General features: G+C 57.5%; 131 protein-coding genes. 69 read left to right on the top strand and 62 right to left on the bottom strand.

All coding sequences use genetic code 11. From position 1 onward, the window contains the following. The first annotated feature begins 62 nt into the window (after positions 1-62). Positions 63-515, top strand: coding sequence for an Lrp/AsnC family transcriptional regulator (locus tag AC2FLJ_RS19855; RefSeq protein ID WP_058273360.1), 453 nt, complete (start codon positions 63-65; stop codon positions 513-515). A gap of 115 nt (positions 516-630) precedes the next feature. Then, complete coding sequence (locus AC2FLJ_RS19850; protein ID WP_109312215.1) at positions 631-1,206, top strand: PA14 domain-containing protein; 576 nt, start codon at positions 631-633, stop codon at positions 1,204-1,206. A gap of 41 nt (positions 1,207-1,247) precedes the next feature. Here AC2FLJ_RS19850 and AC2FLJ_RS19845 read toward each other — a convergent pair whose 3' ends face one another. Next, positions 1,248-2,207: an L-malyl-CoA/beta-methylmalyl-CoA lyase gene (locus AC2FLJ_RS19845; protein ID WP_058279015.1), complete on the bottom strand. Its 960-nt coding sequence runs from the start codon at positions 2,205-2,207 to the stop codon at positions 1,248-1,250. Between the two features lie 295 nt (positions 2,208-2,502). On the opposite strand from AC2FLJ_RS19845, the gene dgcN reads away from it, so the two are divergent. From dgcN to AC2FLJ_RS19830, 3 genes are all read left to right on the top strand, one after another. After that, complete coding sequence (gene dgcN / locus AC2FLJ_RS19840; protein ID WP_058279014.1) at positions 2,503-3,504, top strand: N-acetyltransferase DgcN; 1,002 nt, start codon at positions 2,503-2,505, stop codon at positions 3,502-3,504. A 74-nt stretch (positions 3,505-3,578) separates the two neighbouring features. Then, positions 3,579-4,544: an N-acetyl-D-Glu racemase DgcA gene (dgcA, locus tag AC2FLJ_RS19835; RefSeq protein ID WP_109312217.1), complete on the top strand. Its 966-nt coding sequence runs from the start codon at positions 3,579-3,581 to the stop codon at positions 4,542-4,544. Positions 4,545-4,555: 11 nt separating this feature from the next. After that, positions 4,556-5,416, top strand: a complete 861-nt coding sequence (locus AC2FLJ_RS19830) for a D-amino-acid transaminase (RefSeq protein WP_496698448.1) — start codon at positions 4,556-4,558, stop codon at positions 5,414-5,416. A 43-nt stretch (positions 5,417-5,459) separates the two neighbouring features. Here the strand turns inward: AC2FLJ_RS19830 and AC2FLJ_RS19825 are convergent, their stop codons facing one another. The 3 genes from AC2FLJ_RS19825 to AC2FLJ_RS19815 all read right to left on the bottom strand — a co-directional run bounded on the left by AC2FLJ_RS19825 (position 5,460) and on the right by AC2FLJ_RS19815 (position 6,896). Continuing rightward, positions 5,460-5,774 (bottom strand): DUF1244 domain-containing protein, encoded by a 315-nt coding sequence (locus tag AC2FLJ_RS19825; RefSeq protein WP_496698450.1) that lies wholly within the window; start codon positions 5,772-5,774, stop codon positions 5,460-5,462. Between the two features lie 77 nt (positions 5,775-5,851). Beyond that, complete coding sequence (locus AC2FLJ_RS19820) at positions 5,852-6,091, bottom strand: DUF6868 family protein (protein WP_058273353.1); 240 nt, start codon at positions 6,089-6,091, stop codon at positions 5,852-5,854. A gap of 67 nt (positions 6,092-6,158) precedes the next feature. Further along, complete coding sequence (locus AC2FLJ_RS19815; protein WP_496707270.1) at positions 6,159-6,896, bottom strand: N-formylglutamate amidohydrolase; 738 nt, start codon at positions 6,894-6,896, stop codon at positions 6,159-6,161. Between the two features lie 132 nt (positions 6,897-7,028). On the opposite strand from AC2FLJ_RS19815, the gene pyk reads away from it, so the two are divergent. From pyk to AC2FLJ_RS19785, 6 genes are all read left to right on the top strand, one after another. Next, on the top strand, positions 7,029-8,474 hold the full coding sequence (gene pyk, locus AC2FLJ_RS19810; RefSeq protein ID WP_058273351.1) for a pyruvate kinase: 1,446 nt from the start codon (positions 7,029-7,031) through the stop codon (positions 8,472-8,474). 244 nt (positions 8,475-8,718) lie between these two features. Then, positions 8,719-9,156, top strand: coding sequence for a universal stress protein (locus AC2FLJ_RS19805; protein ID WP_058279007.1), 438 nt, complete (start codon positions 8,719-8,721; stop codon positions 9,154-9,156). A 14-nt stretch (positions 9,157-9,170) separates the two neighbouring features. Further along, positions 9,171-10,721 (top strand): alanine/glycine:cation symporter family protein, encoded by a 1,551-nt coding sequence (locus tag AC2FLJ_RS19800; protein ID WP_058279006.1) that lies wholly within the window; start codon positions 9,171-9,173, stop codon positions 10,719-10,721. Positions 10,722-10,903: 182 nt separating this feature from the next. Continuing rightward, the gene (gene rpmI, locus AC2FLJ_RS19795) at positions 10,904-11,104 is read left to right on the top strand and encodes a 50S ribosomal protein L35 (RefSeq protein ID WP_010443552.1); all 201 of its coding nucleotides are present in this window, start codon (positions 10,904-10,906) and stop codon (positions 11,102-11,104) included. A 14-nt stretch (positions 11,105-11,118) separates the two neighbouring features. After that, entirely contained in the window at positions 11,119-11,484 is a 366-nt protein-coding gene (gene rplT / locus AC2FLJ_RS19790) for a 50S ribosomal protein L20 (RefSeq protein ID WP_058273348.1), read from the top strand. Positions 11,485-11,625: 141 nt separating this feature from the next. Beyond that, entirely contained in the window at positions 11,626-12,021 is a 396-nt protein-coding gene (locus AC2FLJ_RS19785; protein WP_496707267.1) for a hypothetical protein, read from the top strand. Positions 12,022-12,215: 194 nt separating this feature from the next. Here AC2FLJ_RS19785 and AC2FLJ_RS19780 read toward each other — a convergent pair whose 3' ends face one another. Both AC2FLJ_RS19780 and AC2FLJ_RS19775 read right to left on the bottom strand, forming a co-directional pair. After that, on the bottom strand, positions 12,216-12,650 hold the full coding sequence (locus AC2FLJ_RS19780) for a hypothetical protein (RefSeq protein ID WP_496707265.1): 435 nt from the start codon (positions 12,648-12,650) through the stop codon (positions 12,216-12,218). A gap of 163 nt (positions 12,651-12,813) precedes the next feature. Beyond that, a complete protein-coding gene (locus AC2FLJ_RS19775) occupies positions 12,814-14,211 on the bottom strand; it encodes an aminotransferase family protein (RefSeq protein WP_496698460.1) in 1,398 nt (465 codons plus the stop codon). 218 nt (positions 14,212-14,429) lie between these two features. Here AC2FLJ_RS19775 and AC2FLJ_RS19770 point away from each other — a divergent pair, with 218 nt between their 5' ends. Continuing rightward, positions 14,430-16,058, top strand: coding sequence for an acyl-CoA synthetase (locus tag AC2FLJ_RS19770; protein ID WP_496707263.1), 1,629 nt, complete (start codon positions 14,430-14,432; stop codon positions 16,056-16,058). Here AC2FLJ_RS19770 and AC2FLJ_RS19765 read toward each other — a convergent pair. The 7 genes from AC2FLJ_RS19765 to hmgA form a co-directional block, all read right to left on the bottom strand. Next, positions 16,055-16,396 carry a DOPA 4,5-dioxygenase family protein gene (locus tag AC2FLJ_RS19765; RefSeq protein WP_496698465.1) on the bottom strand — a complete coding sequence of 114 codons (342 nt, stop codon included), beginning with the start codon at positions 16,394-16,396 and terminating at the stop codon, positions 16,055-16,057. The two genes, AC2FLJ_RS19770 and AC2FLJ_RS19765, sit on opposite strands and share 4 nt — an antisense overlap. An 87-nt stretch (positions 16,397-16,483) precedes the next feature. Next, a complete protein-coding gene (gene maiA / locus AC2FLJ_RS19760) occupies positions 16,484-17,122 on the bottom strand; it encodes a maleylacetoacetate isomerase (protein ID WP_496698467.1) in 639 nt (212 codons plus the stop codon). Positions 17,123-17,141: 19 nt separating this feature from the next. Next, positions 17,142-17,339: a DUF2783 domain-containing protein gene (locus AC2FLJ_RS19755; RefSeq protein ID WP_145975851.1), complete on the bottom strand. Its 198-nt coding sequence runs from the start codon at positions 17,337-17,339 to the stop codon at positions 17,142-17,144. Positions 17,340-17,344: 5 nt separating this feature from the next. Further along, positions 17,345-18,955 (bottom strand): FAD-dependent oxidoreductase, encoded by a 1,611-nt coding sequence (locus AC2FLJ_RS19750; RefSeq protein WP_496707260.1) that lies wholly within the window; start codon positions 18,953-18,955, stop codon positions 17,345-17,347. A gap of 137 nt (positions 18,956-19,092) precedes the next feature. Continuing rightward, on the bottom strand, positions 19,093-20,043 hold the full coding sequence (locus AC2FLJ_RS19745; protein ID WP_496698471.1) for an MBL fold metallo-hydrolase: 951 nt from the start codon (positions 20,041-20,043) through the stop codon (positions 19,093-19,095). 10 nt (positions 20,044-20,053) lie between these two features. After that, on the bottom strand, positions 20,054-21,310 hold the full coding sequence (gene fahA, locus AC2FLJ_RS19740) for a fumarylacetoacetase (RefSeq protein ID WP_496707258.1): 1,257 nt from the start codon (positions 21,308-21,310) through the stop codon (positions 20,054-20,056). Positions 21,311-21,332: 22 nt separating this feature from the next. Then, positions 21,333-22,688: a homogentisate 1,2-dioxygenase gene (hmgA, locus tag AC2FLJ_RS19735; protein ID WP_058278995.1), complete on the bottom strand. Its 1,356-nt coding sequence runs from the start codon at positions 22,686-22,688 to the stop codon at positions 21,333-21,335. A gap of 57 nt (positions 22,689-22,745) precedes the next feature. Between hmgA and AC2FLJ_RS19730 the strand changes: the two genes are divergently transcribed. Together AC2FLJ_RS19730 and AC2FLJ_RS19725 are read left to right on the top strand one after the other, a co-directional pair. Then, on the top strand, positions 22,746-23,198 hold the full coding sequence (locus AC2FLJ_RS19730; RefSeq protein ID WP_058273337.1) for a MarR family winged helix-turn-helix transcriptional regulator: 453 nt from the start codon (positions 22,746-22,748) through the stop codon (positions 23,196-23,198). Between the two features lie 60 nt (positions 23,199-23,258). Beyond that, positions 23,259-24,503 (top strand): adenylate/guanylate cyclase domain-containing protein, encoded by a 1,245-nt coding sequence (locus AC2FLJ_RS19725; protein ID WP_282120813.1) that lies wholly within the window; start codon positions 23,259-23,261, stop codon positions 24,501-24,503. A 77-nt stretch (positions 24,504-24,580) separates the two neighbouring features. On the opposite strand, the gene AC2FLJ_RS19720 is transcribed toward AC2FLJ_RS19725, so the two are convergent. After that, positions 24,581-26,047, bottom strand: a complete 1,467-nt coding sequence (locus tag AC2FLJ_RS19720) for a uracil-xanthine permease family protein (RefSeq protein WP_496698477.1) — start codon at positions 26,045-26,047, stop codon at positions 24,581-24,583. A 323-nt stretch (positions 26,048-26,370) separates the two neighbouring features. Then, on the bottom strand, positions 26,371-27,180 hold the full coding sequence (locus tag AC2FLJ_RS19715) for a division plane positioning ATPase MipZ (protein ID WP_058273335.1): 810 nt from the start codon (positions 27,178-27,180) through the stop codon (positions 26,371-26,373). Positions 27,181-27,397: 217 nt separating this feature from the next. Between AC2FLJ_RS19715 and AC2FLJ_RS19710 the strand changes: the two genes are divergently transcribed. The 3 genes from AC2FLJ_RS19710 to AC2FLJ_RS19700 all read left to right on the top strand — a co-directional run bounded on the left by AC2FLJ_RS19710 (position 27,398) and on the right by AC2FLJ_RS19700 (position 30,486). After that, positions 27,398-28,285 (top strand): AEC family transporter, encoded by an 888-nt coding sequence (locus tag AC2FLJ_RS19710; protein WP_496707255.1) that lies wholly within the window; start codon positions 27,398-27,400, stop codon positions 28,283-28,285. Positions 28,286-28,366: 81 nt separating this feature from the next. Then, complete coding sequence (locus AC2FLJ_RS19705) at positions 28,367-29,962, top strand: MFS transporter (RefSeq protein WP_496707253.1); 1,596 nt, start codon at positions 28,367-28,369, stop codon at positions 29,960-29,962. Positions 29,963-30,021: 59 nt separating this feature from the next. Further along, a complete protein-coding gene (locus tag AC2FLJ_RS19700; protein ID WP_058273332.1) occupies positions 30,022-30,486 on the top strand; it encodes a GNAT family N-acetyltransferase in 465 nt (154 codons plus the stop codon). A gap of 80 nt (positions 30,487-30,566) precedes the next feature. Here AC2FLJ_RS19700 and rpmE read toward each other — a convergent pair whose 3' ends face one another. Beyond that, positions 30,567-30,788 carry a 50S ribosomal protein L31 gene (gene rpmE, locus AC2FLJ_RS19695; protein WP_010437577.1) on the bottom strand — a complete coding sequence of 74 codons (222 nt, stop codon included), beginning with the start codon at positions 30,786-30,788 and terminating at the stop codon, positions 30,567-30,569. Positions 30,789-30,799: 11 nt separating this feature from the next. Beyond that, positions 30,800-31,183 (bottom strand): 50S ribosomal protein L19, encoded by a 384-nt coding sequence (gene rplS / locus AC2FLJ_RS19690; RefSeq protein ID WP_058273331.1) that lies wholly within the window; start codon positions 31,181-31,183, stop codon positions 30,800-30,802. 378 nt (positions 31,184-31,561) lie between these two features. On the opposite strand from rplS, the gene AC2FLJ_RS19685 reads away from it, so the two are divergent. Next, on the top strand, positions 31,562-32,365 hold the full coding sequence (locus AC2FLJ_RS19685; protein WP_496698485.1) for a glycoside hydrolase family 25 protein: 804 nt from the start codon (positions 31,562-31,564) through the stop codon (positions 32,363-32,365). Here the strand turns inward: AC2FLJ_RS19685 and AC2FLJ_RS19680 are convergent. The 13 genes from AC2FLJ_RS19680 to AC2FLJ_RS19620 form a co-directional block, all read right to left on the bottom strand. After that, complete coding sequence (locus AC2FLJ_RS19680; RefSeq protein ID WP_496707251.1) at positions 32,362-32,787, bottom strand: hypothetical protein; 426 nt, start codon at positions 32,785-32,787, stop codon at positions 32,362-32,364. The genes AC2FLJ_RS19685 and AC2FLJ_RS19680 overlap by 4 nt on opposite strands. Before the next feature lie 134 nt (positions 32,788-32,921). After that, positions 32,922-33,731 (bottom strand): tRNA (guanosine(37)-N1)-methyltransferase TrmD, encoded by an 810-nt coding sequence (gene trmD, locus AC2FLJ_RS19675; protein WP_496707249.1) that lies wholly within the window; start codon positions 33,729-33,731, stop codon positions 32,922-32,924. Then, complete coding sequence (locus tag AC2FLJ_RS19670) at positions 33,728-34,543, bottom strand: hypothetical protein (RefSeq protein ID WP_496707247.1); 816 nt, start codon at positions 34,541-34,543, stop codon at positions 33,728-33,730. The genes trmD and AC2FLJ_RS19670 overlap by 4 nt, the downstream gene beginning before the upstream one ends. After that, positions 34,543-35,046 (bottom strand): ribosome maturation factor RimM, encoded by a 504-nt coding sequence (gene rimM, locus AC2FLJ_RS19665; protein ID WP_496707246.1) that lies wholly within the window; start codon positions 35,044-35,046, stop codon positions 34,543-34,545. The genes AC2FLJ_RS19670 and rimM overlap by 1 nt, the downstream gene beginning before the upstream one ends. Next, complete coding sequence (locus AC2FLJ_RS19660) at positions 35,039-35,188, bottom strand: hypothetical protein (protein WP_199520026.1); 150 nt, start codon at positions 35,186-35,188, stop codon at positions 35,039-35,041. The genes rimM and AC2FLJ_RS19660 overlap by 8 nt, the downstream gene beginning before the upstream one ends. Positions 35,189-35,194: 6 nt before the next feature. Next, positions 35,195-35,830, bottom strand: a complete 636-nt coding sequence (gene bluB, locus AC2FLJ_RS19655; RefSeq protein WP_282120820.1) for a 5,6-dimethylbenzimidazole synthase — start codon at positions 35,828-35,830, stop codon at positions 35,195-35,197. Positions 35,831-35,842: 12 nt separating this feature from the next. Next, complete coding sequence (rpsP, locus tag AC2FLJ_RS19650) at positions 35,843-36,232, bottom strand: 30S ribosomal protein S16 (RefSeq protein WP_058273326.1); 390 nt, start codon at positions 36,230-36,232, stop codon at positions 35,843-35,845. Positions 36,233-36,299: 67 nt separating this feature from the next. After that, positions 36,300-36,596 (bottom strand): chorismate mutase, encoded by a 297-nt coding sequence (locus AC2FLJ_RS19645; RefSeq protein ID WP_058273325.1) that lies wholly within the window; start codon positions 36,594-36,596, stop codon positions 36,300-36,302. Continuing rightward, positions 36,593-37,144, bottom strand: a complete 552-nt coding sequence (locus AC2FLJ_RS19640) for a GNAT family N-acetyltransferase (RefSeq protein WP_282169935.1) — start codon at positions 37,142-37,144, stop codon at positions 36,593-36,595. Before AC2FLJ_RS19640 ends, AC2FLJ_RS19645 begins: the two co-directional genes overlap by 4 nt. After that, positions 37,141-37,686 carry a GNAT family N-acetyltransferase gene (locus AC2FLJ_RS19635; protein WP_496707244.1) on the bottom strand — a complete coding sequence of 182 codons (546 nt, stop codon included), beginning with the start codon at positions 37,684-37,686 and terminating at the stop codon, positions 37,141-37,143. The genes AC2FLJ_RS19640 and AC2FLJ_RS19635 overlap by 4 nt, the downstream gene beginning before the upstream one ends. Then, positions 37,683-38,195: a GNAT family N-acetyltransferase gene (locus AC2FLJ_RS19630; RefSeq protein ID WP_496707242.1), complete on the bottom strand. Its 513-nt coding sequence runs from the start codon at positions 38,193-38,195 to the stop codon at positions 37,683-37,685. The genes AC2FLJ_RS19635 and AC2FLJ_RS19630 overlap by 4 nt, the downstream gene beginning before the upstream one ends. Positions 38,196-38,236: 41 nt before the next feature. Next, the gene (ffh, locus tag AC2FLJ_RS19625; RefSeq protein WP_109312247.1) at positions 38,237-39,742 is read right to left on the bottom strand and encodes a signal recognition particle protein; all 1,506 of its coding nucleotides are present in this window, start codon (positions 39,740-39,742) and stop codon (positions 38,237-38,239) included. 161 nt (positions 39,743-39,903) lie between these two features. Beyond that, positions 39,904-40,422, bottom strand: a complete 519-nt coding sequence (locus tag AC2FLJ_RS19620) for a hypothetical protein (RefSeq protein WP_496698497.1) — start codon at positions 40,420-40,422, stop codon at positions 39,904-39,906. Between the two features lie 89 nt (positions 40,423-40,511). Here AC2FLJ_RS19620 and AC2FLJ_RS19615 point away from each other — a divergent pair, with 89 nt between their 5' ends. After that, positions 40,512-41,042 carry a prolyl-tRNA synthetase associated domain-containing protein gene (locus AC2FLJ_RS19615; protein ID WP_496698603.1) on the top strand — a complete coding sequence of 177 codons (531 nt, stop codon included), beginning with the start codon at positions 40,512-40,514 and terminating at the stop codon, positions 41,040-41,042. On the opposite strand, the gene AC2FLJ_RS19610 is transcribed toward AC2FLJ_RS19615, so the two are convergent. Next, the gene (locus tag AC2FLJ_RS19610; RefSeq protein WP_496707241.1) at positions 41,043-41,783 is read right to left on the bottom strand and encodes an aspartate/glutamate racemase family protein; all 741 of its coding nucleotides are present in this window, start codon (positions 41,781-41,783) and stop codon (positions 41,043-41,045) included. A 71-nt stretch (positions 41,784-41,854) separates the two neighbouring features. Next, the gene (locus AC2FLJ_RS19605) at positions 41,855-42,436 is read right to left on the bottom strand and encodes an FMN-dependent NADH-azoreductase (protein WP_496698502.1); all 582 of its coding nucleotides are present in this window, start codon (positions 42,434-42,436) and stop codon (positions 41,855-41,857) included. 118 nt (positions 42,437-42,554) lie between these two features. On the opposite strand from AC2FLJ_RS19605, the gene AC2FLJ_RS19600 reads away from it, so the two are divergent. The 4 genes from AC2FLJ_RS19600 to AC2FLJ_RS19585 all read left to right on the top strand — a co-directional run bounded on the left by AC2FLJ_RS19600 (position 42,555) and on the right by AC2FLJ_RS19585 (position 45,205). Beyond that, complete coding sequence (locus AC2FLJ_RS19600; protein ID WP_058273318.1) at positions 42,555-43,433, top strand: LysR family transcriptional regulator; 879 nt, start codon at positions 42,555-42,557, stop codon at positions 43,431-43,433. Then, positions 43,430-44,344: a DMT family transporter gene (locus AC2FLJ_RS19595; RefSeq protein ID WP_282170082.1), complete on the top strand. Its 915-nt coding sequence runs from the start codon at positions 43,430-43,432 to the stop codon at positions 44,342-44,344. The genes AC2FLJ_RS19600 and AC2FLJ_RS19595 overlap by 4 nt, the downstream gene beginning before the upstream one ends. A gap of 62 nt (positions 44,345-44,406) precedes the next feature. Next, positions 44,407-44,685 (top strand): hypothetical protein, encoded by a 279-nt coding sequence (locus AC2FLJ_RS19590; RefSeq protein WP_282169928.1) that lies wholly within the window; start codon positions 44,407-44,409, stop codon positions 44,683-44,685. A 106-nt stretch (positions 44,686-44,791) separates the two neighbouring features. Continuing rightward, complete coding sequence (locus tag AC2FLJ_RS19585; RefSeq protein WP_058273315.1) at positions 44,792-45,205, top strand: universal stress protein; 414 nt, start codon at positions 44,792-44,794, stop codon at positions 45,203-45,205. Between the two features lie 2 nt (positions 45,206-45,207). On the opposite strand, the gene AC2FLJ_RS19580 is transcribed toward AC2FLJ_RS19585, so the two are convergent. Next, positions 45,208-45,543 carry an ArsR/SmtB family transcription factor gene (locus tag AC2FLJ_RS19580; RefSeq protein WP_058273314.1) on the bottom strand — a complete coding sequence of 112 codons (336 nt, stop codon included), beginning with the start codon at positions 45,541-45,543 and terminating at the stop codon, positions 45,208-45,210. A 231-nt stretch (positions 45,544-45,774) separates the two neighbouring features. Here AC2FLJ_RS19580 and AC2FLJ_RS19575 point away from each other — a divergent pair, with 231 nt between their 5' ends. The 7 genes from AC2FLJ_RS19575 (at position 45,775) to AC2FLJ_RS19545 (ending at position 50,260) form a co-directional block, all read left to right on the top strand. After that, a complete protein-coding gene (locus AC2FLJ_RS19575) occupies positions 45,775-46,107 on the top strand; it encodes an AtpZ/AtpI family protein (RefSeq protein WP_058273313.1) in 333 nt (110 codons plus the stop codon). 2 nt (positions 46,108-46,109) lie between these two features. Continuing rightward, positions 46,110-46,868 (top strand): F0F1 ATP synthase subunit A, encoded by a 759-nt coding sequence (locus tag AC2FLJ_RS19570; RefSeq protein ID WP_058278975.1) that lies wholly within the window; start codon positions 46,110-46,112, stop codon positions 46,866-46,868. A gap of 48 nt (positions 46,869-46,916) precedes the next feature. Next, positions 46,917-47,141, top strand: coding sequence for a F0F1 ATP synthase subunit C (locus tag AC2FLJ_RS19565; RefSeq protein WP_005981269.1), 225 nt, complete (start codon positions 46,917-46,919; stop codon positions 47,139-47,141). 86 nt (positions 47,142-47,227) lie between these two features. After that, a complete protein-coding gene (locus AC2FLJ_RS19560) occupies positions 47,228-47,779 on the top strand; it encodes a F0F1 ATP synthase subunit B' (protein ID WP_058273311.1) in 552 nt (183 codons plus the stop codon). Positions 47,780-47,784: 5 nt separating this feature from the next. Then, complete coding sequence (locus AC2FLJ_RS19555) at positions 47,785-48,345, top strand: F0F1 ATP synthase subunit B (RefSeq protein ID WP_109312252.1); 561 nt, start codon at positions 47,785-47,787, stop codon at positions 48,343-48,345. 268 nt (positions 48,346-48,613) lie between these two features. Then, a complete protein-coding gene (locus AC2FLJ_RS19550) occupies positions 48,614-49,474 on the top strand; it encodes a hypothetical protein (protein WP_496707240.1) in 861 nt (286 codons plus the stop codon). A 3-nt stretch (positions 49,475-49,477) separates the two neighbouring features. Continuing rightward, positions 49,478-50,260: a class I SAM-dependent methyltransferase gene (locus AC2FLJ_RS19545; protein ID WP_496707239.1), complete on the top strand. Its 783-nt coding sequence runs from the start codon at positions 49,478-49,480 to the stop codon at positions 50,258-50,260. Positions 50,261-50,263: 3 nt separating this feature from the next. Here the strand turns inward: AC2FLJ_RS19545 and AC2FLJ_RS19540 are convergent, their stop codons facing one another. Beyond that, positions 50,264-51,034, bottom strand: coding sequence for an FCD domain-containing protein (locus AC2FLJ_RS19540; protein ID WP_496707238.1), 771 nt, complete (start codon positions 51,032-51,034; stop codon positions 50,264-50,266). A 155-nt stretch (positions 51,035-51,189) separates the two neighbouring features. Between AC2FLJ_RS19540 and AC2FLJ_RS19535 the strand changes: the two genes are divergently transcribed. The 5 genes from AC2FLJ_RS19535 to AC2FLJ_RS19515 all read left to right on the top strand — a co-directional run bounded on the left by AC2FLJ_RS19535 (position 51,190) and on the right by AC2FLJ_RS19515 (position 57,807). Then, positions 51,190-52,389 (top strand): aminotransferase-like domain-containing protein, encoded by a 1,200-nt coding sequence (locus AC2FLJ_RS19535; protein ID WP_282153165.1) that lies wholly within the window; start codon positions 51,190-51,192, stop codon positions 52,387-52,389. 45 nt (positions 52,390-52,434) lie between these two features. After that, entirely contained in the window at positions 52,435-52,830 is a 396-nt protein-coding gene (locus AC2FLJ_RS19530; protein WP_496707236.1) for a hypothetical protein, read from the top strand. A 139-nt stretch (positions 52,831-52,969) separates the two neighbouring features. After that, entirely contained in the window at positions 52,970-56,425 is a 3,456-nt protein-coding gene (locus tag AC2FLJ_RS19525) for a chromosome segregation SMC family protein (RefSeq protein ID WP_496707235.1), read from the top strand. 54 nt (positions 56,426-56,479) lie between these two features. Continuing rightward, positions 56,480-56,830 carry a hypothetical protein gene (locus tag AC2FLJ_RS19520; RefSeq protein WP_109312259.1) on the top strand — a complete coding sequence of 117 codons (351 nt, stop codon included), beginning with the start codon at positions 56,480-56,482 and terminating at the stop codon, positions 56,828-56,830. A 179-nt stretch (positions 56,831-57,009) separates the two neighbouring features. Then, entirely contained in the window at positions 57,010-57,807 is a 798-nt protein-coding gene (locus tag AC2FLJ_RS19515) for a class II glutamine amidotransferase (protein WP_282120838.1), read from the top strand. Positions 57,808-57,859: 52 nt separating this feature from the next. Here the strand turns inward: AC2FLJ_RS19515 and AC2FLJ_RS19510 are convergent, their stop codons facing one another. From AC2FLJ_RS19510 to cobD, 3 genes are read right to left on the bottom strand one after another with little or no spacing between them, the layout of a single operon-like run. Continuing rightward, the gene (locus AC2FLJ_RS19510; protein ID WP_496698520.1) at positions 57,860-59,023 is read right to left on the bottom strand and encodes a lytic murein transglycosylase; all 1,164 of its coding nucleotides are present in this window, start codon (positions 59,021-59,023) and stop codon (positions 57,860-57,862) included. 11 nt (positions 59,024-59,034) lie between these two features. Then, entirely contained in the window at positions 59,035-59,955 is a 921-nt protein-coding gene (gene cbiB, locus AC2FLJ_RS19505) for an adenosylcobinamide-phosphate synthase CbiB (RefSeq protein WP_496698522.1), read from the bottom strand. After that, positions 59,952-60,917 (bottom strand): threonine-phosphate decarboxylase CobD, encoded by a 966-nt coding sequence (gene cobD, locus AC2FLJ_RS19500; protein ID WP_496698524.1) that lies wholly within the window; start codon positions 60,915-60,917, stop codon positions 59,952-59,954. Before cobD ends, cbiB begins: the two co-directional genes overlap by 4 nt. 182 nt (positions 60,918-61,099) lie before the next feature. Between cobD and AC2FLJ_RS19495 the strand changes: the two genes are divergently transcribed. After that, the gene (locus AC2FLJ_RS19495; RefSeq protein WP_108861296.1) at positions 61,100-61,462 is read left to right on the top strand and encodes a response regulator transcription factor; all 363 of its coding nucleotides are present in this window, start codon (positions 61,100-61,102) and stop codon (positions 61,460-61,462) included. Here the strand turns inward: AC2FLJ_RS19495 and AC2FLJ_RS19490 are convergent. Continuing rightward, positions 61,444-62,433, bottom strand: a complete 990-nt coding sequence (locus tag AC2FLJ_RS19490; protein ID WP_496707232.1) for a glutathione S-transferase family protein — start codon at positions 62,431-62,433, stop codon at positions 61,444-61,446. The genes AC2FLJ_RS19495 and AC2FLJ_RS19490 overlap by 19 nt on opposite strands. A 215-nt stretch (positions 62,434-62,648) precedes the next feature. Here AC2FLJ_RS19490 and AC2FLJ_RS19485 point away from each other — a divergent pair, with 215 nt between their 5' ends. Next, positions 62,649-63,002, top strand: coding sequence for a hypothetical protein (locus tag AC2FLJ_RS19485; protein WP_109312266.1), 354 nt, complete (start codon positions 62,649-62,651; stop codon positions 63,000-63,002). Between the two features lie 36 nt (positions 63,003-63,038). On the opposite strand, the gene AC2FLJ_RS19480 is transcribed toward AC2FLJ_RS19485, so the two are convergent. Beyond that, the gene (locus AC2FLJ_RS19480; RefSeq protein WP_496698527.1) at positions 63,039-64,211 is read right to left on the bottom strand and encodes a MalY/PatB family protein; all 1,173 of its coding nucleotides are present in this window, start codon (positions 64,209-64,211) and stop codon (positions 63,039-63,041) included. A 94-nt stretch (positions 64,212-64,305) separates the two neighbouring features. Here AC2FLJ_RS19480 and def (AC2FLJ_RS19475) point away from each other — a divergent pair, with 94 nt between their 5' ends. Genes def (AC2FLJ_RS19475) through AC2FLJ_RS19455 form a run of 5 tightly spaced genes read left to right on the top strand, consistent with a single transcriptional unit; the run spans position 64,306 to position 66,730 of the window. After that, entirely contained in the window at positions 64,306-64,824 is a 519-nt protein-coding gene (def, locus tag AC2FLJ_RS19475; protein WP_058278958.1) for a peptide deformylase, read from the top strand. Beyond that, a complete protein-coding gene (gene def / locus AC2FLJ_RS19470; RefSeq protein WP_496698529.1) occupies positions 64,821-65,315 on the top strand; it encodes a peptide deformylase in 495 nt (164 codons plus the stop codon). Before def (AC2FLJ_RS19475) ends, def (AC2FLJ_RS19470) begins: the two co-directional genes overlap by 4 nt. 2 nt (positions 65,316-65,317) lie before the next feature. Beyond that, positions 65,318-66,223: a methionyl-tRNA formyltransferase gene (gene fmt, locus AC2FLJ_RS19465; RefSeq protein ID WP_496698530.1), complete on the top strand. Its 906-nt coding sequence runs from the start codon at positions 65,318-65,320 to the stop codon at positions 66,221-66,223. Between the two features lie 14 nt (positions 66,224-66,237). Further along, a complete protein-coding gene (locus AC2FLJ_RS19460) occupies positions 66,238-66,492 on the top strand; it encodes a hypothetical protein (protein ID WP_058278955.1) in 255 nt (84 codons plus the stop codon). A gap of 1 nt (position 66,493) precedes the next feature. Beyond that, on the top strand, positions 66,494-66,730 hold the full coding sequence (locus tag AC2FLJ_RS19455) for a GlsB/YeaQ/YmgE family stress response membrane protein (protein WP_496698531.1): 237 nt from the start codon (positions 66,494-66,496) through the stop codon (positions 66,728-66,730). A gap of 6 nt (positions 66,731-66,736) precedes the next feature. On the opposite strand, the gene AC2FLJ_RS19450 is transcribed toward AC2FLJ_RS19455, so the two are convergent. The 7 genes from AC2FLJ_RS19450 to AC2FLJ_RS19420 all read right to left on the bottom strand — a co-directional run bounded on the left by AC2FLJ_RS19450 (position 66,737) and on the right by AC2FLJ_RS19420 (position 71,223). Then, positions 66,737-67,339, bottom strand: coding sequence for a COG3904 family protein (locus AC2FLJ_RS19450; protein ID WP_496698533.1), 603 nt, complete (start codon positions 67,337-67,339; stop codon positions 66,737-66,739). 54 nt (positions 67,340-67,393) lie between these two features. After that, a complete protein-coding gene (locus tag AC2FLJ_RS19445) occupies positions 67,394-68,017 on the bottom strand; it encodes a trimeric intracellular cation channel family protein (RefSeq protein WP_496707229.1) in 624 nt (207 codons plus the stop codon). After that, the gene (gene rnhA, locus AC2FLJ_RS19440) at positions 68,014-68,481 is read right to left on the bottom strand and encodes a ribonuclease HI (protein WP_108861286.1); all 468 of its coding nucleotides are present in this window, start codon (positions 68,479-68,481) and stop codon (positions 68,014-68,016) included. Before rnhA ends, AC2FLJ_RS19445 begins: the two co-directional genes overlap by 4 nt. Continuing rightward, on the bottom strand, positions 68,474-69,061 hold the full coding sequence (locus AC2FLJ_RS19435) for a class I SAM-dependent methyltransferase (protein WP_282120850.1): 588 nt from the start codon (positions 69,059-69,061) through the stop codon (positions 68,474-68,476). Before AC2FLJ_RS19435 ends, rnhA begins: the two co-directional genes overlap by 8 nt. Beyond that, a complete protein-coding gene (locus AC2FLJ_RS19430; protein WP_108861284.1) occupies positions 69,058-69,510 on the bottom strand; it encodes a DUF3429 domain-containing protein in 453 nt (150 codons plus the stop codon). The genes AC2FLJ_RS19435 and AC2FLJ_RS19430 overlap by 4 nt, the downstream gene beginning before the upstream one ends. Next, positions 69,507-70,457 (bottom strand): 4-hydroxy-3-methylbut-2-enyl diphosphate reductase, encoded by a 951-nt coding sequence (gene ispH, locus AC2FLJ_RS19425; RefSeq protein ID WP_282120851.1) that lies wholly within the window; start codon positions 70,455-70,457, stop codon positions 69,507-69,509. Before ispH ends, AC2FLJ_RS19430 begins: the two co-directional genes overlap by 4 nt. 193 nt (positions 70,458-70,650) lie before the next feature. Then, positions 70,651-71,223, bottom strand: a complete 573-nt coding sequence (locus AC2FLJ_RS19420) for a LabA-like NYN domain-containing protein (RefSeq protein ID WP_058278950.1) — start codon at positions 71,221-71,223, stop codon at positions 70,651-70,653. A gap of 153 nt (positions 71,224-71,376) precedes the next feature. Between AC2FLJ_RS19420 and folK the strand changes: the two genes are divergently transcribed. From folK to AC2FLJ_RS19365, 11 genes are all read left to right on the top strand, one after another. Continuing rightward, positions 71,377-71,934 carry a 2-amino-4-hydroxy-6-hydroxymethyldihydropteridine diphosphokinase gene (folK, locus tag AC2FLJ_RS19415; RefSeq protein WP_496698538.1) on the top strand — a complete coding sequence of 186 codons (558 nt, stop codon included), beginning with the start codon at positions 71,377-71,379 and terminating at the stop codon, positions 71,932-71,934. A gap of 94 nt (positions 71,935-72,028) precedes the next feature. Then, positions 72,029-72,382: a DNA-directed RNA polymerase subunit omega gene (rpoZ, locus tag AC2FLJ_RS19410; protein ID WP_010437681.1), complete on the top strand. Its 354-nt coding sequence runs from the start codon at positions 72,029-72,031 to the stop codon at positions 72,380-72,382. Positions 72,383-72,408: 26 nt separating this feature from the next. Further along, positions 72,409-74,541: a RelA/SpoT family protein gene (locus tag AC2FLJ_RS19405; RefSeq protein WP_058278948.1), complete on the top strand. Its 2,133-nt coding sequence runs from the start codon at positions 72,409-72,411 to the stop codon at positions 74,539-74,541. A gap of 16 nt (positions 74,542-74,557) precedes the next feature. After that, positions 74,558-75,256 carry a DUF2062 domain-containing protein gene (locus tag AC2FLJ_RS19400; protein ID WP_108861282.1) on the top strand — a complete coding sequence of 233 codons (699 nt, stop codon included), beginning with the start codon at positions 74,558-74,560 and terminating at the stop codon, positions 75,254-75,256. After that, the gene (locus tag AC2FLJ_RS19395) at positions 75,249-75,995 is read left to right on the top strand and encodes a pyridoxine 5'-phosphate synthase (RefSeq protein ID WP_108861281.1); all 747 of its coding nucleotides are present in this window, start codon (positions 75,249-75,251) and stop codon (positions 75,993-75,995) included. Before AC2FLJ_RS19400 ends, AC2FLJ_RS19395 begins: the two co-directional genes overlap by 8 nt. Beyond that, a complete protein-coding gene (locus AC2FLJ_RS19390; protein WP_496707226.1) occupies positions 75,992-76,615 on the top strand; it encodes a LysE family translocator in 624 nt (207 codons plus the stop codon). Before AC2FLJ_RS19395 ends, AC2FLJ_RS19390 begins: the two co-directional genes overlap by 4 nt. A gap of 13 nt (positions 76,616-76,628) precedes the next feature. Beyond that, a complete protein-coding gene (locus AC2FLJ_RS19385) occupies positions 76,629-77,165 on the top strand; it encodes a hypothetical protein (protein WP_496707224.1) in 537 nt (178 codons plus the stop codon). Beyond that, the gene (gene acpS, locus AC2FLJ_RS19380; protein ID WP_496698548.1) at positions 77,162-77,581 is read left to right on the top strand and encodes a holo-ACP synthase; all 420 of its coding nucleotides are present in this window, start codon (positions 77,162-77,164) and stop codon (positions 77,579-77,581) included. Before AC2FLJ_RS19385 ends, acpS begins: the two co-directional genes overlap by 4 nt. Positions 77,582-77,638: 57 nt before the next feature. Next, positions 77,639-78,478, top strand: coding sequence for a signal peptidase I (gene lepB, locus AC2FLJ_RS19375; protein WP_109312281.1), 840 nt, complete (start codon positions 77,639-77,641; stop codon positions 78,476-78,478). After that, positions 78,475-79,152: a ribonuclease III gene (gene rnc, locus AC2FLJ_RS19370; protein ID WP_496707223.1), complete on the top strand. Its 678-nt coding sequence runs from the start codon at positions 78,475-78,477 to the stop codon at positions 79,150-79,152. Before lepB ends, rnc begins: the two co-directional genes overlap by 4 nt. A gap of 156 nt (positions 79,153-79,308) precedes the next feature. Continuing rightward, the gene (locus AC2FLJ_RS19365) at positions 79,309-79,785 is read left to right on the top strand and encodes a hypothetical protein (protein ID WP_496707222.1); all 477 of its coding nucleotides are present in this window, start codon (positions 79,309-79,311) and stop codon (positions 79,783-79,785) included. Between the two features lie 29 nt (positions 79,786-79,814). Here AC2FLJ_RS19365 and AC2FLJ_RS19360 read toward each other — a convergent pair whose 3' ends face one another. After that, positions 79,815-81,191 carry a multicopper oxidase family protein gene (locus AC2FLJ_RS19360; protein WP_496707221.1) on the bottom strand — a complete coding sequence of 459 codons (1,377 nt, stop codon included), beginning with the start codon at positions 81,189-81,191 and terminating at the stop codon, positions 79,815-79,817. A 157-nt stretch (positions 81,192-81,348) separates the two neighbouring features. On the opposite strand from AC2FLJ_RS19360, the gene era reads away from it, so the two are divergent. The 3 genes from era to AC2FLJ_RS19345 all read left to right on the top strand — a co-directional run bounded on the left by era (position 81,349) and on the right by AC2FLJ_RS19345 (position 83,011). Beyond that, the gene (era, locus tag AC2FLJ_RS19355) at positions 81,349-82,257 is read left to right on the top strand and encodes a GTPase Era (RefSeq protein WP_108861276.1); all 909 of its coding nucleotides are present in this window, start codon (positions 81,349-81,351) and stop codon (positions 82,255-82,257) included. Next, entirely contained in the window at positions 82,254-82,583 is a 330-nt protein-coding gene (locus AC2FLJ_RS19350; protein WP_282153185.1) for a DUF1491 family protein, read from the top strand. Before era ends, AC2FLJ_RS19350 begins: the two co-directional genes overlap by 4 nt. 104 nt (positions 82,584-82,687) lie before the next feature. After that, the gene (locus AC2FLJ_RS19345; protein WP_113791309.1) at positions 82,688-83,011 is read left to right on the top strand and encodes a SemiSWEET transporter; all 324 of its coding nucleotides are present in this window, start codon (positions 82,688-82,690) and stop codon (positions 83,009-83,011) included. Between the two features lie 28 nt (positions 83,012-83,039). Here the strand turns inward: AC2FLJ_RS19345 and AC2FLJ_RS19340 are convergent, their stop codons facing one another. Beyond that, complete coding sequence (locus AC2FLJ_RS19340) at positions 83,040-83,345, bottom strand: NIPSNAP family protein (protein ID WP_496698558.1); 306 nt, start codon at positions 83,343-83,345, stop codon at positions 83,040-83,042. Between the two features lie 278 nt (positions 83,346-83,623). Between AC2FLJ_RS19340 and AC2FLJ_RS19335 the strand changes: the two genes are divergently transcribed. Together AC2FLJ_RS19335 and recO are read left to right on the top strand one after the other, a co-directional pair. Continuing rightward, positions 83,624-84,523 carry a hypothetical protein gene (locus AC2FLJ_RS19335; protein ID WP_496707220.1) on the top strand — a complete coding sequence of 300 codons (900 nt, stop codon included), beginning with the start codon at positions 83,624-83,626 and terminating at the stop codon, positions 84,521-84,523. 96 nt (positions 84,524-84,619) lie between these two features. Then, the gene (gene recO, locus AC2FLJ_RS19330; protein ID WP_496698562.1) at positions 84,620-85,345 is read left to right on the top strand and encodes a DNA repair protein RecO; all 726 of its coding nucleotides are present in this window, start codon (positions 84,620-84,622) and stop codon (positions 85,343-85,345) included. On the opposite strand, the gene AC2FLJ_RS19325 is transcribed toward recO, so the two are convergent. From AC2FLJ_RS19325 to AC2FLJ_RS19315, 3 genes are all read right to left on the bottom strand, one after another. After that, on the bottom strand, positions 85,329-85,721 hold the full coding sequence (locus tag AC2FLJ_RS19325) for an META domain-containing protein (RefSeq protein WP_496698564.1): 393 nt from the start codon (positions 85,719-85,721) through the stop codon (positions 85,329-85,331). The two genes, recO and AC2FLJ_RS19325, sit on opposite strands and share 17 nt — an antisense overlap. Before the next feature lie 49 nt (positions 85,722-85,770). Beyond that, positions 85,771-86,325, bottom strand: a complete 555-nt coding sequence (locus AC2FLJ_RS19320) for a hypothetical protein (RefSeq protein ID WP_109312306.1) — start codon at positions 86,323-86,325, stop codon at positions 85,771-85,773. Positions 86,326-86,541: 216 nt separating this feature from the next. Next, positions 86,542-88,233: an acyl-CoA dehydrogenase family protein gene (locus AC2FLJ_RS19315; protein ID WP_496698567.1), complete on the bottom strand. Its 1,692-nt coding sequence runs from the start codon at positions 88,231-88,233 to the stop codon at positions 86,542-86,544. Positions 88,234-88,378: 145 nt separating this feature from the next. On the opposite strand from AC2FLJ_RS19315, the gene AC2FLJ_RS19310 reads away from it, so the two are divergent. Next, positions 88,379-89,143 (top strand): sulfite exporter TauE/SafE family protein, encoded by a 765-nt coding sequence (locus tag AC2FLJ_RS19310; protein WP_496698569.1) that lies wholly within the window; start codon positions 88,379-88,381, stop codon positions 89,141-89,143. Here AC2FLJ_RS19310 and AC2FLJ_RS19305 read toward each other — a convergent pair. From AC2FLJ_RS19305 to AC2FLJ_RS19295, 3 genes are all read right to left on the bottom strand, one after another. Continuing rightward, the gene (locus tag AC2FLJ_RS19305; RefSeq protein WP_496698571.1) at positions 89,140-89,604 is read right to left on the bottom strand and encodes a hypothetical protein; all 465 of its coding nucleotides are present in this window, start codon (positions 89,602-89,604) and stop codon (positions 89,140-89,142) included. The two genes, AC2FLJ_RS19310 and AC2FLJ_RS19305, sit on opposite strands and share 4 nt — an antisense overlap. A 111-nt stretch (positions 89,605-89,715) precedes the next feature. Continuing rightward, complete coding sequence (locus tag AC2FLJ_RS19300) at positions 89,716-90,006, bottom strand: hypothetical protein (RefSeq protein ID WP_058273655.1); 291 nt, start codon at positions 90,004-90,006, stop codon at positions 89,716-89,718. Between the two features lie 370 nt (positions 90,007-90,376). Then, complete coding sequence (locus AC2FLJ_RS19295) at positions 90,377-91,975, bottom strand: phosphoenolpyruvate carboxykinase (protein ID WP_282169901.1); 1,599 nt, start codon at positions 91,973-91,975, stop codon at positions 90,377-90,379. Positions 91,976-92,322: 347 nt separating this feature from the next. Between AC2FLJ_RS19295 and AC2FLJ_RS19290 the strand changes: the two genes are divergently transcribed. The 7 genes from AC2FLJ_RS19290 to AC2FLJ_RS19260 are packed head-to-tail and all read left to right on the top strand — an operon-like array spanning position 92,323 to position 97,736. After that, positions 92,323-93,027 (top strand): response regulator transcription factor, encoded by a 705-nt coding sequence (locus AC2FLJ_RS19290; protein WP_170561191.1) that lies wholly within the window; start codon positions 92,323-92,325, stop codon positions 93,025-93,027. 32 nt (positions 93,028-93,059) lie between these two features. After that, positions 93,060-94,769 carry a sensor histidine kinase gene (locus AC2FLJ_RS19285; RefSeq protein WP_282169900.1) on the top strand — a complete coding sequence of 570 codons (1,710 nt, stop codon included), beginning with the start codon at positions 93,060-93,062 and terminating at the stop codon, positions 94,767-94,769. Positions 94,770-94,772: 3 nt separating this feature from the next. Continuing rightward, a complete protein-coding gene (locus AC2FLJ_RS19280; protein ID WP_496698575.1) occupies positions 94,773-95,243 on the top strand; it encodes an HPr kinase/phosphorylase in 471 nt (156 codons plus the stop codon). Beyond that, positions 95,240-96,121 (top strand): RNase adapter RapZ, encoded by an 882-nt coding sequence (gene rapZ / locus AC2FLJ_RS19275; RefSeq protein WP_496707215.1) that lies wholly within the window; start codon positions 95,240-95,242, stop codon positions 96,119-96,121. Before AC2FLJ_RS19280 ends, rapZ begins: the two co-directional genes overlap by 4 nt. Then, positions 96,118-96,510, top strand: a complete 393-nt coding sequence (locus AC2FLJ_RS19270; RefSeq protein WP_496707214.1) for a PTS sugar transporter subunit IIA — start codon at positions 96,118-96,120, stop codon at positions 96,508-96,510. Before rapZ ends, AC2FLJ_RS19270 begins: the two co-directional genes overlap by 4 nt. 17 nt (positions 96,511-96,527) lie before the next feature. Next, entirely contained in the window at positions 96,528-96,797 is a 270-nt protein-coding gene (locus AC2FLJ_RS19265) for an HPr family phosphocarrier protein (RefSeq protein WP_058273259.1), read from the top strand. Between the two features lie 39 nt (positions 96,798-96,836). After that, positions 96,837-97,736 (top strand): lysophospholipid acyltransferase family protein, encoded by a 900-nt coding sequence (locus tag AC2FLJ_RS19260; RefSeq protein WP_109312295.1) that lies wholly within the window; start codon positions 96,837-96,839, stop codon positions 97,734-97,736. 50 nt (positions 97,737-97,786) lie between these two features. On the opposite strand, the gene AC2FLJ_RS19255 is transcribed toward AC2FLJ_RS19260, so the two are convergent. Further along, on the bottom strand, positions 97,787-98,662 hold the full coding sequence (locus tag AC2FLJ_RS19255) for a 3-hydroxybutyryl-CoA dehydrogenase (protein WP_058273257.1): 876 nt from the start codon (positions 98,660-98,662) through the stop codon (positions 97,787-97,789). Between the two features lie 162 nt (positions 98,663-98,824). Between AC2FLJ_RS19255 and AC2FLJ_RS19250 the strand changes: the two genes are divergently transcribed. Then, a complete protein-coding gene (locus AC2FLJ_RS19250; protein ID WP_496707212.1) occupies positions 98,825-99,646 on the top strand; it encodes a DUF6473 family protein in 822 nt (273 codons plus the stop codon). Between the two features lie 61 nt (positions 99,647-99,707). Here AC2FLJ_RS19250 and AC2FLJ_RS19245 read toward each other — a convergent pair whose 3' ends face one another. The 6 genes from AC2FLJ_RS19245 to AC2FLJ_RS19220 form a co-directional block, all read right to left on the bottom strand. After that, positions 99,708-100,637 (bottom strand): electron transfer flavoprotein subunit alpha/FixB family protein, encoded by a 930-nt coding sequence (locus AC2FLJ_RS19245; RefSeq protein ID WP_058273255.1) that lies wholly within the window; start codon positions 100,635-100,637, stop codon positions 99,708-99,710. Next, complete coding sequence (locus tag AC2FLJ_RS19240; protein WP_058278923.1) at positions 100,637-101,395, bottom strand: electron transfer flavoprotein subunit beta/FixA family protein; 759 nt, start codon at positions 101,393-101,395, stop codon at positions 100,637-100,639. The genes AC2FLJ_RS19245 and AC2FLJ_RS19240 overlap by 1 nt, the downstream gene beginning before the upstream one ends. Before the next feature lie 264 nt (positions 101,396-101,659). After that, positions 101,660-102,232 carry a cob(I)yrinic acid a,c-diamide adenosyltransferase gene (locus tag AC2FLJ_RS19235; protein ID WP_058278922.1) on the bottom strand — a complete coding sequence of 191 codons (573 nt, stop codon included), beginning with the start codon at positions 102,230-102,232 and terminating at the stop codon, positions 101,660-101,662. Next, positions 102,233-102,436, bottom strand: coding sequence for a twin transmembrane helix small protein (locus tag AC2FLJ_RS19230; protein ID WP_058273252.1), 204 nt, complete (start codon positions 102,434-102,436; stop codon positions 102,233-102,235). Positions 102,437-102,516: 80 nt separating this feature from the next. Then, on the bottom strand, positions 102,517-103,344 hold the full coding sequence (locus AC2FLJ_RS19225) for an SDR family NAD(P)-dependent oxidoreductase (protein WP_496707210.1): 828 nt from the start codon (positions 103,342-103,344) through the stop codon (positions 102,517-102,519). A 69-nt stretch (positions 103,345-103,413) separates the two neighbouring features. Beyond that, positions 103,414-104,025: an SH3 domain-containing protein gene (locus AC2FLJ_RS19220; RefSeq protein WP_496707209.1), complete on the bottom strand. Its 612-nt coding sequence runs from the start codon at positions 104,023-104,025 to the stop codon at positions 103,414-103,416. A 202-nt stretch (positions 104,026-104,227) separates the two neighbouring features. On the opposite strand from AC2FLJ_RS19220, the gene AC2FLJ_RS19215 reads away from it, so the two are divergent. Continuing rightward, positions 104,228-106,576 (top strand): DNA topoisomerase IV subunit A, encoded by a 2,349-nt coding sequence (locus AC2FLJ_RS19215; RefSeq protein WP_496707207.1) that lies wholly within the window; start codon positions 104,228-104,230, stop codon positions 106,574-106,576. 97 nt (positions 106,577-106,673) lie between these two features. After that, a complete protein-coding gene (locus tag AC2FLJ_RS19210) occupies positions 106,674-107,267 on the top strand; it encodes a hypothetical protein (protein ID WP_058273249.1) in 594 nt (197 codons plus the stop codon). On the opposite strand, the gene AC2FLJ_RS19205 is transcribed toward AC2FLJ_RS19210, so the two are convergent. After that, positions 107,264-107,457, bottom strand: a 194-nt coding sequence (locus AC2FLJ_RS19205; protein WP_282153203.1) for a hypothetical protein, incomplete at its 5' end; no start/stop codon positions are given. The genes AC2FLJ_RS19210 and AC2FLJ_RS19205 overlap by 4 nt on opposite strands.

The raw sequence follows: 107,457 nt of genomic DNA, 5'->3' as shown, positions 1-107,457 counted from the left end.
TTGCTGCAAACCGAACAAATGAAATTGCGTTTTAATGCGCGATCTCGTTAATATCACAATCAATGGCGAAAATTGACCACATAAATCAGCAAATATTGCGAGAACTTTCGCAAGACGGCCGCATCAGTAATCTGGATCTGGCGGACCGGGTAGGGTTGTCTCCTTCTGCCTGCCTGCGCCGCGTGCAGGAGCTGGAGCGTTCGGGTGTAATCTCGGGCTACCGCGCAGTCTTGAATCCATCCGAGATTGGTGTCGGATTCGTCGCCTATATCGGCGTTGGGCTGGGTGAACATACCAAAGCTGCCCAGGAAGGGTTCGAACGCGCCCTTCAACGTGTGCCGGAAGTGGTCGAATGCCACAATATCACGGGGACCATCGAATACCTGTTGCGCGTGGAATGCGCGGACTTACCTTCGTACAAGACATTCCACACCGAAGTTCTGGGAACACTGCCGCATGTGACGTCGATCACGTCTTATGTGGTGATGGATTCACCCAAAGATATGCGCGCCTGACGTTTGAATTGTTATCTTCAACCGGCTTGCCGGGTGAATTTTCACAGCCTAGTGTCTTCTCAAGGACCTGATCGAAGGGGAACAACCCCAACAGGCCACACACAGGGAGAAGATAATGAAATTTGTTCGCATTGGAGCGCTGATAGCAGCTGCGGCGTTTATCGCCAGTTCAGCAGTGGCCGCGCCGCTCAAATTACAGCCCGCCAGTCCGCAACCCAGTCCAAAAGCGGGATTGAATGTAAAATATGTGGGAACTGGTACTCAGCGCAAAATCCGCAATCTCACTCATGCCAAGCAGTTATTGCCTAAGGCCCAGCCGGGGCAGCCGCTGATCGGTTTGGATTATAGGGATACAAACGAGGGCGAGGATGTTTTGACATTCGACCACCACTATAATGTCGCTGCAGAAATCACCGGTTACATGCGCTTTGACTCACCGGGCGTTTACGAGTTGGAGACATGGTCAAACGATGGAATCGATGCCTGGGTCGGCGGGCAGCAGATCGGCAAAGTCAATAGTATTCAGGGGTGTGAGGCCAATCAACGAACTGAAGTAGAGGTGCCGAAGGCGGGCTGGTATCCGCTGAAGATAATCTATTTTCAGAAGCTCGGTACATCTTGCCTGATGATGAAGTCAGGAAAGAAAGGTGAGCGTTTTACATGGACGCCTAACGACGTCTTTGGCCGTTAGGCCCAAATAAGGCGCCCCTAAGGACGCCTTATTCAATTATATCAGTTCGCGGCAATCAATTCGGCCTGCGCCACGATCACCTCGGCCTGTTTGATCGAGGCGATGTCGACCAGACGGCCCTTGTAAACGGTTGCGCCTTCGCCATTGGCTTTGGCCTGCTCCATCGCAGCCAGGATTTCGCGTGCCTCGGACACGGCTTCATCCGACGGGGTGAAGACCTGGTTGGCCAACGCGATCTGCTTGGGGTGGATCGCCCATTTTCCGACCATACCCAAGGTAGCCGAACGTTTCGCTTGCGCGATGTAACCTTCGTCGTCTGAGAAGTCGCCAAAGGGTCCGTCCACGGGCAGAACGCCATGTGTCCGGCATGCAGCAACAATGGCAGCCTGCGCCCAATGCCACGGGTCGGACCAGTGTTTTTCACCTTCGCGCAGCATGTAATAGTTTTCCTGCGTGCCGCCGATACCGGTGGTCTGCATCCCCATCGAGGCTGCAAAATCTGCTGCACCCAGGCTCATCGCTTGCATGCGCGGAGACGAGGCCGCGATTTCTTCGACATGGGCAACGCCAGCTGCGGATTCGATGATGACCTCAAAGCTGACGGGCTTTGTACGGCCCTTGGCGCGCTCGATGGCGGTGACCAGCGCGTCTACGGCGTAGACATCTGCCGCGCAGCCGACCTTGGGGATCATGATCTGATCCAGCCGGTCGCCGGCTTGTTCCAGCAAGTCCACCACATCGCGGTACCAATAGGGTGTGTCCAGTCCGTTGATGCGCACGGACATGTATTTGTTGCCCCAATCGACGGTGTTCAGCGCTTCGATCACATTTGCGCGCGCGGCGTCCTTGTCCGACGGCGCGACCGAGTCCTCAAGGTCGAGGTTGATTACGTCTGCGGCCGACGCGGCCATTTTCGGGAACAGCTTGGTGTTTGATCCCGGTCCGAACAACTGGCAACGGTTGGGGCGCGCGGGGGCGGCGGGTTGGATGCGAAAGCTCATCTGGACCTCGTGCGAGAAAGGAAATTACGATTTTCTTGCCTCATGGGGTATTAAATTGCGCAAGCCATAGCAAGCATCTTTGTGCAGGTGCGGCAATGCAATCGCAGCAATTGCCGCAATACAGGGTCAAAACAGTGATTAAAGTTTAATCGCTTTGGAAACTTGAAAGATTAGTGCGCCATTTAGGAAGAAGGCGCAAAAATTTCCCACCTGACGGGGCGTTGTCAGACGAAAACGCGAAACACTCGTGGAAATCGTCCCCTAGATTGCGCCAGAATCAAAGGAGTAAACCGCGATGATCGAGACACCGTACCTGCTGTTTTTGGGCGATGCGCCCGACCAATTGGCGGCCAAAGTTGCAATCGGCATCAAGGACTGGCGTCCTGAGAATGCCGTTGGCCAGTACCGTATGGAAGGTTGCAAGGCCGATCTGGGCCTGACCGACATGTCCCTGACCGAGGCGAAAGAAGCCGGCGCCAAGACGCTGGTTATCGGCGTTGCCAACCGTGGTGGCGTGATCAGCCAGGAATGGAAAAAGGTTCTGGTCATGGCGTTGGAGGAAGGCTTTGACCTCGCCTCTGGCCTGCACAACCTGCTTTGCGACGAACCCGATCTGGTGGCTGTTGCTGAAGCCACCGGCCGCAAGCTGCACGATGTTCGCGTACCTTCGGTGGAATACCCGATTGCAAACGGCATCAAGCGCAAGGGCAAGCGCTGTCTGGCTGTTGGCACCGATTGCTCTGTCGGCAAAATGTACACGGCGATGGCGATGGATGCCGAGATGCGCGAGCGCGGCATGAAGTCGACCTTCCGCGCAACCGGTCAGACAGGCATTCTGATCACCGGGGACGGTGTGCCGCTGGATGCGGTCATTGCCGATTTCATGGCCGGTTCGGTCGAATGGCTGACGCCTGACAACGATGACGATCACTGGGATCTGATCGAAGGGCAGGGGTCGCTGTTCCACGTGTCTTATTCCGGTGTGACCATGGCGCTGATCCACGGCGGCCAGCCGGATGCGCTGATCCTGAGCCACGAGCCGACCCGCGACCATATGCGTGGTCTGCCGACCTATCAGTTGCCGACCCTGGAAGCGCTGCGCGACACGGCATTGGGTCTGGCCAAGGTTGCCAACCCGGATTGCCAGGTCGTTGGTATTTCGGTCAACACGCAGCACATGTCCGAAGAGGACGCCACCGCATATCTGGCCAAGGTTGAGGCCGATATGGGCCTGCCCGCGACTGACCCGTTCCGCTTTGGTTCGGGCAAGCTGGTGGATGCGCTGGCCGCACTGTGATCTAAGCGGCGCGTCGGAGGCGGGCTTGTCCGCCTTCGGCGAAAGTATTTTGAAAAAGATGAAGGAGCTGGCGCGTGCAGGTAGAAGTCTCTCGTGACGTGTTTCGGCTGGCGCAGGTCTTTACGATCTCGCGCGGGTCTCGGACCGAGGCCAAGGTGCTGACGGTTCGGATTTCTGACGGTACCCATCAGGGGTGGGGCGAATGCGTGCCCTATGCCAGGTATGATGAAACGCTGGACTCGGTCGAGGCCGAGATCGCAGCTTTGCCTGCCGAGTTTACCCGCGACAGCCTAATGGACTTTTTACCTGCCGGGGCGGCGCGGAATGCGGTTGATTGCGCCCTTTGGGACCTTGAGGCCAAGCGCGCAGGAAAGCGGGCCTGGGATCTGGCCGGGCTGCCGGTTCCGGGGCCAGAAATCACAGCGTATACGCTGTCGCTGGACACGCCGAAAAAAATGCAGGCGCAGGCCGCAGCCAATGCGCATCGGCCCTTGCTGAAGATCAAATTGGGCACACCGGATGACATGCCCCGGCTGGAGGCTGTGCGCTCAGGTGCACCAGATGCCACGATCATCGTGGACGCCAACGAAGGCTGGTCAGCTGCGGTTTACGCCGACCTTGCCCCGCATCTGGTGCGTTTGGGTGTAGCCCTGGTCGAGCAGCCTTTGCCCGCCGGGGAAGATGACGCCCTGATTGGAATGGAGCGCCCCGTGCCAGTGTGTGCTGATGAGTCCTGTCATGATCGCACAAGCCTTCAGGGCCTCAAGGGCAAGTACGATGTGGTCAACATCAAACTGGATAAAACGGGCGGCCTGACCGAGGCGCTGGCCCTGCGCCAGCAGGCGCTGGCTGAAGGCTATCGCGTGATGGTCGGCTGCATGGTTGGCAGCTCTTTGGCTATGGCACCTGCGACACTGTTGGCACAGGGTGTGATGGTGACAGACCTTGACGGCCCGCTTCTGCTGGCCGAAGACCGCGACAACCCGCTGATTTTTGATGATGCCGGAGTGCACCCGCCCAAAGCGGACCTCTGGGGCTGAGGAGACAAGACATGACCCGCACCGTTTTTGTAAATGGCGAATACCTGCCCGAGACCGAGGCCAAAGTGTCGATCTTTGACCGTGGTTTTCTGTTCGCAGACGCTGTCTACGAGGTTACCAGCGTTTTGGATGGCAAGCTGATCGATTTCGAAGGTCACGCCGTGCGTCTGAAGCGGTCTCTGGATGAGCTGGAGATGGCTGAGCCCTGCACCAAGGATGAGCTGCTTGAAATTCATCGCAAGTTGGTAGAGCTGAACGGCATCGAAGAAGGGCTTATCTACCTGCAGGTCAGCCGTGGATCGGATGGCGATCGCGATTTTGTATTCCCTTCTGTGGACACCAAGCCGAGCCTCGTGCTGTTCACCCAGAACAAGCCTGGCCTGGCCGATAGCCCAGCCGCCAAGAAGGGTGCTAAGATCATCTCGATCGAAGACATCCGCTGGGGCCGCCGCGACATCAAGACCGTTCAGCTGCTGTACCCGTCCATGGGTAAGATGATGGCCAAGAAGGCTGGCTGTGACGATGCGTGGTTGATAGAGGACGGTTATGTGACCGAAGGCACCAGCAACAACGCCTACTACGTCAAGGACGGCAAGATCGTCACCCGCCCACTGTCGAATGACATTCTGCACGGCATCACCCGCAAGGCCGTCCTGCGCATGGCCGCCGAAGCGCAGATGGAAGTGGAAGAACGCCTGTTCACCATTGATGAGGCGAAGGAAGCGGATGAGGCTTTCACCACTTCTGCCAGTGCGTTTGTCATGCCCGTGGTCGAGATTGACGGGGTTGCGCTGGGCGACGGTACACCGGGACCAATCGCCAAGCGTTTGCGGGAAATCTATTTGGACGAAAGCCGCAAGGTCGCAATCTAAAGAAAAGGCCCGCCAGATTGGCGGGCCTCTTTCGGTTTGGGCGTCAGCCCTTGTTCGTTACATTCTCTTCGAACGCGACTTTGAAGGCGGCCTGTTTTTCCGGGCTGGCGTCGGTCTGGTATTTGGCTTTCCACTCATCCATGGTCATGCCGTAGAAAATTTGACGGGCTTCGTCCTTGCCCATCTGAATACCTTTTTCGTTGGCTGCTTCCTGATACCACCGCGACAGGCAGTTGCGGCAGAACCCGGCGAGATTCATCATATCGATGTTCTGCACATCGGTGCGATCCTCCATCAGATGCTGTTGCAAGCGACGGAATGCGGCGGCCTGAAGTTCGATTTCGGTTTGCTTGTCCATGGTCTGGCTCCGGATGACAGGAATGCGTGCTGTATGTGACCTAGCGGCCCGGGGGCGATGATTCAACAATCAGCGTATCAGGCCAGTTTCAAAGCCAGCCATGGGGTGATGCAGAAGATCAGCGTCAGGATCTTATAATTTGCCAGGTACCGGAAGTAAGCCCGTTTCACTGCGGGGCGCTCCATCTGGAACATTTTGCCGTGAATGCCAGCGATCCAGTCCTGCAACAGCAATATCATCATTGTGGTGAACAGCAGAACCGCGATGTTGAGCACGGCCATCCAGCCAAAGACGGACGTCAGAAATTCCTGAGTCATAGTGGCCTCCTTTACCCCTATAATATGGGGTCTGGGGTTGGCTCTCACAATGAAGTGAGGGCTTTTGTCACAAGCCGCTTTGGTCCAGCGCGTCCTGCAGGATAGGGGCTAGCCGCTCGGCCCATTCTCGCTGTCCTGCGTGTTCGGCAATCAGATCATTGCGCAGCTCGATCAGTGCGTTGGGGCGACCAAAACTGGTACAGTGTTTGTCAATGGCATCACCGGGCAGCACGCCGGTATAGGGTTCATTAACGCCGACGCAAAGGTCACCCTCGGCCTCTAGACGGCTGATCAACGGGCCCGAGAAACGTTCGTCCGGAGTATGCAGAACGCCAATGTGCCAAGGGCGGGGATCACGACCCCTTAGTTGCCGCGTGAACGAGTGCATTGACACGATTACCGCATGCGGCAACGCGGCCATTTGCGCCAGCGCGTCATGATACGGGCGATAGCACATGTTCAAACGCCGCTCTCGTTCTGCCGCATCGGCGTGCCGGTTGCCGGGAATGATCGACCCGTCATAGAGCTTCATCAGCAAGGTCGGATCATCTTCGCCGCGGTTCGGATCAATCACGAGGCGGGAAAAATTGGCTGCGATTACGGGCGCATTCAAAAGCTCACCCAGATGCTTTGAAACCTCGTAGGCACCTACATCATAAGCGATGTGGCGTTCCATATCCTCACGAGGCAGGCCAAGGTCGCCACCTTGGATGTCGGGCGGAACCAAGTTGGATGCGTGGTCGCATGTGATCAGCCAACGCGAGGGCCGATCCGCGCCGTGGATAAAAAACGGGGAATACGTCATAAGCCTGTCATCTAGTTTGTCGCAGGTGTAGGGCAGTTGCTTTGAAAAGGGAATTGCGCAATAAGCAGGCTGAGCAATGTTTGCGGTAACATTTGCGCAGAATCAAGAGAAGACGTTAGGAGAGCCAGACCAATGCGACGCCTGAGAAATGTGAAAATCGTGGCGACGCTGGGACCGGCGTCAAATGACTATGACATGATCCGCGCGCTGTACGAGGCAGGCGCAGACGTCTTCCGCCTGAATATGAGCCACGGCAGCCATGATGAGATCCGCGAACGCCACCGGATCATCCGACAGATCGAAAAAGACTTGGACCGGCCAATCGCAATTCTGGCCGACCTTCAAGGACCCAAGTTGCGTGTCGGGGTGTTCGCCAACGACGCAGAAGAACTTGAAGAAGGCGCGGCCTTCCGTCTGGATCTGGACCCTGCGCCCGGAGATATCAACCGCGTTTGCCTGCCGCATCCCGAGATTTTTGCCGCGTTGGAGCAGGGTGCGCGGCTTCTGGTCAACGACGGCAAAATCCGTCTGACCGTGCAGGACTGTGGCCAGGATTTTGCCAATTGCACCGTTGAGGTCGGCGGTACGATCTCGAACCGCAAAGGTGTGAACGTTCCTGATGTGGTGCTGCCACTGGCAGCTCTGTCTGCCAAGGATCGCGACGACCTGGAATTTGTCTGCCAACTGGGTGTGGATTGGCTGGCACTGAGCTTTGTGCAGCGTGCCAAGGATGTGTTTGAAGCGCGCGCGCTGGCCGACGGTCGCGCCTCGATCCTGTCCAAGATCGAAAAGCCTGCAGCGGTCGAGGCATTCGACGACATTCTGGATGCCTCTGACGGGATTATGGTCGCGCGCGGCGATCTGGGTGTTGAGCTTCCTGTGTCGGCGGTGCCGCCGATCCAGAAGCGATTGGTGCGCAAATGCCGTGGGGCGGCTAAGCCTGTGATCGTGGCCACTCAGATGCTGGAAAGCATGATCGAAAGCCCGATGCCAACCCGGGCCGAAGTTTCGGACGTGGCGACAGCAATCTACGAAGGCACGGATGCGATCATGCTCAGCGCGGAATCCGCTGCGGGTACGTACCCAATCGAGGCCGTGCAAACCATGAACAAGGTTGCGATCGAGGTCGAAGCGGACCCGACCTACACGCAGATTATCGCAGCGTCCCGGACGGCAAAGGGGACCACTATTGCCGATGGTATCGTTGCCGCCGCGCGTGAGATTGCAGAAAAAACAGATATCAAGGCGATTTGCTGTTTTACCCAAAGCGGCACCACCGCGCTGCTGACCGCCCGCGAACGTCCAGGCGTTCCGATCATCGCGATGACGCCAGCCACCGGAACCGCGCGACGTCTGTGTCTGAGCTGGGGCTGTCATTGCGTGATGACGCCCGAGCTTGAGCGGTTCAAAGGCGCTGTGGTCAACGCGGCCCGTGCGGCCCGTGCCGGTGGGTTCGCATCCGAAGCCGATCAGATCGTAGTGACTGCCGGTGTGCCTTTCAACGTCCCGGGAACGACCAATATTTTGCGTATCGCGCCTTGCGATGAACGGCTGATCTACAACACTGATCCCGGGTGACAGTTGCGATGCAGGGCCTTGAAAGGCTGGTATCAAACCGATACGCCTAAATTTTAGGCGGAAAAAGTATATAAATTTCAATGACATGCCGAAATAACGGGTGTGTTTGGAAGATAACTCTCTGTTTTTGAGGGTTTTTCCGGGATACTCGGGCGCATGGGCGGTCCACTTAATAAGTTCCAGGTTCCGGCTGCCCTGCCGGGGGCACGGGTCCCGGAATAACCAAAATTATTGGAGGAACGTTATGACAACGAAAATTGTCATTGGACTGGACGGGACAGAAACCGGAGAACACGCCATCGCCTTTGCCAAAGATCTGGCTGGCCGAATTGGTACGTGTGAATTGCTGGTTGTTTATGTCATCGAATGGTCCCCATTTACTTTTCAAACCCCTGAAGAGAACGCATTGCGGCACAAGCGGCGAGAAGAAGAAATCGAACTTGCGACGAACCGGATTGTTACCCCGGCTGTCGAAGCCCTGACCGCAGATGGTTACACAGTGCAGGGCATCGTGCGTCATGGCGACGTGGCTGAAACTCTGAACGCAATCACCGTCGAGAATGGCGGTTCGCAGATCATCGTCGGGCGCGCCTCGGCCGATGGGTTCAAGAAACGCTTGTTTGGCAGCTCGACCCAAAATCTGGTCATGCACGCCGATGTGCCAGTCACTGTTGTGAACTGACGGGAGGGATGAGAATGACTATGTTGAAACATCTCTGGCTGGCTGTAATTGCCGCCTTGATCGCCGCACCGGCAATGGCGCAAGACGCGCCTGGACTGGACGACAAGATCAATCAGGCATTTGCCGATTTCACCGGGCCATTTGTCAGCTTTATCTTTGCGCCGTTTCCGGGAACCAGTTTCCCGTGGATCGTGGGTTGGTTGGTCGTCGCGGCGACTGTTTTCACGCTGTACTTTGCCTTTGTGCAGCTCAGGTTCTTTGGCCATGCGATCAGCCTTGTCAAAGGTGACTACTCCGACCCCAACGATGCGGGTGAGGTCAGCCACTTTCAGGCTCTGGCCACGGCGCTGTCGGGTACGGTTGGCCTAGGCAACATCGCCGGTGTGGCGGTTGCTGTCGGCATTGGCGGACCGGGTGCCACCTTCTGGATGATTGTCGCGGGCCTTCTGGGCATGGCGTCGAAATTCACCGAATGTACGTTGGGCGTGAAATACCGCAACGAATACGAGGATGGCACCGTTTCCGGTGGCCCGATGTACTATATGTCCAAGGGCTTTGACGAACTGGGCCTGCCTGGAGGCAAGATCCTGGCCGTCCTGTTCTCGATCTTCTGTATTCTGGGCGCGCTGGGCGGAGGCAATATGTTCCAGGCCAATCAGGCGCACCAACAGATCGCGGGCATCACGGGCGACTATCCTGGATGGATCACAGGGGTTGTCTTTGCAATCATCGTGTTCCTTGTCATTGTGGGTGGACTGAAATCCATCGCACGGGTGACCGAAAAGGTCGTTCCATTCATGGGCATCCTGTATGTGGCTGCTGCGTTGGTGATCATCATCATGAATGCTGATCAAATCGGCTGGGCGTTCGGCCAGATTTTCGCAGGTGCCTTCACCGGCCTCGGCGTCGCTGGTGGTATGGTCGGGGCGCTGATCCAAGGCTTCCGTCGTGCTGCGTTCTCGAACGAAGCGGGCGTGGGTTCTGCAGCGATCGCACACTCGGCGGTGCGGACCAAAGAGCCGATCACCGAAGGGTTCGTCTCGTTGCTTGAGCCGTTCATCGATACGGTTGTGATCTGTACGATGACTGCGCTGGTGATCATCATCACCCAGCAGCTGATCGTCGATCCGGAAACCGGCAACTACATGCTGAACGAAGCGGGTAATGCCATTGCAACTGTTGATGGCAACTCGGGCGTCAGCCTGACCTCTGCCGCCTTTGGCAGCGCGTTCAGCTGGTTCCCATACGTTCTGGCGATAGCGGTTGTGTTGTTTGCCTTCTCAACCATGATCAGCTGGTCCTACTATGGCCTAAAGGCCTGGACTTATCTGTTCGGGGAAGGCCACGCCAAGGAGTTGGTGTTCAAGGTCATCTTCTGCATCTTCGTTGTTATCGGCGCGGCGGCCAATCTTGGCCCTGTCATCGACTTCTCGGATGCGGCGATCTTTGCGATGGCGGTCGTGAACGTCTTTGCGCTCTATTTCCTGATGAAAGTGGTGCGTGAAGAACTGGCCAGCTATGCGAGCCGACTGAAGACTGGCGAAATCCGCAAATTCGAACACTAAATCAAACCACCGGGGCGGCCTTTGTCGCCCCGGTGCCTGATCAGGCTGCAAAAAGCGCAGATTCTGGTCCAAACCCCCTTGCCAGTATGGTCGAACTTGCGTAAACGGCGCTTCTGATCGCGTGACCGGCCGAGATGGCATGCCGAGTCGCGTCTGAAACCGAACCCCGAAAGGAGACGGAAATGCCTAAGATGAAGACAAAGTCGAGCGCCAAAAAGCGCTTTAAGGTGACTGCGACCGGTAAGGTCCTTGCTGGCCAGGCCGGCAAACGTCACGGCATGATCAAGCGGACCAAGAAATTCATCCGCGACGCCCGTGGCAACACCACCCTGTCCGCCCCCGACGCCAAGATCGTCAAGGGCTACATGCCCTACGACCGCTAAGAGGAGATTAAGAGATGTCCCGCGTTAAAGGTGGAACCGTAACTCACGCCCGTCACAAGAAGGTTATCAAGGCCGCCAAAGGTTACTATGGCCGCCGCAAGAGCACCTTCAAGGTTGCCCGTCAGGCCGTCGACAAGGCGAACCAGTATGCAACCCGCGACCGTAAAAACCGCAAGCGCAACTTCCGCGCACTGTGGATCCAGCGTATCAACGCTGCTGTCCGTTCGCATGACGAAGCACTGACATATTCCCGCTTCATCAACGGCCTGACCCTGGCCGGTATCGAAGTGGATCGTAAAGTTCTGGCCGACCTGGCCGTGCACGAACCGGAAGCGTTCGGCACGATCGTCGCCAAAGCTCAGGCCGCTCTGGCTGCCTGATCCTCTCTTAGCAGAGACAGTGAATGAAGGGCCGTCCCGTTTGGGGCGGCCTTTTTTTGTTCGTGATTAGATAGTCCGCTTCGAGCCCAAAGCAGTCATAATGACTTTCATTTTCAAGAGGTAACGTCTAGCCTGCACGTTATGAAAACTGCACTTCATTTGGTCTTTTTATCAATCGTATGGGTCGCAGGAACCTCTGCACAATCTAAACCGGTAGATATGACTGGTTTATCCTGCGAACGTATGTCTAACCTCGGCCTCCAAATTTGGGATTTCTATGGTGACATCGCCGTAAGACGATATGCCGACGAGAGACCGCAGAGGCTTATGCGTATTGGGGAAGGCGCTTATGAAAGGTTCAGCAGACTTGATGGAGAGTGGGACGCCATCTACTACTTCTTTGATGACGGCAGTGGGGTCCACATGCGAATTTTTGCCAGACCAGGCCTAATTGTTCGGGATGAAAACCCAAAAGGGCCTTGGGAAGAAGGCGTTTTCCCTTTTGCTGCTGAATGCCAGCCACTTTGGGAAAGATGATGACAACTGTTTTGCAGCCTCGTTTGCTTAGACATTTTCTTACTACACAGTGACAAAGCTCGGATGAATCGGTAACTGTGCTTGGCTGCTTTGTCCGCACAGCGGACTTAGGCGACATGGGTCTTTGCATTTTAGGTTTTCTGGACCGCACTAACTCTCGGCACGCATTAGTTGCTGTCGTTCTTCTTCACCAACTACGCCGCAAAGGACACGCCCGTTCCCGGCCCGGCATAGGTGACCATGATCACGTCATCCAGATAGACTCCGTTGAATATCCCGGCTGACACATCGTCCCCCGATATCCCGGCCTCGGCCAGAACAAAGCGGGTGGGCTCGTCCAACGAAAAGGTGCCCATAGCCTCTTCTACGATCCAATCGGTGTCGCCGATCCGACGCCAGCGATTGGTGGCGGTGATCAGGTTGCCGTCCAGCTTGGTGATCTCCAGCTCCATCTCGGTCTTCAGCAAGCCCTTTGCGTGGTTCGGGTTCGATTTTGCAAAGCCCACCAGATAGGTGCCGTGCCAGGTGCCGACGATCTGGGGAAAGCCGCTGCCTTCATCGGCGCTGGAAGGGGTGGCGACCGCAAGGATGGCCACGGCGGCGAGGCTTCGGATGAGCTTGAGTACCATTGGACACTTCTCCTGCATGGGGTGTGATAACCACAGGGTACTTGAGTTGGCGCATTTGACAAACCCGCGTGTGTAAACACAAAAAAACCGGCGCGGTGGTCGCGCCGGTCTAAGTTCATCTGCCGTGATTGCATGAGTGATGGCAGATATATTCCAGTTAGGTTCAGCCGAATACACGACCCAGTGCGCCGTCGACCGCATCAGTGATCTGGTCGATGTCGTCTGCGGTTGCAATCAGTGCAGGCGAGAAGCACAGCGTGTTGTTGCGACTGGGGATCGAACGGTTGGTGGCCCCGATGATGACGCCCTGCGCCATACAGTCGGCAACGACCGCCTGAACCCTTTTCTCATCCATTGGCTCTTTGGTGGCCCGATCGGAAACCAGTTCGGCACCCAGGAACAGGCCCTTGCCGCGTACGTCGCCGATGACTTCATGCTTTTCCATCAGCGCTTGCAGGTTGCCCAACATCCGGTCGCCCATATCAATGCAGTTCTGCAGCAGGTTCTCGTCTTCGATGATGCGCATGTTTTCGATTGCCGCAGCTGGACCGGCGGTGCAGCCACCAAAAGTCGAGATGTCGCGGAAATAGCTCAGCGGGTCCGACATGTCGTCTTTGAACATGTCAAAGACTTCTTCGGTGGTAACCATCACGGCAATCGCCGCATAGCCCGAGGCAACGCCTTTGGCCATGGTCACGAAGTCAGGCTTGATGCCGTATTGCTGATAGCCGAACCAGGTGCCGGTACGACCGACGCCGCAGACGACTTCGTCGATATGCAGCAGGATGTCGTACTTTTTGCAGATTTCCTGCACGCGTTCCCAGTAACCTTCGGGCGCTTCAATCACGCCACCACCGGCGGTCACAGGCTCAAGGCACAGCGCACCAACGGTTTCGGGGCCTTCGCGCAGGATCACCTCTTCGATGGCGTCCGCGGCTGCTTTGCCGAATGCCTCGCCGGACAGCTCTTCCAAGCCCAGCTCGTGCTTGCGGTATTCCATGCAATGCGGAACGCGGACAAAGTCTGGTGCGAACGGACCGTACTGCGCCGTACGCTCGTCCTGACCGCCTGCAGACATGGTTGCCAGGGTCGAGCCGTGATAGTCGCGGTCACGGTACAGGATCTTGGTTTTTTTGCCGCCATAGCGCTTGTGCGCGATCTGGCGAACCATCTTGAACGCCTTCTCGTTCGCTTCGGAACCGGAGTTGGTGTAATAAACGCGGCTCATTCCCGGCATTTTGCTGATCAGCTTTTCAGCAAAGATCGAACCGGGGATAGACCCTGCGGTATTGGCGAAATAGCACAGCTTCATCAGCTGGTCGTGAACCGCCTTACAGATCGATTCGCGGCCATAGCCGACGTTAACGGTCCAGACGCCACCGGACACGGCATCCAGATGCTCTTTGCCGTTCTGGTCCCAGACACGCATGCCTTTGCCTTCGACAATGATCTTCGGATCGTTGCTTTCCAATGGCTTATGCTGCAGCAGGTGGTGCCAGATATGGGCGCGGTCGGCTTCGACCACGTGCGAGAGATCGTTTTCGTTGAACGTGCCGTCCATGACATGTCCTTTCAGAATGGCTGGGGCGCGGGCGGCGAAAAGGGCCGTCCCGGCTTTGTGTTTTCGATGGCTCAGATCACCGCGAAAGCTCTGTCGGAGATAGGGCCAGATTGCACCATCCCGTAATTCCAGTCCATGGCCACGCCGTATTTTTACGGGTTTGTCAGAGGAACGACTTTGTGCTCAATTCGCCGGAACCGCAGAGGGAGGGTCAGCAAATGACACAAGCCAGCATCTATGAGCGTCATTTGGACAAATGTCGGGCAAACTATACACCGTTGTCACCGCTGAGTTTTATCGAGCGGACAGCGCACATTTACCCGGATTATCCTTCCGTGGTTTACGGCGCGCGTCGCTATACATGGGCTGAAACCTATGCCCGCTGTCGTCGTTTGGCAGGCGCATTGTCGGCCCGTGGAATCAGCCCGGGCGACACGGTTTCAATTATCGCGGCCAACATACCGGAAATGTATGAGGCGCATTTTGGCGTGCCGATGGCAGGTGCTGTTCTGAATGCCATCAACACTCGATTGGACGCACCGATCATTGCCTTCATTCTGAATCACGCGGAATCCAAAGTCCTTCTGGTCGATCCCGAGTTCTCAGGCGTGGTCAAAGAGGCGCTGAAACAGGTGGATCACGATGTACTGATCGTCGATATCGAGGACCCGAGCTTTGACGGTGGTGAGAAGCTCGGCGGCCTGACCTATGACGCCTTACTGGCCGAGGGCGACCCTGAATTCAACTGGTCCTTACCCAAAGATGAGTGGGACGCGATCACGTTGAACTATACCTCGGGGACAACAGGCAATCCTAAGGGCGTCGTGTATCACCACCGAGGGGCCGCGCTGAACGCGCAGTCGGACCTGCTGGACTGGAATATGCCAAAGCACTCGGTCTATCTGTGGACCCTGCCGATGTTCCATTGCAACGGCTGGTGCTTTCCTTGGGCGATGGCCGCGAATGCGGGTGTTTCGGTCTGTCTGCGGGCCGTGCGGGACGAACCGATTTACGCGGCGTTTCGGGATGAGAAGGTGACCCACTTCTGTGGCGCGCCGATCGTGCTGAACATGCTGGCCAACGCGCCCGATCACCTCAAGGACTTCGATCATGAGATCAAGGTGATGACCGCTGGCGCGCCGCCGCCCGCCGCTGTGATCGAAAGCATGGAAAACATGGGTGTCGAGGTCACTCATGTATATGGTTTGACCGAAACTTATGGCCCCTCCGTTGTCTGCGCGTGGAAAGATGAATGGAACGGTAAAGAGGCCAAGGAACGCGCCGCTCTTAAGGTCCGTCAGGGTGTCCGCTACTCCGCCCTGTCCGGGCTTATGGTTGCCGACCCGGACACGCTGGAACCTGTGCCCGCAGATGGCGAGACGATGGGTGAGATTTTCATGCAGGGCAACGTCGTCATGAAAGGCTACCTCAAGAACGCCGAAGCCACAGATAAGGCGTTCCGAGGCGGATGGTTTGCCTCGGGTGATCTGGGGGTGATGCATCCGGACGGCTACATCGCGCTCAAGGACCGGTCCAAGGACATCATCATTTCAGGTGGCGAGAATATTTCGTCGGTTGAGGTTGAGGATATCCTTTACAAACACCCGGCCGTTATGGAGGCAGCCGTGGTCGCGCGCCCGGACGACAAGTGGGGTGAAACACCCTGTGCGTTCGTTGAACTAAAGCCTAACGCACAGGCGAGCGACGCGGATATCATCGGCTTCTGTCGGGAAAACATGGCCCATTTTAAGGCCCCCAAAACGGTGGTGTTTGGACCTTTACCCAAGACCTCGACTGGCAAGATCCAAAAGTTCAAATTGCGGGATCAGGCAAAGGCGCTGACTTAAGCGCCCACCTTGTCAAAGATCGACAGATCAAGATCCAGCATTTCACCCATCCAGATGGCCCGGTCCCGATGATCCGCCAGATGGTCGCCGGTTTCGGGGTGGGTGAAGATGGTCAGGCCCTGTCGGTTCAGCATTAGCCACGGCATGACTTGATCGAACGCGTCCGGGCCAAAGCCCAGCTGGCAGCTCCATCGCGGGTGGGGGCCTACATTTTTGGCATGCATGCGCCCCATTTGAACAGGAAACAGGCCGGCGACCTCTTCACAGACCTGCCGGGCAATGGCTTGCGTATTTGCGTCGTAATAGACATGGGCGTGATAGCCGGTGATCTCTGGCATTGGGACCTCTTGCATACGTTTCGAACAAGGTACGGCGCTGCAAATGGTATTGCCACTTGCGCCGTCACACAGGCTCTGTGCGCCAGGTCAAGAGGGTGCGTGGATATCTGGGTGGGCTGCGGCAAAGGCGGGATGTTCGGCACAAGCGATCTCGGCGCTTAGACTGCGCGGCAAGTCCGATAAATCCACGTCCCAACGGCGCGCATTATACATTTGCGGGACCAGGCAAACATCGGCCAGTCCGGGCTTGGCCCCGGTGCAATAGGGCGCTTGTTCGAAGCCCTCGAGAAGCGCCTCAAAAGCCAGTAGGCCGGGGCGAATGAAATGGCGCATCCAGGTGCCGGGCATCCCGTCAGCACCATCACTCAGCGCGGCCGCATACTGCGCGACGGACAAATTGCAGACCGGATGCACATCGACCGCGATGGATTGCGCCAAAGCCAGCGCATGTGCCCGGGCCGCCGGTTCCGGAGGCAACAGTCCAAGGCCGCGCGTTTGGTCAAGATAGTCGATAATAGCCAGAGATTGCGTCAACCGCAGCCCGTCAATCTCGAGCACGGGGACCAACCCTTGTGGATTACGCGCCAAGTGGTTGCCGGACCTTTGTTCGCCCGCTGCCAGATCAATTGAAGCGGCGCGATAGCTGATCCCAGCCAGGTTCAGTGCGATGCGCACCCTGTAACTGGCCGAAGACCGCCAAAAGTCATACAGCACCACGCCGCTCATCATCGATCTCCTCAGTTCGTCAGGTGTCCTTCAGCGTGGCGGCTATCAGGGCGCTAGACAATACATTTGCGTTCCCAATGTGATTGGCCAGGACCAGAACCAGACGTGCATTCAGGGCGTCACTGTCGGCTTTGACCAGCCCATCATGCGCCGCCACCAGATCGGCATAGAAACCGTCGGCATTTTCCAGATTGGGGGAAAGGATCAGATTGGTCATTTCGCTCACTCCTTACCTGTTGCCCGGCGGATCGCCTGCCGGAATGCGTTTTCTTCGAACGTGTCGCGGCGCGCGGCGACGTGCTGGTCAGGTCGGATCAGATAAACCGCACCCGGGGCATCGCCCAGATACCTGCGCTTCAACTCCAAAGTCAGGTCATCCTTGACCGAGAGAGCCAGTCGCGTGGCCGTAACGCCGCCTTCTTCTAGACTGTCAGGAGCGTCCGCATCTATAGTCAACAAAGTGAATTTCCCGGCCAACTTGGGCAGCAGAAATTCCTCGCCCAAAGGCGCGTCCGGGCAGGCGGAACCGGGGCGCGTGATCTCTGGCCCGGTCAGAGCATCCGCAGAACTTAGCGATGATCCGGAATATGCGCATGGTGTGCTCAACCGGCCGGAATTGACCAGCGGGCGCGCAAATGCGTAGTGCTCGCTGAGGTCCAAAACCGCATCCCGCAAAAGACGCGACATATCGGATTTGGGCGTGATAAATTCCGTCGATAGGGTGGACATGCGAATGTTCTCATCCGCGGCTTCGACCCGTTCGCGGTTATAGCTTTCCAGCAAAAGCTCGGGGGCTTCGCCGTCTATAACCATCTTTAGTTTCCAGCACAGGTTGTCTGTGTCCTGCAGACCAGAGTTGGCCCCGCGCGCGCCAAAGGGGCTGACCTGATGAGCGCTGTCGCCCGCAAACAAAACGCGACCATGACGGAACCGCTCCATCCGACGGCATTGGAACGTGTAGATCGAGACCCATTCAAGTTCGAAATTGATCTCTTCGCCCAGCATCGCCTTGAGCCGGGGGATCACGTTTTCAGGTTGTTTTTCATGCTCGGGGTCGATGTCCCTGCCCAGTTGCAGGTCGATCCGCCACACGTTGTCGGGTTGTTTGTGCAGTAGGGCAGACTGTCCGCGATTGAACGGCGGGTCGAACCAGAACCAGCGTTCGGTCGGGAAGTCCGCCTGCATCACCACGTCAGCGATCAGAAAGTTGTCTTCGAATACGCGGCCTTCGAAATCCAGGCCGAGCATGCGGCGGGTAGGCGAGTTTGCACCGTCACAGGCAATCAGCCAATCCGCCTCAACGTTATAGGGGCCTTCGGGAGTTTCGACTTCAAGCTTGACGTGATCGTTGTGCGTACCGACGGCTTCGACCTTGTTCTGGCCGCGAATTTCAATCGGCGCGCCATCGGCCTGCAATTCCCGTACCCGTTCAACAAGCGCTTTTTCAAAATAGTATTGTTGCAGATTGATGAAGGCGGGGTGCGCATAGCCCGCGTCGGGTTGCAGGTGAAACTCATAGACCTGACGGTTGTCAAAAAAGACTTTGCCGGCATCCCACAGCACGCCTTTATCGACCAACTCACCCCCGGCGCCCAGACGGTCGGCGATTTCCAGAGAGCGCTGTGAAAAGCAGATCGCGCGGCTACCAAAGCTAACCTTGTCATTGTCGTCCAGCACGACGACAGGGACCCCTTTCTGGGCCAGGTCAATGGCTGCGGCCAATCCAACTGGACCGGCTCCGATTACGATAACCTTGTGTCTTACTGAGCTTGCCGCGTCTTGGTCCGGGCTGCGTTGATAGGCATAGAGCGGGACTTCGAAGATCTTGTTCATGGGTTCTCCCCCGATACTCAGGCGCCGTGGGCGCGCAAGGTCCTGCCCTCTGGCACGGGTGCGCTGGAAGGCCTCGGTCCATGATTCCACCTATTTCCTCTGCGCAAAACGATCTGGATCAAGTTTGCCCGACTTCTTCAGCCTTGCAGGGCCTCCCACATCTCAAGATCGCGCTGCGCGGTCCAGATGCGTGGCGTGCCGACGCCGCGCGCTTCGTCATAGGCGCGGGCGACATTGAAGGGCAGGCAGTGTTCATAGATCGCATAATCTGCGAATTTCGGATCGCATTCGGCGCGCACCGCGTCCCATGCCTCTTTCAGAGATCCGCCACGGGCTGCAACCTTTGCGGCGGGCCGATAGGTGCTTTCGACAAAGTCACGGGTGTTTTCGATCGCTGCATTGACCATGTCCTTGCCGACCAGGGCGTCTCCGCGACCCGGTGCGATGGCATCGACGTCGAACCACTTGATTTCATCTAGCGTATCACCCCAATCGCTGAAATGCCCGTCGCCGCAATAGCAGGCCGAGTGATATTCGACGATGTCACCGGTGAACATGACATTCTGATCGGGTACGTGAATGACGATATCACCTGCGGTGTGTGCGCGGCCCAAATGCATAAGATCGACCCGGCGATTGCCCAGGTAAACCGTCATCGTATCGCTGAATGTGGTGGTGGGCCAGGTCAGGCCGGGGATGCTTTCATGACCTTCGAACAGGCGGGGGAAACGCTGAAACTCACTGTCCCAGTCCTCTTGCCCGCGTTCAACGACCATGGCGCGCGCCATGTCGGACATGAGGATCTGTTGCGCACCAAAGGCGCTGGCCCCCAATACGCGGACTGCGTGGTAGTGGGTCAGCGCAACATGCGTGATCGGTTTGTCGGTGACGGACCGCACACATTCGATCACCTTGTTGGCCAGGCGCGGAGTCGCCTGCGCTTCGACGATCATCACGCTGTCATCGCCGATGATGACGCCGGAATTTGGATCGCCTTCGGCGGTGAAGGCATAAAGGCCCTCGCCGACCTCGGTGAAAGAGATCTTCTTTTCCGACATATCCCCCTGGGACGCGAATGCCTTAGCCATGATAAGCTCCTTATCGGGTGTACGGGTTTTTTAGGGCGGGCAGCACGGTCCCGACACAGTCGCCAAACCCGATGGTGTAGCCTTTGCCCTTGGCAGCACCTGTCAGGGTCAGTGTATCACCGTCCTCGATAAAAGTGCGGGTATCACCGGTATCCAGCGTCAGCGGTTCCTTTCCACCCCAGCTGAGTTCCAACAGCGAGCCCCGCTCTGGCTTTGTTGGACCGGAAATCGTGCCAGACCCAAGCAGGTCGCCCGTGTTCATCGGGCAGCCTGAGGTCGAATGGTGCGCCAGTTGTTGGGCGGCCGAGTAGTACATTTCGTTGTAGTTCGTCCGAGCAATGACTGTGGCGTCCTTGCCGTCGGGCTCCATCGTGACCTCAAGATCAATGTCATACAGCATCGGACCGCAGTCCTTGATGTGATCCAATAACTCGAATTCACGCGCAGGCGTGTCGCAGCGGAAGGGTTCCAGCGCCGCCTTTGTCACAATCCACGGGCTGATCGAAGTGGCTGTAGCTTTGGCTTGAAACGGCCCCAAGGGTTGATATTCCCAGGCCTGAATATCGCGTGCGGACCAATCGTTCAGCAGAACATAGCCAAAGATGTTGTCGTCGGCCTCCTGAACCGAGATGGGTCCGTCCGAGGGTGTACCGACAATCGCGCCCATCTCAAGCTCGATGTCAAAACGACGGCTGGGCAGAAAAGCGGGCATGTCATGATCGGGCGACTTGAGCTGACCCCAAGGCCGACGGATATCGGTGCCCGACACGACAACGGAAGAAGCCCGGCCGTTATACCCGATGGGGATATGCAACCAGTTCGGCGGAAGGGCATTTTCCGGTCCGCGGAACATGGTGCCAACGTTTTGCGCGTGGTGACGTCCGGCATAGAAATCGGTGTATTCGCTGACCGCAAAAGGCATGTGCATTTCGGCGTCGATCTGGGCAATAAGCAACGGTTCAACCTGCGCCTGTTCCTCTGCGCCTTCGGCCAACAATGCGGTCAGGCGGTTGCGCAATGCAGCCCAGACGGCAGGACCTTCCTCCATCAGCGGGTTCCAGAAAGGCAGATCGAAGAGCGGCTCGCCTGCCAGTTCGATCAGTCCCCCTGCCTCGGCTGCGGTGACGTCCAGAATCATGTCGCCAATCGCCACGCCGCACCGCGGATCACCTCCTTCGGTCGAGAAAACGCCGTATGGCAAGTTGTTCAGGGGAAACGGGTGATCAGCCTCATTGGCCGAGGCTACCCAGGATTTCATTAATGGCATGTATTCAAACCTCTTTTGGGTGTCACTTTTTGCCCGGCGTGCCGTCGAACTTTTTCTCAAGCGACGTCCAGCAGTCGATGTAATCATCCTGCAACGGGGCTTCGTTGGCTGCAAATGGTGTCAGATGCTGCGGGAAACGGGTTTCGAACATGAAGGACATCGTGTTGTCCAGCTTGTCTGGCCCGAGGTTCGCGTTTGATGCTTTTTCAAACGCTTCCCGATCCGGGCCATGCGGCAGCATCATGTTGTGCAGACTCATGCCGCCCGGAACAAACCCCTGCGGTTTGGCATCGTACTGGCCGTAAATGTTGCCCATCAACTCGGACATGATGTTCTTGTGATACCAGGGCGGGCGGAACGTATCCTCGGCCACCATCCAGCGTTCGCGGAACAGGACAAAATCGATGTTAGCCGTGCCCGGTTGCCCTGAGGGCGCGGTGAGGACAGTAAAGATCGACGGATCGGGATGGTCGAATAGAATTGCACCGACCGGACAGTAGGTGCGCAGGTCATATTTGTAGGGCGCGTAGTTCCCGTGCCACGCCACCACGTCCAGCGGGCTTTGGCCGATCTTTGTGGTATGGAACTGCCCGCACCATTTGACCGTCACGGTCGAAGGCACCTCGCGGTCTTCAAACGCCGCCACCGGAGCCTTGAAATCGCGTGGGTTGGCCATGCAATTGGCCCCAATTGGACCGCGGCCGGGCAATTCGAACTTCTGGCCGTAGTTCTCGCAGACAAATCCGCGCGCCGGGCCTTCCAGCACCTCGACACGGTACACGAGGCCACGGGGGAGAATGGCGATTTCCTTGGGTTCCAGATCAATGATTCCGAGTTCGGTCGCGAACCGCAGGCGACCTTCCTGTGGCACCACCAACATCTCGGAATCGGCCGAGAAGAAATAGTCATCCTCCATAGAGTCGGTGACCAGATAGATGTGGCTGGCCATGCCCACCTGCGTGTTCACATCCCCCGCCGTTGTCATGGTGCGCATACCGGTGAGCCATGTCAGCCCCTCATCGGAATGAGGCACTGCGTCCCAGCGGTATTGGCCAAGGCTGATCACGTCCGGGTCAACGCAGGGCGCGGATTTCCAATGTGGCAGTTCGATTTTTTCATAACGGTGCGAATGCTTGACCGACGGGCGAATGCGATAGCACCACGTGCGCTCGGGCGGATTGGCTGTAAAGGCCGTGCCGCTAAGCTGTTCACCATAAAGGCCGTAATTGCAACGCTGCGGGCTGTTCATGCCCTGCGGCAGCGCGCCGGGAAGGGCCTCGGTTTCAAAGTCGTTTCCAAAGCCGGGCATATAACCCGCATGCGTGCCAACGGATGTGCCGGCTTGCGTCATTTTGTGCGGATCCGTCGGATGGTTCATCCTGTGTTCCTCCAATTGCTGCTTGTCGAGTAATAGTTGATTTTGTAACTAACAAGCATGACTCAGGACAAATCTGCCAAAAAAGATGACTTTGATCTGCAGGAATTCCTGCCGTACCTGCTGAACCGTGCAGCCGAAGAAAGTTCGCTGGAGTTTCAGCAGGTCTATAAGGACCGTTACGGGATGCTTCGCACCGAATGGCGCGTCTTGTTTCACCTGGGAAATTACGGCGAGATGACTGCGAAAGAAATCGGTGAGCGCGCCAAAATCCACAAAACCAAGGTCAGCCGCGCAGTTTCGAAATTGGAACAGCGCCGATACTTAGCCCGTAATCGCGACACATCCGACCGCCGGGTTGAACAATTGACGCTGACATCCGCAGGTCAGACGGTTTACAGGGATTTGCGCCTGGTGGCCGAGGCCTATGATTCAAAGCTTGCCGGCCTGTTTTCGCGGGACGAAGCGGAACTGTTGCGCAAAATGCTTCGGCGTCTGGCGCATATGGATTGACCACTGGTAATTCACCGCCGCAATTCCCAGATGAAGCCCAGAACAAAAATGGGACAAAACATGACGACCTTGGATGCCGATACGGCAAAATCAAGCGATCTGATCAACTGGCTGGTGGCGCGCGGGCTTGAGGGTGTCGAAAAAGAAGAACTGCTGGAAGAGTACTGCAATCGCCTGGTGGAACTGGGCGTTCCGCTGATGCGATTTCACGCGGCCCAATCGACCCTGCACCCGATTTATGGCGGAACCGGCTATAGCTGGTATTACGGCCAGGGCGGGGAATATCAAAAGTTCGAATACTCTGAACAACCCAGCGATCAATGGCGTGCTAGCCCTCTGTTTGCTGTTCTGAACGAAGGCGAAAGCGTTGTGCACGAACGGTTGGTGGATCAGAACGAACCAAGCCGATTTCCCTTGCTGAATGAACTGCGCGAACATGGCGCCACTGAATATTACGCGACGGGTGTGTCCTTTGACATTCCGACTCACAATCAGCCGAAGGACGCCAAAAAGGCGGTGAACGGTGTATTGTTGTCCTGGACCTCAAACGCGCCCGAGGGGTTCAAGGACAGCGATCTGGCGTTGATCAATACAGCCCTGCCGCATCTCGGATTGGCTTTGAAATCTGCAAACAACCAGCGGATATCAAAGGACCTGATGCGCGTCTATTTGGGACGCGATGCCGGTCGGCGCGTCTTGTCCGGCGAGATCAGGCGCGGGTCGCTTCAGCAAATCGACGCAGTGATCTGGAACTTTGACCTTGAGGGGTTCACCAGCCTGTCCGAAGAGCTGCCGGGTGATGCCCTTATTGAGATGCTAAACGAGTATCTGGCCGCTGCGATAGACGTGGTCCACAAATGCGATGGAAGCATTCTCAAGTTCATGGGCGACGGGCTAATGGCCATGTTCGATGTGGGCGAGATCGATGCGGACGCGCGTGCGGCACTGGCTGCCGTCGGCGAATTGGAGGTATCGATGGCGAAACTGAACGCACAACGTTCTGCCGATGGCCTGCCTGTGTCGAACTATACGCTGGCGCTGCATGCAGGTGAGATTCTGTACGGCAATATCGGCTCTGAGAACCGCCTGGACTTCACCGTCATCGGCCCGACCGTCAACCAGACCGCGCGGATTGCCGGAATGCACCGGTCGCTGGGGCAACGGATCCTGATCTCGGACGATGTGGCAAAGGCTGCACGACCTGCCGCGTCAGAGCTGGTCTCTGTCGGTCGCTATATGCTGCGTGGAGTGCCGGAACCGAAAGAACTGTTTACGGTTTACAAGGCGAATGACGCACGGGATTGAGTTTGCGTTTCGTGGCCGAAATTAATTGCGGCTTGGGCCTATCCATTTGTGAACAGGCCCAAGCAATGGTTTCTGGCTCAGACGTGATCGTCCTTAACCAACGCGCCGCGCCCGTGGCCGGCCATACCCCCAGAGACTTCTTCTGTCGCCTCATCCGCGAGTGTCTCTGGCAGGATCAGGTTAAGCACAATAGCGATAAACGCTGCTGGAAGGATGCCTGACGCGCCCAGAACCCGTAGGGTGTCGGGCAGGTGCTGCAGCGCATTTGCCGATCCGGGTGTCACGTTCATGACTTCGAGTTGAAGCCCCAGACCAATCGAAAGCGAAACCGCAAAGATCACCATGTTGCGACGGTTCCATACAACATCCGACAGCATGGATACGCCTGCGGCGACAACCATGCCGAACATGACAATGACACCGCCGCCCAGCACTTCGATCGGAACCGTTCGGATCAACCCGCCGACCTTGGGCACCAGACCGCATACAATCAGGAAAATGGCACCAATAGTGACCACGTGGCGGCTCATGACGCCGGTCATAGCGATCAGACCGACATTCTGGCTGAACGATGTGTTCGGGAAGCCACCAAAGACACCAGCAATGGCAGAGCCGAAACCGTCAGCATATGTGGCGCCCTGTATCTCTTTGTCGGTCGCCTCACGACCTGCGCCACCTTTGGTGATCCCCGAGACATCGCCGACCGTTTCGACGGCGGACACAAAGGCCATGAGGCAGAAACCGATTACTGCGGCGAACGAGAACTCGAAGCCGTATTTGAAAGGCTGCGGCAGTGCAAAAGCTGCAGAGCGTTCCCATGAGCCTGAGATCACTTCGACCGGTAGTTTCCCTACCAGCAAGCAATAAACATAGCCCACTAAAATACCGACCAGGACGGCCGATACGGAAAGCATGCCACGCGCGAAGAACTTCAGCCCCAGCGTAACAAACACAACGATCAGCGCGGGTGTCCAGCTGGACAACGAGCCATAACTTTCAGCACCAGAAGCCTTGGCTGGGACACCTCCGGCCGCGTATTCGATGCCGACCTTTACCAGCGCAAGACCGATCATCGTCACAACCAATCCAGTGACCAGAGGCGGTAATGCAAAGCGTATCCTGCCGATCACCGTGCCCAACAGGGCATGAAACAATCCACCGATAATCACGCCCCCAAACAGGGCAGCAAGACCGTCCACGCCTTTTCCGGCAACCAGAGGGATCATGATCGGAATGAAGGCAAAGGATGTGCCCTGTACGATCGGAAGCGCTGCGCCAACCGGGCCAAGCGTTACCGTTTGCAACAGCGTGGCAACGCCAGCAAAAAGCATCGACATCTGGATCAGATACAGCAACTCGGGAAAGTCCGGGCTGTTTGAACCAAAACCAAAACCCGCCGCGCCGGCAACGATAATCGCCGGAGTAACGTTCGACACGAACATTGCAAGCACGTGCTGTATCCCCAGCGGTACGGCCCGATAAATGGCTGGAAAATAGTTTGGATCCCGAAGTTGCTCCGGCGTCCCAATGGATGAATCGGTCATGGCTGTCCTCCCGTCAACGCGCGTTTTGGCGTCCTGTCCTTTGATAGCCTGGTGTGGAATTCACATCCTGATCCATTCAAAGTTGTCTATTATTAGATCAAGCAGATAGCTGGGATTATCAAAAATACCAAAAAGGTGTTTTGGATGGTTGTATTTTAGTTAAAGAAACCAATGGCGGTCCAGAGTCAGCCTGAACGCGACGCTGAAGCTTCAGGCTGCCGGTATTGTCAAAACTCATTGCCCAAAAGGGCAGGGGCGCACACTCGATCTACAATTTTAGCGAGGTATGGTAGCGCTGGGGCTGGAATGTCCAAACGGGGGCGTTAGAAGTCGATCTCAACGCCCGGCAGGTTCAGCTCTTTCATCATGTCGCGCAGCTCTTGCCGTGCAGCGATGTTCGAAATGTTCAGCTGTTTAACCCCAATATCCTTGAGGTCCAGCAAGGTCAGGCCGCGTGGGAAAAGTTCGCGGAAGATAACCCGCTCGGAGAAACCCGAAGCGACGCGGAAGCCGATGCGCTGGGACAGCATCTCAATCGCGCGCTGCATCTTTTCCTTGTTGACCATGCGCTGGGTGCCGACGCGGTTGCGGACAACCACCCAGTCGATGGGCTTTAGTCCCGCCTGCGCGCGCAGTTGGCGCGCGTTCCACACCATTTCTGAATAGACTGACGGGCCCAGGATTTTTTCACCCTTCGAGTCGATCCGTGCCAGCAGGTCAAAGTCGATAAAGCTGTCATTCAGCGGCGTGATCAGCGTATCGGCCAGCGAATGTGCCACCTGACTTAGGCGGGTGTGCGATCCGGGACAATCGATCAGGATGAAATCGCTGTCGCTTTCCAGTTCGGACACCGCGGCGGACAAGCGGTGATCATAGATATTCTCGCCGGGCTTCAGTTTGGACGCATCAATCTCGGGCAGGTCATGATGGCGGGGGCCGGGCAGGGTCAGGTCCGCGTTTTTCAGAAAATTGCCGCGGTTCTCGAAGTACCGACCAAGGCTGCGCTGTCGAAGATCAAGGTCCAGTGTGCTGACCTTGTGACCCAATCGCGCCAGTGCGGTCGCTACATGCATCGACACGGTCGATTTGCCTGCGCCGCCCTTCTCGTTCCCCACTACGATAATATGTGCCATGCTTGTATTCCCACGTCCCGCCGTGCTTAACCACACGTTGTTACCGACCACTATATGTTGTGGAGGCCGGGAAGGGAAGAACCCCAAGCGCCCGCGCAGAGCAATATCAGGCTCTAATTTGGAAAACTCAACCGGCTGGGTCGGTTAGGACCCGCGCTTGCCAAAGCGAATAGGCTGTTTCACAGTTCAAATCAGGGTTTTGCAATAGGGGAACCGGTTGGACCATCTGTTTTTGAACGTTTTGAACGTGGTTCTGCCGGTGCTGATCTGCGCCGGAATCGGCTATGCCCTTGCCGCGATCAAGACACCGTTCGACAACAAAGTTATCGGTGGGATCGTTTCGCGCGTTGGGTACCCGACGCTGATCATCTCGCACCTGTCCACAACCAAGATCGCGGTAGGCACCTTTTTGGACGTCATGACGGCCGCAGCGCTGGCCATTGCGGGGTTCGGAGTGTTGGGATTTCTGGCACTTAAAACCATGCGTCTGCCGGTTCGGGCCTTTTTGACGCCGCTTATGCATGGGAACGTGGGCAATATCGGGTTGCCTATCGCCTTGCTTGCGTTGGGTGATGCGGGAATGGCCTATACAATGGGATTTGTCGTGGTGGTGCTGATCAGCATTTTCACCGTCGGTATGTGGATACCGGCGGGGGAGTTTTCACCCAGAAAGCTCGTCACGTCCCCGATCATTTATGCAGTGATCCTATCCCTGATCCTTATGGCGAGCGGATCAAGCTTGCCTCAACCGCTGGTAAAATCCTTTGACATTCTTGGGGGGCTGTCGATCCCACTGATGCTGCTGACATTGGGCCATACGCTGGCAACGTTGCGGATCAAAAGCCTGGGCCGGGCGGTGCTGTTGACCGTTCTGCATCTGGTCATGGCGATTGCAATCGCCAGCGCTTTGGTATGGGTTTTTGGTTTCACCGGGGCTGAGCGCGGCGCGGTGATCCTGTGTTGCCTGATGCCGTCCTCGGTTGCGACTTACCTGTTCATTGACCAGCACGTGCCGGAATACGGGCCGGATGTTGCTGGTTTCATTCTTGTGTCGACGCTGGCCACGATCATCGTCCTGCCGGTGGCTCTGTCTTACTGGATCTAAAGCCGACCCTATGCGCAGCGACAAAAATCGCTAAACTGCTGATTAATTGCATTTAAGAACAATGAGTTTTCGGGTGAAATTATGACCGACAAGACGCCTTCTGACCCAACGCACGAGGGGGGTGCCCGCGTTGTGCTGGCGATGACGGCTATCTGTATGATGGTTGTTGGGTTTAACACAACGGCTGTTGCGACCATCCTGCCCAACCTCAAGGCCGAGTTCGATTTGACGCCATCCGGTCTGCAATGGGTGATGGCCACCTATACCGTGGCCAGCGCCACGCTGGTCACAATAGTCAGCCGGTTGGGCGATATCACCGGCAAGATGGGCGTGTTCTTCGCTGGTATGATTGTCTTCGGAATTGGGTCCGCCTCGGTCCTGTTTGCGCAAGACGGCGCAATGCTTCTGTTTGGGCGCGGGGCGCAGGGTGCGGGTGCTGCGGCCCTGTTTGGAACATCTCTGTCATTGCTCACCGCCGCCACACCCGAAGAACAGCGTGCAGGTGTTACCGGCGCATGGGGTGCAATTGTCGGACTTGCCATTGGCGTCGGCCCGATCGTCGGCGGTGCCTTTGCCCACTATATCAGCTGGCGCGCGGTGTTTGCGACCGATCTGGTGTTGCTGGTGTTCGCCTTCCTGATTGGGCTGCATGTCAGCCGACGCGGGTACGTGCCGGACACGCGTCAGGCCGGGGCCAAGTTTGATTATCCGGGCGCTTTTGCGTTGCTGTTGTTCCTTGGCCCGCTGTCCTTTGCGCTCAGCAATGGGGAAAGCAGCGGGTGGGCAACGCCGATTACATTGATGCCGCTGGGTGTTGCGGCGGTTGCGACAATCATCCTTGTTATCGTGTCTCGCCGCAGCGACGATCCGTTGATCGAACTGCGATACTTCAAGCATCCGCGTTATTTCATGGCCGCCGTAGGCATGTTCTTCACCGGCTTCACGCTGTTCTGTTTCTTTGTGTATTTCAACACGTTCGTTCAATCCCCGGATGCCTTCGGTTATTCGCCCATCGGCGCAGGTTTAGCGATCATGCCGCTTAGCCTCAGCATGTTCGTGATCTCGGTCACTGCACCCCGGTTTCTGGCGCCCTACAGCTTTCAATGGCCGATCGCGATCGGCTTGGGGGCGATGGCCTGTGGGTTCTTGCTGTTGATGACAACTTCGAACTCCACCCTATATGCCGAGATCTGGTGGAAGCTGATGATCGTCGGCATTGGATTAGGTATCTGTTTTTCACTATTACCCCGGCTCGGTCTGCGCGTTTTGCCGGAAGAGCATGTGGGGCAGGGGTCCGGGGTGATTAACGCCTGCCTGTATTTTGGCGCGACACTAGGAGCCGTGGTCGGAGGTTTGGCCGAAGCTATAACGACCCGCAGAGGTATTTCCGAGGTCATGAATGCTTTGCCCACCGGGTCCGCCCAGCGAGATGATCTGGCCCATGCCCTGACCCATGGGACGCCGAGCCAAATCCAGCAACTGATCGCTAAAATGGATCCTGAAACTAGCAGCGCTTTGGCCAATGCCCTTCGGGACTTGCAGGACAACGCCTTTGACAGCGCGATGCTTGTTGCTGCGGCGGCGGCTCTAGTCGGGATGGCTTTGGCGCTGATGTTGCTTCGGGGCCCGGTTCCGCCCGTACACAGCGCAGCCGAGCTGACGCGTGCGAAGAGTTGAGTTCGCTTCAACTGTTGGCAATTCTTCTACTGGAAATCCGGCTGTGATAGTAGGTCTCCATGGTTGAGTTTGCATTACTCTCTCAAAAAACCTTGCGCCCTTTGGCGGCATTGTCTGTGCGCGAAAATCAGGCAGGGTTTGTCGCGACAAATCTAATGACGATGGCGCAGTCGATTTTCGAACCGGGGTCAGAAATCTATGGCATTTGGGATGGCGGCGATGCGGTGGGATTGCTTGCCATTATCGACATGGCACATCCCGATGCAGAATTGGATGACGAGGATGACCCGGATGGCGTCTATATCTGGCGGCTGATGGTCGATAAATCTCGTCAGGGCCGGGGCTATGGAATGGCCGCATTGGATTTTGCAAAATCCGTGGCTTTAAAAAAGGGTCGCTCTAACCTGGTGATCAGCGTCGTCGACGAACCCGGCAGTGCGCTGCCGCTTTATCAATCGTTCGGGTTTGCGCCGACTGGCCGGCTTGTCGATGGCGAGGTCGAGTTGATCATGCGGCTGGCTTAGCCACTTATTTCTGGCAACGTTCTACCCACAAAAAAAGGCCGCCCCGGTGGGCGGCCTTTCGCATCTCAAACGGGTCTGGCTTAGAAGCCCAGACCTTCGTATTTCTTCTTGAACTTCGACACACGGCCGCCGGCGTCCAACAGGCGCGACGAACCACCGGTCCATGCAGGGTGCACAGAGGGGTCGATTTCCAGAGCCAGCTGATCGCCTTCGGCGCCCCAGGTGGATTTCATCTGAACTACGGTGCCATCGGTCATTTTGACGTCGATGACGTGATAATCGGGATGGATGTCTTTTTTCATCTTTCCGTTCCTTACGCTTCGGCGCCAGCCTTGGGCTTGTAGTTGGTGACTTCTGCGATACGCGCGGATTTACCACGGCGCGAGCGCAGATAGTACAGTTTGGCGCGACGGACGCGGCCACGGCGGACAACGGTGATGCTGTCGATGTTGGTCGAATACAGCGGGAACACACGCTCCACACCTTCGCCAAACGAAATTTTGCGAACGGTGAACGCACCGGCGATGGTGTTGCCGCCTTTGCGGGCGATGCAGACGCCTTCGTAGTTCTGTACACGGGTGCGCGACCCTTCGGTCACTTTAAAGCCGACACGGATGGTGTCTCCGGCTTTGAAATCGGGGATGTCTTTCCCCAGGGCGGCAATCTGTTCCGCCTCAAGCTGTGCGATCAGGTCCATCGCATTTCTCCTATCTGCTCGTGGTTGGTCCACGAAGTTGAGCACGGCCTGAGAGCTCTTGGTCTTCACCGGGTCCTGCGTACAGCCCGCCAGAGGTCAGATCGAATATTCCTTTGGTCCGGTCCGCCCTGCCGCGCCGTGGCCGAAGAAAGCCGGGCGTCACGCCATGATGCAAACCAAAACACCGGAGTCGCATGTCGCGGCACCGGATTGCGCTGCTTTACGGGCTTTGTGGGCGGGGATCAAGCCTGAATCGCAAGAATGGTCAAGGCCAGATGGTAAGATTTCGCCACCGGCCAACGACACCGTTGCCTTGTCAGGCAGATCAGGCATTCTAGAGGGAATTATAAGAGCAGAAATTTAGAACAGGAACATACCATGCGCACAGCATTGATGCTGGCTGTTTTGGCCTTCGCGACCCTGTCCTGCGGTCGCAGCAGCCCTCCGCCCCAACAGGTCGAAGCTAAGGCATTTCTGAGCACCACGTCGCCCTCGGTCATTTTTCCAAGCTTTGGGGATGCCAAGCCGCATGAGTGGGAAGGCCGGCATCCGGGGCACTATCCGGTTCACGGGCTCGATGTTTCGCGATGGCAGGGTCCGATTGACTGGCACCGGGCCAAGTCCTCTGGTGTCAGTTTCGTATTCATCAAGGCGACCGAGGGGGGGGACGTGGCCGACCCTTTGTTTGATGATCACCGGCGCGGCGCGCAAGCCGCGGGTGTTCCATGGGGTGCTTATCACTATTACTATTTTTGCCGACCGGCGCATGAGCAGGCAAAATGGTTCATCGAGAACGTGCCCCGAGGTGCTGACCTGCCGCATGTGCTGGATATGGAATGGACGCCACATTCCAAGACCTGCACCATCAGACCCGATGGTGCCACCGTCCGGTCCGAGGCGAAGCGGTTCCTTGATATCCTGGAACGCCACTATGGCCGCCGCCCGATCGTCTATACGACCGTGGATTTCTACGGTGACACCGATATCGCCCGCCTGCCCAAGACGGAATTCTGGCTGCGGTCGGTCGCCGGGCACCCGCGCAACGTTTACCCCAAGGCCGCGTGGCGGTTTTGGCAGTATACGGGCACGGGGCTGGTCCCCGGTGTTCAGGGGAAAGTCGACATCAACACGTTCAATGGTCCGCCGGAAATCTGGGCCAGATGGAAGGCCGGGGGGTCCTAAACCTTGGGCACCCCATAGGTTTCGATAGTGCCTCCGCCCACAAGATGATCCAACCGGCGCACGCGTTCGTTATCAGGCGCCTGGCGCAACCAGGAACGCTCGCCTGTGGTCAGATCGCGGCGTTCAAATCCAAGTTCGGTCATGCAGCGGTCAATCTGGTCGATCTCTCCTTGCGTGCGCGCCCCGTCCTGAGTGTTGTATCCAATGATCGCACCGACGACCGGAGATGTCAGAATAATAGCCGTCGCGTAGTTGCCGATGACAGCAGCGTTGCCACCGATATCTGCTTCGGTGGTGCAAGACTCGACCGAGACACGGGCGGAATGCAGATTATGGCCCGCCTGTGTTGGCACCGACAATTCCAGAGGTTTGGTTGTGCATGCCGAAACGGCAAGCACTGCGAAGCATATGATTTTTCTCATTTTATAGCCTGTTATGCGGTGATCAAAAATTGCTTTTGTAACATCTTCAGAATGAGTAATTTTGAGAAAAGTCAGCTTCAAGTAGATTTCGTCGAAAGGGTGAACTTGCTGCAGACAAGTCACACCTGAGAGGATCAGTCTGGTGTCTCATCCCCGGATTCCTCATAGCGTTCCCACAGATCAGGGCGTCGCTTGCGGGTGATCTCTTCAGACATCTGGTGCCGCCATTCGGCAATGCGCCCGTGATGACCAGACATCAGAATGTCGGGGATCGGGCGGCCTTTCCAATCTGCGGGTCGGGTGTATTGCGGGTGCTCTAAAAGACCCGAGGAAAAGCTCTCGTCTTCGGCTGAGGCCTGGTTGCCCAATACGCCGGGAATCAACCGCACAGTTGAGTCAATCAGCGCTTGGGCTGCGATCTCGCCGCCGGTCATCACGAAATCCCCAAGGCTGACTTCCTGAATGCCGTAATGCTCCAACACGCGTTCATCGACGCCTTCGAACCGACCGCAGAGCAAGGTCATGCCGTCGCAGCGGGCTAGGTTTTGCATCATACGTTGATCCATGCGGCGACCGCGCGGGCTGAGGTAGATCAGCGGCCAGTTGCCTTGCACACCAGCCATTGTGTGTTCGATTGCCTCACCCAGCACGTCTGCGCGCAACACCATACCCGCGCCGCCGCCGGTCGGCGTGTCGTCGACATTGCGATGTTTGCCAACGCCGAACTGGCGCAGATCCACGGTCTCTAACTGCCACAACCCTTCTTGCAAGGCTTTGCCCGTCAAGCTTTCGCCGAGAACGCCGGGAAAGGCGGAAGGGAACAGGGTGATGATTTTTGCCTTCCAGACCCCGTGCAGATCAGGTGTCGGAGTCATCAATTCACGCGGCTTCAGCGTGGGTCGGATTGCCTTGCGTCCGTGAGATTTGCTTGGCTTGTCTGTCATATTGTGCCGACCATCGCGTTCTTTGCCCGCTCTACTACCAGCGCTTTTTGCCGGGTCAACTCCGCTTCGTCCAGATGGGATCGGTTCAGCGTCAGCAATTCCGCCAACACGCTTTCCGGTAGCCTGCTGTTAGATTTTGTGGGCGGCACCAAAAGCTGCGCTTTTTCCCGAGGCAAGTTCAGGAATTCGGCAAAAGGCGTACCGGGACCAAAGCGTCGCAAATGCGTCTCTTCCAGCCACTCTTCGGTCACAGTGACCGACGGCAGTTTTTTGCGAATGTCCGAGACGGTTTCCTCGAGCGGGGGCAGGTGATCCATGTTCGCGCGGAAGATGTCGAATTCCTGGACCTCGCGGGTTCTCTGAAGATCGTGTGCCCAAAGGCTGCGCAACCACGCCCCGCGCTGTCGCAGGGACAGGTAGATCGTGATATCGACCTCCTGATCCTCGAACCGATCGCGGATGGCATCCACCAGACAAGCGGCCAGATCCGGTGAGGCGGCATATCCCTGTTCGATATTGCGGCTGGGACGCAGGCCGCTGAAATTCTCTTCACTGACGATCAGGCCGCGTTTCGTGCCGAAGTTCCGCGTAGCCAGATACTCTCGGGTCTGCGAGCTGAATTCGGACAGCGTTCCCACGGTTCCATAGATGGAATGGCGGGTCGCGGCACCTGACAGCCCCAATTTGCGCGTCTTGTAAGGCAGCAACAGTGCAAAATGTGGCCAGATCAATTCGCGGTTTTCATACAGAAATGATTGTGCTGCAGTGGTTCCGGTCTTGTGTAGCCCCAGATGCAGCAGAACGCGTCGCATCAGATCAGCCCCTCGGGCGGGTCTGCGATGATGCGGCCTTTGTCCAGATCCACAGTTGGAACAACCTCAAGCGTGAAGGGCAGAAAAACGGTGCCTTTCAACCCCGGCCCGTGCAGTTCCAGCAGATCTGCGGCGCCGTGGTTTTGTACCGACTTCACACGACCCAGCAGCGTTCCGCCGGTGTCGTAGACCTCAAGCTCGATCAGGTCGGTGTGATAGAACTCGTCATCAGGCAATGATGGCAGCTGATCACGCCGCGCGAATAGGCGGAGGCCGTTGATGGCGTCTGCCTGTTCTTTGGTCTCGATCCCACCCAAACGCGCTGCAAAGCCGTTTTTGATTGGGCGGGTCAGCACCAGGGGATAGCGTTCCTTGCCGTCTTCGTCAGTTAAGGGCGAATAGGTCTCGATATCCTCAGGGATGGCGCAAAAACTTTTTATCCGCACTTCGCCGCGCACGCCGTACGACCCCGCAACGCTGCCCACGCAGATCAGATCAGTCATTTGGCTCTTCCGTCGTTACACATAATCCGTCCTGCCAGTCTCCAAGCGGGGCACATGCCTCGCGTTGGTTATTGCGCTCAAAGAACACGCCCACAATAAAAGCGATCAGCAACAGGATGGGAAGCCGTATCAGTCCGAACATCTGGCTTTACCGCGTTTCGATATGCAACCGGGCGCTGCGCTGTTCCCAGCCGGCACGCTCAAGTTCGGGTCTTTCAGACATTTCTTCCGGCCAGCCCACACAATAGTAGCCGACCAGAGACCAATCGTCAGGCACAGCCAGATCGCGTTTCATCTGTTCTGGATCAAGGATTGAGACCCAGCCCAGACCCAATCCCTCGGCCCGCAAGGCGAGCCAGAACAAGGTGATCGCGGCGACGACGGAATAGCGGCGCATCTCGGGCATTGTGCCCGCGCCCAGCCCCAGACCTTTGTTGGTCGTCTCGTCCGAGAATACAGCCAGCTGAACAGGCGCTTCCTGCATGCCGGACAGCTTCAGGCGGCTGTATTTCAACGCCTTGTCGCCCGAATAGCCTGCAAGGGCCTTTTCATTGGCGTGTTGGAAATTTTTCAGCGCTGCGGCACGCGCCGCTTCGCTTTCGACGCGAATGACGCGCCAGGGTTCGCTCAGGCCCACCGAAGGGGCCAGACGAAATGTGTCGAGGCAGCGCGTCAGCACCGCCTCGTCCACGGGATCGGTGCGAAACCGGCGCACATCGCGCCGGAGCCGCATCAACAGTTCGAACTGCGTGCGAAAATCGTCGGTGAAATCCTGATCCTGCACGCGCTGACCTGCTTACTCTTCTGCCGCTGCTTCTTCAGCCGGAGCAGCAGCTGCCTCGGCGGCTTCAGCAACCTTTGCAGCTTTCTCTTCTGCGCGTTCCTGAGCTTTCTTGCCCGGGGTACCCTTGTTGGGGTTGTTGCGCTCGGCCTTGTTAAGGGTGCCGGCAGCTTCCAGCATGCGTGCAATACGGTCGGTGGGTTGTGCGCCCTGATCCAGCCAGTACTGAATGCGCTCCATGTTCATTTTCACGCGCTCTTCGCTGTCTTTCGGCAGCAGCGGGTTGTAGGTGCCCAGCTTCTCGATGAAACGGCCGTCGCGCGGCATGCGGCTGTCAGCAGCCACGATGCGGTAGAAGGGACGCTTTTTCGAGCCGCCGCGGGCGAGACGAATTTTCATTGCCATGGTGGTATCTCCTTTGGATGGCATCACGCCAGAGGCGTGTCTTTGTTAAAGCCGGGATTTTCCCGGTTTAGTTCTGGTGTTTCTTATGGTGTCGGATGACTTCCTGAATGATGAAATTCAGGAAAGCCTTGGCGAAATCTGGGTCCAGATGGGCCTTGTCCGCCAGGTCTTCTAACCGTGCGATCTGCGCGGACTCGCGCGAGGGATCGGACGGGGGAAGGTCGTGTTCGGCCTTGAGCTTGCCAACGGCCTGGGTGTGCTTGAACCGCTCGCCCAGCGTGTAGACGAGGATCGCGTCCAGCCGGTCGATGCTTTCGCGATGCTCTTTCAGCAACGTCGCAGCCCGAGTCACAGGGTTGTTCATTGGCCGGTCCTTTCGGTGGTCAAAGCAGTGTCAGAGAATTCGAATTTCGGGTGCCGCCAAACCTGACAGCGTTGACCCACAACCTCGCCCTCGCGTTCATAGGTGGCGCCAAGACGTTCGGCCAATGCGCGCGAGCGGTTGTTTTCATGGGCGATGTACGAAATCGGGCCATTCACCCCCTGGTGTTGGGCGGCATAAGCGCGGGCAGCCATCGCGGCCTCGAACGCAATTCCTTTGCCTTCGAAACCATCAAAAATGACCCAGCCCAATTCGGGCTCATCCCAGCCCGGCGCGTTGATGATGCCGGTCCAGCCTGCAAAGGCGCCGCTGGCCTTTTCGACGATGTGCCAACCACCGTAACCCATAATGGCCCAATGCCCGAACCGGCCCAAAAGGGACCGCCATGCTTCCAGTGGCGTTTTTGGGCCACCGACCATGCGGCTGCGGTCCGACGCGAAGAAGGTTGTCATCGCGGGCAGGTCACCCTTTTGCGGAGCCCGCAGGATCAGGTTTTTGGTTTCTACGGTGGGGATGGTGTACGAGGTCATGCGTAGGCCTCGATCCCGCCATTCACCAGATCGGCCGGGGCAGGGTGCCGCCAGACTTGCATCGTACCGAAACCCGGGTGTTCGTAGGTATAATCAAACTGCGCGCCCAGCCTTTCGGCCACGGCCTTGCTGCCCAGATTCTCCGGGTCGATCAGCGAAATTGCCGTTTCCCAACCCAGCACATCATAGGCATGCGCGCGCGCGGCCAGCGCGGCCTCGGTCGCGTAACCTTTACCAGTTGCGTTATTCATCAACGTCCAGCCGATTTCAGGTTCGGGCCAGCTGTGCGGGCACCACAGGCCGACATGGCCGACATAGTTGCCGGTGTCCTTTTCCTCGACGCCCCAGAACCCGTAGCCGCGCATGGCCCAATGACCCAGCAGCAAGGCAATGGCGCGCCATGTTTCATCAGGGCGCAGGGGGCCGCCGACGAATTTCGACGCATCGCTGGCAAAGAACTCGGCCTCGGCCTCGAAGTCCGCTTCGCAAGGGGCCCGCATGATCAGGCGTTCGGTTTCCAACCTGGGGATCGACGGTGTCATGCCTGCACCTCGCCATAGCGCCAGACACGCTGATCTGCGTCAAAGGCGCTCTCGGCCGCTGCGTCCCGGGACGCGCCAAGGCGTTGCGCCAACGCATTCGAACGCGTGTTCGACCGCGAGACATAACTGACGAACTGACCCGATCCGAGCAGGTCGAAACCGAAGTCACGTACGGCCGCGCAGGCCTCAGTCGCGTAGCCTTGCTTGCGGTGCTCGGCGCTGAACATATAGCCAAGCTCGGGTTCGCGATCATCCCATTCCAGCCCCAGAAAAACGAAACCAGCGATCTGATCATCGTTCTTCAGGGTCACCGTGAACAGGCCATGCCCATGCAGAAGCCACCCGGAGGTATAGTAGGAAAACTCGGTCCAAGCCTCCTGTTCGGAACTGCCAAAGCTCTCGCCGCAAACTGTGGACCAAACAGGCAAGTCATCCAGAGTGGGTGCACGCAGAGCCAGCCGCCGGGTCTGAATGACCGGCAGGGCCGCGCGATATTGCGCTGCTGCCATCGCCGCCTTTCCGGACGGGGGCTGGGTGCAGCGTGCTGGTGTCACTTTTTCTTACCGAAACCGCTCAGACCCGGGGGCAGGGCCATGCCGCCACCCATTCCGGGCATACCGGGCATCTTGCCGCCCATCGCTTTAGCCGCCTGTTCCAGCGCCTTGGGGTCCATGCCTGCGGCCATGTCTTCGGGGCTGGGGCCACCTTTACCGAACATGCCTTTCATGGCCTGTTTCAGCATTTTGCCTTTGCCCATTTTGCCCATCTTCTTCATCATGTCCGACATCTGCCGGTGCATTTTGAGCAACTTGTTGAGGTCACTGACCTCCATGCCGGAACCGGCTGCGATCCGTTTTTTGCGGCTGGCTTGCAGCAGTTGCGGGTTGGCACGCTCGCGTTTGGTCATGGACTGGATCAGGGCGATCTGGCGCTTGAGCACCTTGTCGTCCATGCCCGCCTCTTCGACCTGCTTGGCCATCTTGCCCATGCCGGGCATCATGCCCATCATGCCCTGCATGCCGCCCATCTGGATCATCTGTTCCAGCTGCATCTTTAGGTCGTTCATGTTGAACTGACCTTTGACCATGCGCTTCATCATGCGCTCGGTCTGTTCCATCTCCATCGTTTCCTGGGCTTTTTCGACCAGGGCAACGATGTCGCCCATGCCCAGAATACGACCGGCGATCCGGTCCGGCTCAAAGGTTTCGAGCGCGTCCATTTTCTCGCCCAGACCGACAAAGCGGATTGGCTTGCCGGTGACCGCACGCATTGACAGCGCCGCACCGCCGCGCCCGTCACCATCCATTCGGGTCAGGACGACGCCCGAGATTCCGACCTTGGCTTCGAATTCCTCGGCCACTTCAACGGCGACCTGACCGGTCAGGCCGTCGACCACCAGCAGGGTCTCGCGCGGATCAACAACGTTACGAACCTGCTCGACCTCGTTCATCAGCACTTCGTCAATGTGCAGACGGCCAGCAGTATCCAACATATAGACGTCATAGCCACCCAACGTTGCCTGTTGCTTGGCACGTTTGGCGATGTCGACGGGTTTTTGGCCGGGAACGATTGGCAGGGTATCGACGCCGACCTGCGTACCCAGAACGGCCAGCTGATCCATCGCCGCCGGGCGATAGACGTCGAGCGAGGCCATAAGGACCTTCTTGCCCTCTTTCTCTTTCAGGCGTTTGGCCAGCTTACCGGTCGTGGTCGTTTTACCTGAACCCTGCAGGCCGACCATCAGGATCGGAGCAGGCGGGTTATCGATTTTCAGAGCGCCGGGGTCTTCCTCGCCGCGCAGGGTGTCCACCATCGCGTCATGCACGATCTTGACGACCTGTTGTCCGGGCGTGATCGACTTGGTCACCGCCTGACCGGTGGCCTGATCCTGCACTTTCTTGACGAATTCACGTGCAACCGGCAGCGAGACGTCGGCCTCAAGTAAGGCCACGCGCACTTCGCGCAGGGCAGTTTTTACGTCCTCTTCGGACAGGGCACCCTGTTTGGTCAGCCGGTCAAAGACGCCAGAGAGGCGTTCGGATAGATTTTCAAACATGCCTTCGGCCTCCTTAGCCGGTTATCTGATGGCAGTTCCTAGGTAGGAAGCGCCGGTTAAATGCACAATTGCCCCCACGGGCGTGACACGCTGGTGGGGGGCGATCCCTGAACGACTCAAGGGACCGGAAGATCAGACGCTTCCGGATGTTTGACGGCGATTTAGGCCGATTGGCTGTCCGAGTCAACCTCTCGCGCGGGTAGCCAGTTGTTGACCGCATCAACCACCCGCTGTGCGCCGCGCCCGCTGACATAGGCTTCGACGATCGGGTGACGACCAGCACTCATGCCTTTTTTAAGAACCAGAACGGGGCGATGCATCTTGGACGTGGTCCTGTCGCGGGTCGAGGTGGTGGTTTCCACCTCGGCATGGGACAGGTTCGACAACTCATGTTCTACTGCGTCATATCCAAAGATCGATTGGCGACGGATCAAGATGCTATTGCTATTGCGGTCCAATATGACCTGTACGCGGCGCACAAAGACGCAGAATGCGCCAAAGCCCAACCCGCCACCGAACAGCGCAAAGAAGATGCCGAACAATATGCCCTCGCCACCCTCGCTGACCATGAATAAACCAGCCCCAACAAAACAGAGGATAAAGAGTACCAGCGTAATGCCGATGAACCATGGCGTGTTGGTCAGGATCAGTTGGTCCGGGGTGCTGCGCGTGACTTTCATGGCGGCACGCTAGCATCGATTTTTAGGCCTGTCGTGGCTTGAATCTGTCAGCGCATTGCGCGATGAGCGCCACAAACGAGGAGGTTCCCATGGACGCGTCATCCACTTTTCAAGACACGTTGCCGATCAGTTCAGACGCGCTGTTGCAGCGGTTGGATGACTGGGGGCTGAGCTATCGTCTGCACACGCATATTCCCCTGCGCACGGTTGAGGATGCCAAAGGCGTTGAAGAGCAATTCCTGGTACCGGGCGAAAACTCCCTGCGCCTCAAGAACCTGTACCTGCGCGACAAGAAAAAGCGGAACTATCTGGTGACGCTCGAACAAAGCCGCGAGATTGACCTCAAGGCGCTGGGCACAGAGCTGGGGATCGGTAATCTGTCCTTTGGATCAGCGGAGCGGTTGTTTCAGAGCCTCGGTATCCGTCCCGGCGCGGTCAGTCCGCTGGCCATGATCAACGGTGTGCAAAACGATGTGCGGTTCTTCATGGACGCCACCGCGCAAACGACAGACATCATCTATATGCATCCTCTGGTAAATGATCGGACCGTCGCCATGACGCGCGATGACCTGATGGCATTCTTCGATCAGGTCGGATGCGCAGTCACCTGGCTGCCGTGATCAGTCGTTCAGCGCCTCTTCGAGGGCTGCGGCGGCATGGGCGGCGGACGGATTGACGAACAGGTGGCCGTCAGCTTCAAAAACAGGGTCATCCAGGTGGTCGGGAAAGGCCAGCGGCAGTTCGGTACACGCCAGCAAGATCGCAGTTCCAGGTTTTGCGTGCTTGTCGCAGAAAGTTAGTAAACGAGCGCGCGCCGTGGCTGATGCGCCGCCGTAGAAGTCACTGTCGATCATCGCCTGCATCTCGGCAATTTCCGTTTCGGGTAGGCGATCATTTGCAATGATCCCTTCGGCGGCCAATCGGTCTGAATAATTGCTGGCCTGCATGGTCACTGTCGTTCCCAGAATCAGGGCTGTGGACGCCTTGGTAGATGCCGTGGCCTCAGCCGTCGCATCGAAAATGCTGAGAATGGGCATGGTGATGCCTTGCCGGATCGCATGCAGCCGCGCGTGCGGAGTGTTTGAGGCGATGATGCCAAAGTCGCAGCCCGCGTTTTCAAGCGTCAGCAATGCCTCGCGAAACACCGCGTCAAACCCGGACCAACTGGTCTCGTCCCCGGCGGTTCCCCGCAGGGCGCGGGTTTTGGCCTGCGTAACGGATTCGATTGTCATAGGCGGGATCGGCAAGGGCGAGCCGTGGCCGCGATTGGAAAAGTGCCTGCTGGCCCCTTCTGCGATCGCTCGGTAATAATCCACGGTCGAGGCCCAGCCCACACCGCCCAGAATGCCGATTTTCTTCATGATGAACGCCCAGTCTGCAAATCTCGCTTAAGGTAGACTGGACGTTTCACAAGACAAAGGCCAGAGGTGGATCAGGCGGCGAGTTGAGTTACCGCTTTTTGGGCATTCGCCAACGCGGCGTCCGCATCCAGCGCCATCTTGTCAGCCGCAATCACGTCGACGTCGTGGATGCCGATGAATCCTAGAACGTGCTTGGCATAGTTGGTGGCAAAATCGATCTCAGACCCTACTTCGGTGCCGCCGGACGCGATTGCCAGCACGGCGCGCTTACCTTCCAGCAGGCCTTTGGGGCCAGTTTCCGAATAGGCAAAGGTCAGACCCACGCGGGCGACAAGGTCGATCCAGGCCTTGAAGGCCGCAGGCACCGAGAAATTGTAGATCGGCAGCCCGATGACAATGGTGTCGGCGTTTTGCAGCTCGCCAACCAACTCGTCGGACAGGGCCAACAGATCGCGTTGAACCTCGTCACGTTGATCGGCGGGGGTGAAGTTGGCGTTGATCCAGTCTTCGGTCAGCAGGGGCAGGGGGCTGGCAAGATCGCGGCGGATAATGCGATTGGCTCCAAGGTGCCCGATAATCTGGCTGGAAAGGTCGCGGGTGGCGGATCCGGTGCGGCGGGCCGAGGCGTCGATATGCAGGATGGTCTTGGTCATGTCAGGGTTTCCTTTATAGCAGCGTGTCTGTTTCCGGTCCCAATATGAGTATTGCGTCAGCGAACGAAACGCGGATATACCAACAGGTATTGTTGGAATTTGCACAGTGGGATTGAGTATGGATAATTGGGACGAAGTCAAAACCGCCTATCAGGTCGCTCGGATGGGCACCGTCAGCGGCGCGGCCGAAATCTTGGGCGTTCACCATGCCACCGTGATCCGCCATATCGACGCGATCGAAGCGCGGCTGGGCGTCAAGCTGTTCCAGCGCCACGCCCGTGGCTATACCCCAACCGATGCCGGAGAGGACCTTCTGCGCGTGGCTCAGGCCACCGAAGATCAGTTCAATCAGTTGGTGGGCCGAATGAAAGGGCGCGGCGATGACGTGTCGGGCGAATTGGTTGTGACGTCTCTGGCCTCGCTGGCGCCCTTGGTCGTTCCCGCCCTGTCCGAGTTTCAATCAATGCACCCGGGTCTGATTGTACGTTACCTGACCGGGGACCGCCTGTTCCGCCTGGAATACGGCGAGGCACATGTGGCCATCCGGGCGGGGGCCGCCCCGGACCAACCCGACAATGTTGTGCAGCCGTTTATCGAACAGGAGGTCGGCTTGTTTGCCAGCAAGTCATATATCGAGCGCCGAGGCAAACCAGCGAGCATTGACGAATTTGCAGACCACTTGTTTGTCGGCACGGACGATGAAAACAGCCGCGCTCCGTTTTCCAAATGGTTGCGTGCCACTGTCCCGGCCGAGGCCATCGCGTTCCGCTGTACCAACAATTTCTGTTTGCGCGAGGCAGTTCTGGCCGGGGCCGGGATTGGTTTCATGGCACGATGGGAGGCATCGCGCGATCCGGAACTGGTCGAAGTTATTGAGCCATTGCCCGAATGGTTCGGCAAACTTTGGCTGGTGACCCATGTCGATCTGCATCGCACGACCAAAGTGCAGGCATTCCTATCGTTCCTTAAGAAAGAGTCCAAAGGTTGGCTTTCGTGACACCGCAGGGGCGTGGTCATTTGGCAATGATCACATTCACTCTGCTGGTGGCGGGTAGTTTCTCGTTGGGATCTATTGTTGCCAACCAGATTGCGCCGTTGGCGATTACAGCCGGGCGGTTTCTGATTGCGGCCGTCATCATCGGCATTGCCGCGTTAGCCACCACCGGTTTGCCGCGCAGCGCTGCGCAAGCGCCGTGGCGATACGCCGTTTTGGGCGGGCTGTTCGCCACTTACTTTGTTCTTATGTTTTACGGCTTGAAAACCGCCGACCCGGTCAGCACATCTGCGGTATTCACCCTGACGCCGGTCATGTCTGCGGTCGCCGGATGGGTTCTGCTGCGCCAGATCACCACTCCGCGTATGGCTTTTGCCCTGACGGTGGGGGCAACCGGTGCTTTATGGGTTATCTTTCGCGCCGATTGGCAGTCCTTTCGCGCCTTCGAGATCGGTGGCGGAGAGATCATCTTTTTCTGGGGCTGCATGGCGCATGCAATCTACACGCCGATGGTGCGCAAACTGAACCGGGGTGAGCCCGCGGTAGTCTTTACATTTGGAACACTGGTTGCTGGCTGCGTGATCCTGACGGTGGTCGGCTGGTCAGACATCCGTGCAACCGATTGGGCGAACCTGCCGCTGATCGTCTGGGTCAGTCTGCTGTATCTTTCTATCTTCGCAACGGCCTCCAGTTTCGTTCTGGTCCAGTTTGCAGCGCTACGCCTGCCGTCTGCCAAGGTTATGGCCTATACTTATCTGATCCCCAGCTGGGTGATCCTGTGGGAGATCGCGCTTGGGCGGCCTGCGCCAACCGTCATGGTGCTGGTCGGTGTCGTTTTAACCGCGATCGCGCTTGTTCTGCTGCTCAAAAGCGAAGAGCAACCTGCGAAAGACACTGCGCCGGTCTCGGAATGACCCTTGCCATTTGGCCGTAATCTAACAACCCTCGGGTCTGATGAACCAACCCGGAGGGAATGATGAAGCAAGCTATTCTATTTGTCGTCGGTGCGATGTTATCCGCCTGCACGCAAGGAGGGGGGCAGGGGTCTTCAGAGACCGACCTTCAAGGCAGTTGTGAGGCGCTCGTGTCGGCTGAGACGGGTGTTCAGGCCGCTGACGTCAACGTGGTTTCGACTGAATCGGTACCGACTGGAACAATCACGACAATTGAGGTCACTGGCGCTCAGGCACCGTGGTTGTGTCTTGCGGATGCAACGGGAGTGATCATCGGTGTCGAGTATAGTCAGGAAGGCTAACTGAGAACGGGCCAAACCGACGGAAATGGTCGCGGTCATCTACATGAGGCAGATCAATGTGCTCTTTTTCTGAGCCCGCTAACATCGCCGGCAGGAGGAAGATGCCATGTTTAGTCACATTATGATCCCGGTTGATATTCACCTGCCGCCGGAAATTCGCAAAGCTCTGGATGTCGCGGCGCAAATGGCGAGATGGCAAAACGCCCGGATCACGATCGTCAGCGTGACCGGAACCCAGCCGGGCGACGTCACGCATTCAGACGCGGAGATTAGCACCGAGTTGCAAGCCATTGTGGATCAACTTACCGAGCAGAGTGGCTCCGAGGTTTCAGCGCGCAACATCCACTCGGTAGATGTAGCTGCAGAGGTCGACGGTGATTTGACGCGCGCCGCCGAAGAGATTGGGGCCGACCTAATCGTCGTTGGGACGCACGCACCGCGCATCACGGACCACATCTTTTCCAGCCATGCCGGATATCTGGCCAAGCATGCCAAAGTATCGGTGTTTGTCGTCAGATAGGTCTAGGGATCGTCTGTTGCTGGTAGTTCGACTTCCAGAAATCGTTCAAACGCATCCAGATTGACCGGTTCGAACTGACCGAACCCCTGCATCCAGACGGATGCCGCGCGCAGCGCATCCGGTTCCAGCTTACACCACTTCACCCGCCCGCGCTTTTCCTGGCTGATCAACCCGGCCTTGGTCAGGATGATCAGATGTTTCGAGATCGCGGCCAGCGACATCTCGAACGGGTCGGCGACGTCGGTGACGGCCATGTCATCCTCAAGCAGCATCGCAAGGATGGCGCGGCGGGTCGGGTCGGCGAGGGCCGCGAAAACGGTATCGAGGTCATTGGACATGCTATCGCTCAATCACAGCGCCCGGATTTGGTCAACCATTTGGTTGAATATGCGAATAGAGCGGTTTTTACGCGCACCGATGGATCGGGACATTTTAATGGTGCCTCAATTGCATGAATAAATTGCATAAAACCAATTGCTTAACCTGCGACAAGTCGGACATTTAACACCGTTGACTCTGTGCCTTGCGCCCCTTAGCACCCTACCCAAGACTGTGCGAGGGAATTGCCCGTGACCGATGATGACCAAAAGCAGCGTATGGCGCAGCTGGAGGCCAAGATCACAGCGGCGAAAAAGGCCAAAGCGCCAAAGCCTCGTGCGGATGCTGACGTGTCCGGGGGCGAGCTTGCCTGGAGGATGGTCATCGAAATGGTTTCCGGTCTTGGGATCGGATTTGGCATCGGATACGGGCTGGACAGCCTGCTCGGGACAATCCCGATCTTCCTGGTGCTGTTCACATTGCTGGGCCTTGTCGCGGGCGTGAAGGTTATGCTCCGCAGCGCGAAAGAGGTTCAGGAGAAACAAGCGGCTGCTGAGGCGGCCGATAAGGACGAGAGGGACTGAACGTGGCAACTGAGACCACCGCAGCAGAAGGCAGCAGCCTGGTTTTCCATCCGATGGATCAGTTCATCGTTAAACCGCTTTTCGGTGACGGTGCGATTGCGTGGTACACGCCGACCAACGTGACTCTGTGGTTGTTTCTGGCTATTGCGGCGATCTTTGCCCTGCTGGTTCTCAGCACCTCGAAACGTGCCATTGTTCCGACCCGGATGCAGTCTGTTGCTGAGTTGGCCTATGGCTTCATCTACAAGATGCTGGAAGACATTTGCGGCAAAGAAGGCGTGAAGTACTTTCCCTATGTCATGACCTTGTTCATGTTCATCGTCTGCGCGAACTTCCTGGGCATGTTGCCCATGTCTTTCACCACCACATCGCATTTCGCCGTGACCATCCCGCTGGCGCTGGCTGTGTTCCTGACCGTAACTGTTCTGGGTTTCGTCAAGAACGGCGCAAGCTTCCTGGGTCTGTTCTGGGTGTCCAGCGCACCGCTGGCACTGCGCCCTGTCCTGGCGATCATCGAGCTGATCTCGTACTTCGTGCGTCCGGTCAGCCACTCCATTCGTCTTGCCGGTAACGTCATGGCAGGCCACGCGGTTATCAAGGTTTTCGCAGGCTTTGCCGCGATTGCCGTGATCTCACCGGTGTCCGTTCTGGCGATCACCGCAATGTACGGCCTCGAGGTCCTCGTGTCCTTCATTCAGGCCTACGTATTCACCATTCTGACCTGTGTTTACCTGAAAGATGCGCTGCATCCTTCGCACTAAGGTCCGATACCCAAACATCGAAACTTCCAATTCGTAAGGAGAAACATCATGGAAGGCGATCTCGCACACATCGGCGCAGGCCTGGCAGCAATCGGTTCCGGCGCAGCCGCAATCGGGGTGGGCAACGTTGCAGGCAACTTCCTGGCCGGCGCTCTGCGCAACCCTTCGGCGGCTGCTTCGCAGACCGCAACCCTGTTCATCGGTATCGCATTCGCAGAAGCCCTGGGGATCTTCGCATTCCTGGTCTCGCTGCTGCTGATGTTCGCCGTCTAATCTGCGGAACCTGATCCTTACGCGCAGGTGGGCCCAAGCCATAGCGGCCCACCTGTTGTAAAGACAACGTTCCGACGGAGGACATCATGGCGACAGAACCCGTATACGAAGAGATTGCAGGTACCTGCGTTGACTCTCATGGGTCGGCGATCGGGATGCCCCAGCTCTGCTTCGATTGGTTCCCCAACCAGATTTTCTGGCTGGTCATTACGCTGGTCGTCATCTTTCTGGTCCTGTCTCGCGTGGCTTTGCCCCGCATCGCGGCAATCCTGGCGGAACGTCAGGGGACCATTACAAATGACCTGGCTGCGGCCGAAGATCTGAAGGCCAAAGCGGTCGAGGCGGAAGAGGCCTATAACAAGGCGCTGGCCGATGCCCGTTCTGAGGCACAGCGTATCGCAGCGGAAGCCCGCGCGGAAATCCAGTCAGGTCTGGATGACGCGATTGCCAAGGCAGACTTGGAAATCGCTGCAAAGGCGGCTGAATCGGAAAAGGCAATTGCCGATATTCGTGCCGGTGCGCTGGAAAGCATTCAAGTGGTTGCCAAGGACACGGCAGCTGAACTGGTCACAGCACTGGGCGGCGAGGCAGATGCCAAAGCCATCGACAGTGCAATTGACGCGCAGACGAAAGGATAAGTGACATGCGGAATACTCTTGCCCTTATCCTGACCGTCGGCGCCGCCAGCCCCGCGCTGGCTGCAAGCGGCCCGTTCTTCTCGCTTGGCAACACCGACTTTGTGGTCCTTCTGGGCTTCATCGTTTTCATCGCGGTCCTGTTCTATTTCAAGGTTCCGGGCATGATTGGTGGCGCTCTGGACAATCGCGCCGATGGCATCAAGTCCGAACTGGACGAAGCCCGCGCCCTGCATGAAGAGGCACGCAGCCTGTTGGCCTCGTACGAGCGCAAGCAGCGTGAAGTGCAGACCCAAGCGGATGCCATCGTGGCTGCAGCCAAGGAAGACGCTATTCTGGCGGCAGAACAGGCAAAGGTCGATTTGGAAAAATCCATCGCCCGCCGTCTGGCAGCAGCTCAGGACCAGATCGCTTCTGCTGAGGCGTCAGCTGTCAAGGAAGTCCGCGATCAGGCTATCACCGTTGCGGTATCGGCTGCCAACGCGGTTCTGGCCAAGCAGATGACCGCGGCACAGGCGAACAAGCTGATCGACGCGGCCATCGCGGATGTTGGTGACAAGCTGCATTGACACCGCCGAATAGCAAATCAGTAATAGAAGTGACCCGGAAGCCGCATGTTTTCGGGTCATTTGTTTTCTACAGGGACGACGCACGATCCTAATTTAGTCACTTGTGCAGCGGATCTGAATTGTGATTTGACAGATGCGAAGGCGTTGATTGGGCGTTTAATGACAGAGCCATAGTGCGCCCACCTTCCTTTCCGGAGGCTCTGGGATTGCACAGAACAACGTCGGATGAGTTAGAAAGCTGAAATCCAGAAACAGGAAAAGAGTGACCGTGCCCGCCACAGACGACACAGTTTCCATGAACATTGTCGGCGCGGTGCGTAACGGGGGTTCGGCTCTGAAAGAAACGATCCATCGGATCGAAGACTTGTCGAAACGGATGGGGCAATACTCGGTCATCATTGCCACCAATGACAATACAGATAACACCGATCAGACACTGTCCGAATTCGCAAACCGGTGTGCCGAGGTTCAGATCATTCGGCTGGACGGTGTGATCTCGGACATTTCTGAACGTGTCGAACGTATCACTGCTGCTCGAAATTCTATACTTGAAACTCTCGAAAAGAGTGGTCGTGACAACCACCTGACTCTGATGCTGGATTTAGACGGGCCGAACATCTGTCTGAATCCCGAAGCTGTTTTAGTAGCGGCCAAGCGTTCGGAAATTCAGTGGGAAGCGGTTTTTGCAAACTCAACGCCTGCCTACTACGACCTATATGCCTTGCGCTGCCGGGGTTGGTGCGAACAGGATGTCTGGCAACAGATACACAACGCTCGTAAGCCTCTGTTGGGCAAGCGAAGATGGCGCCGAAACCTCTTGAAGACCATGATCCATGACCGTCAGTTTCATATTCCAGAAGATTGCCGACTTATACCTGTCGACAGCGCATTTGCGGGGGCCGGCCTTTATAAAACTCAAGCGCTACGAGGCCTGAGATATAAATGCCGAGATGAGGAGAACCGGCTGGTCTGTGAACATGTCCTGTATCATCAGGAAATGCGTACGCGAGGTGCCAGACTCTATATCGATCCAGCATTGACGACTATCGCGCCGCAAGAGCATCTTGGTGAAGGCAGCGGAGCACCATTTCCACCGAACCTACAAAACCTTTCGAGCGGAGCAACGTGATCAATGCCCTATTCTCCAATCACCGGGCAACTTGGAGTGTTGCTTTTTGAAAGCGATGTGATCGGGCGACACCCGGCAAAGTACTTTCTGGATGAAAGCTGCGGTTATATCTGGGTAGAAAACCCGACATGGCTGGAAGAAGCGTATAGCGACGCCATCGCGTTGACGGATACAGGGATCGTTGTCCGAAACCTGTCGAACCTGCGCCGTGTGTCAACAGCTATGCGAGCGAGTGGTCTTGAAAATGCCCGAGGGATCGACATTGGCGGAGGCTATGGTCTGTTTGTTCGCGGCCTAAGGGACATTGGACTGAATTTTCACTGGTCCGACCCCTATGCCGAAAATCTGTTGGCGCGCGGATTCGAGGCGGATGATGGAACATATGCAGTTGCGACGGCCTTTGAAGTTCTTGAACATTTGCCTGATCCGCTTTCGCACATAAAAGAGGCGCGCACGAAATTTGGTTTCGAAACGCTCTTTTTTTCGGCAACTTGCTTCGATCCAAAGGATCTACCGCCGCGCGACTGGTGGTACTGGGCTTTTGAGACGGGCCAACACATCAGCTTTTTCTCTGAGCAAAGCCTGGATTATATGGCTGAGCAGTTGGGGATGCGGAAAGTTCACCTACGTGGAGACCTTTATGCCTTCACTACGCTGGACAGCCTCACGTGGCCCAGCCGGTGGCAGCAATGGAGAATTCGAAAAGCGTTTCGTCGTGCCAGCCTGACGCAACAGGACTATGAAGACATGAAGCAGCGCGTAAAGTCGATGCAACTCAAACGTTGACGATCACAGTGTGCCTGCCTCGTGCTGAAGGCGTTGCTGAGCGATTTCTTCGTTTCTTTCTGCTTTTTGCTGATCGGACATGCAGCGTTCAACAAAGCTCAGGTGTTCTTGAACTGCGTATCTGGCAGCGGCCGGGTTGCGTGCCTGAAGCGCGGTGTTGATGGCGCGGTGCTGGTCCAGGATGGCCTCGCGCGTCGTTTGCTGCTGGAACATCATCTGGCGGTTATAGAACACGCCTTGCCGCAACAGATCGAACATTGACCGCATCATATGCAACATGACCACATTATGGCTGGCCTCGATGATAGCCATGTGGAATTGCGCGTCCAGCTGCGCCTCATCTTCGGTCGCATTGCTGGTATGGGCGGCTTCCATCTTTGCAAAAATCGTCTGTACCACCTTCAGGTCGCTGTCCGACCCCAACCGGGCCGCGCGTTCGGCCGCCAACCCTTCCATGTCGCGCCGGAATGAGAGGTAATCGAACACCGCCTCGTCATGGCTGCCGAACAGCCGGATCAGCGCCGGGGAGAAGGCTGAGCCCAGGACCTCGGCCACATAGATCCCGGATCCTGCTTTTGCTGTCAGCAACCCTTGGCTTTGCAGGTCCGCGATCGCGTCGCGCAGGGACGGCCGGGATACGCCCAGCCGCTCGGCCAATTCGCGTTCGGCGGGCAGACGTTCGCCGGGGCGCAGTATGCCGCGCAGTATCAGCAGTTCAATCTGGCGAACTACCGCGATTGAAAGCTTTTCGGTCTGAACTTTTTGAAATGGCATGCGGGCGTCATTCCGGAAATTGGTCAAATGATATGACCACGGATGGCGGCGAGGTTCAAGAATGCGGGGTCACGTGGTCTAAAATATTAGGTCAGTATTGTTGACTTTGTGATGTTCCTCTCTACGCTGGCCGTGACTGAGAGCGGAGGAGACTCATGTCTACGCACGAATTGTTCGCCACGCGGGCATCCCGGATGAAAGCGTCTGAGATACGCGAATTGTTAAAGCTGTTGGATCAGCCGGGGATCATCTCTTTTGCAGGCGGCATCCCCGATCCCGCGTTGTTTCCAGCCGAAGGGTTCGCGGCCGCCTTTCAAGCTGCGTTGGGGCCTGACCAGCAGGCTCAGGCGCTACAATATTCCGTCAGCGAAGGTTACGTCCCGCTGCGGGAATGGCTCGTCGACCACATGCGTTCAATCGGAGTGGAATGCGGGCTTGAGAACATCCTGATCACGTCAGGCTCGCAGCAGGCATTGGATTATCTGGGTAAACTCTATCTGTCGCCGGGCGATACTGCGCTGGTCGGATGGCCGACCTACCTGGGCGCATTGGCTGCATTCAATGCTTATGAACCACGTTTTGACCGGCTCAGCATCAATGGCAACCGGGGCGCGGCAGAATACGCGGCGTTAGCGGGCGAAGGCGCGGTCAAATTTGCCTATCTCTCGCCCGATTTCGCCAACCCGACAGGCGAAACCGTGGATCTGCGGGGGCGGGAAGCGCTGCTGGATCTGGCGGATGAGTTGAACTGTGCGGTGATCGAGGATGGCGCCTATCAGGCCCTGCGTTATGACGGTAATGCCATCCCCCCGGTTCTGGCACTGGAATTGGCGTGCAAAGGGTCGATTGAGGATTGCCGCACGATCTATTGTGGAAGCTTTTCGAAAACCTTGTCTCCGGGGTTGCGGGTTGGTTGGGTCGTGGCGGCAAAGCCAGTGATTTCTCAATTGGTGTTGATGAAACAGGCTGCCGATCTGCATTCGGCAACCATCAACCAGATGGCCATTGACCAGGTGGCACGGGTTTGTTTCGACACGCATATCCCGATGCTGCGTCGTGTCTACGGTGCCCGTCGCGACGCCATGCTGCAGGCGTTGCAGGACCATATGCCCGATGGCGTGCAGTGGACCAAGCCGGAAGGTGGCATGTTCGTGTGGTTGACATTGCCGGTCGGTACAAACGGGGCCGAACTGTTAGCCCGGGCGCTGGACACGGTCAAAGTAGCCTTTGTCCCGGGTGGGGCCTTTTTCCCGGACGGCAGCGGGACCAACACGATCCGGTTGAGTTTCTCGAACTCGGATGAGGATACGATCCGCGAAGGTATTCGCCGATTGGGTGAGGTTTTGCGCGCCTGATCGGCGGAAAGGTTTTGTTAACCTTGATGGCGCAATGCTGCGGGCATGATCCGGTATCTGTCCCTCCTAGTGCTGGCCGCTTGTTCGGCTGGCACGCCCCACTTTCGCGATGTGCCTGCGACCCGCGTTGCGGTGAATGGCAGTGTGTTTGACGTGCGGGTCCGCGATCAACTGGCCGAGGCTGTACGCATCAACTCTCAATATGCTCCGCGTCTTGGCCCCATTCGCGACCGGGCCGCACTGGCTATGGCACAGGTGTCGGGTTGCCCGTTGCTGGATGTTCTGGGCGACGCTGCGGTCACCGTGGGCATTCTGGGTTGTGACCGGGAATTGGGGGAAAAGCTTGTTTTCGGCAGCCTTCTTCGCGGTCCCTATGAATGTATCGACTATGGCTACTACGAAGACTATGGCTATCAGGTTTTTGAGTGCGCTCCTTACTGAGATACGCGCTTTTTTGCGTATTTTGGCAAGATATTGTGGATAACTTGACGTGAAATCCCATATCCTGCGTTACTCCGTTGACTCAACCCCAATGGGTTGCGCAGACTTCCAGATATAGGAATCATGGGACGAGCGGCCTTTGCGGTTCAGCAAACTTAAACTCACCGGCTTCAAAAGCTTTGTTGACCCGACCGATCTGATCATCGCGGATGGGTTGACCGGTGTGGTGGGTCCAAATGGCTGCGGCAAGTCCAATCTTCTGGAAGCGTTGCGTTGGGTAATGGGTGAAAACCGCCCCAAATCCATGCGCGGTGGCGCGATGGAGGATGTGATCTTTGCCGGGGCCGCAACGCGTCCGGCCCGCAATTTTGCCGAAGTTGTCCTGACGATGGATAACTCGGAACGTTTGGCGCCTTCGGGGTTCAATGACAGCGATCAGTTGGAAATTGTGCGTCGCATCACCCGCGACGTCGGCAGCGCTTACAAGACCAACGGCAAAGATGTTCGGGCTCGCGATGTACAGATGCTTTTTGCCGATGCCTCGACCGGCGCGCATTCACCTGCACTGGTGGGGCAGAACCGCATTGCCGAGCTGATCAACGCCAAGCCCCGCGCGCGTCGCCGCATTCTGGAAGAGGCGGCCGGTATCTCGGGCCTTTATCAGCGCCGCCACGAGGCGGAGCTAAAGCTGAAGGGCACCGAATCCAACCTGACCCGTGTGGATGACGTTCTCGAACAGCTTGGCACCCAATTGGCGCAGCTTGCGCGGCAGGCGCGTCAGGCCGCGCGGTACCGTGAGATTGGGGAGCAACTACGGCAGGCTGAAGGCATGCTGCTCTATCGCCGCTGGAAAGAGGCTGACATGGCCCGCCAACAGGCCGAAGACGTCTTGCGCGAGCGGATCACCGAAGCCTCGCGCGCGGAGGCCGAAGCCCGCGCCGCCAGCGCCAAGCGGTCTGAAATCGAGGAAATTTTGCCGCCTCTGCGCGAGGAAGAGGCAATCGCCGCCGCCGTCTTGCAACGACAGCAGGTACAGCGCGACCAACTGGCTGATCAGGAAACCCGCGCGCGTCGGACGATCGAGACGCTGACCAACCGAATTCAGCAATTGGCCAACGATATCGAACGCGAAACCGGCCTGAACCGGGACGCGGGCCAGATGATTGAGCGTCTGGAATGGGAAGCGCGCGAACTGGCCAAAGCGGCAGATGGGCATGACGACAAAGTGGCTGAGGCCGCCGAGATCGCGCGCGAAGCCGCATCCGTGCTGCAAGATCGAGAAGATCACCTGTCGCAGGAAACCGAAGATGTGGCGCGTCTTGTGGCGCGTCACCAGTCGGCTCAGCGTTTGGTCGAAGACAGCCGCAAGACGCTGACCCGGTCCGAAGGCGAAGAAGAGAAAGCCCGTGCTGCGGTAGACGAAGCCCGCAATGCTTTGACCCGCGCCAGCGAAGCGTTTGAGGAAGCGCAAGAGGGTGAGGAAGAAGCGCGCGAGGCCGCTGAGGCCGCCGACGAAGCGCTGGCCGCAGCGGACGAACTGCGCAATGAAACGCAAGCGAGAGAAGCCGAAGCGCGCGCTCAGCGGTCTGAGGCCGAGGGTGAACTGGGCGCGATCCGCGCCGAGACATCCGCCTTGGCCAAGCTGGTCGAACGGGATACCGCCGAAGGCGGGCAGGTCTTGGATCTGCTGCGGGTCGAGCCCGGCTATGAAAAGGCGCTGGGGGCGGCACTGGCTGACGACCTGCGTACACCGTTGGTCGATGCCGATGGACCATCCGGCTGGGTGCAGGTGTCAGGCTACGATGCAGATCAGCCCCTGCCCGATGGGGCAGAACCATTGGCGTTGCATGTCTCGGGCCCAGACCGTCTGAGCCGCCGGATCGCTCAGATCGGATTGGTTGATGCGGATCAGGGCGCGCGGCTGCAAGCCTCATTAAAGCCGGGGCAGCGTCTGGTGTCCCGTTCAGGTGACTTGTGGCGTTGGGACGGGTTCCGGGCATGGGCCGAAGATGCGCCAAGCGCTGCAGCCTTGCGGTTGGAGCAGCTCAACAAGCTTGAAGCTCTGAAACAGGAGCTTACCCGCGCCGAAGCGCAGGCTGATGGTGCCCGCGCGGCACATGAGGCGCTGTCGCAGCAACTGGCGGATGTCACCGAGGCAGACCGCCGCGCACGCGAAGCTCGACGCGCCGCCGACCAGCGGATGGCAGAATCCGCGCGCGGGCTGAGCCGGGCCGAGGCTGACCGCAATCTGGCGCAGGGCAGGTTGGAAACGCTTACCCTTGCCGTTGACAGACACAAGGATGATGCCATGTCTGCCCGCGCGCAACTGCGCGAGGCCGAAGGCACTCTGGCCGGCCTGGGTGACGTCGACAGCGCGCGCGCGCAGGTCGAGGATATCAAACAGACGGTTGAGGCCGCGCGGATCACCATGCTGACCCATCGCTCATCCCATGATGAGCTGCGCCGTGAAGGCGAGGCACGAACCCGGCGGGCCCAGGAAGTGACCAAGGACCTCAGTGGCTGGCGGCACCGGTTGGATTCAGCAGAAAAACGTATCGCGGAATTGGTCGAACGCAAGGAAAGCTCTGAGGAAGAACTGTCTGAGGCGATGGCCGCCCCTGGTGAGATCGCCGAAGCCCGCGAAGAACTGAACGAGTTGATCGAGACAGCCGAGGCCCGGCGTGCCGAGGCCGCCGACAAGCTTGCCGAGGCTGAGACGCAGCAGCGCGAAGTCGTGCTGGCCGAGCGAGAAGCTGAACGTTTGGCGTCTGAAGCCCGCGAATCCCGTGCAGCGGCTGAGGCGCGCTGTGACGCAGCCAAAGAAAGCGTCGTGGCAGCTGCTGAGCGGATCGCTGAAGATCAGCAGTTGACGCCGAACCAGTTGCTGAACCAACTGGATGTGAACCCTGACCAGATGCCTGCAGCCGACGCGCTGGAGGCCGAAGTAAACCGCCACAAGCGCCAGCGAGACGCGATGGGTGCGGTGAACCTGCGGGCCGAAGAAGACGCCAAGGAAGTTCAGGAAGAGTTCGATACGCTGAACACCGAAAAGGCTGATCTGGAAGAAGCGATCAAGGCCCTGCGCAGTGGGATTGCCAGCCTTAACCGGGAAGGCCGTGAGCGTCTTTTGACCGCGTTTGAGCAGGTGAATTCGAACTTTGCCATGCTGTTTAAGCACCTGTTCGGTGGCGGTGAGGCGAATCTGGTCATGGTCGAAAGCGACGATCCGCTGGATGCCGGGCTGGAAATCATGTGCCAGCCACCGGGCAAGAAGCTATCCACCCTCAGCCTGCTTTCGGGCGGCGAGCAGACCTTGACGGCGACCGCGCTGATCTTTGGCGTCTTCCTCGCCAACCCCGCGCCGATCTGTGTGCTGGATGAGGTCGACGCGCCACTGGATGACGCCAACGTCACCCGTTTCTGCGACCTGCTGGACGAAATGTGCCGCCAGACGGACACTCGCTTCCTGATCATCACCCACCATGCGGTGACCATGGCGCGGATGGACCGGCTGTTTGGCGTGACCATGCAGGAACAGGGCGTCAGCCAGCTGGTTTCGGTCGATCTGAAAAAGGCCGAACAGATGGTCGCCTGATCGTTCACTGCAACGTTATGCCTCAATCGCCGCGTGGCAGGTTAAGGTGGCAGCATGACCCGATATCTGATCTTTGCCTTGTTGGCTGCCAGCCCGGTTGTGGCGGCGGAATGGCCAACAAAACCCGGAGATGTCCCGCTTTCATCTGCCGAGCTGGACGCCCTCGCGGGGCGAACGCTGACCTTCTATGACGACGGACAGTCCAAGTTTTCGGCTGGTGGGGCTTATTCCTTTACCTACGCCAGCGGGGATTCCGCGTTTGGGACATATTCCATTGCCGACGACGGCAGTGTCTGCATCACGTATCGTAACGGGTTCAGCCGCTGCGATCTCTATGTACGCAGCGGTAAGCGCCTAGTTTTGATTGACGAGAAAGGCGACCGATACCCGGTCCGGCCTGAATGAGTTTGGTTGCCGCCTCGACGATCAGGCATTGGATCCAAGTACGGCATTAGCTGATTTAAAATTCGCGTTCTGCGTTGTCATTTGATCGAAATAATATCGAATGCCCGCGAAGAATGGTGAGTTTTCTTATCTGAGCCGGTGGTATGCTCTGAAAAATTCACACTCAATGAGGCTAACAGATGTGCCGATTTCTGGCTTGGGCAGGCGCAAAGCGTTATCTAGATGAATTGGTTCTGAACCAAGAGCAATCGCTTGTCATTCAGAGCCGAAATGCTCTGATCGGAAAGACGCCGATCAACGCAGATGGATTTGGCCTTGCCTGGTATTCCGAACGTGAGACGCCTTGTTTTTACAAGGACACTAACCCCGCCTGGTCGGATGCCAATCTTAAACAGCTAACGCATCACACCCGGTCGCATCTCTTTCTGGCCCATGTGCGGGCATCAACTGGTACTGCAACGTCGCGGAACAACTGCCACCCGTTTGGCGTTGGAAAATGGAGTTTTATGCATAATGGGCAGGCCGGAGGGCATGACCGTATCCGGCAGGAGTTGGACGGTATGATACCACCTGACCTTTACAGCCACCGGCTTGGCGCAACCGAAAGCGAAGCGATTTTCCTGATTGCCCATGGCGAAGGTCTGGATATCGATCCGATCGGCGCCATGGAGCGGGCAGTCCAACGTGTCGAAGATCTGTCACGACGCCGAGGTACAATGCCATATCTTCGCTTTGCCGCTTGTTGGTCGGACGGCGATCGCCTTTTTGCCGCCCGATATGCCTCGGACCGCTTTGCCCCAAGCCTCCACTACAAGGCGTGTAAGGATGGGTTCATTATTTCGTCCGAACCGTTGGACGCGAATAGCGGCGAATGGACTGAAATCCCTGCCAATACGGCGATTGAAACGCGGGGAGGGGCGTTGACTTCACATGCGTTTGAACCAAAAGCGCCGCATCACCGCGCCGAGGTTGCATAACTCTGTGGTGTTGCGTCCGGATGCGTCCCGTCTGTGCGGGACGCATCGGGGCTCATAACTGATTGAGCAAATCAGCTGTTGGCCACGCATCCGCGGGCAACCCCAGCCGTGCCTGTTCGGCCTGAACGGCAGCCCGCGTGCCGGCACCCAGAATACCATCGATCTTGCCCACATTATGCCCACGCGCTTGAAGCTTGGTCTGCAATTGCTTCATCTGCGCGCCCGACAGGCCTTGTGGCGGGGAACCTGCGTCATAGATTTGGCCGCCCTCCAACCGCGTACCGAAATAGGCAGCGGTCAGGACATAAACAAAGCTCTGGTTCCATTCGAAATAGACGTCAAAGTTTGGGTAGGCCAAGAATGCGGGGCCGTTGCGACCCTGTGGCAGGATCAGCGACGCGTGCAGATTGGCCAGAGATCCGCTGCGCGCTTGAACGCCCATCGCCTGCCATTCGGATACGGACCGCGACTTGCCGGGGCCGGACAGGGACCAGTCCATCTGGGCGGGAACAGTTACCTCCTGCAGCCAGGGTTCACCCGGACGCCAGCCCAGATGCGACAGCATCTTGCCGCCCGACATCAGCGCATCCGGGGCTGAGGTTTTTAGCGAGACCTTGCCGTCGCCATCCCCGTCCACGCCATTTTCCAGAATGTCGCGGGGCAACATCTGCACCATACCGATCTCACCTGCCCAGGCTCCGGTCGTGCGGTTGGGGTCGAAATCCCCTTGGCTGTAGAGCTCGATGGCTGCAAAAACCTGTGGTCGGAACAACTCAGGTCGGCGGCAGTCATGCGCCAGAGTGACCAGAGCGTTGCGGGTGTTGAAGTCACCTTGTACCGCGCCATAGTCGGTCTCGAACGCCCAGAACGCCAGCAGTACACCGCGCGACACGCCATATTCCCGCTCAATCCGGTCAAACACCGCATCGTATTTGCGAGACATGGATTTGCCGCGATCAATCCGGTTTTGCGAAATCAGACGGCGTGAAAAATCGATGAACGGTATTTGGAATACGCCTTGCGCCCGATCCGCCTTTAGAACCGCGCTGTCCTGCTGAACACCTTTGAAAAAGCTGTTCACGGTGGATTTATCGAACCCTTGCTGAACGGCCTCGGCCTTCAGACCCTTCACAAAGGAATTGAACCCGCCGCCACATTGGGCCAGGGCGGGAGAGGCGAGCAGGGTGGCGGCAATGATGCCCGAGAGTAAACGCATTTTAGGGTCCGTCAGAAAATAAAGCTGACCCCAACCCACACCGACACGAGGCCCAGCGCAAGCCCCCAAACCCGCCAAAGCATGTCACATGCGCGAAAAATCTCCGGCGCGCCGATGTTACGTGGCGCATCACCGTTGACCCAGGCCAGATCGCGGACCTGTCCGTCATAGCTGCGCGGCCCGGCAAGGGCGACGTTTAAGGCGCGCGCCATCGCGGCCTCGGGCCAACCGGCGTTGGGTGAGATATGGCGACGTGCATCCGCGACCATTTCTGGCCAGCGCGCCCATTGACCGGATAGTGCCACGATCATCACGCAGGTCAGACGGGCGGGAATGAGGTTCAACAAATCGTCCAGACGCGCCGCGGCCCAGCCGAAGTCGCGGTACTTTTCTGACCGGTAGCCGATCATGCTATCGGCGGTGTTGACCGCCTTGTAGATCAGCAACCCCGGCAGGCCCGCGACCAGAAACCAGAAGGCGGGCGCAATTACGCCGTCGCTGAGATTTTCGGCAGCGCTCTCAATCGCAGATCGCGCGACTTGCGCCTCGGTCATGTCCCGCGTATCGCGCGAAACGATCATGGCGACTTTGGCGCGGCCCTCGGTTAAGGAGGAGCGAAGCCCGTCACCGACATCGCGGACATGGGTCACCAGTGACTTCTGTGCCAGCAGAATTGCGGCAAGGACGATTTCGATCACCGGCCCAAACAAGGTCAGCGTGCGGCCCAGAATCACTGCGCCAAGGATCAGCAGCAGCACGATGGCCACGCCTTTCAAGCGCCTATTCGTTCCGCGGTTCAGGCGCAGGTCCAACCAGCCGATGACAGTGCCGATCATCACTGCCGGATGACGAATGCGCGACCAGATCCAATCTGGCTCTCCAAGCGCCGCGTCCAGACACATGGCGCAAACCAGCAGAAAAGCTGTGCTCACAACGCGGCCTCAAGCTGACGCCATCCGTCTGCAGGCGGCAAGCCAAGGCGCAGATAAGTGTTTGAGTAGGGGAATATGCGGCTCCAGATATGGGAGCGGGCCAGCTTGGCCTGCCAAGCGGCGGCATCGTCGACGTCATAAAGGCGGAACAACGTGGTGCCGCCGACCAGTTTTGCCCCCTTGCCGGTCATGATCCGGTCTAGCTGTTCTGTCGCTGCCGCCAACTGCTGACGGGTTGCTTTGGCCCAGTTCGTGTCCCGCAGCGCCCGTTCCCCGATCCGAAGGGCAGGGCCAGAGACAGACCACGGCCCGGTCAAATCGTTCAGCTTTGTGATCAGGTCCGGGTGGCCAATTGCAAATCCCAGCCGTAGCCCGGCCAAGCCCCAGAACTTGCCGAAACTTTTCAACACGATCACACCGGGCTGCTCGGCCAGATGAATTAGGGATGCGTCAGGGCAAACGTCACAAAAACTCTCATCAATCACGGTCAGCGGGGCATCGGCGTTCTGTTCGGACCAGATACGTCCATCCGGATTATTCGGGTGCACAAGGACGCGCGCCTCGGCTGGACCGTTCGATTCAACTGTCCAACCCTGCGCGGCGAAAGCTGCCGCGTGTTCGTTGTAGGTAGGTGCTGTGATCTGAACCCGACCCGTCGCAGCAAGCGCAGGCATGCGGGCGATTACTGCTGATGCGCCGGGCGCGGGCAGAATCGCGGCACCATCTGGAACAGACCAGAACTGGCGTGCTGCGGCAGACAGCCGTTCAAACGCACCGTGATCCGGCAGCGCGGCCCAATCCGACGGGGTCAGTCTCGACACCGGATACGGGTGTGGGTTGATGCCGGTGGACAGGTCCAGCCAATTGTCGCGTGCCCCGCCGAACCGGGCGATAGCGCCGTCCAGCCCGCCGCCATGGTCGCGCACGGCACGGGGGTTCAAATCTGCGTTTGGGCTTGCCATCGGTGTTCTCGTCGGAATTGCGTGTTTCCGGTGCTTCAAGCGGATTTTTGCCGCTTACACAAGCAAATCCGCGTGATCGGCCCGGTTGACCGGCACCGTTAACACTTTGTTAAGGAATAAGCGTGATCACAAACCACGGGGGTCGGCACCGCACACTCTACCAAGTGCCGAGGTTGTTGCAAATGAATGTACTGATTGTTGAGAGTAACCCCGACCTTGGGCGGGTCTGGAAAAGACATCTGGAACGGCAAGGCGCCGAAGTGACGCTTGTTGCCGGGCAAGAGGCTGCGATCCTTGCGTTGTATGGCACGGATTTCGATATCATCGTGTTGGATCTGGTGCTGGAAAATGGCAGTGCGTTGGCAGTGGCTGATTTCGCCAGCTATCGCCGCCCCGAGGCGCGAGTGATCTTTGTTACCAACACCACCTTTTTTTCAGACGGTTCGATCTTTGCCCACAGTCCAAACGCGTGCGCTTATGTGCAAAGCGGCACGCCGCCAGAAGATCTGGCGGCGATGGTTGAACATTACGCGGCGGGCCGCTGACCGCGCCCGTGCGGTTCCATGTAGTCCAAAACCGGGTTGGTCGGGATGATCCGATGCGGATTGATGCTTTCGTGGCTATAGTGATAGTGGCGCACGATGTGGTGCATGTTCACCGTCGAAGCGACGCCCGGCCATTGATACAGCTCGCGCGTATAAGCCCACAGGTTGGGGTAATCGATCAGTCGCCGCCGGTTGCATTTGAAATGCAGATGATAGACGGGATCGAACCGGATCAGCGTCGTGAACAACCGCCAGTCAGCCTCAGTCAGGCGATCCCCCATCAGATAACGTTTTGAAGCCAAACGATCCTCTAACCAGTCCAGCGTTTCAAACAGCGGGTCCACGGCGGCGTCATAAGCTTGTTGGCTGGTGGCAAAGCCGGATTTGTAGACGCCGTTGTTGACGTTGGAATAGATGCGCGCATTCACCTCTTCGATCTCATCGCGCATCGCTTCGGGCCAATAATCGTCGGCGTTGCCGTTAATCCCGTCAAAGGCCGAGTTGAACATGCGGATGATTTCCGAGCTTTCGTTCGAAACGATCGTCTGCTGTTTCTTGTCCCACAGGATCGGCACTGTGACACGACCCGAATATGTCGGGTCGGCCTTGGTGTAAATCTGGTGAGCAAAGCCCAGACCGTACAGTGTGTCCCCGGTTGCGCCGTAGTCATCAGTCTCGAAGGTCCAGCCTTTGTCCAGCATGTCGGGATGTACCACCGAGACTGAGACGTGCTTGTTCAAACCTTTCAGTTCCCTGAAGATCAGAGTGCGGTGCGCCCATGGACAGGCCAGGCTGACATAGAGGTGGTAGCGGTCGGTTTCAGCGTTGAAGCCACCCTTGCCCGATGGTCCGGCGCTGCCATCTGCCGTCAGCCAATTGCGAAACTGCGCGGCGCTGCGTTTGAACGCGCCGCCCGTGGATTTGGTGTCATACCAAGTGTCGTGCCATTTACCGTCGACCAACAGGCCCATTGCTCATGCCCTCCGAAAAGCGTTTGCGCCAAACATAGGCGGGTACATGGGGCGTTCCTATGCGAGGGCGCGCGCATCCTTCCTGCGCATACGCACAGGAAGGATTGGGATTTCTGTGCAACAAATTGAAATCCCGGCGCTGACTGTGATCAGGTTCACTGGATTTTTACAATTTGCGCCTCACAATAGAATACACTGCCGGGGGAGATATTTTTATGAGTACTTATGTTTCAAAGGAAATTACTGCCGAATTGGATGCGGCGCGAATCGCAGGATTGAAAAAGATCAGCCGCCTTCGTGTCGATATTGGCGACAATACCTACAAGATTCTTCGATTGTGGAAAGACGGATTTACAGTTGAGGCCGAAACCACGCCTCAACTGCGCGGGCTTGTGGATATCTATGATGGTGTCAGTCACTTGTACCAATGCCTAATCATCGCGGATGAGGATGAAGCAGGCGAAATGCGGTACGAGTTCAAGCGCAGCACGGCCGCAGCCGACAAGGCTCCGCTGGATTTCTACCGCGCGCCGGACGCGCCGATTGCGTTGCTTGGGCACAAGGATTGAGGACAGGGCCAACGACATCGCCGTTGGCCGCCTCGTTTACTGCAAATCAGCAAATGCATGCTTTAGCCGGGCGCATGCCTCTTCGACCCGTGCACGCTGAGTGGCCAAGTTAAACCGTTCGAAGGTCTCACCACCTGCGCCGAAACCGGGGCCTGAGGACGTTGCGATTTTGGCATCTTCGCGCAGGCGGCGGACAAACTCTTCATGGGTCATGCCGGTTCCTGAGAATTCTACCCAAGCCAGATAAGTAGCCTGCAATGGCATGGACCACAGACCAGGGATCTCGGCGATTGCTGCGTCAAAGACCTGGCAGTTGCCCGCCAGATGCGCGACCTGTTCGTCAACCCATGCCGCACCCTCGGGCGAATAGGCAGCAGTTATCATCGCCACGCCCAACGCGCTGGGGTCATAGTCCAGCGTCTGAATGCGGTGCCGCATGGCCGCGCGCAGTTTGGGGTCCGGAATGATCATGTTACCGGTGCGTTGACCGGCGATGTTAAATGTCTTGGACGCCGCAGTCAGGGTCACGGTCCACGGCCGCGCATCCGGCGCAGCCACATCCATCGGCACGAACGTATTGCCAGGATAAACCAGATCGTGGTGGATCTCATCCGAGACCAAAATCAACCCATTACGTTCGGCGAATGCGGCCACGGCACGCAATTCATCCGGTGTCCACACCCGGCCCGAGGGGTTTTGCGGCGAGCACCACAGCAACAGCTTTTCCGACCCGTCCAGACGCGACTGAGCGTCGTCCAGATCCAGCCCATAGGTTTCGCCTTGGCGAACTAGCGGGCACTCGACAACGCGACGTCCCGATTTGTTCACCTTGTGGGCAAACTCATGGTAGACGGGGCTGAAGATGACGACGCCGTCGCCGGGTTTGCTCCAGACATCCAGAGACAGGGCGATCGCATTGCCTAACCCCTGTGAAGTCAGCACCCAATCGGTGTCGATGTCCCAGCTATGGCGGTTCTTCATCCACCACTGAATCGATGCCAGATATTCCGGGTGAATCCACGAATACCCAAAGACCCCATGGTCAGCCGCTTTTCGAACCGCATCAATTACGCAAGGCGCTGTTGGGTAATCGGAATCTGCCGTCCACATGGCCAGCCCGTCCTGTGGGGGCACACCGTAGATTTGCTCCATCTTATCCCATTTTGAACTGTTGGTTCCCCGGCGGTCGATCAGGTCGTTGAAAGTCATGTCTGCTCCATCTGTCCGGACGAAAGCTAGCTACAATTCCAGCGGGTGCAAGGGGGGCGTTGCGGTGCAGTGCGGGATGGCCTAAATCAACCCCATGAAACGTAATATCCTGATCCATCCCGACCCCCGCCTGAAAAAGGTCTGCGCGCCTGTGGCAGATATCAGCGACGAGCTGCGCAAGCTGGCCGACGACATGCTGGAGACGATGTATGACGCGCCTGGCGTTGGTCTGGCCGCGCCTCAGATCGGCGTGCTGGATCGGTTGATCGTGTTGGACTGCATTAAGGAAGAGGGCGAAGCCCCGCGTCCGCTGATCATGTTCAACCCCGAGGTTATCGCCTCGTCCGATGAGACCAATGTCTACGAGGAAGGTTGCCTGTCGATCCCCGAGCAATTCGCCGAAGTCACGCGCCCCAAAGTGGTTGATGTCACGTGGATTGACCAGGATGGGAACTTGCAACAGGAAACATTCGACGGCCTGTGGGCGACCTGTGTTCAGCATGAGATCGACCATTTGAACGGCAAGCTGTTCATCGACTATCTCAAGCCGCTGAAACGGCAGATGATCACGCGGAAGATGCAGAAACTAAAGCGCGAGCAGGCCCGCGCATGACCGCTCGCACCTGCCTGCCATGGCCCGAAAAACGCCTGCGCACCAAGGCGGAGGACGTCGCCGAGATCACCGATGAAATCCGTGCCATCTGGGACGACATGATCGACACGATGGAAGCGATGCCCGGTGTTGGCCTTGCCGCGCCGCAGATCGGCGTGATGTTGCGACTGGCTGTGGTGGACGGCTCGGCTGAACGCGGTAAGGCTGTGCGTCTGGCCAACCCGGAAATCCTGCACAGCTCAATCGAATTGCGCGAACATGATGAGGCCAGCCCGAACCTGCCTGGTGTTTCGGCCAAGGTGAAGCGCCCACGCGCGGTGACGGTCAAGTTCCTGAATGAGCAGGGGATGGTGGATCGCCGCGACTTTGTCGGGATCGAAGCCACAAGCGTACAGCACCAGATCGACCATCTGAACGGGAAGATGTATTTCGACCGGCTCAGCAAGGTCAAACGGGACATGCTTCTGCGCAAAGCCAAAAAGCTGGGGTAGAGATGCGCGTTGTATTCATGGGTACGCCCGACTTTTCGGTTCCGGTTCTGGATGCGCTGGTCGAAGCTGGGCATGATATCGTCGCCGTGTATTGCCAGCCCCCGCGCCCGGCTGGTCGGGGCAAAAAGGACCGACCGACACCGGTTCACGCACGGGCCGAAGCGTTAGGCTTGACTGTCCGCCATCCGGTGTCTCTGAAATCGTCAGATGAACAGGATGCCTTTGCTGCACTGAACGCAGATGTGGCTGTGGTGGTCGCTTATGGCCTGATCCTACCGCAGCCCATTCTGGACGCGCCTGCCCAGGGATGTCTGAATATCCATGCCAGCCTGTTGCCGCGCTGGCGCGGGGCGGCCCCGATCCATCGCGCCATCATGTCCGGCGATGCGCAATCCGGTATCTGCATCATGCAGATGGAGGCCGGTCTGGACACAGGCCCGGTTCTTATGCGCGAAGCAACCGATATCGGGATCGAGGAAACCACCGACCAGTTGCATGACCGGCTGTCGATAATGGGCTCCAAACTGATCGTTGAGGCTTTGCATGACCTGCCGGATCTGACGCCCGAGCCGCAGCCCGAGGTCGGTGTGACCTATGCCGCCAAGATCGACAAATCAGAGGCACGGATTGACTGGTCCCGGCCCGCAGCCGAGGTGGACCGGCAGATCCGCGGTCTGTCCCCGTTCCCGGGTGCCTGGACCGAGATTGACGGAGACCGCGTGAAACTACTGGCGTCGCGTCTGGTCGAGGGGCAGGGCGTACCCGGCGAAGCTCTGGACGATGCCTTGACAGTAGCTTGCGGCGAGGGTGCCGTTGATCTGTTGCGCCTGCAACGGGCGGGCAAAGGCGCACAGGATAAGGAAACCTTTCTGCGGGGCTGGCCTGTGGCCAAGGGAAGTCGGATTTAGAAGGAATAACAGACTTGTACATGACTTTGATGGGGACGGTGTTGATCGCAGCCGTCGTTGGAAGCCTCGCGGAAAAAACCGGGTTTACCCGAAACGGCTATCTGCAATCTATCATCATTTGTATCGGCGGTGCCTTTCTGTTTTTCTTTGCTCAGATCATGTTTGGCAGGATGTTCGGGTTTAACCTTGCTTTTGGGTCCCCGGGATTGAACGCTATTGTGTCATCCGTCGGCGCGCTGATTATCGTGCCGACCCATTGGAGGAAGTGACATGCCTGTCATCGCCCTGATCGTCATCGGAGCCGCCGCAGGGTTCCTGGCCACCCGTTTAATGCGGATCGAGGCCAACATCCCCACAACCATGTTGATTGGCATCGTTGGTGCACTGGTTGGCGGATTTTTGTTGCGGGCCTTGATCACCGTGGCAGGGTGGTTGTCCGGATTTATAGGCGCGGTTCTGGGCGCGCTGCTGGTAATCTGGATATGGCAGACCTATCTGCGGCGTTAAACGGGGCTACCGCTCGTCGCAAATCACTGTTGATCCCAACGATTTCGAATTGCGCGTCGCCATATTGAATCGATTGGCTTCTTCTGCTGACATCCAGTGCATTTCGTCCTCTGACGCTGCATCAAGCGTGAACCAATAAAAGGCCGGGTCGACACCAATATCATTGAAATAGTCGAGATAGCGATCGTGCTCGGGGTGGTTTTCGGGCAGGTTGGCAGCCACATATCCGCCGCCGCCCCAGCTATGAACCCCGACACATGCGCCAGGTTCCAGAGTGCGTCGATTGCCGGCGAGGAACAGATCGGTGCCACCAGAGGCGACCAAACCGTTTGAGGGCACCACAGTATCGAACCCTTCGTCCCGAACAACGCGGCTGAAAACGACATTTGCATCATCATCGACCGAGCCTTCGATGTTCTGCAGTACAAGGGTCTTGATCTCGGGATTGGCCGCGGTGATTTCTTCAAAAGCGCTGAGTGTCGTGTGATCAATAGCCCCCGAAGCAACGATTTCGTCGCCCTGTATAACGAAGCTGACCGCGTCGTATCGCTCTGCACACGCACCCAGAAGAGCCAGTGAGGCGACAAAAATGGGGAAAGTGAATTTCATTTCAGTCCTCACATCTGTGGCACAGGAAATGCAGATCGAACATTTTGCACCCGTTTATTGCCGCGGCGGGCGCGCCTTGTAAACCGGAAGCCGCCAGCCAAACACCAATGATCCCGCCCGCAATGCCCAGCAGATCAACGCACATGCGGCCAGTGTGGCCAGCTCGTCGAAACCAAGTCGGGTTGCGATCACAGCGGCAAAAGCCCCGGCAAACGCGCAAGAGACGTAGAGCTCACCCTGTTTCAGGACCAGTGGCACTTCGTTGCAGACCACGTCCCGCATTAAGCCGCCAAGGCAGCCCGTTGTGACGCCCATCAGCACAACGATGACACCGGATTGGTTCAGCGACAAGGCTGCGCCAGCACCTGCTGCCGCGGCAATCGACAGAGCGAAACTGTCCAGCCAGACCAGCAAGTTGTATCGGCTTTCCACCAAATGGGCGGTGAAAAACACCACCACAGCTGCCGCTGTGGCGATCAGGATATAGTCCGGTTGACCGACCCAGAACACTGGGTGCCGGTCCAACAGCAGGTCGCGGACGGTTCCGCCGCCCACAGCAGTCAGGCAGGCCATAAAGGCAAAACCCACCAAATCCAGCTGTGCCCGGCTAGCCACCAATGCACCCGTCAGGGCAAAAACCAGAACTGAGGCATAGTCGAGCAGTGCCAGACCGTTCACGTTTGCGCCTTTTTGGGTTTGAACGGGGCCATGCCCGCGCGGGCCAGCTCGTCGGCTTTTTCGTTTTCGGGATGGCCTGCATGGCCCTTGACCCATTCCCAGGTCACGTCATGGCGCGCCTGCGCTTCGTCCAGTCGCTGCCACAGATCGACATTCTTGACTGGTTTCTTATTCGAGGTCTTCCAGCCGTTGCGTTTCCAGCCGAAAATCCAGCCGGTCACACCGTTCTTTACATAGGCGCTGTCGGTTACCACGGTGATCTTCGAGGCCCGCTCCAGCGTTTCCAGCGCGCTGATCGCGGCCAGCAATTCCATGCGATTGTTGGTGGTTTCAGCCTCGCCGCCGTTCAGTTCGCGCTCTTTCAGGACTTTTTCGCCGTCCATTGCGCGCATCAGCACGCCCCACCCCCCCGGGCCAGGATTACCCGAACAGGCACCATCGGTATAGGCAAACAACTCAGGCATGGGCGATCACCAGAATAAAGCCGTCATAAGACCCGGCCAGACCTTTGCCGACTCCGGTTGTAATCCGGTCAATTGTGAACCCTGCCTCGGCCAGCGCCTCTTCGATCTCGGTCTGTGAGAAATAGGTGTAATAGCGATCAATGTCGTCGCGGTGTTCACCGGTTCCCAGTTTCAGACCAAGGAAAAAGATACCCTCGGGCTTCAATGCCCGGTGGATGGCCGCCAAATGGCGCGGGAAATCCTTGCGAGGGGCATGCAGCAGCGAAAAGCTGGCATAGATGCCGTCAAACGTGGCCTTTTCGGTCACATCGTCAAATGTACCGACATGCGCATCTACGCCATTTTCGCGGGCGTGTTCCACAAAGGCCGGCGTCGCATCCAATGCCCGAACCCGCAGCCCCTCACGCAGGAAAAACATGCTATCCGCCCCAGGGCCTGAGCCGAGGTCCAGCACATAGCCACCCGGCGCAACCGCTTCGGCAAAGGCCATACGCGCTTCGATCTGTTCGGGCGGCAATGGGACGCTCAGATACTCGGCAACACGCGTGGTGTAGGCATCAATTGTCTTGCGATCGGTCACAGGTACACTCCTACGGCAAGGCATATCAGGACGATGGCTGTCAGCAGAACACGCAGCCTCAGCCACCATGTTGGGGTCAGCCGCCAATATGCAAATATCGCATCCAACATCAGCAAACCGGCGAAGCCGTACATCAGGTTGATGCCCGCCTCGACAGGTCCACCGCCGGTCATGAAAAACGCCCAAAGCGCCGGGAGGACTGACAGCACATAGCATGTCGCTGCCTTACTGCCCGAGGTCTTGGTGGCGAACCCCCACAGAACACCGGACATAAAGCTTAAGATCACCGAGCCGTAGAACAGTTGAATATACGGCCCGACGAACCGCGAACCAAGCTCTTGCCTGCCCCAATCCTGCAAATCGCCGTTCAAGGAGGTCAGCGCGCCCCAAATGAACGGGATCAGCCCCGCCAGCGCCAGAACCAACGGCGCCTTGGGGACGCCTCTCATGCGGTTTGCCTCAGGACGCGAGGCACTTTGAATTCGACATTTTCGACGGCAGTTTCGACCAGTTCAACCGTTACGTCATAATGGTTGTTGAAAGCGTCAATCACCTCATTCACCAGCACTTCGGGTGCTGACGCGCCTGCGGTAATGGCGATGGATGAGATGCCTTCCAGCGCCCGCCAGTCGATATCGTGGGCGCGCTGCACCAATTGCGCATAGTTGCACCCGGCGCGCGCAGCAACCTCGACCAGCCGACGTGAGTTCGACGAGTTCGGCGCGCCCACAACCAGCAAAGCATCCGATTTCGGAGCCACGGCCTTAACGGCCTCTTGCCGGTTCGTGGTGGCGTAGCAAATGTCCTCTTTATGCGGGCCAACGATGGCCGGGAACCGGGCTTCGAGGGCCGCGATAATGTCCTTGGTGTCATCCACCGAAAGCGTCGTCTGGGTGACAAATGCCAGCTTTTCCGGATTGCGCACCTGAACCGAGGCCACGTCATCGACGGTTTCAACCAGCAGCACTTCGCCGTCAGGCAATTGGCCCATGGTGCCGATGGTTTCTGGATGGCCCTTGTGCCCGATCATGATCATCTGCAATCCGGCTTCAGCATGGCGCTGCGCCTCGACATGGACCTTGGAGACCAGCGGGCAGGTGGCATCGACGTAGATCATTTCCCGCTGGGCCGCCGACGCGGGAACGGATTTCGGTACGCCATGCGCTGAAAAAATAACGGGTCGGTCGTTAGGACACTCGTCCAGCTCTTCGACAAAAACGGCCCCCTTGGCGCGCAGACCATCTACGACGAATTTGTTGTGCACAATTTCATGGCGCACATAGACCGGGGCCCCCCATTTCTGCAGCGCCATTTCAACGATCTTGATCGCCCGGTCGACACCGGCGCAAAACCCGCGTGGTGCGGCAAGGTAAAGGGTAAGGGGCGGCTTGGTCATGTCTTGGTCTCCATAGGCCACAGGTAAGTCTTTTCCCGGCTATGGTCCAGACAGGACATTGTCATTGATCTGACATGAATCACTGCTAGCCAGCAGGTGTTTCAGTACCTGCTTTTAGTTAAAGAAGCGCGGCCAGGTTGGTACAGCCTGACCGCGCTAATTTCTTCCCCCGGGCTTGGTGAGTGGCCGAGTCTTACTGTCCACCCGCAGCAACGCTGCGTGGCTCCATGGGCATTTCACGCGGAGGTCGCCCGATCACGTCGCGCAGGTCTTCAAGTTCGATGAAGTTGTCAGCCTGGCGGCGCAGCTCGTCCGAGATCATCGGCGGCTGGCTGCGGATGGTCGAAACCACCGAAACGCGCACGCCCTGACGTTGCAAGCTGGCAATCAGCGGGCGGAAATCCCCATCGCCCGAGAACAACACGATATGATCGACACGCGGTGCCAGTTCCATGGCGTCGACCGTCAGTTCGATATCCATGTTACCTTTGACTTTCCGACGCCCCATGCTGTCGGTGTATTCCTTCGCCGGTTTTGTCACCATGGTGAAGCCGTTGTAATGCAGCCAGTCAACCAAGGGGCGGATCGGGGAATACTCGTCGTTTTCCAATAGCGCCGTATAGTAAAAAGCCCGAAGCATTTTGCCGCGGCGCATAAACTCCTGGCGCAGCAATTTGTAGTCGATGTCAAACCCCAGTGCTTTTGCGGCCGCATAAAGATTCGAGCCGTCGATGAACAGCGCTAGCCGTTCGTCTTTATAGAACATAAATAGGTCCTTCCGGTACAATACAGGACGCCGTGGTGTTACGTGAGTGGGTATTTGGAAATATGCGGCGCGCTGATCTTCTATAATTAGGCCATTTCGGTCGTATCGCAAGCATGCAATTCGCCGAATATAGTGAATGGAACGTACAAATCTATGTCAAAAGCGGTTATCGCGCTGGGCGCAAATCTCAAATTGAGAGGTATTGGCCCCAAGGTGACACTTCAAAGCGCACTTGACGCGATGTTGCGTCAAGGGGTGGTGATTCGTGCCGTCAGCCGTTTTTTTGAGACCCCGTGCTTCCCGGCAGGTGCCGGGCCCGACTATATTAACGCGGCTGCAGTGATCGAAACGGACAGGACACCAGCCGATTTGTTGCACCTGCTTCACCAGATTGAGCATCAGTTTGGCCGCGAAAGGGTGCAGCGATGGGGTATGCGAACGCTGGATCTGGATCTGGTGTGCTATGATGAATTGGTTCTGCCGGATCGCACCGTATATGATAGCTGGCTGACCCTGCCAGCACAGGAACAGACGCAAAAGGCGCCGGATCGGCTGATTATACCACATCCGCGACTGCAGGATCGTGCTTTTGTACTTGTTCCGATGGCGGACGTAGCCCCAGATTGGCGGCATCCTGTGCTGGGCCGGACGGTAACCGAAATGCTGGCAGACCTGCCCGCAGCGGATATTGCAGAGGTCACGGCTGTGTGAACGGTGCATTTGCAGCATTTCTTGCTTGTCAAGGCAGGGATTCGCCCTTAGATAAACCTCTTCCTGACATGGATTCAGTAACGGAGAGCGCCCCATGGCCCGCGTGACGGTTGAAGATTGCGTAGACAAGGTTCCTAACCGGTTTGAACTGGTGATGCTTGCCGCCCATCGCGCGCGCGAGATTTCTGCCGGTGGCCCGATCACCGTCGACCGTGACAATGACAAGAATCCCGTCGTGTCGCTGCGCGAGATTGCGGACGAAACCCAAAGCGCGGATGAACTGCGCGAGCGCCTGATCGAGGCCAACCAGACCCAGATTGAGGTCGACGAGCCGGAAGAAGATCAGATGGCTCTGCTGATGGGTGCGGAGTCAGACAAGCCTGCCGATGACGATATGTCGGAAGAGAAGCTGCTGCGCGCTCTGATGGAGGCTCAAGGCCAGGGGTAATCCCCAAAGATAAAGGTGCGGACCGGATGATTTCTGCAGACGACCTGATTGCGCTGGTCCGCAACTACAACCCCAAGACTAATGCTGACCGCATCGCCCGAGCATATGAGTTCGGAAAGCAGATGCATGACGGTCAGTTTCGGCATTCCGGCGAGCCCTATTTCACGCATCCCGTTGCCGTGGCCGCCATCCTGACCGAACAGCGTCTGGATGATGCGACGATCATTACGGCGTTGCTGCATGACACGATCGAAGACACCAAAGCCAATTATGGCAAAGTGTCCGAACTGTTCGGGGAAGAGGTTGCCAAGCTGGTCGATGGCGTCACCAAGCTGACCAATTTGCAGCTGTCCAGCCGCGAGACCAAACAGGCCGAGAACTTCCGCAAGCTGTTCATGGCCATGTCCAAGGATCTGCGGGTTATTCTGGTCAAGCTCGCTGACCGTTTGCACAACATGCGCACTATCAAGGCAATGCGCCCGGAAAAGCAGGTGCAGAAGGCACGCGAGACGATGGATATTTATGCGCCGCTCGCGGGTCGCATGGGTATGCAGTGGATGCGCGAAGAGCTTGAGGATCTTGCTTTCCGCGTTCTGAATTCCGAAGGTCGCCAGTCGATCATTCGCCGCTTTATCACCTTGCAACGTGAAACCGGCGACGTGATTCACCGGATCACCGGCGACATGCGGCACGAGCTGGAAAAGGCGGGCATCGAAGCCGAAGTGTTTGGTCGCGCCAAAAAGCCTTATTCGATCTGGCGTAAGATGCAGGAAAAGGATCAGGGCTTTTCGCGCCTGTCCGACATCTACGGCTTTCGCATCATTACCCGGTCCGAGGAAGATTGTTACCGGACGCTAGGTGCGATCCACCAGCGCTGGCGCGCGGTGCCGGGTCGGTTCAAGGATTATATTTCGCAGCCGAAATCGAACGGTTATCGCTCGATCCACACAACAGTTTCCGGCCGCGACGGGAAACGGGTCGAGGTTCAGATCCGCACCCGTCAGATGCATGATGTGGCAGAAACCGGCGTTGCAGCGCATTGGTCGTACCGCGACGGTGTCCGCTCGGAAAACCCATTTGCCGTTGATCCGGCCAAGTGGATTGCGAACCTGACTGAACAGTTCGACAGTGAGGAAGATCACGAAGATTTCCTCGAAGCGGTCAAACTGGAAATGTACTCGGACCAGGTGTTTTGCTTCACGCCCAAGGGCGATGTTGTCAAGCTGCCGCGCGGGGCTACGCCGATTGATTTCGCCTATGCGATCCATACGCGCATTGGACATGCCTGTGTTGGCGCCAAGGTGGACGGCATCCGTGTGCCACTGTGGACGCGGATCAAGAATGGTCAGTCGGTGGATGTAATTACCGCTGACGGCCAGACGCCTCAGGTAACGTGGCTTGAGATTGCGGTGACCGGCAAGGCCCGGACCGCCATTCGGCGTGCGCTGCGCGAGGTCGACCGCGAGCGGTTCATCAAGCTGGGCAAGGAACTTGCGCGTTCCGGTTTCGAACATGTCGGTCGAAAGGCTACCGACAAGGCGCTGGATACCGCGGCGAAACACCTACGCCTGAAGGATCGTCACGAATTGCTGGCGCGTCTCGGCAGCGCCGAGCTGACGGCGCATGATGTGGTCAGCGCCGTTTACCCTGAACTTACCCAGGATGACGGTGACGCCATTTCTCCGCGCCGCGCGGTGATCGGCCTTGAACCCGGCCAGAAATTCGACCGCGCGCCCTGTTGTCAACCTTTGCCTGGCGAACGCATCGTCGGCATTACCTATCGCGGCAAGGGCGTTGTGGTGCACGCAATCGATTGCGACCGCCTGTCCGAGTTCGAAAGCGAACCAGATCGCTGGGTTGATCTCCACTGGCATTCTGGCACGCACCCGGCCGTTCATGGTGCGACGCTGGACGTCACGATTGGCAATGATGCGGGGGTGCTAGGGCGCATTTGTACGTTGATAGGCGAGAAAAAGGCAAATATTTCGAACCTGGAATTTGTCGACCGCAAACCGGATTTTTACCGCCTTCTGGTCAGTGTCGAATTGCGTGACCTGGAACAGTTGCATTCGCTGATGCTGATGCTTGAGGCCGAAAGCGACGTTGCCGCGGTCGAACGCTATAGGGACAGGACCAAAACCGCAGTAGCGGCTGGCTGAGAAGGGGTGATCAGGAGTGGTATTTAAGCGCCGAGACCGACGCTCGCCTGTCCAGATCGCGTCTGAATTCGTCTATCCTCGTGGTGGATGGACGCGGGCCTTTCACTACGTCAAGCATCGTGTTCGTAGGCTGCCGGATTCCCCCGAGCGAATTGCGCGTGGCATCGGTGCAGGCGTCTTTGCCTCATTCACTCCGTTCTACGGATTGCATTTTCTGGTCGCTGCTGTGGTGGCACGCTTGCTGAACGGGAATATTCTGGCGGCACTGAGTGGAACATTCTTTGGCAACCCACTCACCTATGTGCCAATCGGTGTGGTTTGCCTGCAGACCGGGCATTTCCTGCTGGGAACCAAGTTCCACAAAGGCGACACGCATGGTCTGATGGGCAAGTTCACAGATGCAATGGGTGATCTGAAGAACAACTTTATTGCCATGTTCACCGACCGTGTCGCGGACTGGCATGGGCTCAGCATCTTCTATAACGAGGTGTTCTTTCCCTACATGATTGGCGGCGTTCTTCCGGGCATTCTGGCGGGTGTAATTTGCTCCTATCTCAGCTTGCCGCTGATCCGCACCTATCAGCAGCGCCGTCGCGACAAGATCAAGGCAAAGTTTGACGAAATCAAACGCTTGGCCGAAACTAAGCCTGCCGTTCCATTGATGAATACCCTAGGTTCAGACCAGGGCCTTAAGAAGGATTCGAGCGATGTCTGACAACCACCTGCGTCTTGGCGTAAATATCGACCACGTGGCCACGGTTCGCAACGCGCGGGGCGGGGCCTATCCTGATCCGCTGCGTGCCGCCAAGCTGGCGGAAGAGGCCGGGGCTGACGGCATTACCGCGCATCTGCGCGAAGACCGTCGCCATATCTCGGACGCTGATATCGATGGCCTGATGGAGGTCCTGTCGGTGCCGTTAAACTTTGAGATGGCCGCGACGCCCGAGATGCAGAAAATTGCCTTGCGGCATAAGCCGCATGCCGTTTGCATCGTCCCTGAAAAGCGCGAAGAACGCACCACCGAAGGCGGGCTGGAAGTCGCGCGCGAGGAAAACAAACTGGCTCATTTTATCGCTCCGCTGCGCGATGCCGGGTGTCGTGTGTCTATCTTTATCGCTGCTGATCAGCGCCAGATCGAGGCGGCGCATCGTATCGGCGCCGAAGTGATCGAGCTGCACACCGGTGCGTATTGCGATGCCATGGCCGAAGGCCACGACGACAAAGCCAAAAGTGAGTTGGAAGCCCTGCGTGAAATGTCCGCTTTTGCCCATTCACTGGGCCTTGAGGTGCACGCGGGTCACGGCCTGACTTATGACACCGTACAACCGATCGCGGCATTCCCCGAAGTGCGCGAGCTGAATATCGGCCACTTCCTAATTGGCGAGGCGATCTTTCGCGGCCTCACGCCTGCCATGGCCGAGATGCGGCGTCTAATGGATGAGGCGCGCGGATGATCACACCCGGTTTTGTTGCCATTTGGTTTGCCTGGCTGATGGCCGGTGGCTCTCCGGGGCCTGCAACAATGGGGATTGCCGGAACGGCAATGAACGAAGGTCGCCGCGCTGGCCTGGTGTTTGCTTTGGGCATTTGTGCTGGTTCTGCCGCTTGGGGCATCGCCGCAGCGCTGGGCCTGTCAGCAATCATGTTGGCAAATGCCTGGGTGTTCGAGGTCATCCGCTATGTGGGGGTGGCCTATTTAGGCTGGTTGGCGATCAAGGCGCTGCGCCGGGCGATGACGTCTGATGAGGTTGCTATGGGCAACCCTGTCACCGGCTCTTTTCGCACAATCTTTGCCAAGGGCGCGGCCATTCACCTGACCAACCCTAAAGCGATCCTGAGTTGGGGGTCGATCTATGCCATCGTCGCCCCGAGTGATTCCAGCCTATCGATGTTGTTGGGCTATTTCGCCATGCTTTACGCAGGATCGTTGCTGATCTTCATCGGCTACGCCTTCCTCTTCTCTTCCGAGCATATGGTGCGCGTCTACAGCCGCGCCCGTCGCTGGTTCGACTTCGCCTTTGCCGGGTTCTTTGGGGTGGCGAGTTACAAGATTTTGACGGTGCGGTTGGGGTGAAAGAGGCATTCGCGTGAACTTTAACATACTCAGATTTACATGGGTATTTTCGGCAGCGTTCGTCTGTATTCTGGTTCTTTTCTTCATTGAAGCAGTTGTGCGTGTCTTATTGGTAGATCACGGATCGCTGGGGGCTTCTCCAAGTATCTTTATGTATCTGTATTTAATTGCGAATTTATCCGAGAAAATTTGGATCAGCGTCCTAGACTATTTTCATTTGTTCGAACTCGCTGCGTTTGGCGTGGCCGCATATGTGGAGGGTTCCCACTACGCAAAGAAGCAATCAGAGTGGCCCAAAGGGATTCATCTTTTGACTGCGAGTACCGCGATGGCGGTTATGGGTTTGGTGATAGCCCTGCTTCTATCGTCGCTCGTTGTCGTGGCCATTGGTGAAAGTATCCCTTTCGACTCACTACTAGTAGATCCGATGGATGCGTACTATTTGGCAGTCGCGATTGTAGTCTGCACCATTACCTGCCGCGCTTTATTGGGCCGCGGGTTACGAGAAATGCGCAGACCTGAGCTCAATGTATTAAGTGAGAACCTATGATCCTCGGCATCGGCACGGACCTTGCAAATATCGACCGCATTCAGGGCACACTCGACCGGTTTGGCGACCGGTTTCGCAATCGTGTCTTCACCGAAACCGAACAGAGCAAAGCGGAACGTCGCGCTGATGTCGCCGGAACATACGCCAAACGCTGGGCCGCGAAAGAGGCGTGCTCAAAGGCGCTGGGCACGGGGCTGGCTATGGGCATCGCCTGGAAGGATATGTCGGTGACCAATCTGCGCACCGGTCAGCCTGTGATGCATGTCACCGGGTGGGCGGCAGATCGACTGAAAGAGATGACGCCCGAAGGGTATGAGGCCATCATCCACGTCACCCTGACCGACGATCACCCTTGGGCACAGGCATTCGTGGTGATCGAGGCGCGTCCGCTTCACGATGGCCCCGCGCAGCCTTGACTTGCCCTTAACTGACCCGCATGTAGCACCCCAACGAATAATCGACCGGAGAGCAGTATGGCCGAGGAAGCCAAAACAGGTAACGCCGTTTGGGAGACGATCAAGACCATCGTCTATGCCCTGCTGATCGCGGGCGTCTTCCGCACGATCCTGTTTCAGCCGTTCTGGATTCCGTCGGGTTCGATGAAGCCCACCTTGTTGATCGGGGATTTCCTGTTCGTCAACAAAATGTCTTACGGTTATTCTTACGCGTCCTGTCCCAGCCTGATCATCCCAAGCGTCGGCCTGAATGTTGACGCCGAAGACCTCTGCGGCTGGATGCAAAGCGATGAAAACACCCGTATCTGGGGTGGTGACCCCGAACGCGGTGACGTCATTGTTTTCCGCCACCCAGTCAGCGGTCGTGATTATATCAAACGTCTGATTGGTCTGCCCGGGGACCGCATTCAGGTGCGGGACGGTCAGATCATTCTGAACGGTGCGCCCGTACAACAAGAACCTGATGGTGTGTTCACCGAAGTCGCCGAACCACAAGGTTCGCAAGGTTTGCGCCCACGCTGCGAAAACGGTCCTGTCGGCTTTGGCGGTGTCTGCGAAAAATCGCGTATGATCGAAACTTTGCCAAACGGTGTGTCTTACGAAGTGCTGAACATCGGCAATCAGGCGGCTGACAATACCGGCATCTACACAGTTCCCGAAGGGCATTACTTCTTCATGGGGGACAACCGCGACAACTCCAGCGACAGCCGCGTGCCGCAATCCGCAGGTGGCGTAGGCTATGTACCTTACGAAGACCTGATCGGGCGGGCTGATCGCATCCTGTTCTCATCCGCTGGCCGGTCGATGCTGTTCTTCTGGACATGGCGCGGGGATCGCTTTTTCAAGGCGGTCAATTGAAGCTTTCGACCGAGATAAAGGCGTTCCAGCAGCGTCTGGGGTACGAATTCTCGAACCCTGAACTGCTGGTGCGCGCACTGACCCATGGATCGGTCTCGTCCTCGACACGACCCGATAATCAGCGGTTGGAGTTTCTGGGCGATCGGGTTCTGGGCCTTGTCATGGCAACCGCCCTGCTGGAGGCCGACAAAAAAGCATCCGAAGGGCAGTTGGCCCCTCGGTTCAACGCTTTGGTCCGCAAAGAGGCCTGCGCCGATGTGGCCCGGCAAATCGATCTTGGCGTGGTGCTGAAACTGGGCCGGTCCGAGATGCTGTCAGGTGGGCGCCGCAAACAGGCCCTGCTGGGTGACGCGATGGAGGCAGTGATAGCTGCAATCTATCGCGATGCCGGATTTGAGGCAGCCCGGGACGTCATCCTGCGACTGTGGGGGGATCGCGTCCACAACGTTGAAGCGGATGCGCGCGACGCCAAAACCTCGCTGCAGGAATGGGCGCAGGCGCGCGGGCAAAAACCGCCCGCTTACATCGAAGTCAAACGCAGCGGTCCCGACCACGCACCGGTGTTTACGATTGCGGCTAGGTTGCAGGACGGAACCGAAGCGCGGGCAACGGCAGGGTCGAAACGTCAGGCGGAACAAGCCGCCGCAAAGGCGCTGCTGGATCAGTTGAAATAGCAACCCTCGACAGCCCGAACATGTCACAATTCTCAATCTAACTTGAGGCCTATGGCAGACCTCGGGTCGCGGGCGTATCTGAACATCATCCGCTTTGGCCCATGTCTAAGAACAAGCGAGCAAAGCGAAATGGATACAATGAGTTGAGGCATTTCAATGCAAAACGCAAAACTGACTACCGTGAATATCGGCTTTTTGTTCATCGCCGGTTTTATCGCTACGATAGCCTTCGATTTCTGGGGGCAGGTTGTCAGCCCCGGTATCGGCTGGGCCAATCTGTCGCCCGAAGGGCTGGCCCAAAGCCTGCTGGCCAGTCTCGGCCTGCCCAGCAATGCCTTCCTTGGCTTCTTCGTGCATTTCTACCTTGTGGGTCTGATTGCGTACCCGCTGGGGTGGTTTCTGATCTTCAAGCCGATCTGGGTTAAGGTCCTTGGCCCCGTTCATATGTTCGCGGCCTCGGCCATCTATGGGTTTGGCCTTTGGGTTTTTGCCCTGGGTGGGATCACAACTTTGTCCGGATTGCCGACTTTCCTAAACTTCTCGGCGATCACTTGGGTCGCACTAATCGGGCATGTTCTTTACGGGATCGTCATGGTTGCCGTCTTGCGCTTGATTGAGCGCCAGAACGCATGAAATGCCTGGGGGGGCGTCTAGCACGCCCCTCAGACCACCCGGATAAATCCAGTCAGCCCGGTCTTTTGGTGCTCGATGACGTGACAGTGGAACGCCCAGTCGCCCGGGTTGTCAGCGACCAACGCGATCTCGACTACCTCGTCCTTTAGCAACAGCATCGTGTCGGTCATCAGAGGCGGCAGTTGGCGCAGGTTCGACCGTATCGGCACAAAAGCCAACCCGTGCAGGTGGATCGGGTGCAAGTTAGGGGATTCATTTCGCAGCCGAAGGACATAACTTTTGCCCATTTCCAGCGTTGCCAAAGGCCCAACACCCTGCGCCGCGTCGCCGGGCCATGGTTTGCGGTTGATAGACCAGAAGTTATACCCCAGCGAGCCGCAGAACCCGTTGTTGGGTTCACCACCTTCGGGGGTCCAGCCAAATACAAACTCGTGCAGCTCGGAATTGGTCAGATCGGGTTTCGCGACCGGGTTGACGGGCAGAGGGCGCAACTCTTGCAGGTCCCGTGACGCTGATGATCCGATTGCGCGCAGCTGTGCCATAGGTCTGTGCGGCTGACCGGGCAGTTTTGCCATCAGCGCAACGCTGCGCCCCTCGTCGCCGGGCATTGCAACCGCAAAATCCACCCGCTGACCGGGACCGACAAGAAGCGGCTCATCAGCGCTGGGCATTGGGATGTTAATCTCAAGCGGATGGCCATCCCACGCGATAATCCGTGCATCGCCGCCCTCAAGATGCAGTTTGTAGATACGCGTTGTGTCCGTATTTACGACTCGCAGTCGCACCAGACTGCCTGCGGCATGATCGTAGACAGGACCCTGCACCCAGTTGGCGGTGTGGACGTTGCCAAAGGTTCCGGCCCGTGCCGCGCCGCGCTGGGTATAGGCGGGCAGAAAAGAACCATCTTCATCCAACCGAAAATCGCGCAGGTTGATCACCTGTTCGCTGTCAAATCCGGGGTCTTCGGATTCTGTAATCACCATGACGCCCGTCAAACCGTGGGCCATCTGCTCCATCGTCATGCAATGTGGATGATACCAGTAAGTGCCTGCATCGGGCGGAGTGAATTCATAGTTAAAGACCTCACCTTCACCCAATGGCATTTGGGTCAGGTAAGGGACGCCGTCCATGTTGTTCGCGATCCGCATCCCGTGCCAGTGCATTGCGGTATACTCCGACAGGGTATTGTGGACCGGCAGCCGCATCACCTCGCCCTGCTTGCCGTACAAAACCGGCGGCGGTGCGTCCGGGGACAGGCTGACCATTCCGGTCGTCACCGTATCCCGCAGGGCAAAGCTTGCTGGTTGAATGGTTAACTCCGGCGTCCCCTGCGCCAACCCGAAACCGCCCAGACCCAGCGCGCCGGCAGCGGCCCCGCTGCCCAAAAGAAACTCGCGACGTTTCATGTCTTGCCTCATTTTCCGATGGTTGCCTGGCTGGATTTGGCGTGGCATGCGTCAGGGGTGACATCGATTTTGCATGGCCGCAATGCGACAAATCCCTCTGGCCCGCGCGACCTTTCTGCTATAGGGGTGCGCACTTGCAACCAGGAACGCCAGACACATGACCACACGCGCCGGATTTATCGCCCTGATCGGAGAGCCCAACGCAGGCAAATCCACCCTGCTGAACCGCATGGTCGGGGCCAAGGTTTCGATCGTGACGCATAAGGTTCAGACGACCCGTACCCGTATTCGCGGTGTGGCAATGGAAGGCGATGCGCAGCTGGTCTTTGTAGACACACCCGGCCTGTTCAAACCGCGTCGTCGTTTGGATCGCGCCATGGTTGCCGCGGCCTGGGGCGGAGCGGCGGATGCAGATGTGGTCGTTCTGATGATCGAGGCGCATCGCGGCATCACAGAAGGGGTCGAGCGTATCCTCGAAGGTCTGGAAGAGATCGGGCAGGGCCGAAAGGTTGCGTTGGCGATCAACAAGATCGACAAGGTCCAGTCTGAGGTGCTGCTGGCCCTGACAAGTGACTTGAACGCACGCTACCCGTTTTCCGAAACCTTCATGATTTCCGCCGAAAAGGGGTATGGCGTTGACGATCTGCGCAAATGGCTGGCTGCGGAACTACCCGAAAGCCCGTGGCTGTATCCAGAAGATCAGATCGCCGATCTGCCCCTGCGCATGATCGCGGCTGAGATGACGCGCGAGAAACTGACCCTGCGCCTGCATCAGGAACTGCCCTATCAACTGACGGTCGAGACCGAAAACTGGGAAGAGCGCAAAGACGGCTCTGCCAAGATCGACCAGATCATCTATGTCATGCGCGACGGTCACAAAGGCATCGTGTTGGGCAAAAAGGGCGAGACGATCAAGGCGGTCAGCCAAGCCGCGCGGGCCGAGCTGGAAGAGTTCCTGGACCGCAAGATACATCTGTTCCTGCAGGTCAAAGTGCGCCCGAACTGGCTGGAGGAATCCGAGCGTTACTCCGAAATGGGTCTGGATTTCAAAGACGGTAATGCATGACTCGCCTGACGGCTGATTTCTGGGTCCACGCCTATCTGGCGCGGCTGCGTTTTCAGGAAATCCCGGCTTTTGTCGTGGCACATGGCGACGACACAGCGGGCGCGGTGTTGGTCAAACTAAACACTTTGGACGGGCACGCCGTGGCGTTACAACGCAGCTTTGATCTAATGAGCGGTGAACGTAAATGGGTCGAGCTTTCCTCCGGCGCAGAAAAAGAAGTCGACGAAGCCATCACCCGGCAACGCAGCTTTGACCCTGACCTTTGGGTGATCGAGGTTGAAGACCGACAAGGGCGTCATCTGCTGGGTGAAGAGGGATTGGACTAGCCCGCGGTTCAACGGGTCTTGGTCGCACGGGCCAAAACGTCTATTTTACCCACACTATGTCGGCGAGGATCGCCGCACCGTTTGAATAGATAATGGGTGTATGTATGGCTGAAACACTCGCTGAAAAGCTTGAAAAATCAGAGCTTGGTCATTGGATGCATCGGTTTGAAGGCTTCATGGTCTTCATTGGCGTTGTCGGCCCTTTTGCCACGCTGCCGCAGCTGATCAAGCTGTACTTCACGCATTCACAACACGCGACCGGCCAGTCTCTGCTGTCTTGGTCGCTCTTTGCTGCGCTGTCATTCCTGTGGTTCGCCTACGGGCTGGTAGTCGGCAAGCTGCCTATTTATGTGGGCAACGGTATATCGATGGTGCTGAACATCCTGATGGTTCTGGGCATCCTGATCCACGCCGGTTTAACGTTTTGACCGGCCGCCACGATCCGGTGCCAAGACGTCACCAGCCGCTGCTTTTGAGCGTGATATCGTGCCCGGTGGTGGTCAATGTCTCACCGGCGAATTGCTTCACTTTGGGTGCGAAGGCCTGAAAATAGGGTTGCGACTGCACATGAGCCAATGTCTCGGCGCTGTCCCAGCGGCCCCAGTGAACCCGGGACTTTCCGTCATCAGCGACCGCAACCTGATAGGTGAATTTTCCAGCCGCCTCAGGGTCGGCGTTGATTGCCTCGATAAATGTGCGGATGGTGGCCTGCCATTCGGCTTCGTTGCCATCGAAGGAATATTTAATGGTTATGCCTCGCATCGTGACCTCCTGTTTAACTATGTTGTTAAATAAAGGGTGGCAACCCCGCGTTGTCAAGGAAACGAGGTTGGTAACTTATTGACTATAGATGGGAGTTACAGCGCAATCTCAGGTCTTTTCTGGCGGCCATCGTTTCGGTGGTGAGCAAAAACCAGTGCGCAGGGTCCGTCTTCGACTTCGCTGTCACACTCTGCAATTCAGTTCCCTTCAATCATTTGATCGTGTCCGACAGAATGCTATCTGAGAATGTGTCCTTGCCCCTATCGAGTTGAAAAAAGATGAAAACCTTCACTTTGGCCTGCTGTTCAACGATCCTTGTCTTGGGCATGGTGACTTCGCCCACCTTTGCGCAACAGAGGTTGGGGTGGGTCTATCAAATCGATGGGTTGACCGCTTATCAAAGCAACGCGGACCTGAGTGAAGGCGGGGAGTTCTCGGCCAGCCGCGCGTTTTTGCGAACAACCGCTTTGTATAATCTGTATGGTGGAACCTCGGTTGGGCTGTCAGCAAGCATCGGCAGGTTCGATTACAACTTTAGTCAGGCGGATAACCAGCCGTGGGAGGATATCCGCGACATCAGAATCTCTGTTCCACTTCGATTTCGTGCCGGCAATACTGCAAGCGTTTTCGTGTCACCGCAGGTCCGCTGGGACTACCAGAGCGGCGCTGATGCGGCGGACGGCAGAACTTATGGTGTCTTTGCTGGTATTGCCTGGAAGTTAAGCGAGAGCCTGACCATCGGCCCTGCGTTTGGAGCGTTTTCGCAGTTCGAAGACGATGATATCGATTTTTTTCCGGCGCTTCTGGTGGATTGGGATATCAATGACCGTTGGAACCTGAATACCGGCTCGGGGATTGGCGCAACGCAGGGGCCGGGGTTGACACTCAGCTATGCGCTGAATGACACGATGACCCTCGGCCTTTCTGCTCGCTCTGAGCGCATTCGGTTCCGGCTTGACGAGGAAGGGCTGGCCCCAAACGGGATAGGCGAGGACAAAAGTATTCCAGTGGTGGTTTCCTTTGGCTACAATCCCAATCCCGGCATTTCGCTGAACGTTTTCGCAGGTGCTGAATTGGATGGGCGTCTTACACTGGATGATGCGAACGGCACGGAACTCAGCCGCCAAAACTATGAAACCGCGCCTTTGGTCGGGGTGGCCTTCAGGGCCCGGTTCTAATTCCAAAGACCAGTTGGATGCCTGCCCACTTGCGGATGTTTCCGCCTTGCGATCTGTTGCAAACCGGGGGCGAGCCTGAGACGAAAGGAGCCTGATTTGGACTGGCGCGATCACGGCATCCTTCTGACGTCTCGTCGGCATGGTGAAACGGCGGCGATTATCGAGGTCTTCACCGAAGGCCACGGTCGTCATGCAGGCGTCGTACGCGGTGGCACCAGCCGCAAAATTGCCCCCATCCTGCAGCCCGGCGCGCAAATAGATGTTTTATGGCGCGCGCGGTTAGAAGAACACCTTGGCACATTTCAGGTTGAACCTTTGCGTTCACGCGCAGCAGCGGCATTTTCGGGTCGGATGGCGTTGGCAGGATTGAACGCGTCCGTTGCGCTGTTGTCCTTTTGCCTGCCCGAGCGTGAACCGCATCCAGCGATCTACAAACAGACCGAACAGTTGTTGGATCTGCTGGGGCAGGACGAAATCTGGCCGCTAGCTTACCTGCGCTGGGAATTGGCGTTGCTTGAAGAACTGGGCTTTGGCCTGGACCTGTCGGCCTGTGCTGTGACAGGGGCGGCGGATGGGTTGGTCTATGTCTCCCCCAAGACTGGTCGAGCCGTTAGCGCCGATGGTGCTGGCGAATGGGCGGATAAGCTGTTGCCCCTGCCACCCTGTTTGCGCGGTGAGGGGCAAGCGCCGGACGCTGAGATTGCCGCAGGGTTGAAAACCACCGGTTACTTTCTGGAACACCATCTAGCCCCGTCCCTGGGGCATAACCCCTTGCCGGATGCGCGGGCAAGATTTGTGGATCAGTTCACTCGGCGGCTTTGAACACCATCTCGTGCCCGTCATCATTGCGCAGTATCAGCAAGTCGCCTGATACTTCGGACTGCGTCATCGCAATCAGCGCAGCGAAATAGAAGCCTTCGGCCTCAAGCCCGGCACAGGCCGCACGTGTTGCGGTCAGGTCCATAATCTCGAACCAGGGGTAGGGCGCGTTCAGGGTGCCGCTATAGCTGTTGCAAGGGGCGTTCCCCGCGATCTTGCCCTCTTCGGGGAACCGCAACATGGCGATGGCCTCGAAAGGCTGTCCGTCGATTTCCTGCAGCACCCAAGTCTGGTCCGCGGCGCCGTAGGCGGCAACAGATTCGTCCCTGTCGCATTGAAACAGGCCAATCAAAGGCAGTGTCAGGATCAGACGCATCATTCGCGTGTCTTACTTTCTTACTGGTGCCGAGCGAACCGGCGAAGCCAGATTAGTAGGGGATCTCACCGCTGATAAGTTCTTCGCGAACGTCCAGGCGCGGCCGCCAATTGTATCTGGTGTCGTCGGTTACCTGATCCCAAAACAGTGCACCGCTGTTGCGCCATGGATCAAGGATGATGCCATCTTTCATCGTGTCTCCTTTGGCGCTGATAGCGGCAGAATGGTGGATGATCCGAAAGGCGGTTGGGGGCGACGTAGCCCAGTGCACGTCCAAAGTTCGGAAGTTTTCCTGCTGCAGGCGGCGGGTCATGGCCTGCGCCCAGTCGTTGCACAATCCCTTTTCCCGGAACCCGTTGATGACCTTGGCGTTATGGATAATCGCCGGGTCTGTGACGTTCCAATCCCGCTTCAGTTGCTGCGAATAGGTGTAGGCGATGGTGGCGGCCTTTTGTGCCTCGGCGGGATCGACTTGGGGTCCAAGGTTTTCGATCGCCAGTGCCAGCTCGTCTACCTCGGTGTAGCCCGCCACAGGCTGGGTTGTGGCGCATCCGCCCAGTATCAGGGCTGCAACGGTCGCCCAAAGCGCAAAAAATAGTCGGGTCATTCTGTCATCACCATCCTTGGGCCCGGTCTGGGTCGCAGCGTGCCCTAAAGGGGTTTCAACAAAAAGCAAAGGGGGAAGTTTTTTCGATTGAGGATCAGAAAGGTCTCTATCCTGTCACAGAACAGACGGCGTGAATTTCAAACTGGGGTTCGGAACAAAGAAAATGACCCGGCACAAGACCGGGTCTAGTTGGGGAAACGGGATGCCTAATTCCGGTTAGCCCAGCAAACGCCGTGCAATAACCTGTGCCTGAATTTCGGCAGCCCCTTCAAAAATATTTAGAATGCGCGCGTCACACAGAACGCGGCTGATCTTGTACTCCAGCGCAAAACCGTTGCCGCCATGGATTTGCAGACCGTTATCCGCCGCAGCCCAGGCCACACGAGCGCCAAGCAGCTTGGCCATGCCGGCCTCAAGGTCGCAGCGGTGACCGTGATCTTTTTCCCAGGCTGAGAAATATGTCAGCTGACGGGCGATCATGATTTCGACCGCCATCATGGCCAGTTTGCCGGACACACGGGGGAAGTTGATCAGCGACTTGCCGAACTGTTTGCGGTCCTGCGCGTATTGCATCGCGATATCCAGCGCGCTTTGGGCCACACCAATGGCGCGGGCAGCGGTTTGAATGCGCGCGCTTTCGAAGGTTTCCATCAGCTGTTTAAAGCCTTTGCCTTCTTCACCGCCCAACAGGTTCTCGCCTTTGACTTTGAAACCGTCAAAGCCCAGCTCGTATTCTTTCATCCCGCGATAGCCCAGAACTTCGATCTCACCGCCGGTCATGCCGGGCGTGGGGAAGGGGTTCTCGTCTGTGCCCGGGGTCTTTTCCGCAAGGAACATGGACAGACCGCGGTGATCGGCGGTGTCCGGGTTGGTCCGGGCCAGCAGCGTCATCACATGGGTACGTGCCGCGTGGGTGATCCAGGTTTTGTTGCCGGTGATCTCATAGTCACCGTCCGCGTTCTTGACCGCACGTGCACGCAGGCTGCCCAGATCCGAGCCAGTGTTTGGTTCGGTGAAAACGGCTGTCGGCAGAATTTCGGCGCTGGCCAGTTTAGGCAACCAGTTGGCTTTTTGTTCATCGGTGCCGCCCGCGATGATCAGCTCGGCCGCGATCTCGGAACGTGTACCAAGAGAGCCCACGCCGATATAGCCGCGCGAAAGCTCTTCCGAGACCACACACATCGAGGCCTTGGACAGACCGAAGCCGCCGAATTCTTCGGGGATGGTCAGGCCAAAGACACCCATTTCCGCCAGTTCCTCGATGACTTCCATCGGGATCAGTTCGTCTTTGAGGTGCCAGTCATGAGCGTGGGGCTCGACCTTTTCGACCGCATAGCGGCGGAACTGGTCACGGATCATCTCAAGCTCTTCATCCAGACCCGAGGCACCGAACATGGTGGCACCTGCCTGATCTTCCATCAGAGCCACCAGCCGTGTGCGGGCGGCCTGAGAATTGGCCTGTGCCATCAGCGTTTGAATTTCGGGGATCTGAAATCCGGAAAGCGCGTCCCAGCCAAGACCCATGTCCTGCAGGCGCACGACTTCGCCCTGGTTCATCGGAATGCCGCCCGCAACCTGGTGCAGGTATTCGCCAAAGGCGATTTGGTGCAGCAACTGTTCGATTTCACCGAACTTGCCTTCGGCCTCCAGCGCTTCGGCCCAGCGTTGCATCTGTTTCAGCGACTGAGAATACGTGGCCAGCCATGACAAGCCATGGGCGGCAGTTTGATTGGCTTCGATCAAGGTACCGGATACACGCCCATCAGCGGAAACCATACCGCGCACCGACTCACGCGCACGCTCGAACACTGTTTCTACGGCGGGTGCCGCCGCACGGGTCAGCGTCAGAAGATCGGGCAAAATCGCAGGTGTTGTCATCTGGGTCATATCCTGTCCGTCATGGGCCATGAATCGTGTCCTTTTCTCGTGTCGTCTGGTCATATCATGCTGCACGTGCAGCGCAACAAAAATACGTATTGCGTTGCGAAAAAGTTCTAATATTTCTCGAGCGTTTTTGCAGTGCAGCGCCCGTCAGGAATGATATCAGGGGGCCATGACATTGTTTTCTTTACTACCTCCACAGGATCTTCTGCTGGCTCTGAGCGTTGCGTTTCTGGCTGGGTGGGTCAAAGGTATCGTCGGTTTTGCCATGCCGATGGTTATGGTTTCAGGGTTGAGTGTCTTTCTACCGCCCGAGCTGGCCATCGCGGGTCTGATCCTTCCGACACTGGTAACTAATGTCTTTCAGGCTTTGGGACAGGGTGTTTCCGCGGCCGTGTCGTCGGTCAGGGAGTTTCGCATCTTTTTAATCGTGGGTTTGGTGTTCCTTCTGGCCGGAGCCAAGCTGGTCACTTTGGTGCCGACATCGACCTTCCTGTTGATGATTGGCGTTCCGGTCACGTTCTTTGCCTTGATCCAGGTCCTGGGTGTGAAGTTGGTGCTGAAAGAGCCATCGGCCAGAATAGAAGTTTTGATCGGGGCCGTCGCAGGGTTTGTCGGTGGTATGTCCGGTATTTGGGGACCGCCAACAGTGGCGTACCTGACGGCCCTGAACACGCAGAAAGCCGTGCAGATGCGGGTGCAGGGGGTCATCTATGGGCTGGGTGCAATTGCCCTGATGGTGGCCCATATGGGATCAGGTATCCTGCGGGCCGACACCGCGCCGTTTTCGGCTGCCCTTATCGTTCCGGCGGTGATCGGGATGTGGGTGGGCATGCAGTTGCAATCGAGAATCGATCAGGCGTTGTTTCGAAAAGTGACTTTGGTTGTGTTGTTGGCCGCTGGGTTGAACTTGCTGCGCCGCGGTCTGATAGGTTAAGTTCTGCGGTCCATAAACCGAAACGCGAAGTAAAGCCCCAGCATCAGGAAAAACAGCCCCGAGATATCGCCGATCAGAAAGGCGATGTACTCTACCCCTGCGCTGCCAAAACTCATGTTTGTCATAGCGGATGCCAGGAACGACGTGATCACGCCGACACCCATGACGCACAACCAGCAGGGTTTGCGATCGGGTCTGGGGAACAAGTCCCAACCTGCCCACTTGAGCAAGTAGAACACGGTGGGAACCGTTGTGACCGCGATGACAATTGCCAACAAGCGGCTGGGCAAAAAGACATCTGCACCCCCAAGGAATGCAAAGACTGCAAAGACGCCCGGCAACAATGCGAAAATCGCACGCCACCCTAATAGCCACGCCGCCAGGACCCGAACCCCGTGAGGTAGGAACAGCAGGCTGGCCCGGCTTGGATATTCCGGAAAGAACACGTTTTGCAGCGGCATCAAGACCTCAAAGGTGAGGAATGATGCAACTATGTAAGCCAGTGAGGCGAAGAAAGTGTCAGAGGCCCATCTGCGCACGATGATTAGCCATCAACACGCAGGTTGGCGGTGTCACCTGGGCGCATGTACGATATACCGCCCCCGGTTGGCGTTGCCGCTTTGAGACAGATAGCCTTTTTGGACCAGCGATTTCAGCGCACGGAAAAACGTCGGGCGCGAGACGCTTTGAACAAGGGTATGCTCGATCAAACCGAACGTACGGACTTCCTGATCGGCTTTCGACAATTCTTCAGCCGCGTAGTAAATGTCACGCTCAACCGGAGAGAGTTGTTCCAGCCCAAGCGTCCGTTCCATACTCTGCATCAATTTGCGAAGTTCGGTCAGTTTCGAGATTTCCGTCATTTGTTTACCTGTCGTTTTCCCTGTCGCCTTTCGCGCTAAAGCGAAAGTTAGAAACTCGCCGAAACTGAATTTTTTCAGCACGTCTCATGTTGACACCCATCCCCGATGGATTACACTAGATATCTGATTAGGTTGCTCAAATCGCGAATGTGAGTGCGCGCTCATTGAGTGTCCCCAAGGTCTTTTTACTTCCTGCCCGGTGCGAAAGCGCCGGGCTTTTACGTCATAATGACACAGTGGAGTACTGCAATCTGCTGCAGCGGGCAATGAATTTGTATATGCAAGGTGCATTATACAACCACAAGAAGATTACCGCGAAGTTACTCGTCTGTGGGAAGAGGAAGGGGGCGAAAACCGCCCCCCTTTGATATCAACCGATTGCGACGGCTTTGATGTCATCGTCAATAAAGGGCAGATACTGCTCGAAGTTCTCGGCAAACATCTGCACCAGTTTTTCAGCCTGCTTGTCAAATGCTGCCTGATCATCCCAAGTGCGGCGCGGATCCAGCAGAACTTCGGCAACGCCGGGAACCGAGACCGGGACGTCAAAGCCGAAATTAGCATCCTTACGGAACTCGGCGTCGCGCAGCGATCCTTCCAACGCCGCGGTCAGCAGTGCGCGGGTTGCGCGGATCGGCATCCGGCTGCCAACGCCATAGGCGCCGCCGGTCCAGCCGGTGTTCACCAGCCAGCAAGTTGCACCATGTTGAGCGATCTTGTCGCGCAGCAGGTTGCCGTACTCTTCCGGGCGGCGCGGCATGAAGGGTGCGCCAAAGCAGGTCGAGAATGTCGGCTGAGGCTCGGTCACGCCACGCTCGGTTCCTGCGACTTTCGACGTGAAGCCAGATAGGAAGTGATACATCGCTTGTGCCGGTGTCAGTCGCGCGATCGGAGGCAGAACACCAAATGCGTCACAAGTCAGCATGATGATGTTCTTGGGGTGCCCACCCAGCGCGCTGCTCGAGGCGTTCGAGATATACTCCAGCGGATAGGCGCAGCGCATGTTCGCGGTCAGAGAGTCATCCTCGAAATCCAGTTCCTTGGTTTCGGGGTCAAAGACCATGTTCTCGATCACAGTGCCGAATTTGCTGGTGGTCGCATAGATTTCCGGCTCGGCTTCAGCGTTCAGATTGATGGTCTTGGCATAGCAACCGCCTTCGAAGTTGAAGGTGCCGCGATCCGACCAGCCATGTTCGTCATCGCCGATCAACGTGCGGGCAGGGTCTGCAGACAGGGTGGTCTTGCCGGTGCCGGACAGGCCAAAGAACACGGCGGTGTCGACCGGGTTGCCAACGGCGTGATTGGCCGAACAATGCATCGGCATCACGCCTTTTTCAGGCAGCATGTAGTTCAGCAGGGTGAAAACCGATTTCTTGTTCTCGCCCGCGTATTCCGTACCGCCGATCAGGATCATCTTGCGGTCGAAGTTCAGCGCAATCACGGTCTCACTGTGGCAGCCATGCTTGGCCGGGTCGGCCTGGAAGCTGGGGCAGTTGATGATGGTGAAATCTGCAATGAACTCTTCCAGGTCTTCGCGATCCGGACGGCGCAGCAAGTGGCGGATAAACAGGTTGTGCCATGCCAGTTCGGTGACCATGCGCACATTGATCGAATAGGCGGGATCGGCGCCGCCGACGAGATCCTGCACGAAATAATCCCGGCCCTTCATATGCTCGAGCATATCGGTATACAGCGCGTCAAAACCCTCGGGGGTCATCGCGGCGTTGTTTTCCCACCAGATGGTATCGGCAACACTGTCGGTTTTGACGACGTGTTTGTCCTTGGGCGAACGGCCGGTGAATTTGCCGGTGGTAACCAGAAAGGCTCCGCCATTGCCAAGAGTGCCTTCGCCGCGCTTCAGCGCCTCTTCGATCAGCGCCGGTTCCATGAAGTTGTAATAGACATTGCCCAGACCCTCGATGCCCTGATCTTCGAGGCGGAATTGCGGGTTAACCCGTCCAGATGTCATGCGTTTCTTCTCCTGTGGCGGCGCGCCGGCAGTTGGGCCGGGGGCGCTCTTGGGGCAGTATACCGGGAAAAACCGGCGGATGCGCGGGTCTTAACATGGTCGTTTGGGGCATGAACAGGACGGTTTGGCGCAGTTAGCGCAACCAAGTCAAAGTTTAGCGCCACCACTAATTTCCCGCCAGAAAACAAGGCGCTTTTACGCGCGTATTAACGGCTTTTTTGCCGCATCTGTGTGACAACAATCGCACGATTCGCAGATACGGATTGATTCGCAGCCATAAAAACGACAAAGATGCCCTACTAATAAGCGAATTATTGCGTGAGTGAGCAGGAATAGGGGTTAACCCGATGTCGAAGATTGCATTGGTGGACGACGACAGAAATATTCTGACGTCCGTATCCATGACGCTCGAAGCCGAAGGGTTCGAGGTTGAGACTTATAATGATGGGCAGGCAGCGCTGGACGCTTTCAACAAGAAACTGCCCGATATGGCTGTTCTGGACATAAAGATGCCGCGGATGGACGGGATGGACCTGTTGCAGCGGCTTCGGCAGAAAACCCAGATGCCGGTGATTTTCCTTACATCCAAGGATGACGAAATTGACGAGGTTCTCGGCCTGCGCATGGGCGCGGACGACTACGTCAAGAAGCCTTTTTCTCAGCGTCTATTGGTTGAACGCATCCGCGCGCTGCTGCGCCGGCAAGAGGCGACGACTGGCGATGTGACAACCGCCAACACAGGTGATGCCAAGGTTATGGAGCGCGGCGATCTTCGGATGGATCCACTGCGCCACGCGGTCAGCTGGAAGGGCTCGGACGTTTCTTTGACCGTGACCGAGTTCCTGCTGTTGCAAGCGCTGGCCCAGCGACCGGGCTTTGTCAAAAGCCGCGATCAGCTGATGGATGTGGCTTATGACGATCAGGTCTATGTGGACGATCGTACGATCGACAGTCACATTAAGCGATTGCGCAAGAAAATGCGCGCCGCAGATCCCGAGTTTTCGGCGATCGAAACACTGTACGGAATTGGGTACAGGTACAACGAAGAATAGGCGTGGCCATATACTAGGGGTAACCGGGTCTCGTGCGCGATACAGAACAAGCCAGCGAATTGCGGGACGGTGATGTCGTTCTGGGGGATGATTGGGTCATCCCACAGGATCCCGAGTCAGCCGAACTTCGGCACGCGCGCCGCCGCCGCGGCCTGTTTGCAATGCGCGGCTCGCCGCTTGCGCGCAAGATTATCACGCTCAACCTGATCGCCTTGGTAACGCTGGTCACCGGGTTGCTGTATCTGGACGATTCCCGCGATGAGCAGGTACAGCAGACCGCGCGCAACCTGATCGGGGATGCGCAACTGGTCAGCAATGTGTTCGAAGCACAACTGCGCCAAACAGCGTCCGGCCTGTCGCAGGATGCCGGCGCACTGGACGTAAAGGACACGCTGGAGGGCCTTGCCCTACCCCAAGGGGGCGAAGTCTTTGTCTATGACGAGCGGGGAACTCTGATTGGATGGGCGCGTGGCGCAGCATCCGAGCAGGCGCTGTTGGCGTCCGAGTCCGAGGTTCAGACCGGCAGTACCTTGATCAGCGACGCCTTGAACGCCGTGTGGACGGGTTTGTCGCGTGTGTTTACCGCCACAGAACCCAGCGAAGCGCCTACGCTGGCGCAACGGGTTCAGACTATAGTACCCGGCGCGCTGCAGGGGCAGATGCAGGTGCAGGCCGTCAAGGATGACTTTGGCGAAACGGTCATCGTTGCAGCCGCCCCGATCCTGCAGGATGGCGTCGCCGTGGGGGCCGTTGCCATGGCCGGTCCATCCGGAGAGATTGACGCCCTCGCCCGTCGCGAGCAGGAGCGCATCCTTCAGATGTTTGTTGTCGCGCTTCTTGTGTCGATCGGACTTAGCCTTGTTCTCGCCTCAACCATCGCAAACCCGTTGGCGGATCTTGCGGCAGCCGCCGAACTGGGTAAGGACCGGGGCGCCGGAGTGAACCCCGGCCGTATTCGCATCCCCGACCTGACCGCGCGTCCGGATGAAATCGGTCTGCTCAGCCGCGCGCTGCGGGGCATGGTGACCGCGCTGTACAACAGAATTGACGCGAACGAACAGTTCGCCGCTGATGTCGCGCATGAAATCAAGAACCCCCTGGCCAGCCTTCAATCAGCTGTGGGAACGTTACGAATGGTCAAACGCGATGACCAACGTGAAAAACTGATGGGTGTGATCGAACATGATGTTCGCCGTCTGGATCGTCTGGTCAGCGATATCTCGAACGCGTCCCGTCTGGATGCCGAACTGGTCAAGGAAGAAGAACAGCCGTTTGATCTGGTGAAGCTGGTTGGCAATATCAGCCAGCATCTGGGTGAAGATGCACGGGCCAAGGGGATCGACTATATAACCGATCTGCCGTCCAATCCGATCATAATCAACGGGCTGGAGGCGCGACTGGCGCAGGTCTTTGTCAACTTGATCACCAATGCCACCTCGTTTTGCGAGGAAGGCGATGCGATCCGTGTCTGGGTCCGCCGGCGCGAAAACAGGGTGCTGGTCGTGGTCGAAGACACCGGTCCCGGTATTCCGGAGCAGGCCCTGACCAAGGTCTTCAAAAGATTCTATTCCGAGCGTCCCGCCGAGCACTTCGGAAATAACTCGGGCCTGGGGCTGGCAATCTCCAAGCAAATTGTCGAAGCACATGGTGGTGTGATCTGGGCCGAAAACATCCGGCCAACCGATGCCGATATCACCTCGGACCCACTAGGCGCGCGCTTTGTAGTCGGTTTGCCCGTGTAAATCATGAGTGCCCCGTCAATCTATGATCTGGAAAAACAGGACAGTGCCATACTCCACGCCAGCTGCGTGGCCGTTGGCGGGCGAGGTCTGCTTGTTGTTGGCGCGCCAGGGGCGGGAAAATCCGAGCTGGTCTTGCAGATGATGGCGCTGGGTGCCGAACTTGTCGGTGATGACCGCGTGGCTTTACGCAATAACGGCGGTGAAGTGACTGCTGATGCGGCCCCAAATATCCGCGGCGTTATTGAGGCCCGCGGTATCGGATTGTTGCGCGCGCCACCCGTAGGGCCAGTGGGCTTGCGCTATGTGGTGGATCTGGACCAGCGGGAAGAAGCACGTTTGCCAGATCCGATCTCGATCCGAGCCCTTGGGCAAACTGTGCCCTTGCTTCGCGGGCGCGGCGTCCCCAACTTGGCTTCGGCATTGATGCAACTGATGAAAATGGGGCGCGTGAACCCGGAATGGCCCAGCAAATGAAACAACAGCGGCGGATCGTTCTGATCACCGGCCCTTCGGGTGCTGGGCGGACAACGGCGATCCGTGTGCTTGAAGACTTGGGGTTCGAAGCCATCGACAATTTGCCGATGGGCCTTTTGATGCGCTTGCTGGACGGTCCGGAAAACGATCGGCCAATGGCGTTGGGCATCGATGCCCGAAATCGCGATTTCTCGACCATCGGGTTCATTGATCTTGTTATGCGGCTGCGGCGGACCGAGCAGGTCGAGCTGACGGTTCTCTATTTGGATTGTCGAAACGAAGTGCTGCTGCGGCGGTTTTCGGAAACCCGAAGACGCCATCCGGTTGCGGCCGATGCAGGTCCTGAGGCCGGTGTATTGCAGGAAAAAGAGCTGTTGGCCCCGATCAGAGAAATTGCGGACATTCTGATCGACACCAGCCAGATTAACGTTCACCAGCTACGCAAGGAGGTCGAGCATTGGTTCGCTCCGGAAGGCGGTCGACATCTGGCGGTATCCATCGAATCTTTTTCGTACAAACGCGGCTTGCCGCACGGATTGGACATGGTTTTTGATTGCAGGTTTCTGGCGAATCCCTACTGGCGTCCGGAATTGCGAGCCGAAGATGGTCGAAACCAGGACGTGGCGCGCTATGTACAGTCTGACGCGAATTACGCGCCGTTTTTTGACCGAGTTGTCGATCTGCTGAAATTGTTGCTTCCGGCCTATCGCGCCGAAGGCAAAGCGCATCTCTCGGTGGCCTTCGGGTGTACCGGTGGGCAACACAGATCGGTCGCAACTGTAGAAGCGGTCGCAAAGGCCCTTGCACAGGAAGGGCAGCAAGTGGCAATTAGGCACCGCGAAATGGAACGTCGATCGTTGAATGAGAGGCTGGATTGATCGGGATCGTACTCGTAGCACATGGCGGGCTGGCTCAGGAATATCTGGCCGCAATGCAGCATGTTGTCGGAAATCAACCGGGCCTGGCCGCAATCTCGATTGAGGCTGACCATGACCGGGAAGCCAAGCAGTCAGAAATCTGCATGGCCGCTGACGGTGTCGATGTCGGCGACGGTGTGGTTGTCGTCACGGATCTATTCGGCGGCAGCCCGTCGAATCTAAGTCTGAAGGCCTGTGCGCCGCAGGATCGGCGTATTCTTTACGGTGCAAATCTGCCTATGCTGATTAAATTGGCCAAAAGTCGCCACCTGCCGATCGGGGATGCGGTCCGGCGGGCGATGGAGGCTGGACGCAAATATATCAATGCCCAAAACGTGACGTTAGATTAAGACCGGATTGATTAAGAATGACCAACCGAAGCTTGAAAATAATCAATGAAAAAGGCCTGCACGCCCGCGCCTCGGCTAAGCTGGTCGAAGTAGTTGAGGGGTTTGACGCGCAGGCAGAGGTGTCCAAAGACGGACTTTCTGCATCAGGGGACAGCATCATGGGTCTTTTGATGTTGGCAGCGTCTCGCGGAACGACTATTGACGTCGAGACGTCCGGACCGGATGCTGAGGCGTTGGCGGATGCATTGGAAACCCTTGTGAACGGAAAGTTCGGGGAAGGGTTCTAATCCTGCCAGTCGCGATACGAAGAACGGGAAAACCAGGAATTGGCGCAAACGACGCACGAGACCAAGACAGGCCCGGTGGTGGACGGGACGGAAGATCAGGGCGAAATCTATGATCGTAGAACCCTGACCTATGCGAATTCCTTCGACGATGCCTGGACGTCTACAGCTATCCGCGCCATCGAATGGTGTACGGGTAAGCTAACCATTCTGCGGATGGTCAATAAGTTCGAAAAAAAGAACGAATACTACCGTGGTCAAAGGTTCTGGGGCGGTGCGCTTGAGGTCATGGGAATCAACCTGACCACGCCGCAGGACCAATATGCAAATATCCCGAAAGAAGGGCCTGTGATCGTCGTGGCCAATCACCCGCATGGCATGGTCGACGGCATGATACTGGCCGAATTGATCGGGCAGGTTCGCAATGACTACCGCATCCTGACCCGCTCGGTCCTGACTGGACTGGATGAGGCCGCGACCTCGTTCATGATCCCGGTTCCTTTTCCACACGACCCCGAAGCGCAAGCCAAAATGCTTGAGATGCGTGGCAAGGCGATGGAACACCTGAAAGAAGGTGGCGTTGTTGCGCTGTTCCCGTCGGGTGTGGTGATGTCCTCGGATGACTGGTTCGGTCCTGCGCAAGAGCAGGAATGGAATGTGTTTACCGCCAAGATGATCCGCCGATCCGGCGCGCAGGTGGTTCCGATTTTCTTTCCGGGCAGCAATTCACGCGCCTATCAGATTGCCAACAAGCTGTCGCCGATCCTAAGACAGGGGCTGCTGCTGCATGAGATCGTTCGCTCTTGCAACAAGCCGCAATCTCCGGTGATTGGCGAGCCGATTTCGGACGAGGATATGAAGCTGCTGGAAAGTGATCCGCGCGGTTTCATGGCGTGGCTCAGAAAACGCACAATGGCGCTTGGTAAATCACGCGATTCCTGATCCGCTCTTCATTTGGCTCATAATATCCCGGGCGAGGGGGCTGGCCCCCTTTAGCGCGTTGGGACCGGTGTTTCACCTCTGTAATCATAAAACCCGCGTTCGGTCTTACGGCCAAGCCAGCCGGCTTCGACGTATTTTGTCAGCAGTGGGCAGGGCCGATACTTGGTGTCTGCCAGCCCGTCGTGCAACACGTTCATAATCGCCAGACATGTGTCCAACCCAATGAAATCAGCCAGTTCCAGCGGGCCCATTGGATGGTTTGCGCCTAGCCGCATCGATTGATCAATCGACTGCACGCTGCCGACCCCTTCGTAGAGAGTATATACGGCCTCATTGATCATCGGCATCAGGATGCGGTTCACGATGAAGGCCGGGAAATCTTCCGCGCTGGCCGCCGTTTTTCCAAGCCGGTCCACAACCGCTTTGCACGATTTGAACGTCTCTTCATCCGTGGCAATCCCCCGGATCAGCTCGACCAGCTGCATCACGGGCACCGGGTTCATGAAATGGAACCCCATGAAGCGTTCCGGACGATCTGTTCGGCTGGCCAGGCGGGTAATCGAGATTGAGGACGTGTTGGATGTCAGAATCGTATGGGGTAGAAGATGCGGCTGCAGGTCTTCGAAAATCGCCTGTTTGATTGCTTCCCGCTCGGTTGCGGCTTCGATCACCAGATCGGTCTGACCCAACTGGGGCAGCTCCAACGTTGTGTTGATCCGGCTCAGTGTGGCTTGCATCATTTCGTCCGAGATTTTGCCTTTTGATGCCTGTCGGGCCAGATTGCCTTCAATCGTCGCCACGGCGCTGTCCAGCGCGTCCTGCGAGACATCGTTCAGCAGAACGTCATACTCTGCCAGCGCCAGAACATGAGCAATGCCATTGCCCATCTGACCTGCGCCAATCACTCCGACCGATTTTACATCCATGTTCAGGTGCCTTTGTGTCTCGGGATACGGCGACAGTATCGACAGATCGGGGCGGGCGGCAAGGGGATCCGACAGTTCGATTTTGCTTCAAATGCGCACATTAGGATTTTCTCAAGATTTGCGGCTGCAAGATGGCAACCGGGTGAAAAATGGGTGAGTGATATGAGCTATCATCAAACAGGCTCGGGGGGACCCGGGCATGAGGTTTGCCAATATGAAGGATCGCGGCTGTGGTTTCGCGGTGCTCGGCGTGTTCTGGATCAACCCTACGCAGCTTGCGTTGGCGGGGATGAGACATTTGGGCGATTCGTCGACCGACCATTCTCAGCTATTCTCGAAGACCGGCTTGAAAGACGCGTTCTGAACTTTGGATGCCTGTTCAGCGGCGTTGACGCGTTGTGCGATGACATGGGGTTGTGCAATTTGCTAAGAGGCGCAGATGTGTGCGTCATGCAGGCGCCAGGGCTTCTTGGGCAGTCCAACCAATTTTATCGCGTTCATTCCAGGCGCAACGACCGGTTTTTGGCGCCAACGAGGGATTTGATCAGCCTGTATCCCGAAATTGACTTCACCGAGGTTCATTTCGTGCGCCACCTGATGACCTGCCTGCAAAAGGTTCGCGACGCGCGCATCGAAGTTGTTCTGGACGAACTGCGCCGAAACTGGGTTCGGAAGATCGGTGAATTTTTGCAAGGCCTGGAAACCCTGGTGATCCTCTTGCGGCTGCAGGTCCTTCGAGGAGAGCAGGGCGCGCATCACATTGACTTCGCTGATGTCGACGTAACGGATCAGATGATCCAGTTCGTTGGCAAATCCTGCACGGATATCGTCGACGTCAAAACCCATGTGTGCGGCCAGTCTGACGAGATTGAGGACATGTTGTTCGGTACACTGCAACAGCCAATGGCAGAGCACATGATTGGCCCAGCTGCCCATCGGGCGATCGCGGCAGCTTTGATGCGGCCAATACGCAATCTGCATTAAAAAAAGGCCCGCCAATTAGCGGGCCTTTCCAAATTTCGCGATGAAAAAGCTAATCCAGCGGTTAACCGAGTTTCTCGGTCAGTTCGGGTACGGCCTGGAACAGATCTGCAACCAGCCCAAAATCCGCAACCTGGAAGATCGGCGCTTCTTCGTCCTTGTTGATCGCAACGATGACTTTCGAGTCTTTCATACCAGCCAGGTGCTGAATCGCGCCCGAAATGCCGATCGCGACATACAGGTCGGGTGCAACAACCTTACCGGTCTGACCGACCTGCCAGTCGTTCGGTGCATAGCCCGAATCCACGGCGGCGCGCGATGCGCCAACAGCGGCGCCCAGCTTGTCAGCAAGACCTTCGATCAGTTTGAAGTCCTCTTCCGAGCCGACACCACGGCCGCCCGAGACAACAACGCCAGCCGAGGTCAGTTCCGGACGGTCGCTCGCGGCAACCTTGTCCTCGACCCATGACGACAGACCTGGGTTGTCACCGACCGAGATGGTCTCAACCGCAGCCGAGCCGCCTTCGCCAGCCGCGTCAAAGGACGCGGTACGGAAGGTGACGACTTTCTTGGCATCGTGTGACTTCACGGTCTGGATCGCGTTGCCCGCATAGATCGGACGCTCAAAAGTCGAGCCGTCAACCACGCCGGATGCATCCGAGATCACCATCGCGTCCAGCAGGGCTGCAACGCGCGGCATCACGTTCTTGGCGTCGGTGGTCGCTGGGGCAACGATGTGCTCATAGCCATCAGCCAGACCCACGATCAGCGCCGCGGTCGATTCAGCCAGGCGGTGACCCAGCGACGCGTCTTCGGCAACCAGTACCTTGGACACACCGTCGATCTTGGCGGCGGCTTCACCGGCAGCAGCGGCAGAACCGCCCGCGGCCAAAACGGTGATGTCACCCAGTGCCTTTGCGGCCGTGACAGCTTTGGCGGTGGCATCCATCGCCAGTTCGCCGTTGTTGACTTCTGCGAGAAGAAGAACAGCCATTACACAGCCCCCGCTTCTTTGAGTTTCTCGACCAGCTCATCAACCGAGCCGACGACGATACCAGCAGCACGTGCCGGCGGCTCTTCGGTTTTGACAACTTCCAAACGCGGTGTGACGTCGACGCCGTAATCGGCGGCGGTTTTCTCGTCCAGCGGCTTTTTCTTCGCCTTCATGATGTTCGGCAGAGACGCATAGCGCGGCTCGTTCAAGCGCAGGTCAACAGTGACGATGGTCGGCATCTTGACGCTGATGGTCTGCAGGCCGCCGTCTACTTCACGGGTGATCTTGGCGCTGTCGCCTTCGATGTCCAGCTCGGACGCGAAGGTGCCTTGCGACCAGCCCAGCAGGGCCGACAGCATCTGACCGGTAGCGTTCATGTCGTTGTCGATCGCTTGCTTACCAGCCAAAACGATGCCGGGTTGCTCTTCCTCGACCACTTTGGCCAGGATCTTGGCAACGGCCAGCGGTTCGATGTCTTGATGGACGTCATCGGCGGCAACAACCAGAATGGCGCGGTCAGCGCCCATGGCCAGTGCGGTGCGCAGGGTTTCCTGCGATTGCTTGACGCCAATCGAAACCGCAACGATTTCGTCAGCCTTGCCTGCTTCTTTCAGGCGAATCGCTTCTTCCACAGCGATTTCGTCGAACGGGTTCATCGACATTTTGACATTGGCGAGATCAACACCGCTACCGTCCGCTTTCACGCGAACTTTCACATTATAGTCAATCACGCGTTTGACAGGCACGAGTACCTTCATTTTGCGCTTGCTCCTCACAAAAAACGGTAAGCCGCGAAGCGACTCCACCAATGCTCTCGGGGGACTGAATAGCGTCTCAGTTCACGCTGCAACAGGGCAAAATCGTCACGTCATGAACTTGAGACGTCGCGTTTCATGTATTTTGACGCAACGACGTGAAATTTTATTGCTTTGGTGGCCGGTGCCAGAGCTTTGGGCCCCACTCGTTTGGCTGGGGTTTTGCTTTGTTGGTCGCTGCAGGTTTCGCCGGATCCCGCGCCAACTTCAGCGGTTTGCGCCCGGAACCCACAAAACGTCCGCAGTTCCGTTTTCGTTGGCGCAGCGGGCGGCAACAAAAAACCAGTCACTCAGACGATTGAGGTATTTCACCGCGACTGCGTTCACGGGCTCCATGTTGGTCAATTCGACCGCAAGGCGTTCGGCGCGGCGGGATACGGTTCTGCAGACATGCAGATTCGCTGCCAGACGCGACCCGCCGGGCAAGATGAAGCTGCGCAGCGGCTCCAGCGTTTCGTTCATCACGTCAATCTCGGCTTCCAACCGATCAATCTGAGATGCAACGATGCGCAGGGGCGGGTAGTCGGCCTCGGCGTCTTTTTCCATGTCGGGGCGACAGAAATCTGCGCCCAGATCGAACAGGTCGTTTTGAATGCGCGCCAGCGCGGCATCGACGTCGCCTTCCGCCTCGGTCCGAGCAACGCCAACAAAAGCGTTCAGTTCGTCAACGGTCCCATACGCGGCCACGCGACCAGAATACTTGGCGACCCGTTCGCCGTTGCCCAGCGCAGTTTTTCCATCATCGCCGGTGCGGGTGTAAATCTTGTTCAGAACGACCATTTATTGAGCTCCTTGTCCGCGCAGGTAGACGTAGAGCACGATCAGCACCACAGCAATGAACTGGAACAGGATGCGAAGGCGCATCATCTTGTTGCTTTTCATCGCAGCAGCTTTGCCGCTTTTGCCGAAATTGGAGATGCCGATCGCCAGCACGACGACGACCGCCGCCATGGCCAACAGCAAAATGACCATCAAAAGGTCCATAAGCACACCGTCCGCGTTTCTTGTTTCGTTTGGCTATCATCTAGCCTCATGTACATGAAAAGCGAACGGGTAATTTCGCCTCAGACGTCCGACAGAATGCGGTCGATGGTGCGGGTGGGCAAAAGGCGGCGCAGATATCCGGCGATATAGGTTGGCGTAGTGACATAGTAGCGCGCGCGCGGCCTTTTTGATTCAACCGCATGGGCCAGCTTGTCGGTCACCGCTGATGCAGGCAGTTCGAACCGGTCCGGGCCTGAGGATTCGTACAGTCTTTTCAACAGCGAAGCCTCATATTTTTCGCGCACGGCCGAGTTCTCCCAGTTGATGAAACGCTCGAAGAAGGGGATCGAATTCTCGCGGATTTTCGACGTGATTGGGCCGGGTTCAATCAGGATGGCCTTGATATTCGTTCCGGTAAGTTCCAGACGCAGCGTGTCGGTAAGACCTTCAATGGCATACTTTGTGGCGACATATGCGCCGCGCCATGGGAAGGCCACGAGGCCCAGAACCGACGAATTCTGAACGATTCGCCCGTGCCCCTGCGCGCGCATGACAGGAATCACCAGTCGGGTGAGTTCATGCCAGCCAAAGAAATTGGCCTCAAATATCACGCGGAGCCCTTCGGTCGGCAGATCTTCAACTGCGCCGGGCAAGCCGTGCGCTCCGTTGTTGAACAGCGCATCCAGCGTGCCTCCGGTAGCCTCAAGCACTTCGGTCAGGCCCGAGGCGATACTTGCGGCGTCGGTATAGTCGATGCGCGGGCTTTCAAAGCCTTGCGCGCGCAGCCGGTCGCAATCACGCTGCTGGCGGCAGGACGCAAAGACACGCCAGCCGCGCGCACGCATACCGTGTGCCGCGTCCAGACCGATGCCGGATGAGCAGCCGGTGATAAGAATGGTTTTCTGCATGATCTTCCTGACCTTCAATTCAGGCCAAAGCTATTGCGAGGTGTGGGTCAGGACAATGACGGTGCAGCGTCAGTTTTGAATTTTTCGAACCAGTGAGGCGGAAATCCAACCGACCTGTTGCGCGGGCAACACGCGCAGACGCAGCCAGCCGGTTCCGGAATCGCTCAGTACTTCGACCTTTTGTCCGATGGCCGCTTTGCCGACAATTGGGTATATGGTGCCAGGCCCATCGCGCATGTTCACCCGCGTTCCCGAGATTTCGCGGATGTCTTTTTCAGGTTCGGGAATCGCCGCGGCCTCTGATGTTTCCGGCAGGGGCGCATCATCGGTCTGACGCAATCCCGCCACGCCGTCTTCCAGCGAAGCAAGCGTGATGTTTGCGCTCTGATCATCGAATACCGAGATGCCGGACAGAGACTGAAGGCTGGCTGGTTCGGCCACGATCTGCACGATCTCTTCGGGTTCAGGTTGGGGTCGTGCACGCACTTTCGGGGCCCGTACGGCCACATTGGTCACAAGTTCTTCAACCCGGGCGGGTGCTACTGCCGCAGGCTGGGATGCAGAAGCAACGCGTACGGGTTGATCGCTCCGCAAGCCGCGCGGTTCGAAATCTGGTCCGCCGCTCATAACGTAAAAGCACCAGCCAAGTGCAGTGAAAGTCAAAATAATAAGGCGCGTCATGGCGCATCCCCCAGGTCAATCGTTAGGTACAAGAAATTGGCAGCAGTCTAATGAAGACAGCCTACCATATTTCGCGGTCCGAGTCGAAAACCGGGGGAATTCCGGGACTTGTCTCCCCCTGTTGCAAAAAGCGCGACTTGTCCCCAGCAAAATCTAAGCTGATTGCTTTACCAGCGCGCGCTTGCGGCGTATCACATCATATATGAACGATACGATAGACGACCCCAATATGGAGGCCCCCGACAATGGGGGCGAGATAGCTGAACCGCTGCGCCGCGCGATTGGCGAACGCTATCTGACCTATGCGCTGTCCACCATCATGCACCGGGCATTGCCCGATGCGCGCGATGGGCTGAAGCCTGTGCACAGGCGAATCCTCTATGCGATGCGCGAGCTTCGACTCAGCGCAACGGGCGGGTTCCGTAAATCCGCGAAGATTTCCGGCGACGTGATGGGTAACTATCACCCGCATGGCGATGCCGCGATCTACGATGCGATGGCGCGTCTGGCGCAGGATTTCAACGTTCGCTACCCGCTGGTCGACGGGCAGGGTAACTTTGGCAATATCGACGGTGATAACCCGGCGGCCTCACGTTACACAGAGGCGCGGATGACCATCGTGGCCGAAGCGTTGCTTGAGGGGCTGAACGAAGACGCCGTCGATTTCCGCGACAACTATGATGGCACGCTGTCCGAGCCGGTCGTACTGCCGGCGCAGTTTCCGAACCTGCTGGCCAATGGGTCCAGCGGAATCGCGGTGGGCATGGCAACGAACATCCCGCCGCACAATATTGCCGAGCTGTGTGATGCCTGTCTGCATCTGATCAAGGTGCCGGATGCCCGCGATGATACGTTGCTGAACTATGTGCCGGGTCCGGACTTCCCGACCGGTGGCATTATCGTCGAGCCCCCAGAGAATATTGCGCAGTCTTATCGAACCGGGCGTGGATCTTTCCGTCTGCGGTGCAAATACGAGGTCGAAGATCTGGGCCGCGGCCAGTGGCAGATCATTGTCACCGAGATCCCTTATCAAGTTCAGAAATCCAAACTGATCGAAAAGATCGCGGAACTGATCCAGACCAAGAAAATCCCGATCCTTGCCGACGTACGCGACGAATCCGCAGATGACATCCGCCTGATCCTCGAACCGCGCTCCAAGAACGTGGACCCAGAGGTTTTGATGGGCATGCTCTATCGCAGTTCGGACCTTGAGGTGCGATTCAGCCTGAACATGAACGTGCTGATCGACGGGGTGACGCCCAAGGTCTGCTCGATGAAGGAAGTGCTGCGCGCCTTCCTAGATCACCGGCAAGAGGTGCTGCTGCGCCGCTCGCGCCACCGCATGGCGAAGATCGACCACCGGCTGGAAGTGTTGGAGGGCTTTATTGTTGCCTTCCTCAACCTCGACCGTGTGATCGACATCATCCGCTACGACGACGACCCCAAAGCCGCGCTGATGCGTGAGGATTGGGGCATCGACCATATCCGCGCCACCAGCGAGGCCGACTATGTCTCGCCCAAGCCGGGCGAGGGCGAATTGTCCGAGGTTCAGGTCGATGCGATCCTCAACATGCGCCTACGCAGCTTGCGCCGTCTGGAAGAGATGGAACTGGTTCGTGAGCGCGACGCATTGATGTTGGAACGCGCCAATCTCGAAGACCTGCTGGCCGACCCGGCCCTGCAATGGGCCAAAATCGCCGAGCAGTTGAAAGAGACCAAGAAGACCTTTGGCAAAGACCATGAAGGTGGCGCGCGCCGAACCCAATTCGCCGAAGCCGGGCAGGTCGAAGAAGTGCCGCTTGAGGCAATGATCGACAAAGAACCGATCACGGTTGTCTGCTCTCAGATGGGCTGGATTCGCGCTATGACCGGTCACATCGACCTTAAGCGCGAGTTAAAGTTCAAGGACGGCGACGGCCCGCGTTTCATATTCCACGCTGAGACGACTGACCGCTTGTTGGTGTTTGCCTCGAACGGACGATTCTACACGCTCAGCGCCGCCAATCTGCCGGGCGGGCGCGGTATGGGCGAACCGCTGCGCCTGATGGTCGACCTGCCGAACGAGGCGCAGATCATCGACATCCTGATCCACAAACCAGGGCGCAAGCTGTTGGTGGCGTCAGACGCGGGCAACGGGTTCATGGTGCCCGAAGATGACGTGTTGGCCCAGACCCGCAACGGTAAGCAGGTGCTGAACGTCAAAGCCGATGAGACGGCGATGATCTGTAAGCCCGTTTCGGGCGATCACGTCGCGGTTGTGTCGCAGAACGGCAAGTTCTTGGTGTTCCCAGTGGAAGAGCTGCCCGAAATGGGGCGCGGTAAGGGCGTACGCCTGCAAAAATACAATATGGCGCGCGGCCGGCAGGGGACACTGGAACTGGATGGTGGCCTGTCCGACATCACGACCTTCAACTGGGAAGAGGGGCTGAGGTGGTCCATGGGCGGTGACAAGACCCGGCACGAGGCGGACATGTCACAGTGGCTGGCCAAACGGGCCAGCGTTGGCAAAAAGGCACCCTACGGCTTCCCGCGCGACTATAAATTTTCGTGAGCAAGCGCGCTTGCAAGTGGAATTCTGCCGATACGGCTTGGCACAAGCCGTATCGTTGCGCTAGATCAAAGAAAAACAGGCATATCGAGACGAGAACATGTTGCGAGCTTTGACCCTGATTACCGGACTGGCCCTGATGGGTGCGTGCACGCAGACACAGGTTTACGAAGAGCCTGAGTCGCTGGGCGAATTCAAATTGCGCGTCAATTATGCCTTTGCTGAAAAGGCCCGGAAGGGGCCGGTGTCGCGGGAAGCGACACCTAAAGAGTGGGAAGACGCCATTCAGAACGCCGTGAATATTCGGCTTGGCCGGTATGAGGGTGCCCAGGAATACGACATAGGAATCAGTCTTGAGGGGTTTATGCTGGCCCCTCCGGGTGTACCGGTGATCTACAATCCCAAAAGCACGGCAATCGTTCTGGTGAATGTTTACGACGTGCGCAAAAAAGAGTTTCTGGCCAAAGGCAAACAGTTCCAGGTTCTTGAAGACACGACCGGTGAAAGCGCTCTTACGGGATCTGGACATACCCGCACCAGAGAAGAGCAAATGGACGGATTAGCGCTCAAGGTTGCCGATCGTGTCGAGGAATGGCTGGCCGAGGAACACAAGGACAACGGCTGGTTCGACAAGCGTCCCGACCTGATCCAGCCGTTGGAATCCGTCGAGGTCACCCAAAATCCGGCGTCTTAACCAGCTTTTAACGCAGGATGTGCTTGATTTTCCCCTTTGAACCAAATATCTCGCGCGCGCAGATGTAACCACGGGACCACGGGTCCCCCCAATCGCAAAAGGGCGCCTGAGGAATGGCAAAGGAAAAGTTTGAGCGTAATAAGCCGCACGTCAACATCGGCACGATTGGCCACGTTGACCACGGCAAGAC

It is taken from the genome of Ruegeria sp. CDSA034, from assembly GCF_059612275.1.
Note: the sequence above shows the minus strand (reverse complement) of the source record. Positions and strands in the feature narration are given on the sequence as shown.

Bases quoted from the DNA above. Each gene is read 5' to 3' on its own strand.
- folK (WP_496698538.1), top strand. From the start codon at position 71,377: ATGTCAAAAGCGGTTATCGCGCTGGGCGCAAATCTCAAATTGAGAGGT.
- AC2FLJ_RS19660 (WP_199520026.1), bottom strand. From the start codon at position 35,188: ATGTTCGGACTGATACGGCTTCCCATCCTGTTGCTGATCGCTTTTATT.
- AC2FLJ_RS19645 (WP_058273325.1), bottom strand. From the start codon at position 36,596: ATGAACAACCCTGTGACTCGGGCTGCGACGTTGCTGAAAGAGCATCGC.
- AC2FLJ_RS19540 (WP_496707238.1), bottom strand. From the start codon at position 51,034: ATGCCATTTCAAAAAGTTCAGACCGAAAAGCTTTCAATCGCGGTAGTT.
- def (WP_058278958.1), top strand. From the start codon at position 64,306: ATGAAACGTAATATCCTGATCCATCCCGACCCCCGCCTGAAAAAGGTC.
- AC2FLJ_RS19430 (WP_108861284.1), bottom strand. From the start codon at position 69,510: ATGAGAGGCGTCCCCAAGGCGCCGTTGGTTCTGGCGCTGGCGGGGCTG.
- AC2FLJ_RS19635 (WP_496707244.1), bottom strand. From the start codon at position 37,686: ATGACACCGTCGATCCCCAGGTTGGAAACCGAACGCCTGATCATGCGG.
- AC2FLJ_RS19240 (WP_058278923.1), bottom strand. From the start codon at position 101,395: ATGAAGGTACTCGTGCCTGTCAAACGCGTGATTGACTATAATGTGAAA.
- AC2FLJ_RS19700 (WP_058273332.1), top strand. From the start codon at position 30,022: ATGGTTGAGTTTGCATTACTCTCTCAAAAAACCTTGCGCCCTTTGGCG.
- AC2FLJ_RS19255 (WP_058273257.1), bottom strand. From the start codon at position 98,662: ATGGATGTAAAATCGGTCGGAGTGATTGGCGCAGGTCAGATGGGCAAT.
- AC2FLJ_RS19750 (WP_496707260.1), bottom strand. From the start codon at position 18,955: ATGAACAAGATCTTCGAAGTCCCGCTCTATGCCTATCAACGCAGCCCG.
- AC2FLJ_RS19745 (WP_496698471.1), bottom strand. From the start codon at position 20,043: ATGGCTAAGGCATTCGCGTCCCAGGGGGATATGTCGGAAAAGAAGATC.
- ffh (WP_109312247.1), bottom strand. From the start codon at position 39,742: ATGTTTGAAAATCTATCCGAACGCCTCTCTGGCGTCTTTGACCGGCTG.
- maiA (WP_496698467.1), bottom strand. From the start codon at position 17,122: ATGAGCGGCGTGGTGCTGTATGACTTTTGGCGGTCTTCGGCCAGTTAC.
- AC2FLJ_RS19685 (WP_496698485.1), top strand. From the start codon at position 31,562: ATGCGCACAGCATTGATGCTGGCTGTTTTGGCCTTCGCGACCCTGTCC.
- rpmE (WP_010437577.1), bottom strand. From the start codon at position 30,788: ATGAAAAAAGACATCCATCCCGATTATCACGTCATCGACGTCAAAATG.
- AC2FLJ_RS19780 (WP_496707265.1), bottom strand. From the start codon at position 12,650: ATGGTACTCAAGCTCATCCGAAGCCTCGCCGCCGTGGCCATCCTTGCG.
- AC2FLJ_RS19390 (WP_496707226.1), top strand. From the start codon at position 75,992: ATGATCACACCCGGTTTTGTTGCCATTTGGTTTGCCTGGCTGATGGCC.
- rimM (WP_496707246.1), bottom strand. From the start codon at position 35,046: ATGACTGATCTGATCTGCGTGGGCAGCGTTGCGGGGTCGTACGGCGTG.
- AC2FLJ_RS19715 (WP_058273335.1), bottom strand. From the start codon at position 27,180: ATGGCACATATTATCGTAGTGGGGAACGAGAAGGGCGGCGCAGGCAAA.
- AC2FLJ_RS19305 (WP_496698571.1), bottom strand. From the start codon at position 89,604: ATGCCGCTGCAAAACGTGTTCTTTCCGGAATATCCAAGCCGGGCCAGC.
- AC2FLJ_RS19605 (WP_496698502.1), bottom strand. From the start codon at position 42,436: ATGACCAAGACCATCCTGCATATCGACGCCTCGGCCCGCCGCACCGGA.
- AC2FLJ_RS19300 (WP_058273655.1), bottom strand. From the start codon at position 90,006: ATGACGGAAATCTCGAAACTGACCGAACTTCGCAAATTGATGCAGAGT.
- rpmI (WP_010443552.1), top strand. From the start codon at position 10,904: ATGCCTAAGATGAAGACAAAGTCGAGCGCCAAAAAGCGCTTTAAGGTG.
- AC2FLJ_RS19315 (WP_496698567.1), bottom strand. From the start codon at position 88,233: ATGGCCCATGACGGACAGGATATGACCCAGATGACAACACCTGCGATT.
- AC2FLJ_RS19250 (WP_496707212.1), top strand. From the start codon at position 98,825: ATGAGCTATCATCAAACAGGCTCGGGGGGACCCGGGCATGAGGTTTGC.
- def (WP_496698529.1), top strand. From the start codon at position 64,821: ATGACCGCTCGCACCTGCCTGCCATGGCCCGAAAAACGCCTGCGCACC.
- AC2FLJ_RS19320 (WP_109312306.1), bottom strand. From the start codon at position 86,325: ATGACCCGACTATTTTTTGCGCTTTGGGCGACCGTTGCAGCCCTGATA.
- AC2FLJ_RS19235 (WP_058278922.1), bottom strand. From the start codon at position 102,232: ATGGTCGTTCTGAACAAGATTTACACCCGCACCGGCGATGATGGAAAA.
- AC2FLJ_RS19785 (WP_496707267.1), top strand. From the start codon at position 11,626: ATGAAAACTGCACTTCATTTGGTCTTTTTATCAATCGTATGGGTCGCA.
- AC2FLJ_RS19450 (WP_496698533.1), bottom strand. From the start codon at position 67,339: ATGAAATTCACTTTCCCCATTTTTGTCGCCTCACTGGCTCTTCTGGGT.
- AC2FLJ_RS19325 (WP_496698564.1), bottom strand. From the start codon at position 85,721: ATGATGCGTCTGATCCTGACACTGCCTTTGATTGGCCTGTTTCAATGC.
- AC2FLJ_RS19680 (WP_496707251.1), bottom strand. From the start codon at position 32,787: ATGAGAAAAATCATATGCTTCGCAGTGCTTGCCGTTTCGGCATGCACA.
- AC2FLJ_RS19405 (WP_058278948.1), top strand. From the start codon at position 72,409: ATGATTTCTGCAGACGACCTGATTGCGCTGGTCCGCAACTACAACCCC.
- AC2FLJ_RS19725 (WP_282120813.1), top strand. From the start codon at position 23,259: ATGACGACCTTGGATGCCGATACGGCAAAATCAAGCGATCTGATCAAC.
- AC2FLJ_RS19580 (WP_058273314.1), bottom strand. From the start codon at position 45,543: ATGTCCAATGACCTCGATACCGTTTTCGCGGCCCTCGCCGACCCGACC.
- AC2FLJ_RS19560 (WP_058273311.1), top strand. From the start codon at position 47,228: ATGGCGACAGAACCCGTATACGAAGAGATTGCAGGTACCTGCGTTGAC.
- AC2FLJ_RS19845 (WP_058279015.1), bottom strand. From the start codon at position 2,207: ATGAGCTTTCGCATCCAACCCGCCGCCCCCGCGCGCCCCAACCGTTGC.
- AC2FLJ_RS19600 (WP_058273318.1), top strand. From the start codon at position 42,555: ATGGATAATTGGGACGAAGTCAAAACCGCCTATCAGGTCGCTCGGATG.
- AC2FLJ_RS19730 (WP_058273337.1), top strand. From the start codon at position 22,746: ATGACTCAGGACAAATCTGCCAAAAAAGATGACTTTGATCTGCAGGAA.
- era (WP_108861276.1), top strand. From the start codon at position 81,349: ATGACCACACGCGCCGGATTTATCGCCCTGATCGGAGAGCCCAACGCA.
- AC2FLJ_RS19350 (WP_282153185.1), top strand. From the start codon at position 82,254: ATGACTCGCCTGACGGCTGATTTCTGGGTCCACGCCTATCTGGCGCGG.
- AC2FLJ_RS19490 (WP_496707232.1), bottom strand. From the start codon at position 62,433: ATGGGCCTGTTGGTCGACGGTAAATGGCACGACACTTGGTATGACACC.
- AC2FLJ_RS19755 (WP_145975851.1), bottom strand. From the start codon at position 17,339: ATGACCAATCTGATCCTTTCCCCCAATCTGGAAAATGCCGACGGTTTC.
- AC2FLJ_RS19225 (WP_496707210.1), bottom strand. From the start codon at position 103,344: ATGCAGAAAACCATTCTTATCACCGGCTGCTCATCCGGCATCGGTCTG.
- AC2FLJ_RS19720 (WP_496698477.1), bottom strand. From the start codon at position 26,047: ATGACCGATTCATCCATTGGGACGCCGGAGCAACTTCGGGATCCAAAC.
- rapZ (WP_496707215.1), top strand. From the start codon at position 95,240: ATGAAACAACAGCGGCGGATCGTTCTGATCACCGGCCCTTCGGGTGCT.
- acpS (WP_496698548.1), top strand. From the start codon at position 77,162: ATGATCCTCGGCATCGGCACGGACCTTGCAAATATCGACCGCATTCAG.
- AC2FLJ_RS19585 (WP_058273315.1), top strand. From the start codon at position 44,792: ATGTTTAGTCACATTATGATCCCGGTTGATATTCACCTGCCGCCGGAA.
- AC2FLJ_RS19800 (WP_058279006.1), top strand. From the start codon at position 9,171: ATGACTATGTTGAAACATCTCTGGCTGGCTGTAATTGCCGCCTTGATC.
- AC2FLJ_RS19335 (WP_496707220.1), top strand. From the start codon at position 83,624: ATGAAAACCTTCACTTTGGCCTGCTGTTCAACGATCCTTGTCTTGGGC.
- AC2FLJ_RS19670 (WP_496707247.1), bottom strand. From the start codon at position 34,543: ATGCGACGCGTTCTGCTGCATCTGGGGCTACACAAGACCGGAACCACT.
- fmt (WP_496698530.1), top strand. From the start codon at position 65,318: ATGCGCGTTGTATTCATGGGTACGCCCGACTTTTCGGTTCCGGTTCTG.
- dgcN (WP_058279014.1), top strand. From the start codon at position 2,503: ATGATCGAGACACCGTACCTGCTGTTTTTGGGCGATGCGCCCGACCAA.
- AC2FLJ_RS19705 (WP_496707253.1), top strand. From the start codon at position 28,367: ATGACCGACAAGACGCCTTCTGACCCAACGCACGAGGGGGGTGCCCGC.
- AC2FLJ_RS19295 (WP_282169901.1), bottom strand. From the start codon at position 91,975: ATGACATCTGGACGGGTTAACCCGCAATTCCGCCTCGAAGATCAGGGC.
- AC2FLJ_RS19340 (WP_496698558.1), bottom strand. From the start codon at position 83,345: ATGCGAGGCATAACCATTAAATATTCCTTCGATGGCAACGAAGCCGAA.
- trmD (WP_496707249.1), bottom strand. From the start codon at position 33,731: ATGACAGACAAGCCAAGCAAATCTCACGGACGCAAGGCAATCCGACCC.
- AC2FLJ_RS19220 (WP_496707209.1), bottom strand. From the start codon at position 104,025: ATGACGCGCCTTATTATTTTGACTTTCACTGCACTTGGCTGGTGCTTT.
- AC2FLJ_RS19245 (WP_058273255.1), bottom strand. From the start codon at position 100,637: ATGGCTGTTCTTCTTCTCGCAGAAGTCAACAACGGCGAACTGGCGATG.
- AC2FLJ_RS19805 (WP_058279007.1), top strand. From the start codon at position 8,719: ATGACAACGAAAATTGTCATTGGACTGGACGGGACAGAAACCGGAGAA.
- AC2FLJ_RS19365 (WP_496707222.1), top strand. From the start codon at position 79,309: ATGCAAAACGCAAAACTGACTACCGTGAATATCGGCTTTTTGTTCATC.
- AC2FLJ_RS19765 (WP_496698465.1), bottom strand. From the start codon at position 16,396: ATGCCAGAGATCACCGGCTATCACGCCCATGTCTATTACGACGCAAAT.
- AC2FLJ_RS19230 (WP_058273252.1), bottom strand. From the start codon at position 102,436: ATGGACCTTTTGATGGTCATTTTGCTGTTGGCCATGGCGGCGGTCGTC.
- AC2FLJ_RS19830 (WP_496698448.1), top strand. From the start codon at position 4,556: ATGACCCGCACCGTTTTTGTAAATGGCGAATACCTGCCCGAGACCGAG.
- AC2FLJ_RS19565 (WP_005981269.1), top strand. From the start codon at position 46,917: ATGGAAGGCGATCTCGCACACATCGGCGCAGGCCTGGCAGCAATCGGT.
- AC2FLJ_RS19850 (WP_109312215.1), top strand. From the start codon at position 631: ATGAAATTTGTTCGCATTGGAGCGCTGATAGCAGCTGCGGCGTTTATC.
- AC2FLJ_RS19215 (WP_496707207.1), top strand. From the start codon at position 104,228: ATGAACGATACGATAGACGACCCCAATATGGAGGCCCCCGACAATGGG.
- ispH (WP_282120851.1), bottom strand. From the start codon at position 70,457: ATGACCAAGCCGCCCCTTACCCTTTACCTTGCCGCACCACGCGGGTTT.
- AC2FLJ_RS19530 (WP_496707236.1), top strand. From the start codon at position 52,435: ATGATCCGGTATCTGTCCCTCCTAGTGCTGGCCGCTTGTTCGGCTGGC.
- AC2FLJ_RS19825 (WP_496698450.1), bottom strand. From the start codon at position 5,774: ATGGACAAGCAAACCGAAATCGAACTTCAGGCCGCCGCATTCCGTCGC.
- AC2FLJ_RS19345 (WP_113791309.1), top strand. From the start codon at position 82,688: ATGGCTGAAACACTCGCTGAAAAGCTTGAAAAATCAGAGCTTGGTCAT.
- fahA (WP_496707258.1), bottom strand. From the start codon at position 21,310: ATGCCATTAATGAAATCCTGGGTAGCCTCGGCCAATGAGGCTGATCAC.
- AC2FLJ_RS19620 (WP_496698497.1), bottom strand. From the start codon at position 40,422: ATGAAAGTCACGCGCAGCACCCCGGACCAACTGATCCTGACCAACACG.
- AC2FLJ_RS19510 (WP_496698520.1), bottom strand. From the start codon at position 59,023: ATGCGTTTACTCTCGGGCATCATTGCCGCCACCCTGCTCGCCTCTCCC.
- AC2FLJ_RS19485 (WP_109312266.1), top strand. From the start codon at position 62,649: ATGAGTACTTATGTTTCAAAGGAAATTACTGCCGAATTGGATGCGGCG.
- AC2FLJ_RS19545 (WP_496707239.1), top strand. From the start codon at position 49,478: ATGCCCTATTCTCCAATCACCGGGCAACTTGGAGTGTTGCTTTTTGAA.
- AC2FLJ_RS19210 (WP_058273249.1), top strand. From the start codon at position 106,674: ATGTTGCGAGCTTTGACCCTGATTACCGGACTGGCCCTGATGGGTGCG.
- AC2FLJ_RS19495 (WP_108861296.1), top strand. From the start codon at position 61,100: ATGAATGTACTGATTGTTGAGAGTAACCCCGACCTTGGGCGGGTCTGG.
- AC2FLJ_RS19535 (WP_282153165.1), top strand. From the start codon at position 51,190: ATGTCTACGCACGAATTGTTCGCCACGCGGGCATCCCGGATGAAAGCG.
- pyk (WP_058273351.1), top strand. From the start codon at position 7,029: ATGCGACGCCTGAGAAATGTGAAAATCGTGGCGACGCTGGGACCGGCG.
- AC2FLJ_RS19360 (WP_496707221.1), bottom strand. From the start codon at position 81,191: ATGAAACGTCGCGAGTTTCTTTTGGGCAGCGGGGCCGCTGCCGGCGCG.
- AC2FLJ_RS19615 (WP_496698603.1), top strand. From the start codon at position 40,512: ATGGACGCGTCATCCACTTTTCAAGACACGTTGCCGATCAGTTCAGAC.
- lepB (WP_109312281.1), top strand. From the start codon at position 77,639: ATGGCCGAGGAAGCCAAAACAGGTAACGCCGTTTGGGAGACGATCAAG.
- rpsP (WP_058273326.1), bottom strand. From the start codon at position 36,232: ATGGCAATGAAAATTCGTCTCGCCCGCGGCGGCTCGAAAAAGCGTCCC.
- AC2FLJ_RS19770 (WP_496707263.1), top strand. From the start codon at position 14,430: ATGACACAAGCCAGCATCTATGAGCGTCATTTGGACAAATGTCGGGCA.
- rplT (WP_058273348.1), top strand. From the start codon at position 11,119: ATGTCCCGCGTTAAAGGTGGAACCGTAACTCACGCCCGTCACAAGAAG.
- AC2FLJ_RS19815 (WP_496707270.1), bottom strand. From the start codon at position 6,896: ATGACGTATTCCCCGTTTTTTATCCACGGCGCGGATCGGCCCTCGCGT.
- rplS (WP_058273331.1), bottom strand. From the start codon at position 31,183: ATGGACCTGATCGCACAGCTTGAGGCGGAACAGATTGCCGCCCTGGGG.
- AC2FLJ_RS19855 (WP_058273360.1), top strand. From the start codon at position 63: ATGGCGAAAATTGACCACATAAATCAGCAAATATTGCGAGAACTTTCG.
- AC2FLJ_RS19480 (WP_496698527.1), bottom strand. From the start codon at position 64,211: ATGACTTTCAACGACCTGATCGACCGCCGGGGAACCAACAGTTCAAAA.
- rpoZ (WP_010437681.1), top strand. From the start codon at position 72,029: ATGGCCCGCGTGACGGTTGAAGATTGCGTAGACAAGGTTCCTAACCGG.
- AC2FLJ_RS19820 (WP_058273353.1), bottom strand. From the start codon at position 6,091: ATGACTCAGGAATTTCTGACGTCCGTCTTTGGCTGGATGGCCGTGCTC.
- AC2FLJ_RS19520 (WP_109312259.1), top strand. From the start codon at position 56,480: ATGACCCGATATCTGATCTTTGCCTTGTTGGCTGCCAGCCCGGTTGTG.
- AC2FLJ_RS19640 (WP_282169935.1), bottom strand. From the start codon at position 37,144: ATGACCTCGTACACCATCCCCACCGTAGAAACCAAAAACCTGATCCTG.
- AC2FLJ_RS19610 (WP_496707241.1), bottom strand. From the start codon at position 41,783: ATGAAGAAAATCGGCATTCTGGGCGGTGTGGGCTGGGCCTCGACCGTG.
- AC2FLJ_RS19395 (WP_108861281.1), top strand. From the start codon at position 75,249: ATGTCTGACAACCACCTGCGTCTTGGCGTAAATATCGACCACGTGGCC.
- hmgA (WP_058278995.1), bottom strand. From the start codon at position 22,688: ATGAACCATCCGACGGATCCGCACAAAATGACGCAAGCCGGCACATCC.
- AC2FLJ_RS19590 (WP_282169928.1), top strand. From the start codon at position 44,407: ATGAAGCAAGCTATTCTATTTGTCGTCGGTGCGATGTTATCCGCCTGC.
- AC2FLJ_RS19455 (WP_496698531.1), top strand. From the start codon at position 66,494: ATGCCTGTCATCGCCCTGATCGTCATCGGAGCCGCCGCAGGGTTCCTG.
- AC2FLJ_RS19420 (WP_058278950.1), bottom strand. From the start codon at position 71,223: ATGTTCTATAAAGACGAACGGCTAGCGCTGTTCATCGACGGCTCGAAT.
- AC2FLJ_RS19555 (WP_109312252.1), top strand. From the start codon at position 47,785: ATGCGGAATACTCTTGCCCTTATCCTGACCGTCGGCGCCGCCAGCCCC.
- AC2FLJ_RS19265 (WP_058273259.1), top strand. From the start codon at position 96,528: ATGACCAACCGAAGCTTGAAAATAATCAATGAAAAAGGCCTGCACGCC.
- AC2FLJ_RS19515 (WP_282120838.1), top strand. From the start codon at position 57,010: ATGTGCCGATTTCTGGCTTGGGCAGGCGCAAAGCGTTATCTAGATGAA.
- rnhA (WP_108861286.1), bottom strand. From the start codon at position 68,481: ATGCCTGAGTTGTTTGCCTATACCGATGGTGCCTGTTCGGGTAATCCT.
- AC2FLJ_RS19310 (WP_496698569.1), top strand. From the start codon at position 88,379: ATGACATTGTTTTCTTTACTACCTCCACAGGATCTTCTGCTGGCTCTG.
- AC2FLJ_RS19630 (WP_496707242.1), bottom strand. From the start codon at position 38,195: ATGGCAGCAGCGCAATATCGCGCGGCCCTGCCGGTCATTCAGACCCGG.
- cobD (WP_496698524.1), bottom strand. From the start codon at position 60,917: ATGGCAAGCCCAAACGCAGATTTGAACCCCCGTGCCGTGCGCGACCAT.
- AC2FLJ_RS19290 (WP_170561191.1), top strand. From the start codon at position 92,323: ATGTCGAAGATTGCATTGGTGGACGACGACAGAAATATTCTGACGTCC.
- AC2FLJ_RS19775 (WP_496698460.1), bottom strand. From the start codon at position 14,211: ATGGACGGCACGTTCAACGAAAACGATCTCTCGCACGTGGTCGAAGCC.
- AC2FLJ_RS19280 (WP_496698575.1), top strand. From the start codon at position 94,773: ATGAGTGCCCCGTCAATCTATGATCTGGAAAAACAGGACAGTGCCATA.